The 115,343-nt window shown below is 39.4% G+C and carries 81 protein-coding genes (1 of these 81 only partly in view); 51 read left to right on the top strand and 30 right to left on the bottom strand.

Features of this window, described 5'->3' with window-relative positions:
• Positions 1–102: 102 nt before the first annotated feature.
• A complete protein-coding gene (locus K2F45_RS06130; RefSeq protein ID WP_248933146.1) occupies positions 103–1,008 on the top strand; it encodes an AraC family transcriptional regulator in 906 nt (301 codons plus the stop codon).
• A 34-nt stretch (positions 1,009–1,042) separates the two neighbouring features.
• On the opposite strand, the gene K2F45_RS06135 is transcribed toward K2F45_RS06130, so the two are convergent.
• Positions 1,043–3,682 (bottom strand): alpha-L-rhamnosidase, encoded by a 2,640-nt coding sequence (locus K2F45_RS06135; protein ID WP_248933147.1) that lies wholly within the window; start codon positions 3,680–3,682, stop codon positions 1,043–1,045.
• A gap of 223 nt (positions 3,683–3,905) precedes the next feature.
• On the opposite strand from K2F45_RS06135, the gene K2F45_RS06140 reads away from it, so the two are divergent.
• The 5 genes from K2F45_RS06140 (at position 3,906) to K2F45_RS06160 (ending at position 7,840) form a co-directional block, all read left to right on the top strand.
• Complete coding sequence (locus tag K2F45_RS06140; protein WP_075991388.1) at positions 3,906–4,349, top strand: SRPBCC family protein; 444 nt, start codon at positions 3,906–3,908, stop codon at positions 4,347–4,349.
• Positions 4,350–4,853: 504 nt separating this feature from the next.
• On the top strand, positions 4,854–5,066 hold the full coding sequence (locus K2F45_RS06145; protein ID WP_075991389.1) for a hypothetical protein: 213 nt from the start codon (positions 4,854–4,856) through the stop codon (positions 5,064–5,066).
• 80 nt (positions 5,067–5,146) lie between these two features.
• Positions 5,147–5,995, top strand: coding sequence for a TraB/GumN family protein (locus K2F45_RS06150; protein WP_075991390.1), 849 nt, complete (start codon positions 5,147–5,149; stop codon positions 5,993–5,995).
• 36 nt (positions 5,996–6,031) lie between these two features.
• Positions 6,032–6,793 carry an SDR family NAD(P)-dependent oxidoreductase gene (locus K2F45_RS06155; RefSeq protein WP_075991391.1) on the top strand — a complete coding sequence of 254 codons (762 nt, stop codon included), beginning with the start codon at positions 6,032–6,034 and terminating at the stop codon, positions 6,791–6,793.
• Between the two features lie 138 nt (positions 6,794–6,931).
• Positions 6,932–7,840: a DUF6268 family outer membrane beta-barrel protein gene (locus K2F45_RS06160; RefSeq protein WP_248933148.1), complete on the top strand. Its 909-nt coding sequence runs from the start codon at positions 6,932–6,934 to the stop codon at positions 7,838–7,840.
• Here the strand turns inward: K2F45_RS06160 and K2F45_RS06165 are convergent, their stop codons facing one another.
• From K2F45_RS06165 to K2F45_RS06175, 3 genes are all read right to left on the bottom strand, one after another.
• Positions 7,841–8,569, bottom strand: coding sequence for a LytR/AlgR family response regulator transcription factor (locus K2F45_RS06165; protein ID WP_075991393.1), 729 nt, complete (start codon positions 8,567–8,569; stop codon positions 7,841–7,843).
• Between the two features lie 9 nt (positions 8,570–8,578).
• Positions 8,579–9,616, bottom strand: a complete 1,038-nt coding sequence (locus tag K2F45_RS06170) for a sensor histidine kinase (protein WP_248933149.1) — start codon at positions 9,614–9,616, stop codon at positions 8,579–8,581.
• A gap of 72 nt (positions 9,617–9,688) precedes the next feature.
• Positions 9,689–10,285 carry a porin family protein gene (locus K2F45_RS06175; RefSeq protein ID WP_075991395.1) on the bottom strand — a complete coding sequence of 199 codons (597 nt, stop codon included), beginning with the start codon at positions 10,283–10,285 and terminating at the stop codon, positions 9,689–9,691.
• 250 nt (positions 10,286–10,535) lie between these two features.
• Here K2F45_RS06175 and K2F45_RS06180 point away from each other — a divergent pair, with 250 nt between their 5' ends.
• Entirely contained in the window at positions 10,536–11,471 is a 936-nt protein-coding gene (locus K2F45_RS06180; RefSeq protein WP_075991396.1) for a hypothetical protein, read from the top strand.
• Between the two features lie 123 nt (positions 11,472–11,594).
• Here the strand turns inward: K2F45_RS06180 and K2F45_RS06185 are convergent, their stop codons facing one another.
• The 6 genes from K2F45_RS06185 to K2F45_RS06210 all read right to left on the bottom strand — a co-directional run bounded on the left by K2F45_RS06185 (position 11,595) and on the right by K2F45_RS06210 (position 22,177).
• Positions 11,595–13,358: an LVIVD repeat-containing protein gene (locus K2F45_RS06185; RefSeq protein ID WP_075991397.1), complete on the bottom strand. Its 1,764-nt coding sequence runs from the start codon at positions 13,356–13,358 to the stop codon at positions 11,595–11,597.
• A gap of 354 nt (positions 13,359–13,712) precedes the next feature.
• Complete coding sequence (locus K2F45_RS06190; RefSeq protein ID WP_248933150.1) at positions 13,713–15,059, bottom strand: alpha-L-fucosidase; 1,347 nt, start codon at positions 15,057–15,059, stop codon at positions 13,713–13,715.
• 11 nt (positions 15,060–15,070) lie between these two features.
• Positions 15,071–16,738, bottom strand: a complete 1,668-nt coding sequence (locus K2F45_RS06195; RefSeq protein WP_248933152.1) for a RagB/SusD family nutrient uptake outer membrane protein — start codon at positions 16,736–16,738, stop codon at positions 15,071–15,073.
• A 24-nt stretch (positions 16,739–16,762) separates the two neighbouring features.
• Entirely contained in the window at positions 16,763–20,245 is a 3,483-nt protein-coding gene (locus K2F45_RS06200; RefSeq protein WP_248933153.1) for a TonB-dependent receptor, read from the bottom strand.
• Between the two features lie 182 nt (positions 20,246–20,427).
• On the bottom strand, positions 20,428–21,531 hold the full coding sequence (locus K2F45_RS06205) for a FecR family protein (protein WP_248933154.1): 1,104 nt from the start codon (positions 21,529–21,531) through the stop codon (positions 20,428–20,430).
• 58 nt (positions 21,532–21,589) lie between these two features.
• Complete coding sequence (locus tag K2F45_RS06210; RefSeq protein WP_075991400.1) at positions 21,590–22,177, bottom strand: RNA polymerase sigma factor; 588 nt, start codon at positions 22,175–22,177, stop codon at positions 21,590–21,592.
• 225 nt (positions 22,178–22,402) lie between these two features.
• On the opposite strand from K2F45_RS06210, the gene K2F45_RS06215 reads away from it, so the two are divergent.
• Together K2F45_RS06215 and K2F45_RS06220 are read left to right on the top strand one after the other, a co-directional pair.
• Positions 22,403–22,957 (top strand): hypothetical protein, encoded by a 555-nt coding sequence (locus K2F45_RS06215; protein ID WP_248933155.1) that lies wholly within the window; start codon positions 22,403–22,405, stop codon positions 22,955–22,957.
• A 362-nt stretch (positions 22,958–23,319) separates the two neighbouring features.
• Positions 23,320–24,210 carry a hypothetical protein gene (locus tag K2F45_RS06220; protein WP_248933156.1) on the top strand — a complete coding sequence of 297 codons (891 nt, stop codon included), beginning with the start codon at positions 23,320–23,322 and terminating at the stop codon, positions 24,208–24,210.
• Between the two features lie 356 nt (positions 24,211–24,566).
• On the opposite strand, the gene K2F45_RS06225 is transcribed toward K2F45_RS06220, so the two are convergent.
• The 5 genes from K2F45_RS06225 to K2F45_RS06245 form a co-directional block, all read right to left on the bottom strand.
• Positions 24,567–26,066, bottom strand: a complete 1,500-nt coding sequence (locus K2F45_RS06225; RefSeq protein ID WP_248933157.1) for a SusD/RagB family nutrient-binding outer membrane lipoprotein — start codon at positions 26,064–26,066, stop codon at positions 24,567–24,569.
• Between the two features lie 10 nt (positions 26,067–26,076).
• Positions 26,077–29,433, bottom strand: a complete 3,357-nt coding sequence (locus K2F45_RS06230) for a SusC/RagA family TonB-linked outer membrane protein (RefSeq protein ID WP_075991406.1) — start codon at positions 29,431–29,433, stop codon at positions 26,077–26,079.
• 25 nt (positions 29,434–29,458) lie between these two features.
• Positions 29,459–30,484, bottom strand: coding sequence for a FecR family protein (locus tag K2F45_RS06235; protein ID WP_088160518.1), 1,026 nt, complete (start codon positions 30,482–30,484; stop codon positions 29,459–29,461).
• A 42-nt stretch (positions 30,485–30,526) separates the two neighbouring features.
• Complete coding sequence (locus K2F45_RS06240; RefSeq protein ID WP_075991408.1) at positions 30,527–31,057, bottom strand: sigma-70 family RNA polymerase sigma factor; 531 nt, start codon at positions 31,055–31,057, stop codon at positions 30,527–30,529.
• A 79-nt stretch (positions 31,058–31,136) separates the two neighbouring features.
• A complete protein-coding gene (locus tag K2F45_RS06245; protein ID WP_075991409.1) occupies positions 31,137–31,502 on the bottom strand; it encodes a hypothetical protein in 366 nt (121 codons plus the stop codon).
• Positions 31,503–31,829: 327 nt separating this feature from the next.
• On the opposite strand from K2F45_RS06245, the gene K2F45_RS06250 reads away from it, so the two are divergent.
• Positions 31,830–32,225: a hypothetical protein gene (locus K2F45_RS06250; protein WP_075991410.1), complete on the top strand. Its 396-nt coding sequence runs from the start codon at positions 31,830–31,832 to the stop codon at positions 32,223–32,225.
• Between the two features lie 128 nt (positions 32,226–32,353).
• Complete coding sequence (locus K2F45_RS06255) at positions 32,354–32,539, top strand: CsbD family protein (RefSeq protein ID WP_046672091.1); 186 nt, start codon at positions 32,354–32,356, stop codon at positions 32,537–32,539.
• 156 nt (positions 32,540–32,695) lie between these two features.
• Here the strand turns inward: K2F45_RS06255 and K2F45_RS06260 are convergent, their stop codons facing one another.
• Positions 32,696–33,259 (bottom strand): DUF5777 family beta-barrel protein, encoded by a 564-nt coding sequence (locus K2F45_RS06260; protein WP_338055436.1) that lies wholly within the window; start codon positions 33,257–33,259, stop codon positions 32,696–32,698.
• A 480-nt stretch (positions 33,260–33,739) separates the two neighbouring features.
• Here K2F45_RS06260 and K2F45_RS06265 point away from each other — a divergent pair, with 480 nt between their 5' ends.
• The 5 genes from K2F45_RS06265 (at position 33,740) to lacZ (ending at position 45,085) form a co-directional block, all read left to right on the top strand.
• The gene (locus K2F45_RS06265) at positions 33,740–34,186 is read left to right on the top strand and encodes a nuclear transport factor 2 family protein (RefSeq protein WP_248933159.1); all 447 of its coding nucleotides are present in this window, start codon (positions 33,740–33,742) and stop codon (positions 34,184–34,186) included.
• A gap of 507 nt (positions 34,187–34,693) precedes the next feature.
• The gene (locus K2F45_RS06270; RefSeq protein ID WP_248933160.1) at positions 34,694–37,894 is read left to right on the top strand and encodes a SusC/RagA family TonB-linked outer membrane protein; all 3,201 of its coding nucleotides are present in this window, start codon (positions 34,694–34,696) and stop codon (positions 37,892–37,894) included.
• Between the two features lie 11 nt (positions 37,895–37,905).
• Entirely contained in the window at positions 37,906–39,903 is a 1,998-nt protein-coding gene (locus K2F45_RS06275; protein WP_248933162.1) for a RagB/SusD family nutrient uptake outer membrane protein, read from the top strand.
• Positions 39,904–40,060: 157 nt separating this feature from the next.
• The gene (locus K2F45_RS06280) at positions 40,061–41,815 is read left to right on the top strand and encodes a family 43 glycosylhydrolase (RefSeq protein ID WP_248933163.1); all 1,755 of its coding nucleotides are present in this window, start codon (positions 40,061–40,063) and stop codon (positions 41,813–41,815) included.
• Between the two features lie 87 nt (positions 41,816–41,902).
• Positions 41,903–45,085, top strand: a complete 3,183-nt coding sequence (lacZ, locus tag K2F45_RS06285; RefSeq protein WP_248933164.1) for a beta-galactosidase, LacZ type — start codon at positions 41,903–41,905, stop codon at positions 45,083–45,085.
• Between the two features lie 73 nt (positions 45,086–45,158).
• On the opposite strand, the gene K2F45_RS06290 is transcribed toward lacZ, so the two are convergent.
• Positions 45,159–49,220 carry a two-component regulator propeller domain-containing protein gene (locus K2F45_RS06290; RefSeq protein ID WP_248933165.1) on the bottom strand — a complete coding sequence of 1,354 codons (4,062 nt, stop codon included), beginning with the start codon at positions 49,218–49,220 and terminating at the stop codon, positions 45,159–45,161.
• Positions 49,221–49,543: 323 nt separating this feature from the next.
• Between K2F45_RS06290 and K2F45_RS06295 the strand changes: the two genes are divergently transcribed.
• The 4 genes from K2F45_RS06295 to K2F45_RS06310 all read left to right on the top strand — a co-directional run bounded on the left by K2F45_RS06295 (position 49,544) and on the right by K2F45_RS06310 (position 54,213).
• The gene (locus tag K2F45_RS06295; RefSeq protein ID WP_075991417.1) at positions 49,544–50,659 is read left to right on the top strand and encodes a glycoside hydrolase family 88/105 protein; all 1,116 of its coding nucleotides are present in this window, start codon (positions 49,544–49,546) and stop codon (positions 50,657–50,659) included.
• A gap of 13 nt (positions 50,660–50,672) precedes the next feature.
• Complete coding sequence (locus tag K2F45_RS06300; RefSeq protein ID WP_248933166.1) at positions 50,673–51,914, top strand: DUF2264 domain-containing protein; 1,242 nt, start codon at positions 50,673–50,675, stop codon at positions 51,912–51,914.
• A gap of 68 nt (positions 51,915–51,982) precedes the next feature.
• Positions 51,983–53,305, top strand: coding sequence for a BNR repeat-containing protein (locus tag K2F45_RS06305; protein ID WP_075991419.1), 1,323 nt, complete (start codon positions 51,983–51,985; stop codon positions 53,303–53,305).
• 92 nt (positions 53,306–53,397) lie between these two features.
• Entirely contained in the window at positions 53,398–54,213 is an 816-nt protein-coding gene (locus tag K2F45_RS06310) for a hypothetical protein (protein WP_075991420.1), read from the top strand.
• Between the two features lie 38 nt (positions 54,214–54,251).
• Here K2F45_RS06310 and K2F45_RS06315 read toward each other — a convergent pair whose 3' ends face one another.
• A complete protein-coding gene (locus K2F45_RS06315; RefSeq protein WP_248933168.1) occupies positions 54,252–56,639 on the bottom strand; it encodes an ABC transporter permease in 2,388 nt (795 codons plus the stop codon).
• Positions 56,640–56,893: 254 nt separating this feature from the next.
• On the opposite strand from K2F45_RS06315, the gene K2F45_RS06320 reads away from it, so the two are divergent.
• Positions 56,894–57,484, top strand: a complete 591-nt coding sequence (locus K2F45_RS06320) for a S41 family peptidase (RefSeq protein WP_338055437.1) — start codon at positions 56,894–56,896, stop codon at positions 57,482–57,484.
• Positions 57,485–57,530: 46 nt separating this feature from the next.
• Here K2F45_RS06320 and K2F45_RS06325 read toward each other — a convergent pair whose 3' ends face one another.
• The gene (locus tag K2F45_RS06325; protein ID WP_248933170.1) at positions 57,531–61,001 is read right to left on the bottom strand and encodes a TraB/GumN family protein; all 3,471 of its coding nucleotides are present in this window, start codon (positions 60,999–61,001) and stop codon (positions 57,531–57,533) included.
• 585 nt (positions 61,002–61,586) lie between these two features.
• Here K2F45_RS06325 and K2F45_RS06330 point away from each other — a divergent pair.
• Positions 61,587–62,033 (top strand): nuclear transport factor 2 family protein, encoded by a 447-nt coding sequence (locus K2F45_RS06330; protein WP_248933171.1) that lies wholly within the window; start codon positions 61,587–61,589, stop codon positions 62,031–62,033.
• A gap of 494 nt (positions 62,034–62,527) precedes the next feature.
• Here K2F45_RS06330 and K2F45_RS06335 read toward each other — a convergent pair whose 3' ends face one another.
• Entirely contained in the window at positions 62,528–63,439 is a 912-nt protein-coding gene (locus K2F45_RS06335) for a DUF6624 domain-containing protein (RefSeq protein WP_248933173.1), read from the bottom strand.
• Positions 63,440–63,747: 308 nt separating this feature from the next.
• Here K2F45_RS06335 and K2F45_RS06340 point away from each other — a divergent pair, with 308 nt between their 5' ends.
• The 13 genes from K2F45_RS06340 to K2F45_RS06400 all read left to right on the top strand — a co-directional run bounded on the left by K2F45_RS06340 (position 63,748) and on the right by K2F45_RS06400 (position 89,057).
• Complete coding sequence (locus tag K2F45_RS06340; protein ID WP_248933174.1) at positions 63,748–64,383, top strand: DUF4412 domain-containing protein; 636 nt, start codon at positions 63,748–63,750, stop codon at positions 64,381–64,383.
• 346 nt (positions 64,384–64,729) lie between these two features.
• Complete coding sequence (locus K2F45_RS06345; protein ID WP_088160531.1) at positions 64,730–65,179, top strand: nuclear transport factor 2 family protein; 450 nt, start codon at positions 64,730–64,732, stop codon at positions 65,177–65,179.
• Positions 65,180–65,407: 228 nt separating this feature from the next.
• A complete protein-coding gene (locus tag K2F45_RS06350; RefSeq protein ID WP_248933176.1) occupies positions 65,408–67,960 on the top strand; it encodes a tetratricopeptide repeat protein in 2,553 nt (850 codons plus the stop codon).
• Positions 67,961–68,412: 452 nt separating this feature from the next.
• Positions 68,413–69,993 (top strand): DUF4832 domain-containing protein, encoded by a 1,581-nt coding sequence (locus K2F45_RS06355; protein WP_248933177.1) that lies wholly within the window; start codon positions 68,413–68,415, stop codon positions 69,991–69,993.
• A 28-nt stretch (positions 69,994–70,021) separates the two neighbouring features.
• Complete coding sequence (locus tag K2F45_RS06360; protein WP_248933179.1) at positions 70,022–71,809, top strand: glycoside hydrolase family 2 protein; 1,788 nt, start codon at positions 70,022–70,024, stop codon at positions 71,807–71,809.
• 86 nt (positions 71,810–71,895) lie between these two features.
• A complete protein-coding gene (locus tag K2F45_RS06365) occupies positions 71,896–74,661 on the top strand; it encodes a sugar-binding domain-containing protein (RefSeq protein ID WP_248933180.1) in 2,766 nt (921 codons plus the stop codon).
• Between the two features lie 38 nt (positions 74,662–74,699).
• Positions 74,700–75,446 (top strand): hypothetical protein, encoded by a 747-nt coding sequence (locus K2F45_RS06370; protein WP_248933182.1) that lies wholly within the window; start codon positions 74,700–74,702, stop codon positions 75,444–75,446.
• A gap of 290 nt (positions 75,447–75,736) precedes the next feature.
• Positions 75,737–79,711: a hybrid sensor histidine kinase/response regulator transcription factor gene (locus K2F45_RS06375; protein WP_248933184.1), complete on the top strand. Its 3,975-nt coding sequence runs from the start codon at positions 75,737–75,739 to the stop codon at positions 79,709–79,711.
• A gap of 129 nt (positions 79,712–79,840) precedes the next feature.
• Positions 79,841–81,019, top strand: coding sequence for a glycosyl hydrolase family 28 protein (locus K2F45_RS06380; RefSeq protein WP_248933186.1), 1,179 nt, complete (start codon positions 79,841–79,843; stop codon positions 81,017–81,019).
• A 435-nt stretch (positions 81,020–81,454) separates the two neighbouring features.
• Complete coding sequence (locus K2F45_RS06385; protein ID WP_248933188.1) at positions 81,455–84,451, top strand: SusC/RagA family TonB-linked outer membrane protein; 2,997 nt, start codon at positions 81,455–81,457, stop codon at positions 84,449–84,451.
• A 17-nt stretch (positions 84,452–84,468) separates the two neighbouring features.
• A complete protein-coding gene (locus tag K2F45_RS06390; RefSeq protein WP_075994669.1) occupies positions 84,469–86,109 on the top strand; it encodes a RagB/SusD family nutrient uptake outer membrane protein in 1,641 nt (546 codons plus the stop codon).
• Positions 86,110–86,232: 123 nt separating this feature from the next.
• Positions 86,233–87,447: a SusE domain-containing protein gene (locus tag K2F45_RS06395; RefSeq protein WP_075991434.1), complete on the top strand. Its 1,215-nt coding sequence runs from the start codon at positions 86,233–86,235 to the stop codon at positions 87,445–87,447.
• A gap of 44 nt (positions 87,448–87,491) precedes the next feature.
• The gene (locus K2F45_RS06400) at positions 87,492–89,057 is read left to right on the top strand and encodes a DUF4832 domain-containing protein (RefSeq protein WP_248933189.1); all 1,566 of its coding nucleotides are present in this window, start codon (positions 87,492–87,494) and stop codon (positions 89,055–89,057) included.
• A gap of 310 nt (positions 89,058–89,367) precedes the next feature.
• Here the strand turns inward: K2F45_RS06400 and K2F45_RS06405 are convergent, their stop codons facing one another.
• Both K2F45_RS06405 and K2F45_RS06410 read right to left on the bottom strand, forming a co-directional pair.
• Complete coding sequence (locus K2F45_RS06405) at positions 89,368–90,186, bottom strand: hypothetical protein (protein WP_075991435.1); 819 nt, start codon at positions 90,184–90,186, stop codon at positions 89,368–89,370.
• Between the two features lie 432 nt (positions 90,187–90,618).
• On the bottom strand, positions 90,619–90,960 hold the full coding sequence (locus K2F45_RS06410) for a hypothetical protein (RefSeq protein WP_075991436.1): 342 nt from the start codon (positions 90,958–90,960) through the stop codon (positions 90,619–90,621).
• A 342-nt stretch (positions 90,961–91,302) separates the two neighbouring features.
• Here K2F45_RS06410 and K2F45_RS06415 point away from each other — a divergent pair, with 342 nt between their 5' ends.
• The 10 genes from K2F45_RS06415 to K2F45_RS06460 all read left to right on the top strand — a co-directional run bounded on the left by K2F45_RS06415 (position 91,303) and on the right by K2F45_RS06460 (position 101,860).
• Complete coding sequence (locus K2F45_RS06415; RefSeq protein WP_075991437.1) at positions 91,303–91,749, top strand: nuclear transport factor 2 family protein; 447 nt, start codon at positions 91,303–91,305, stop codon at positions 91,747–91,749.
• A 413-nt stretch (positions 91,750–92,162) separates the two neighbouring features.
• Complete coding sequence (locus K2F45_RS06420) at positions 92,163–92,567, top strand: hypothetical protein (RefSeq protein ID WP_248933190.1); 405 nt, start codon at positions 92,163–92,165, stop codon at positions 92,565–92,567.
• A gap of 86 nt (positions 92,568–92,653) precedes the next feature.
• Positions 92,654–93,061: a hypothetical protein gene (locus K2F45_RS06425; protein WP_075991439.1), complete on the top strand. Its 408-nt coding sequence runs from the start codon at positions 92,654–92,656 to the stop codon at positions 93,059–93,061.
• A gap of 44 nt (positions 93,062–93,105) precedes the next feature.
• On the top strand, positions 93,106–93,324 hold the full coding sequence (locus K2F45_RS06430; protein ID WP_075991440.1) for a hypothetical protein: 219 nt from the start codon (positions 93,106–93,108) through the stop codon (positions 93,322–93,324).
• 380 nt (positions 93,325–93,704) lie between these two features.
• A complete protein-coding gene (locus tag K2F45_RS06435) occupies positions 93,705–94,151 on the top strand; it encodes a nuclear transport factor 2 family protein (protein ID WP_075991441.1) in 447 nt (148 codons plus the stop codon).
• Positions 94,152–94,462: 311 nt separating this feature from the next.
• A complete protein-coding gene (locus K2F45_RS06440) occupies positions 94,463–94,732 on the top strand; it encodes a suppressor of fused domain protein (protein WP_075991442.1) in 270 nt (89 codons plus the stop codon).
• 608 nt (positions 94,733–95,340) lie between these two features.
• Positions 95,341–96,051, top strand: a complete 711-nt coding sequence (locus K2F45_RS06445) for an SH3 domain-containing protein (RefSeq protein ID WP_248933191.1) — start codon at positions 95,341–95,343, stop codon at positions 96,049–96,051.
• A gap of 1,090 nt (positions 96,052–97,141) precedes the next feature.
• Positions 97,142–97,957, top strand: coding sequence for a GLPGLI family protein (locus K2F45_RS06450; RefSeq protein WP_075991445.1), 816 nt, complete (start codon positions 97,142–97,144; stop codon positions 97,955–97,957).
• A gap of 21 nt (positions 97,958–97,978) precedes the next feature.
• On the top strand, positions 97,979–100,627 hold the full coding sequence (locus K2F45_RS06455; protein ID WP_075991446.1) for a peptidase associated/transthyretin-like domain-containing protein: 2,649 nt from the start codon (positions 97,979–97,981) through the stop codon (positions 100,625–100,627).
• A gap of 615 nt (positions 100,628–101,242) precedes the next feature.
• The gene (locus tag K2F45_RS06460; RefSeq protein ID WP_075991448.1) at positions 101,243–101,860 is read left to right on the top strand and encodes a hypothetical protein; all 618 of its coding nucleotides are present in this window, start codon (positions 101,243–101,245) and stop codon (positions 101,858–101,860) included.
• Between the two features lie 85 nt (positions 101,861–101,945).
• On the opposite strand, the gene K2F45_RS06465 is transcribed toward K2F45_RS06460, so the two are convergent.
• Complete coding sequence (locus K2F45_RS06465) at positions 101,946–102,749, bottom strand: type 1 glutamine amidotransferase domain-containing protein (protein ID WP_248933193.1); 804 nt, start codon at positions 102,747–102,749, stop codon at positions 101,946–101,948.
• A gap of 244 nt (positions 102,750–102,993) precedes the next feature.
• Between K2F45_RS06465 and K2F45_RS06470 the strand changes: the two genes are divergently transcribed.
• Positions 102,994–103,440, top strand: a complete 447-nt coding sequence (locus tag K2F45_RS06470) for a nuclear transport factor 2 family protein (protein ID WP_112373538.1) — start codon at positions 102,994–102,996, stop codon at positions 103,438–103,440.
• Between the two features lie 115 nt (positions 103,441–103,555).
• Positions 103,556–104,314, top strand: a complete 759-nt coding sequence (locus K2F45_RS06475; protein WP_248933194.1) for an NADAR family protein — start codon at positions 103,556–103,558, stop codon at positions 104,312–104,314.
• 172 nt (positions 104,315–104,486) lie between these two features.
• Here K2F45_RS06475 and lepB read toward each other — a convergent pair whose 3' ends face one another.
• The gene (gene lepB, locus K2F45_RS06480) at positions 104,487–105,392 is read right to left on the bottom strand and encodes a signal peptidase I (RefSeq protein WP_248933195.1); all 906 of its coding nucleotides are present in this window, start codon (positions 105,390–105,392) and stop codon (positions 104,487–104,489) included.
• 423 nt (positions 105,393–105,815) lie between these two features.
• On the opposite strand from lepB, the gene K2F45_RS06485 reads away from it, so the two are divergent.
• A complete protein-coding gene (locus tag K2F45_RS06485) occupies positions 105,816–106,202 on the top strand; it encodes a hypothetical protein (protein ID WP_075991453.1) in 387 nt (128 codons plus the stop codon).
• 398 nt (positions 106,203–106,600) lie between these two features.
• Here the strand turns inward: K2F45_RS06485 and K2F45_RS06490 are convergent, their stop codons facing one another.
• Positions 106,601–107,293, bottom strand: coding sequence for a hypothetical protein (locus K2F45_RS06490; RefSeq protein WP_248933196.1), 693 nt, complete (start codon positions 107,291–107,293; stop codon positions 106,601–106,603).
• A gap of 242 nt (positions 107,294–107,535) precedes the next feature.
• Positions 107,536–108,042, bottom strand: a complete 507-nt coding sequence (locus tag K2F45_RS06495) for a YfbM family protein (protein WP_075991455.1) — start codon at positions 108,040–108,042, stop codon at positions 107,536–107,538.
• Positions 108,043–108,535: 493 nt separating this feature from the next.
• Here K2F45_RS06495 and K2F45_RS06500 point away from each other — a divergent pair, with 493 nt between their 5' ends.
• The gene (locus K2F45_RS06500) at positions 108,536–109,288 is read left to right on the top strand and encodes a carboxypeptidase-like regulatory domain-containing protein (RefSeq protein ID WP_075991457.1); all 753 of its coding nucleotides are present in this window, start codon (positions 108,536–108,538) and stop codon (positions 109,286–109,288) included.
• Between the two features lie 48 nt (positions 109,289–109,336).
• Here K2F45_RS06500 and K2F45_RS06505 read toward each other — a convergent pair whose 3' ends face one another.
• Entirely contained in the window at positions 109,337–109,945 is a 609-nt protein-coding gene (locus tag K2F45_RS06505) for a hypothetical protein (RefSeq protein WP_075991458.1), read from the bottom strand.
• Positions 109,946–110,298: 353 nt separating this feature from the next.
• Here K2F45_RS06505 and K2F45_RS06510 point away from each other — a divergent pair, with 353 nt between their 5' ends.
• Positions 110,299–110,685, top strand: a complete 387-nt coding sequence (locus tag K2F45_RS06510; RefSeq protein WP_075991459.1) for a hypothetical protein — start codon at positions 110,299–110,301, stop codon at positions 110,683–110,685.
• Positions 110,686–110,790: 105 nt separating this feature from the next.
• Here the strand turns inward: K2F45_RS06510 and K2F45_RS06515 are convergent, their stop codons facing one another.
• Entirely contained in the window at positions 110,791–112,023 is a 1,233-nt protein-coding gene (locus tag K2F45_RS06515; protein ID WP_075991460.1) for a hypothetical protein, read from the bottom strand.
• 833 nt (positions 112,024–112,856) lie between these two features.
• On the opposite strand from K2F45_RS06515, the gene K2F45_RS06520 reads away from it, so the two are divergent.
• Entirely contained in the window at positions 112,857–113,153 is a 297-nt protein-coding gene (locus K2F45_RS06520; RefSeq protein WP_075991461.1) for a hypothetical protein, read from the top strand.
• 534 nt (positions 113,154–113,687) lie between these two features.
• Here the strand turns inward: K2F45_RS06520 and K2F45_RS06525 are convergent.
• A complete protein-coding gene (locus tag K2F45_RS06525) occupies positions 113,688–114,638 on the bottom strand; it encodes a hypothetical protein (RefSeq protein WP_075994672.1) in 951 nt (316 codons plus the stop codon).
• 104 nt (positions 114,639–114,742) lie between these two features.
• Positions 114,743–115,343: the 3' portion of a hypothetical protein gene (locus K2F45_RS06530; RefSeq protein ID WP_083663514.1), read on the bottom strand. 260 nt of this gene lie beyond the right edge of the window; 601 of the gene's 861 nt are visible here — the last part of the coding sequence; its start codon lies off the right edge, out of view — the gene reads right to left on this strand; the stop codon is at positions 114,743–114,745.

A 115,343-nucleotide genomic window follows, 5' to 3' on the forward strand; every position in this document is an offset into this window, starting at 1 on the left:
CTTGATATTTTATTTGATCTCAGATTGACGTATAATAAATATGTTGTGTTTGTTATTTATATTTAGTAAACCAATGTTGAGTACCCTAAATACCGACGCACTATGAAAACACTACAGTTTAATATCCCCGTGATACAAGGACAGAGTATAACTGTTCAAGAGGATATATCGGAATCTTTCTACCCGCATTTGCATCGTCATCAAGAAGCGCAACTGATGTGGATTACAAAGGGAAGAGGTGTATTGCTCGTGGATGAAACCTTGCATAGCTTTAAAGAAAACGATATCTTCTTCATTGGCGCGAACCAGGCGCATGTATTTAAATCTGTTTCCGAAGATAAGGCGAGCGATGCGGCACGTTCGATTTCCATATTTTTTGATCCTGCTGGGAGATTAAAACAGCTCTTTATGTTGGGCGAATTTGAACCATTGGAGCAATTTTTAAAACAGGATTCCAGGGGGGTTAAGATTCCTAAGATGGATTTCGAAGTGGTATCTAAGCGTATTATGTTGTTAAAACAAGCCGAAAAGATAGATAAAATGATGCATTTCTTTTATTTGTTAAGAACACTATCTCAAATTTCAAAGAGAACAGATTCACTCTGTCCTGAACCCATGGAGGCTGCCGTCTGTTCGATTGGAAAAAATAACCGAATTGAAAAGGTTTGTCATTATATCAATACACATTTTAAACATGGGCTTACTTTAGAGAGTGTAGCAGAAAGTGCACACTTGTCGCCACAGGCATTCTGCCGTTATTTCAAAAAACACTGTGGAATTACCTTAGTTGGTTATCTAAACCGGATACGAATTAATGAGGTTTGCAGTCAATTGGGAAAAGATCATTTACATTTGGAAAATATCTCATTTATCGCTTATAACTGTGGCTTCAATAGCATTACAAATTTTAACCGCGTATTTAAACAGATTATCGGTTGCACACCGAAAGAGTATATTATGCGCTATGATCAGCGACATACAGAAAATACAATTGTTTCATATGTTTAGTTTAAGGCCACGTCGTGTGACGTGGCTTTTATGCTTATTTGACACTACTTTCAAAATGATAAGTACCCGAACCTATATTGTGGCTGGAATCAACGAGTACAATTTTTGCCCGTGTATTTACCGGAACGGTGACATCTAGTTTCAATAGATTATTCTCTAACAGCCAGGCCGATTTTACCGTACCGTACACCGTTTCAAGTTCTGCAGATGCATGTGTTAATTTACCACCCGGTTTTGGAGCAATAACGATTGATTTATAACCCGGAGCATCTGCTGCCGAGTTAATTCCAGCTATTGTTCGATACATCCAGTCACCAATGGCGCCATAGGCGTAATGGTTATAGGAATTCATGTCTGGAGTTTGAAAAGATCCATCAGGTTTAATACCATCCCATCTTTCCCAGATGGTGGTAGCGCCCATTTTCACGGGGTAGAGCCAAGAGGGATAACTCTCTTGCATCAATAGATCGTATGCAACGTCATTGTGTCCAAATCGAGTCAAGACATGGCATATATAAGGGGTGCCCAAGAAACCTGTCGTGAGGTGGTTGCCATAATCCCGGATGTTGGCAACAAGGCGGTCAGCACAAGCAGATCGTAGCTCTTCAGGCAACATATCAAATTGCAGTGCCAGTACATAAGCCGTCTGTGTACCGGATACTAGGCGACCTGTTGGAGTCATATACTCCTTTGCAAAGGCTGCTTTGATGTTAGAAAGTAATGCCGTGTATTTGGCAACGTCTTCTTTTTTGCCTAAGACCTCCGCTGCGTTAATCAGTAGTTGCGTCGAGTGAGCATAAAAAGTCTGTGCGATTAGATATTTATCGGTTACAGCGGCTCTTCCATCATTATCATCATTCGGACGGTAAAAAAGCCAATCCCCAAAATGAAAACCTGAATTCCAGAGATTATTTTTCGCAACAGAAGTAATATAACCCACCCATTTTTGCATACTTTCGTATTGTGTTTCTAATATTCTGCGATCTCCATAAGCGCGGTACATATCCCAAGGAATAATTGTGGCTACATCGGCCCAACCAGCTGATGCGCCATCATTGATCCCAAGTACATTTGGTACGACATGAGGAATGAGTCCGCTGGGTTGTTGGTCAGCTTTGACATCCTTTAGCCATTTCGTAAAGAATCCTGCTACATCCATGTTGTAAGCCGCGGTATTCGCGAAAGCTTGTGCATCGCCTGTCCAACCTAGGCGTTCATCGCGTTGTGGACAGTCGGTAGGTACATCTACGAAATTTCCTTTTTGTCCCCATTGAATATTGTGCTGCAATTGGTTGATTAGGGGATTGGAAGTCGTAAATTTACCCGTCGTCGCCATATCAGAATACAGAGCCACGGCCGTTAGATCATCGGATTTTAATTCTCCGGGATAGCCCTCAACTTTAACATACCTAAAACCCTGAAAAGTAAAATGTGGTTCAAAGACTTGTTCGGCCCCGCCTTTTAAAATATAGCTGTCCTGAGCCTTGGCAGATCGTAGATTTGTTGTATAAAAATTACCTTCTTTAGTAAGTACTTCAGCATGACTTAGTGTAATCTTTGTTCCAGTAGGGCCCTGTGCCTTCAAAATCACCCATCCCACCAAATTTTGCCCAAAATCTACCACAGTTTCCCCTTTTGGGGTTTTAAAAATGCTGAGGGCTTTAAACTGTTCATGTTTCCTAACATGAGGACCGCTCATCGCGATAAGCTTTTCCGTTCCTTTGTTCATCACATTTACATTCTTCCAGTTGCTATCTTCTTTAAAATCAATATTATCCCATCCAGTAATCTCCATTCTAGCATCGTAAATCTCTCCATCATAGATATCCGACGCCATAATAGGCCCATAAGTATACTTCCAGTTCTCATCCGTATTTATTGTTTCCTTTGTGCCGTCGGTATATTCGACCTCAAGTTGTAAAAGCAGTCCCCGTGTATCGCCATAGAAATTATGCTGATTTCCAAATCCAATACGGCCTTTATACCAGCCATTGCCGAGACTTGCGCCCAGCACATTCGAACCGACCCTAAGCAATGCTGTAACATCGTAATCTTGGTATTGCAACTGGTTCTTGTAGCTGGTCCATCCCGGAGCAAAATATGTGTCACTTATACGAGCGCCATTAAGCTTGGCTTCGTATAGGCCTTTTGCCGTAATATAGGCCATCGCTGATTTTATCTTTTTTTTCAGGCTGAATTCTTTTCTGAAAAGTGGACTTCGGGACGAAGTGTCCTTTCCTGAGACAGTGATCCATTGTGCAGACCAATCTGAGGTTGAGATTCCCATTTGAAAGAATCCTATTGTGGACCAGGCAGATGTATTGCCATGATTGTCTTTTACCCGGACTTGCCAAAAATATTTTTTCTTTGACTGAAGGGGAGATCCCGCGTAGTCAATTAACACAGATTGATCTGTGGAAGAACGATGTTTCCAAACGAGATCTTTATCTTTATTTAAGAAAACTTTGTCTGTTCCCACTCGAATTTCATATTCGGCTTGTTGTGTGTTTTTCTCCGTAGAGGTTATTTTCCAGCTCAATCTCGGAATCTCGGTTTCGATGGCTAATGGATTGCTCAGATGTTCTACCTTTAGGTCAATTACCGCTAGTTTTTGAGCGAAAGTGGAGAAATTTAGTACGATCAGAAATCCTAATATTCCTAATTTTTGAAGCATAGTCTTCATAGATGGTTTTATATTTGATTAGTAATCTGTTGCTTGGAGTATAAAAGTATATAGCTATTATCCGCAATAAATTTTATATAAGCGTCATGTACTATCCTGACACTGAAGAAAAACTTGTCTTATGCTAAGGTCGATTGGAAAATCTATCTATAAATTCGTTAATAATAACGGAAAATCGAGGCCGTGTGTACTATTCAAAAAATAAAAATTGACAATGGAAAATTATAGTCAAACGATCCAGTTGGGTGTAACAAAGGATCGGGTTTTTAAAGCACTAACCGATGAAATACCATTTTGGTGGACAACCATGTTTGAGGGCTCTTCCAATAAGAAGGAGGATAGATTTACAATTCGCTTTGGCGATCTTATTTACAAAGTAATGCAAGTGGAAGACTTATATGAAAATGCAAAAGTTGTTTGGCATGTCGAAGATTCCTTGATAGCCCTTCCTGGATTGAAAAATCAAAAAGAATGGATTGGCACAACGATCGTTTGGGACATCACTGAAAAAGAAAACGGGGTTGTGTTGCAACTTGAACATATTGGCTTATCCCCTGAAATCGAATGTTATGCTATTTGTACAGATGGATGGCGACAATTTGTGAAAAGTTTAGAAGCATATATTGAAACAGGTAAAGGACAGCCTTTTTCGAATTGATCTTTGCTAGCATACCAAAATAATAAACTATGAGCCTGCCCTTGGGGGCTCCAGCATCTGTTTCTCCTTCGAGATTAATAATCCCTAAATCATTACCGCTATAATTTTTCTTTCTCCAAAAATACCATAGACTTGATTCTAAGCTGTCTATCACATATCCATTGGATCCCCGCTCATCTTCAGATTTACTCCTGATGTTATGTAGAATGACACGGTCGAAATAAAACCACTCCACTGTGGAAAAATTGATTGGATCTGAATTCAATGGAACTAGGATAGCTACTATAATTTCTGGTGGAAGCTTTGTTAATTTTTTTGATTAATTTATGAAAATAACAATTAAATTAATAATCTGATTAATGAAATATTTAAAATTATTTACGATATTTGAATGAATTATAAAACTGCAAGAAAATAAAAATTAACATGCTTTCTGAACGATTGCTGGCCTATAAGACCTGTATCGATTTGTAAGATAAGTATTTCTAGAATTGAATAAAAACAATGGAGTATTTTTCCCAACTTGGATACCATTCTAACGAAATCGTAAAATTCGCTGCCGCTAGCGGAATCTTTTCCCTACTTTTAAAATGTGGTGAAGTAATCCATTTTACACCACAAGATCCGGAGCATTTTAGAGCCTGGTTGATTGAAAAAAATATCGAAGATATTAAAAGCGAAAAACAGCAACGAGAATTTTTGGGGACTAGCATTTAATACCATAAACAGTAGATAATATTTTGGTGAAAAGCCAAAAATTATATTTTTTTATATAAAAAATCAATTTATACGATCTTATGAAAAAGACATTACTTCTATTGGCGCTGCTGATTTGTATGACCATTAATAGCTTTGCCCAAGGCAGTTCGATGTTATGGAAAATTTCCGGTAATGGTCTAAAGCAAGATTCTTATTTGTTCGGTACGATCCATATGTTGTGTCAAGACGACTTTGTCATCAAACAGAAGAATTTAGATGCACTCAATGCTAGTAAAAAGGTAGTTTTTGAAGTTGATCTTTCTAAACCAGAAAATGCAAAATCTCTACAGGCATTTACTGTTTCGGATCCGAATTTTATAAAGTCATTTTCTGAAGACGATATCAAAAAGATGGACAGCGTGTTGATCGCACAGCAGCTTTCAATCAAATTGTTGGATTATGTATCACCTGTTGCTGTTATATCCTTGTTCTCGATGAAAGGATTTAATTGCCCGGATCCTACAAAGATGAAGTCTTATGAGGTTGAGCTGTCAGCACTTGCGACCAGCCAAGGAAAGGTAATAGGAGAGTTGGAGACACCTGATTTTCAATTTAATTTGCTGAAGGATCTCATTACACCTAAATTGTTCATGGAATCTGTTTTTCAGTTGGAGGAATACCCTGCATTGACCGTTAAGATGGTTCAAGCTTATAAATCAGAGAATTTGGAAGAGTTGACAAAATTGCTCCAAGATCCAGCCTGGATGACGAAAGAACAAAAAGAAAAATTGTTAATTGGGAGAAATTTGAATTGGAGTAACCTGATACCCCCTATGATCAATGAAGAATCCTGTTTTATTGCCGTTGGCGCAGGGCATTTGGCCGGTGATCAGGGGCTGATTACCTTACTCCGAGAAAAAGGATTCAAAGTAGAGGCCGTAAAATAAATCTTATCTTAGTGGATATTTAAAACTAAGAAAAAAATGGCATCCGAGCACAACAAAACAGTAGAGATATTGAAAACAGGTGGCAAGACATATTTGATTTTTGGTATAAGTAGGGGATTAGGCAGAGCTATAGCGTTGAATTTGCCAAATGAGAATGATCTAATATTTGGTATTTCCAGGAATGAACCAAATTATTTAAGTGCCAATTCAGACATCCGATGGATTGCTACCGATCTATCCCAACCGAAAGAATCTTCGGAGATGATAAAGGCGATAATAGGAAATCAGCGGATTGATTATTTTATCTATAATGTTGGGATATGGGAAAAAGATGCATTTACGGAAGCGTATAATTTTGCAGATAGCAGCGCCTCCGAAATAATAAACTTAATCAATACGAATATTACGTCTTGCATTTTAAATGTACAGTCGGTAATAGATAATTTAAGACAATCGTCCAACGCTAAGATTATATTGATTGGTTCTACTTGGGGTTTAGATAACCACAGTGGAAAAGAAGTTGCATTCTCTGCGACAAAGTTTGCATTACGTGGTGTTGTCCATTCCTTACGAGAAAACCTTAGAAAAGATAAAATAGGTGTTTCCATATTAAATTTGGGCTATTTAGCGACAGAATTTGATCATAATGAAACCATAGAAAACGTTATTGTACAAACACAAGGTAATCTTATTCCCCTGCAAGATGTAATCCAAGCATTACGATTTATTATCTCTACTTCAGCGGCAAGCTGTGTAAAGGAAATTAATATGCCGGCAATGTGTGATTTCAATCTATAACATTGCTTTTGATCCGCACTTCTTGCCGTTATAAATTTTTTGACATCGCGATAAATTTGCATTTGGTCAACGTATACATGCACTATATCAAAAAGATTGGTGCTTGAGCCGTCCAAAAGCTTCCTTTGTTGAAAAAACATGAGGAAACAAGTATTATGTGCAGTTATACTCAGCGGTTTTACTACGCTGGCTGCACATGCTCAAAATGCAGTATCGGGACAGGTTGCTGTGGATTATGTCCCACTATCAAATTATATTCGCCCTGAAGATAGTGTTAAGACAGGTTCAAAGAGCGATTTTAGTAGAATACAGTTTAACCTGGAAGTTCCATTATCTACCAAAATAGATTCTTCTGGCAATATAAAACGCTGGTCCTGGAAGATAGGGGCAGCTTATGCAAAGATGGAAAATAGAGGGTACGAAGAGCCCTTATTCCCGACTGAAATGCTCAATGCTGAAATGGGACTTCAATACCTGACCTCATTAAGGGAAAATTGGTCTCTATTGACTTTCGCCTCCGTTGGGATTTATTCAGACCTCGTTAAAGTAAATGGTAAGGATGTACTGGGGCAGGGGGGAGTGCTTTTTATCAAAAAATTTAGACCGAATTTAGCTTTTGGTTTTGGCCCTGTGTTGAGCAATAGTTTTGGCGTGCCAATGATCTTACCGGGCTTGTATTTTGACTGGAAAACAAATGGAAAAGTGAAGTTCAATGTGAATTTCCCACAGGGTCTTTCCGCATCCTATCACCTCAATGAAATGGTTGATCTTCGTGCTGTCGTTAATCTAGATGGTATGACTGCAGAGCGAGAAAAAAATGGGAAATCTACTTTGGCCGGTTTTATGTTATTGACAGCTGGGCTTCAGCCTCAGTTCAATTTGGGCAAGAGCCTGAAGCTCCAGCTGACCGGCGGAAGCACACTTGCTAGATTGTATGTAGAAAATGATAGGTCGCTGAAAAGTTTATTCAAGAACAAAAGTCAGGCGGACCCCCGGTTTTCTCCAACCTTCTATACTTCCGTAGCACTTAAATGGAATATGCCTTAATCATCTGCTGAGGAGCTTCTTAAAAACAACATTTTGGAGAAGCTCCTCTCTTTTTGTACGCGATATCGGTAATTCTTGTTCCTGTATATATACTCTCCCTCCAGTAATAATATCAATGTGGTTTACATTGACTAGGTAGGATTTGTGAATACGAAAAAAATGGTTGCCGGGTAATGCCTCTTCCAAAGCTAACATGGTTTGATGGATTGTAATTGTACGTTCTTTAAAGTGAAGTTTTGTATAATTTTGCATACTTTCCGCGTACAGAATATCTGTCCAGGAGATTTTAACAAAAGCATCCCCCTGTCTTACAAATAACATATTGTCATTCGGACTACTTTCCTGTAAGGGTTTGTTCCGCTGTACAAAAAGCTGATAAGCTTTGGTGCTGGCCTGATAGAAACGCTGGAAAATTATAGGTTTGAGCAGGTAATCAACAGCTTGAAGTCTGAATCCTTCCAACGCATATTCTGAATAAGCTGTGATGAAGATACATAAAGGCGGGTTTTCAAGGGAGTCTAAAAAGTCTATACCATTGAGATAGGGCATATTAATATCTAAAAAAATAAGATCTATATCGCCCTGCTGTAACCTCGAAGTTGCAGCTAGTGCTGAAGGAAATGTTTCCACTAAATCCAAAAAATCGATCTGCTCGGTCATTTCGGCAATATGTTGGCGCAGCATAGGTTCATCGTCTACGATGATACATTTCATTTTAATTTCTTCCATTGTCAATAGTTAGCTGTTAAGATCGATGGTCAGTTGTATAGTAAAACTGTCGTCAAGTTTATGGATTGTTAACGAATAGTTGTTTTCATATTGCAGTTCCAGTCTTTTTTTTACATTTTCCAGCCCTATGCCCGAGTGCCCTGTCGAAGCTAATTGCGGATAGTCCTGATAACTATTACTGATGTTGAATTGAAGTTTTCCTTCTTCCTCAACACAGGATAGCTCTATACTTCCTTTTTGATTTGGAAGGCGGTTTACGTGTTTAAACGCGTTTTCGACAAAACAGATAAGCATCAATGGTGCAATATATAAATCCTTTGAAGATTGATTCCATGAACAGCTTACATCCAATTCGTTACCCCACCGCATTTTTTCTATGGCTATAAAATCCTGTAAATATTGCAGTTCGCGTGTTAAAAGTACGAGCGGTTGGTTGCACTCATAGAGCTGATACCTCAGAATGTCAGAAAATTTCAGAAGCAAATAATCGGCCATTTCCACATTCTTTTTCATGAGGATGTGAATATGGTTCAAGACATTAAACATAAAATGAGGATTGACCTGATCCTGTAAAAATTTTACCTGACTTTCAAGAAAATTCTGCTGCAATTGACCATGGATACGTTGAATATCTGCATGTTCCTGATAAAATCTAATCCCGCAGGCGGTACCATTGATCAGTAGGGAAGATGGAATTGCTTGATAGAAATGAGTGAGTATTAGATCTGTCCGTTCATGGTTAGATATTCCTTCTTTGGTGAGAATGAAGTAGTAATCTATTCCACCAATTAAAATAGCTAAAATGATCACAAAAGCGATCGCTTTCAGCACAAAAGGTTTCATTTGTCGAGTCTTGATCGCTTCAGGCAAAACCCGGTCACTCAGCCATTGTGATACAACAATGGACGAAACCATAATTAATGATGTATGGAATAAGGCCTGTAACGCATTGAATTCATCTTTTATTTGGATCCATACAGCAAATCCAAGTACAAGCCAAAATAGGCTAAGGAAAAGATGTTTATTTAAATAGTTTTTTTTGAACATATGACGATTTAAAAAAAATACCTTTGGAGCCTGATTCCGAGGTAGCTCCAAAGGTAAAACTTATTCATTGTTTTAGAAGATAAAGTAACCCAATCCAATAGAAAATGCCTGTGGTTTGGATTTAAAAGATTTGTTAAGGTCAGAAAAACCGCGTTCATAGCGAACATCAAGTGTAAATCGCTGAATATCGACTCCCAGACCGCCGGTAACTTGTAAGTTCGATTTGTCAAAATGTTTGATTCCCTGTTGTATTGCTTTGAGAGGTGGCAAATTGTCGTTTAACGTATAGCTGTAAATTGCACCAGCTAATACTCGGAAATTGATGTCCTGATTTTGGTAGATTTTGTAGCCTGCAACAACGGGGATATCAATCGCATTCCATTTGAGTTTGCTTTCGGTTTGCCCTTGCGGTTTAAGTGCTGCTTTACGTTTATTGAAAAGAGCTTCACCCTGGATATAGGCTCTTCCAAGATTAACTCTTGCCATACCCCCTACGTGTAACCCTATGGCATATTTGTCATCTAAGTCTGCTAATTCGGTATTGAGTTTGTTGAGACTACTTCCCCCTTTAATACCCAATTGAATGAAAGGTTGCTCCTGAGCAAAGAGTGTTTTGCTAAACATCATGGCAAATAATACGATGCATGATAAAATTGCGTTTTTATTCATTTTATATTGTTTTAATTTGTCCAAAAGAACAAAGGATCAATTCCTTGGCAAAAAGAGTTTGACGAACGGCATTTTTGTAGTGACGAAGGTTAATATAGGGATGATTAATCTGTCAAGATTTCTATTTGTTTGTCAAGATTTCTGGCTTAAGCGTATTTTTTTCAGGATTGATGGGAAAAGGTCTATTGTTTTTTTTAACTTACAAGATAGATTTTGTTTGGTAAATTGTGTTGTACAAATAATCGATTTCATGAAAAATCCATTGAAGCGAACGTTTTCCTTTTCCTATCTGGTATGGCCGTTTTGTCTGCTTATACTAACATCCTGTTCTAAAGAAGGACTTAATTCACAAGGAGGTCTAATAGATCCCGGTTTTAAAGCTGTCAACTTACAAACCGGAATCAAGGAAAATGTAATTCCGATCAAAGCGGATTTATGGTATGTATCCTATGTCAAAGATGCCCTTACAGGAGAAATATTGAAAGATTCCACTGGAAAAAAGCTCAAATTGGAGCGTACGGGCTCAATTGGAGTTGACGGCGGGTGGCTACAGTTGGAAAAAACAATTAATAATGAGCTTAAATTGACCTTATTGGAAAATTTTAGTGATCAGCCCAGGAATTTTGCTATTGGCATATTATCAGCGGATAAAATGGATGAAGTGAATTTTATTCAAACTAGGGCTGATGGATATGAGTTGGTCAAAAAAGAAATCAACGAACTGAAAGAAAGCCGGAAAATCTATGTCAGTACCGAAGGGTGTACTGCGATGAATCTGGTAAATAGCTCAAATCGAGAGCGAAAAGTCGATATCACTGCCATTTTTAAGGACGTAAAGTATAGTTCCGAATTCATAAGTGACAGCTACGGCGCTTTTGACTGGCTCAATAAAGCAGATTCTACGATTTTCATGGATGAATTAATGGTAAATGGTGGAGTTCGCTGGCAAGGTAAAGTTCCTTACAGCAAAGGCAAAACTTTTGAAAATTATATTAAATCTGGAGATAAACAAGAATTGCTGCTCAAACCCAATGCCCAGATAACCGCGAGAGGTGAATTCAAATACCTCGAAAGAACTTGCAATTATATCTTCACGATCAAGAATAAAACATCCGGGCACGAATTCCAAGTGAAGGGTACCTGGAAGCAAAAGGTTCCGCTGACCCCACGGACTATTTTGCAATAAGATTATTTATGAGGTTTTAAGCATAACAACAATATAATGACCTTTTTGTAATTCTCGGTAAATATAAAAGCCACATCATCTGATGTGGCTTTTTTGTGTTCTGCTTAATGGCTATACAATGTCTTATTTGACTTGTGTAATTGTTCCGTTAGTAACGCTTCCCCAATTTGTAAGACTTCCATAAACAATTAATTTGGACTTACTGTTGGCAAATTCTACCTTTCCGCTACCATTAATAGTCAAGTTACCGTATACGACAACTTCACCGTCAATAACCATCTTACCATTGATAAATGAAGTGGATTTTGATCCGACAGTTCCCTGAGAAAGTGAACCTGTTACACTCAAGATACCGCTTCCGTTTACGGTAAAAGTTCCACCAATAACACCTGAGCCCACCAAATTCATTGTTGAATTGACGTTAATGTTTTGCTTCAAAGCGATTGAACCATACATATTGAATACACCGCTGTTGATGTTAACAGAATTTCCATTGATATTAAGTGTTCCACACCAGTTAAAATTCCTGTTGATATTAACGTTTGAAGCAAATGTTTTTGTATCCGAGTAGCTGGCTTCACTATTAACATTCAGGTCTCCCTGTGTACTGCCTGTGAAGGCTGGATAAGTACCATTACAGCTTGGAGTTGTTGGTTTCAGATCGATGAGTTTAAGAATTTTTAAGCCACCTTTTCCCGTTGCCACAAAAACATAGTTATCTCTACTGATCACAAAATTACTTGAACTGTTGTCAATCGCATTGAAACTTGCACTACCAATATAGTTAAAGTTGTTTTGTGTGTCAAATTGATAAGCCGCGATACCAGCGCCACCGTTGGCAACAAACACACGTTTGTCGTTTGTGGATACAGCATTGGTCACAATATCTTCCGGATCCATGTTGCTGTCATCAGGACTTACTGGAATACTAATGCGTTTATCCAGAGCTCCTGTATTGATATTATAAATACCCAAGCCCTGAGCGCCTTCAGAAGCTAAAAGATAACTGCTATAAAAATCAATAGTACGCTTTGCTGAACTTGGATTTTGACCCACATTGATTGTTTTAACAGGATCAAGATTATTGGATACAACTTTTATCCCCTGTGTTCCTGACAGCACATACACTTGATTCTGGTATGTTCTTACAGATAGGAGATCCGCAATAGTTACCGATTTTTCGATAGCACCCGAAGATTTATTGATTTTAGAAATAGCACCCGCATTACCTGAAACAGCATACTGGCTTTCGTTGTTAAAAGCAACATCTGTTGCCACATAGCTTGGCAAACCTGTATAACGATAAGCATCGGTAGGTAATCCATTCTGAAGTGGTAAAACAATAAGAACTGCAGGTGAGGTCATTTTTGCCAATACACCTTCATCTGCTGCTCCAGCTAAGAGTAGGCTATTGCCATCAACTGCCAATGAGCTTATGTCGATATTCGGCAATTTAGCATTTACGATAAGACGTGGGTTATTAATATCTGAAATGTCGATGACATCGACACCACCAAGATATCGATCGCCTTCGGTATTGTAACTTACATAAGCGTAGTTGCCCGAAACAGCAACATGCGTTGCCCGAAGCTTATTGCCTTCATAATCCGGAGGAGCGACTTGTGCGACCAATGCTAACGAGAAGTCTGGGTTTTGAGTGGCAGTGACTGTCGAACTATTGGCTGCTCGCTTACCGGATGCTAAAAGATTAGATAACGGCAATAAACCAGCATTTTGATGATCTAAACGTGCATTCAGTTGACTTGCATTATTATCAATAACAACAGACTGATTTTTAGGATCATCAATGTTATCATTGTTTTTGTTGCAGCTAATAATTGCGGTCAAGGTCAATGCTAAAAGTGGCAGGTAAAATTTCTGTTTCATAATATTATATATCTATCACAAAAGTAAACCAAAAATCTTATAGTTAAGTTTTGTTGCGGTTAATTTTTATAAAGCTGTAGTTGTTTTACTACTACATTTTATGCTGTGTAAACTCCTAATGAACATAAATTTTTCCATAGCTTGTTCAACTGAGTTTACCCGTATACAAAAGGGTCTGATATAAATCAGACCCTTACTTTGGAAGATGGAACTCTTTGTTTCTTCTTGCGCTGTGGTTCCCCCTTTTATATGAAGTTATTCCTTTTTTTAATTCTCATTTGAAGTTTAACATATTAAAGCTGCTTAAAGGCAGACTTCTTTATCGCTGCTCGTTGGGCAATTATTTCTTTTGGCTCAAATGTCATAAACTGCAAAGCTTTTGATGTGTGGCGTTGCTGTGGATTCAACGACATGAAAACGAATTTTAGATGTTTTGATTTTGTTAAACTTATGTATCCTTTTGTTGCCAACTGATTCACCAGAAGCAATATTTACCCAATTATTATCGATCCAGGCGGCTATGGTGTATTTTCGAATACGCTCGCCACGCTGTATTACCTCACCAAAGATGACCTGATTTACAGTTTTAGGCGTTTTCAGGTCTAGGGTAAAGTCTTTTGCTGCTTTGTTCTTAACGATTGCTATGGGATGGGATATGACAGTGGTCAATGCTCTGCCAAACTCTGCTAGTCGATTAACATCCTCTTTTGGAACCAAGCCGCTCGTATCGACTACAATGCCCAGTAACATGTTGGAATTTCTGCCTACACTGGTATAGTAGGAATCCACCAGTTGATCCACCGAAAGGAGCTTCTGTCCATTTTCTTTCCAAAACCAGCCACCTTGCCAACCGGTACGCATTGGGAAATCGGCTTCCCCCGGACACCATATTGCCCCATTTGGATTGCCGTTCAAACCATCGATAACAATTGTCCCCGTAGCTGATGTCGTGAAATCCGAACGGCTCCAATTGGGATATGGTGCTCTTCCTTCTTCATTGCCTATCCATCGGATCAAATTTTTGGCATCACTTGGACCTTGAAAAACGATAGCATCAGGCTGTAGTTTTTTTAGTAACGGAGCAATATCCGGTCCGCCATCTTTTATGGGCAGTATTCCGCCATCAAACCAGATTTCAAACAGCTTACCATAATTTGACCATAATTCGGAAAGCTGCGTTTTCACCACCTCATTGTATTGCTGTTGCGTAAGTGGGCCTCCGGGTTGGACTTTACCTGGATTATTCACATGCAAATATCCATTGGCGGAAGCGCTGGCATAGATGCCAGGTCTGATGCCATATTTTTGACAGGATTGGATAAAATCCTTTACGATATCGCCTTTTCCTGCTTTCCAAGGTGATTTGCTGATATTATAGTCATGTGCTTTGGTAGGCCATAAGCTGAATCCCGAACAATGCTTTGCGACGAGCACAGCATATTTTGCACCTGCAGCTTTGGCAGCCTTGATCCATTGATCTGTGTCCAATTTGCTAGGGTTAAAGACTGAGGCAGGAGGGTGCGAGCCCCATTGTTGCCATTTATAGTCGGGGACATAGTTCACAACATCGAAGTGAAAAATTACCCCGATCTCTGCTTCAGCCCATGCTACATGGGCCGGAGAAGGGATCACTTCCTTTTGTTGGGCGTTACAAAGTAAGCCCAACAAAAGGAAGTGGATCATTAAAATATAGTTCTTCATTTTTATTAGTGTTATTGCCATCCTGTATTCTGTCCCAAATCAGGATTTAAACTGATTTCCTCTAACGGGATTGGAAATAAATACATTTTGTCATTCCATGATCTTTTTTCTAGTGCAGTGTAGATTCGAATATAAAAATCACTATTGACAGTTATACCATTGACTTGTGCCGCTGGATATTTGGCTCTTAATGCAGGAGTAAGTTTCATCCCTAATATTGTTTCAGGACGTTCGATTCTTTTTCCTGCTTTCCAGCGTAACAGATCGTCAAACCTGAAACCTTCATCAGCGAGCTCGACTCTGCGTTCCCTTCTAATTTCGTCTATCAAAACCGGAACCTCTGGAAAGACCGAATTGGGATCTCTTTTTAGCGATGCAATAATCATATCTGGCATACCTACACGTCTTCGCAGCAGATTGATACTTTTGTCGATATCAGTTTGTTTGATATCACCCAGTTCGGCCCTGGCTTCGGCATAGATCAATAGTATTTCAGCGTATCGGAAGATAAAAAAGTCTAGAGTCGATTGATTGGCTTGCCACATAGCAGGGTCTGAGCTTCGTCCTTTAATCAACTGATACCCTGTATTGGCAGTGTTTGTTCCAATTCTGGGTAGATCAATAATGTCTTTCGATCCGTCGCTGTTTTGTAGTAATACAAAACCTTTGGTTGCAATTGTCTGTTTGGCCCTTGGGTCACGATCCGCAAATTCATCCTCAGGTGTATTGTCTCCTTTATATTTTGTGCTAAGCGCGGTAGGTAGTCCATCTGAACAAAGATAATTTTGGACGAAATCTTTGCTGTAGCCTGTCCCTGTCTCACCCAAAGTCCTACTGATACCATTCATAAGGATGCTTTGAAGGTAACGTCTTCCAAGAATAGACTCGGTGTTGCCATTGAGTTCCTGTTGGATAAAGAGATTGTAGTAATCCGTTGTTGGATTTCCGGTAGAGTATAAGGAGTATTTATTTGATCCCATGATAAGTTCGGCAGCACTGAGCGCTTCGCGAAGATATTTTTCGCTTCCTTCGACGCCAAAATATTTTCTTCGGGTTCCCTCCCATAGACATATACGGGCTTTTAGTGCTGCGGCTGCATATTTATGCAAGCGTCCGGCAGAAACGTTATCGGCAGGAATATTTTCGACAGCAAAATTTAGGTCGGCCAATACCGAATCCATGACGATATTACGAGGAGTTCTCGGCGCATAAAGTTCTTCACTTTTTTCCGTAAGATCCTTACTGTACCAGGCAACGTCTCCATAACGTTTGGAGAGCCCCCAATAAAAAAGCGCGCGAAAAAACCGAATTTCACCGGCATATTGATTTTTAATTGCTGCACTAGCTTCGGCATTGTTGTAGCGCTGTAAGAAATAATTTACATTACGGATATTTGTCCAGTTATAACTGGCATCTGTATTGGGAACAACATATTGACCAGCTAAAAAAGCGTTTATACTACTTGGGACTTTATCATCTGACTGATTGTCCTGGATAAAATTTTGGGTAGGCAGCGAAGTATAAAACTGATTCGCATAGAGCATCAGGTCATTTTCATTCTTGAAGAAGGTTGGTTCGGTGATCGAGGACAAAGGTAATCTATCCAGATAGCTGTCTTTTTTACAAGAAGTAATAAACGCTAATGAACCAAGTATGAGTAGTGTTTTTAAAGTTTTCATAATCTAAAAGCTAAATCTTATCAATTAAAATCCGAGTTGTAATCCAAATGCCACCGATTTACTCTGTGGAGCATCTTGAAAATTGAGGACTTCTGGATCGAAGGCATCAAATAAGCTCGTAAACGTTAGAAGATTCTGTCCTGAAATATACACGCGTGCACGACCGAGTTTGGCCTTTTCAGTCCATCTTTTAGGTAGTGAGTAACCAAGCGTAAGTTGTTTCACCCGAAGGTATGCCGCGTTTTGAAGGTATTTTGTCTGTTGTTGCGAGTTTCCACCATTACCAAATCGTAGTCTCGGAAAATAAGCATCTCTGTTTTCTGGTGTCCAATAATCTGTTGCATAGACAAAAGGGACATTCCATTCGCTCGTAAATCCCCAAAAAGCACTATTGCTGATCCAGGTATCTCGCTTGCCGATACCTTGTAAGAAAGCCGAGAAATCAAAGTTTTTATAATTCAATCCTATGTTAAGGCCAAACGAGTACCGAGGTGTAGAATTTCCGATAATTTTTCGGTCCCCAGGGTTACCGACCGTATTGTTGCCAAAGTCGATCTTACCATCATTATTTAAATCTGCATAGCGGATATCGCCCGGTCTCCAGGTGCCACCCCATACTTGGGTCTGTTTTGGTGCCGAATCGATCTCTTCCTGACTTTGAAAGTAGCCTTGTGTTTCAAATCCCCATATTTCGCCGTCTAATTTACCTTCATACCAGTTATTGAATATTTTGGTTGTATTCAGTGGATATTTCGTGAGCTTGGCATGATTGTCCGATAACGAAAGCATCACGTCATAGGAAAGGTCATCGCCTATGCGATCATTCCAACCTACACTAAGCTCCCATCCCTTTGTAACCAATGTACCTGCATTTTGGCTTGGAGCGGCTGTTCCCAGTACGGATGGGAGCGGAACTCCAGCAACAAGCATATCTCGTGTGCGTCTTTCGTAAACGTCAAAGCTACCTGTCAAGCGGTTTTTAAGTAAGGCGAAATCTAAGCCGAAATTGGTCGTCGCCGATTTTTCCCAGGTAAAGTTTGTGCTCACAAGCCCTGGTGCGCCTACACTCACACCGGTTTGATTACCAAAAATATAACCTACGCTATTGTTTACGGGCATTGTCGGTAGATAGGGATAGAAATTGGAAGCGGAATATAAATCATCACTATTGAAACCTTGGTTAGGTAATTCACCGTATGAACCTCTCAATTTTAAGTCATTGACAACATCCTTAATGCCTTCCATAAAGTTTTCTTCAGAAATTCGCCAACCTGCAGAAACAGAGGGGGTGAAGACATATCTTTTATCCGCAGAAAAACGGGAGGATCCGTCGTAACGACCATTTATTTCCAATAGGTATTTCTTATCGAAAATATAGTTCAATCTGAAAACTGTTCCAAAGAGTGCCCACTCGTTCTCGGCGCCAGTGACACTTGGTCGGGGATCATTATTTAAATTGATCGCTGGTTTGGTAGGGTCAACTAGATTATTTGCGAATATGCCTAATCGTTTGTAGCGGCTACTTTCTCGATTAATACCAACCATTGCTTTGAAATAATGTTTTTCGGCGAAGGTGTTTTCGTATGTTGCAAAAGCATTTAAGGCAAAGTAATTATGGTTATCTGTTGTTTCTGACACGGATGAAGGGTTTGTCCAAGGAAATGTTCCGAGCAGAATCCCATTCACACCATATTCCTTAAAAGGAATCTGATGGCTTTGTAGAAAGTTGTTGTAAGCATTCCAGGTATAATCAGCGACGACCGAGACATGTTCGATAGGTTTGATTTTTACTCCTCCAGTCAGCCATAAATCATTAGAATATCGTTTTCTTTTTCCATTGTTGGCAGCTACAGCGAAAGGATTGGTAAAACTGCCTTGTCCTGAAAAGTTACCGTCAGGATGTCGAATTGGCATAGTCGGTCTCAAGTCTCCGGAGATCCATCCAGACGATGTTCCCCCCGTAACGACTCCGGCTGTTTCTTTATCGTCTATATGTGTGAGGGCGAAATTTCCTGTTAGGGTCAGCCAATCTGTAATTTCCGAGTTTACTTTCATCGATGGATTCAAGCGTTGATACTTTTGACCAGCCTCTTTAAATAAGCCCTTTTGTTGTAGATAACCTAGGGAGGTGATCACCGAAGTTGCACCACGGCCTCCTTGTAATGATAGATTGTGTCGCTGCATCGGCGCCCATCCTGGATATTGTTCCTTAATCCAGTCTGTATTTCCAACGTAACGATACTTGGCTGGATTGGAAGGGTCTACATACACCGGAAGGTTGTTGGCCGGATCATTAAAATAGGCATTTGCAAGAATAGAATCTTGTTCTGTAAAAGATTCTGTTGCTGTAGTTCCACCGTCTTGTCCATTTCGATTTGCCTGGCGGTGCATCCTAATGTAATCGATCGAATTGATGTATTTGGCCATTTTGGTAGGCCTGGAGACGGTGTATTCTCCTGTATAATTGATTTGTGGATTTTGGCTTTTCGGGTTTTTTGTCTGAATCAAGATGACGCCATAAGCCGCTCTGCCGCCATATATAGCTGCCGCAGCGGCATCTTTTAAAACGGTTACATTTTCCACATCCGAAGGATCAATAGAATTGGGATCACGTTGTACACCGTCTACTAAAATCAGGGGTCCTGCGGTACCGCCATTGATCGATCCTGTACCGCGGATGTTGAACTGAGAACCAGTTCCCGGTTTGCCATTGGCAGAGGTAATGTTTAAGTTTGGTACTAAGCCTTGCAACCCTTGACCCAAATTTGCAATTGGGCGATCTGCCAAACGTTTGGCGCTCACGGTTGCGACTGCTCCGGTCAGATTCTCTTTCTTTTGGGTACCAAATCCGACAACAACGACTTCCTCGAGGTTACTGTTTGCTGCCTTTAGAATAACATTGATTTCGTTTTTCCCCTGCGTAGATATTTCAGCTGTTGCATATCCAACGGAACTAATAATCAATAGGCTGTTTGATTCTGGTACAGTGAGGGAAAACTCCCCTTGGGCATTGGTACTTGTGCCGATGGCACTACCTTTTAAAAGAACATTTATACCAGGAAGAGCTTGCCCATTTTCATTTGTCACTCGCCCTATGATTGTCCTTTTTTGAATATTGTCATTGACGTTTTTAGCGATAGGCTGTATTGCTGGTTTGCGCCCTATCGCGATAGAGCGCCCCTTTATTTGATAATCCAACGATTTCTCAACTAAGAGTTCATCCAATAGAGAGGTGATCGATTTATTGTTTGCACTGATCGTGATCGGTTTAATATTTTTTAGGTCGTTCTCGTCATAAATGAACGTGTAACCCGACTGTCTACTGATCTCAATCAATATATTTTTCAATTGTGCTTTATGCTGATTGAGGTTGATGCGCTGTGCGCGAACATTTCCCATAGCCACCATAATGGAAGCCAATAGTAGAACAAAGGTTAGTTTCATAGACAGATGTGTCTTGTAAGATTTCAGGTATTGGTAATAATACCTTGGATGATCTTTTTTCATATTATTTTAAGTTTAATAAACAATGCAGGTTGATACCTATACAGTCCTTGGTTGCGGAGACCATATGAGTCAGATTTACATTGGCGGTTATAGGTTTTCGTTCCGGGTTTTGGCGGAACTAACACAATAATTGGTTTCGGATCTCTTCTCGAATGTCGATGAAAAAGTATTTTTTTATCATGTTATCGCATAGCTAAAATCCTCCTTCCTTCTCTCGTGAATTTTACGTTTGACTTTAACTCAATAGCCTGCAACACTTCAGATAATTTGGCGTCCCTTGGGATAATGGCTGAAAATTTACGATCGCCATAGGGGCCCATGTCGACTTCAACATCATACCAACGTTCGATCTTGAGTGCATATTGGCTCAAAGGCTCCTCATGCAGTACATAAAGACCGTCCTTCCATGCATAACTATCTTCAATACCGCTGGTTGTTATTTCAATAGCATCTTTTCCATTGACAATTGCCTGTTGCCCCGGACTTAAGAGGGCCTGATGTTTTGTCTTTGTGTCTGTAACGCGCAAACTGCCACTGACAAGTGTCGTGTATGAACGGCCATTGTCATTATAGGTGTTGACGTTGAAACTTGTCCCCAGCACTTCAATACGCTGTTGTGCTGTTTGTATGACAAATGGTTTGTGTACATTTTTGGCAACTTCCAGATAGACTTCACCTGTCAGCTGGATTTGTCTTTCTTTACCAGTAAAGGTCGCTGGATAAGTGATAGACGATAAGGCATTCAACCATGCTTTGGTACCATCAGGCAGCACGACTTCAAATTGACCGGCAACCGGTGTTGAAAGCCGGATTGTTTTTACATCCTCCGTTTCAATGATTGTCATTCCATTATTGTATCCCAATGAGCCTTCTTTTGAGATAATGCCGCTATTTTTTCCGTCTAGAGCAATTGCTGGTTGTCCATCTATTGATAATAACGCTTTGTTTTTGCCTGGCGCAATGTCATCAACAAACAACTCATGTTTGCTTTCTCGATTATTATTCCGTTGTAGATATCGTATTGTTCCAATTGTAAAAAAAGCGAGGAGAATTGCAGCAATAGCTATAATGTACCCTTTATTATAATAAGGCTGCTCTTTAGAGATTCCCTTTAATCGTTTTTGTAGTTCGATTATATCCGAAATTAGCTCCTTGTCAGATGGAATTTGGTCTTCACCTAGATTAAGATACCATTCTTCAACAAGCGCTTGTTCTTGTGTTGTACATTTCCCTTCCAGATATTTCTTAAGTAAGGAGGGGCCATTTGCATGCTCTTGGTTCATCATGATAATATAGTTGGTTACTTCTATATGACGGATGAGAAGGGGGGAAAGGGGGGGGCGATTAGAAAATTTTACAAAAAAACAGTAAGCTTACCCAAAGCAAGCTTCCTAATTTACTGCGAAGCAAACGTAGGGCTTCTTTCATATAACTGCGAACGCTATGTTCTGATAGATTAAGCTTTTTTGCGATATCCTTGTGACTGAGATAGTGCTCCCTACTCAGTTCAAAGACCTCTCTTACACGTGGGGAAAGTTTATTAAGCACACGATCTATTTGTTCCTGAAGCAATTTCTCCCTTAGGGAATGGTCTGTATCTTTGGTATGATGTGTTGTAATAGGAGGTAATGAAGCCAAATACTTGGTTTTTGATTGTTCCTTGGCGATATGATCTATTACACGGTAGCGTATGGCACTGTGGAGGTAGGCAGATATTTCTCCCTGGATAGCTAATGTATACCTATTTTGCCAAATAGAAGCAAATAAGTCATGGACGATATCTTTAGCGGCTTCGCGATCGTGCAACTTATTGGTTGCGTGAAGATATAATAAGGCAAAATAAGTGTTATAGAGTTTCTGAAAGGCAAGAGAGTTCCCATTCTTTAGCTCTTGCAGCAGATCCCTTTCTTCTATTTTTTGCTTATTGTACATGATCAATGGACAATATTAGTAAACAATGCATAGTTGAGCAAATCTATTCAGCTTTTGTTTGCATGCACACGATTGCGTAATATTTGATCTCCCAACGCTTTCCGATAATTTGATTAGAAAACGTTTATTTCGGTTCTATACGGATGTGTATATTACTAGATTATAAAATGAAATTGATAATTTTGAAAATAGCTAAACCACTCAAAAATCTGTAAATTATCAGCTATGAAAAGAATAATATGTTTTACCATTGGATGTCTACTTTTCAGTGCTATTTATCTGCAAGGTTGCATGAATAGTGGAAGTACTATAGAACAGCGGGGAAACGAGCCCTCAGTCCAGATACCATCTAATTTTGATTCACTGGAGTATTATTTTGTGGATATTGATTTATTTAAAATAGGTGAATTGGAGGACAAAAAGAATAAATCTGAGAAAGAGCGTCTTTTGTTATCAGTACTGGAGGATGATAAGTTGGATCTTTCCCTTTTATCTCATTTGAAGAATATAGGATATGTTAGAGGCTCACTGGATCAATCTCTCTATAGTGCTGTCGACTCCCTATTTTTCTTAAAAACAAGAACAGATCATGTCGACACCTCCTGTATTTATGAATTTCGAGATATCCTTGTGTTCTATAAAAATAAGCAATGCATTGGGATCGCTAAGATCTGTTTTGATTGTAAAGCTATGGTTTCATGGAGCGAAAAACCAAATTTCGCAGGTTTCGGTGATTGGGAAGATTACGATAAATTGCATCTTTTACTCGGGAGAAAATAAAATTTCGCCTTTCGAATCCCTTTATTTTCCGATTGTTCTAAGGTGTTAGACCAAAATCCCTTGTACAAATTATCGCTGAGTCAGCGGGTTGTTACCAATAGCGACAGTTGGAAAGTGGCAGTTGGTTGCTACCTTGTGAAAGGTAGCTTTTTGTGTTGAATTAATTTTTAAGATAACGTTTTTTGTATATTTTTAACAGCTCATAAAAAAACTGAATGTTAAATTCTGCGTTCTTATGTTCAGCTTGAACGATATGATGGAATTAGCAGTAAGAGGACGTTCAATTGATTTAAGAACAGCGTTACCTAAGCATTAGCTTTATGCAAGCTTAGCCGATATCTTGTATACTAAAACTATTTAAAATGAAACAATGCATAAAAATCGCACTGATCGGACTATTCTTGACATTATCTATAAGCTCTTGTAGCGAAAGACTAAGTGGAAAGGACGAGTCGTCCTTTGACCGTTCCCGTAAAAAGGTAGAAGCAAAGCTGAATGACAAAGAAAAAGCGAACTTGGAAAAGGCCTTGCGAGTGGCACTATCCGAAGCGATGTGGCTCAAAATGAACGAACCTCAAAAATATAATGAGGAATCAATAAATCGTATTTCGTTGGGTATGATCGATGGAAAATCTTACGGTGCAGTATTGGACCTGGCCGATGACATCCTTCAAAAACAACAGGAAAGGAAAATAGCTCATCTTCAAAATGAGATCGATAGTCTACAAAAACATAAAACTGAATTTGAACAGTTAAAGAAAGAGCTGGCTGTTTTTCAGTTGGAACCGATTGAACTGGGACTCGAAGATTTCTTTGGCGAACCTGTTCCCAGAATTATAGTGACTATGAAGTATATGGGTAAAAAGCCGCTAAAAGGAAGTCAGGGCTTTTCGTATGTGCTGAAAAAACGTTCTTCACAAACTATTATCAGTAATGAGCAGGCTGTTTTTGGCGAATCTGACAGTGTGCTCCAACCAGGTGAGTTTCGTGTCAATACGATAGTCTTCAATCAGCAAAAAAAAGATTACCCTAAACTCTGGAGCTTTCCTCGCTATCCCGTCAAAGAAATCAATCTGACAGATTACGATCTGGAATTAGTTGTGACGACGCAATCGATCAAATCGAATGACCGGGAGACAGTTCTTCCTGAAGGTAGTATAGCGTTGATTGATGAAAACTTAAAAAAATTAGAAAAAGAAATTACTGAACTAAAGAAAGAGAAAATTAGCCTTGACGATTTGGAATTGACGTAATTTTTGACTATTGTAGGTAAAGTCTTCCTTTTTACTTCAGCGGACTCACTGTTGTTTTACCCTCCAAAGGAGAATGGTGCCTCGCGTAAAGACAGCTTAATTTATTACTCTGGAAAATTCTCCATCAGCGGTAATGAGTTGAAAATTATACAGCACAATAAAACGGAACTATTTAAGAGGATCCGATAGTATCGTTTAGCTTATATTTTATTGATAATGCCTGACGACCATGCGAATGGGAGATAAGAAGAAACAAGTAGGGCCCTGATATTAATATCAGGACCCTACTGATTAGCACTTCTTTGAATGATTGTGAACAGCTTTTTCTGTCTATAATCTCGGCTAAAAAAGTGCAGTTACTTCTTGTCCCACCAGACTTTGGATAGGAAAGAGTCACCATTTGTCATACGTGCTGCAGCCTCTTTTAAATTTGCTGCGTTTAACTCAGCCTCTTCACTGGAATAAATAGCTCTACGCGGTATTTGCCCGTTGGTGGAACCTGGGTTAGGACCGGGGGTTAATCGAGGATATCCTGTACGTCGCCATTCGGCAAAGGCTTCCATGTCCCGGCCAAATAGGTGAATCCATTTTTGTGTCGCTATTTTCTCCATTTTTTGTTCGTCTGTCAAGCCGCTTAGATTGAGCACAGGTTCGTATGCAGAGGGGATTGCCGTCATATTGTATGGCGGAAGTGCCAGCGCAGCTTTGACCCCTTCTGTAAAGAACGTTTGGGCATTTGCAGTTGTAGCACCCCAGCCAAGAAGTGCAGCTTCGGCTTTGTAAAAACAGATATCCGAATACGTAAACGCATAGCTTGGGATCGGTGCGAATGAAAGGCTGAACCAAGTAGACTTATTGGCTGTTGAATAGTTGGCGCGAATCAGTTGTGATAGCTGGTTATCGGTTAACGAAACCCCAATACCTTGATAGGTTGAAACTCCATTGCTAATGACCGGTTCGGCAAGTAAAGGAAGCCTTGGATCATTGTATTCTTTGAGTTTGTCAACCAGGGTATTAGCCAAATAACGTAGATCGGCACTTCCGGTAGTCATTTGACGTAAAATCGGGTTCTGGTTTTCAGCTTGAGCATCGTTGTAGGTCGGTACTGCGGCATTATCACTGTTGCTGGAGAATAGACCTATAGCAGAAGTCATGGCTTCGGTAACCGTTTTCTGGGCCAAAGAAGGATTGGCGTACCGCATGCGTATGCCGAGCTTTAATTTAAGCGAATTGCCAAATTTTTTCCATTTATCGATACTGCCTTTGTAAAAGAAATCTGAAGAGCCGTAAGAGAGGTCTCCGCTCGTAAGCCTTGCTATAGCTGCATCGACTTTTTGAACAAGCGCCGGATAGATCTCTTCTTGTTTGTCAAATTTGGGCGTACGGTTAATTTCCTTATTGGATTTTGTAATCTCGGAGTAGGGGATATCACCAAACAAGTCTGTAAGGCGCTGATAGAGGTATGCTTCATAAAGCTCGGCAATAGCCAGTTTACTTCTCCCTTCTGCATTGTCTTCCTTGCCGCTCAATTCCTGTTTGATCTGAACAATATTGCGGAGCAGGGTGTAGTGCTGCGACCAAATAAGATTTTCGGGCCCTTCAAAATATCGAGAAACCGGCACTACCGGTCCACCAGCCCAATGTTGGATCCAAGAGCCAAACTTGTTGTTGGGTAGTTCCCCAGATTCCTGAAAAGTGCCATCACGTAGAATGCGAGCTATGAGTAAGGAAGGGTCTACAGTGGTGACAGATGTCGGCGGCGTATTGATCCGTTCGAAATCTTTGGTACATGAACCTAATCCTGCCACAGAAATAAGTCCGACGATGAATGTATTTTTAAATAGTTTCTTTTTCATGATAAAGGGTTTACAGACCAACAGTGAGATTAATACCGAATGTGCGCATCATTGGAAGTGAAGTTGATTCAATACCAATCGAGCTATTGTTTACATTGAAAGCAGAAGCTTCTGGTGAAAATCCATCAGTTTTCCGTTGAAAATAAAATAGATTCCGCCCATAGACGCCCAATTTTAGGGAGTTAACAAGTTTATGTGGCATCAGCTTTTTAGGGAAAGAATAGGAGAGACTGATTTCGCGCATGGCAATATAACTCATATCATTGATCATTTCTTCGGATACCATGACTTCTTTGTCACTCGCAACAATGTTCCAGTAATCTTGTGCGGCAACCTGCTTGCTGTTTTTTGTTCCTGTACTTGTCCAGTTCCCTGATCCATCTTTTTGTCCGACCATCCCTTCGGCAACGTAGGTGCCATCACGGCCTTCCAAGGTCTTTTTAGAAGTACCATAAATGATCTGCTCACGATTGGATTGGGAGAAGATCACGCCGCCCTGACGGATATCGACAAGTGCGTAGAGGTTGAAACCTTTATATTTAAAGGTATTGGCAAAACCACCCAGCCAGTCGGGTTGCGCATTTCCAAGATCGGTTTCTACACGTCCGGCTGTGCGCAAAGGGAGTCCAGTGGTAGGGTCGATCAACCTATTTCCCTGATCATCTTTGATCCATGCAAACTGTGTCCCAATTAGCTGGCCAAATGGTTTTCCGACCTCCGCAACAACATTTATCCCGCGGTCTGTAGCGAGTAAAAAGCTTTCTACACCGGGATAGAGTGATTCAACTTTATTTCTGTTGCGGTTGTAATTGAAGGTTGTATTCCATTCAAAACCCGATTCGCTTTTGATTGGTGTTGCTCCCAATACAAATTCAATACCTCTGTTGCTAATTTCTCCAGCGTTGATCCTGTTCTTTACATAGAGACTGGAAGGGGCGATTGGTACGTCCAAAATCTGATTCTTTGTCTTGGCTTGATAGTAGGTAAAGGAGAACGAAAGTCTGTTTTTTAGAAATCTCAGGTCTGCCCCAGCTTCGATCGACGTGGTCAATTCGTTTTTCAAATTCGGATCAGGAATAATTTCTGTATAAGAAGCCATCGGTACACCACCATGGGTATACTGGTTGAGACTATAAGCTCCTGTCAGTTGATATGGGTTTCCTGAACTACCGGCCTGGGCCCATGAAGCTCTGATTTTGGCGAAAGACAGTGCATCAGATTGCCATTTGAAGGCATCCGATAAGACTAAACTGGAACTTACACTCGGGTAGAAAAACGAATTGTTTTCCTTTGACAGGGTAGAAGACCAGTCGTTACGGGCAGAGAAATCAACAAACCAATAGTCTTTGTAACTGAACTGGCCCGATAGATAAGCCGAATTAATCTTGGACTCGATCAGGTCAAATATGTAACTATTTGTCGTGGTGTTATTGATTACAAAGAGATTCGGAACAATAAATTGATTGCCTGAATTTCCTGTCATACGCAAATACCGGCTTTGATGGCTGGCCCCTAAGTTGGCACTGAGTTTAATGTCATCGGTCAATTTGAAGTTGGAGCTAGCGAGGACGTCAAAATTGTCTTCGCGGGCTCTGATGACCTCTTCGCGAATATCACCCTTTCGGTTCAAGCTTTGGTAGGTGTTTATTGGACGGTAACGAAACCGTTGATCGGTATAGAAGTCCGTACCCCCGGTCGCTGTGACCTTAAGCCAAGGAGCAAAGTCGTAACTCAGACGGAGTAACCCTATGATGCGGTCCCGACGATCTTCATTGTGGTTTTCATGAATGGTCCAAAAGGGGTTGGCTGTGGAACTATTGGTGGCATAGGTTTTCTCCAATCCTTCCGTCAATCCCGAAAATCCGAGCTGTCTGCTGATCTCCTGTGCGGTCCATTTATACTGTGCCATGATGTCGTTGCCCAAGCTTCGCGGCTGGCTGATAAATAGGTAGGCAGGATTGTCTGCCGCATCGGCCAGTGTTGGCCGGTTTTGCCCCTTTTGTGCGATATAGTTCGCCTTGATATCAATGTGAAATTTATCGGTTATTTTGGCTTGTGTGCGCAGACCGAAATTGTTTCTCTTCAGCGTATTGGTTGGGATATAACCCTTTACATCTGTATTGGCAAATGAAAAACGGTAGTTTACTTTGTCGGTTCCGCCATCTATACTAAGGTTGTTGACAAACTGTTTCTCCGTTTGAAAAAACGACGAGTAGGTATCTGGTTTCGGTGTTAACTGTAAGATGTTGCCATAAGCATCTTCATAAGTCTGGCCTTCCATTTTTGCACCCCAGCTTGCTCGTGTCGTACGGTCACGTCCGGCGCTCATTTTAGGCATACCACTGTAACCATTTTTCAGCGCTTCACTCATAGAAACAATGGTGCCGTCATCTTTTCTGAAATGTGTAAATGTTCCGTTCAATCCTTGTCCATAGGCATTTTGAAAATCCGGTAAGACCAGCCCATTGCCCAATGAAAAATCTGTACCATAGCTAAAACGGGTCTTACCAGCTTTACCAGATTTAGTTGTGATCAAGATAACTCCGTTACTTCCTCTTTGTCCATAAAGTGCGGCCGCATTCGGGCCTTTTAATACCGACATCGTTTCGATGTCTTCGGGATTGATGTTTCCGATTCCGTCGCCATAATCTGTTCCCCCAGATTGGTTTGGAGATGAAATGTTTTGATTATCAATCGGTACTCCATCAACAACATAGAGCGGCTGGCTATTACCGATAAGTGAGTTGTTACCACGTATCACGACCTTGGATGAACCTCCGGCACCGGATGCGGCGCGGCTTACCTGCACGCCGGCAACTTTACCCGATAAGGCATTCGCCACATTGGTTTCCTTACCCTGCGTCAGCTCGTCGCCTTTGAGTTCAGCGACCGTATAACCGAGCGCTTTTTTTTCGCGTTTGATACCAAGCGCTGTAACGACAACCTCCTGTAGGTTTTGCGCACTCGATTCCAAACTGATATTGATCGCTAGCTTGTCCCTGTCTGTAATGGTGTAATCCAACAGTTCTCTGCTTTTAAAACCGATAGACGATACGCTGATCTGGTAGCCCTGTCCAGCAGGAATCTGGTCGAGTGAAAAAGTTCCGTCAGGCCTGCTGGTTGTTGTTTTTTTCATTCCGCTCGTCGCATTACGTATGGTAACCGTCGCCGAGGGGATGGGCTTTCCTGTTTCATCTTTGATTACTCCGTTAATGGTCGCATTTTGTTGGGCATTAGCGAGAAGATAGCTTGTTGACAAAAGCCCCATGAGGCCAAGACGCAGTGCCCAGTTTACGTCGGCTCGAATGTTGGATCTCAACAATAGCATAGTCAGGATACTATGCTTGGAAGGTAAATAATTGTGCATAATTTGTGGGTTATGTGAGTGAATGTTATTCGGTTTGTACATGAATGGTTATTTTATGGAGTGCTTGGATATCAGCTAACATGTTGACGTATGCAGATGCTGTATTTTTATACGTTCCACTATAATATTTATTTTGTATATCTTTAGGTTCAACGCTTAGTTTAAGGCCATAATTATGACTGATGATGTGAAGTACATCTTGCAATGGGAGGTTTTTAAAGATCAGTTGTCCGCTAGTTTTTAAGTAAGATCCCCTTTTGCTGGATTGAGAAGTATTGACTCGGGTTTCGGCAATGATCTGTTGTAGCTTGCTATCAATGCTGATTTCTTCGTTGGGTTGAAACTGTAGATTTAAGGCCTGTTTATTTTCAGAATGCTGATTGCTTTTGACTTCAATACGGCCTTCATAGAGTTTTATTTTCGTAATCGCGCTACCACCTTCTTCCACACTGAAAACAGTGCCAAGTGCGGTTGTTGTCAAATCGGCCGTATGAACGCGAAAAGGCTTTGTCTTATCCTTTGCTACCGTAAATTTGGCTTTACCTTTTAATTGGATTTCCCGTGCGCTAATAGTTGTGAAATCTGAACTGAATTTTACTTCAGAATTGGGGTATAGGTCGATAGTAGAACCGTCTGGAACTGCAATTTGTTGAATGGTATTACCTGAATTGATATAATATAAATTACTTGGTTGCTCTTGTGGTGTGGGCTGGACTTTCTTTGCGCTACGATATGCGGTGTTATATTTAGAAGAATCGATCTGGTTTAATCCCAGCCAAGCTCCGATTCCAATGAAGAAGATAATAGCCGCATATTTTAACCAGTTGAAACGATCCTTATTTTTTTGCCCTATTTGTTTGAAAATATGCCCTTTTATTTCCTTTTGGTTTTTAAAATCCGAATCCATCTCATATGCTTGCCATTCCGTTTCCGGCATAAAATCCTCCCAATAAAACTCGTTATTGGCCAGCGCATTTTCTACTGCGGCAATTTCTTCCGCACTGGCTTTACCGCTTAGGTATTTGTCGATGAGTGTTTTTGTAATCTTCATGTATAAAGATTACGATTGAAAATGAGGTACCCCCCAAAGAAATTAAAAAATAATTTGCATCAGCATACCGAACAGTAAAGCCTTTCGAATGGTTTTTAGTGCTAGTGTCAATTGGTTTTCCACAGTTTTCGTTGATATCGCCAGCTTGTCCGCAATTTCCTTATGCGAAAGATTAGAAAATCGGCTTAGCATAAAAATCTCCTTGCGTTTCTCCGGTAGTTTATCGACAATTTCATGGAGTGTGGAGGTAAGTTGTTTGGCATAAAAATCATCCTGAGGGCTATGGCGTAAGACAAATGTTTGATCGTGATCCAAAAGTTTCTTACGGTTATACTCTGCCTTGACCAGATCGATCACCACTGTTCGGGTGATACAGAAAATCTGGGATTCTATGGTGGCATCGATATTTTTGTCACTCATATTTTTCCAGAGTTTGATAAATACACGCTGTACGGTTTCTTCGGCTAGATAAGAAGATTTGGTTTTATGGATTGCATATTGGTATACTTTGGAACTCCATAGGTCAAAATATTCCTCGAATCTTCGAACGATAAGCGCATAATTGATTTCCATAGTGTAGGCTTGGAATAAATGAATTTAGCGATAATGCGCTTTTGCTCCAAGTTTTTTTAAAAATATTTTGTCTCCTTTCTTAGTGGATGAGATTTGTTTTCTGAATGATCTTCGATGTATGGTTATAGACTCTCAATTGGATATTAGTTCCTTGATCGGATTGATTTAGGAATACGATGTTCCCTTTCTGGTTGACATTCAGTGTGTATGTTTTGTCCTTCTCCATCTCAATCTCCTCTGATTCATTCAAAATTTTTAGCCGACCGGTCGAGCTTTTTTTAGTCTCAATGGAAAATGGACTGGCATCTTCGGTTGAGATGGCTAAGGAACTATGTGCGGGGATTGATGTATTGATATACAAAGAACCTTTTTCTTTTTTTCCTATCCGCTGAACGGTGCAAGACTGGAGGGCAATAAAAAATAGAAAGACGGAAAATAATTTCATAAATAAGGCTGTTTTTTTTATATGGGATCTAATCATGCATTATACCGGAGGTTTTTCCCACTAGATTGGAGTTAGATTACTCCAATGTGGAGGGAAAAACCAGTTATGGTCTTAAAAATACAAAAGATCATAATGACTTATTAATAGAAATGGGGTATTTAACGGATATCTGCATACGATCGTTGTGTATTTATTCGCTAGTTCGGTATTTATACCCCTTCTTAAGTGTTTGATACGGGTGTTTCTAAGGTTGCATTTGCACTGGCATAAAGTTTGAATTTTACCCAGCTGTAATAAAATATAATATTCACATTAACACATCAACGTATGAAAAAATTAATTCAAACACTGGGACTCGGTATGCTTATTTTAACGGTATTGGTAGGCTTTACATCATGTAGCAAAGACGATGATCCGGCCGACAACGATCTTTTTGTTGGTAAATATGAAGGCACTATCTCGTATGATGATATGAATAACAATGACAATGATGTTGCCGCTGCAGAAGGAACAGTTACCGTAACAAAAGTTGGCGATACCTATAATTTCGCTTTTGGAAATGGCATTCCAAATCTCAACGGCGTAGATTTTGAAAAAAAGGATAACGTCTTGGTCAACATTGGTTCGGCAGGTACAGGAGTTATCCGTATTGATGCCGGTAAATTGACAATTGGTTATACAAAAGACAGCAAGGTATGGACGGCCAATTGTAACCGGAAATAATAATATAAAAAATAGAAAGCGCCTGTTTACTAGGTGAATGTTGTGAAATTAACATTTTATAACATTATTTTTTAAACGATTAGCTGTATGAAACTGTTCTATTGATAAATAACGAAAGGAAAATAATTATGAGCGAATTAACATGGAAAGGCCGTTGGAACGAAATCAAAGGTAAGGTAAAACAACAATATGCAGATCTTACTGATGATGATCTATTATATGCCGAGGGCAAAGAAGACGAATTGGTAGGTAAGCTTCAAAAGAAGACCGGTAAAACACAAGATGAGGTAAATAAGTGGTTAAATGATTTGTAGATTTAATATTGTGTGATAAAAAAGCGGATAACAGCATTGTTATCCGCTTTTTTGATTTAAGAACCTATCAACCGATGATGCTTTTAAGTATTTTGAATTCTTATTACGTTGGACAGATTATTTTGATTCCAAGTACACGATGGAGCAATTGCTTTTTTATTTTTTGTTAAAATTGAAACGGCGTGCAATGCTGAATCCCCAACGGAATTGTCCCTTACGCCAGGAGCTATTTGTTTCGCTAATAAACTGAGATTCTTGTATTGCGGTTGCATTGGTAAAATTGAGATGGAAGATATGTCCTCCGGTAACCATTTCCAAACCGACACCTAATGCATTATAATAACGCTGTCCGCTTACATCTTCACGGTATTTTTTGTTCGACGACTTTCGGAAGGGTAATGTATAGTCTGCTACTAATGCGATCCTATTGCTGACCTTGGCCCGCTCGCCAATACCAAGAGCAAATACAGTATTCTGATCGTTATAAGCTGTATAGCTCCAGTGAAGAAAGGTTGGGACCACAACGAGCGATAGATTTGAGCTAAATTTACGGGTAATGATGAGCTGCGTCATATAACTCAATCGATCATTGAAGTCTTCAAAGCTTGCTGCCGAAGACTTATCGGAGCTGGCAGGAAATGTGGACCTGGAATCTAAAGGCGTCGCGTTTACCTTGGGAATGAGTTTGTAATTCCGATATATTCCCTCGAAGATGACCAGTTAAACCTATGTTTCGCGAGCTTGTACCATGTTACTAGCCTGTTTGTCCCCCCAAAAATTGGTATCTGATCTTTCTGATCAGGCAAATAAATACGTTTCTTTTTTACTGTATATCGTCATTCACTTCAAGATGCACAGCACATTAAACTTCTATTACATTTTAATGTGCTGTACGTATGTGAACAATTCGGTTAATAACTGTTCGCATACGTACATTGCGTTTTTTGAAGAAGAGCTTAGATCGACCATAATGAGCTTTAAAAGGCATAAATGAACCTTGGGCCAATTGGTATGGTCTTTGGCACGGAGCTATTAAAATTGATCGTATGTTCTTTATGCATTTTGAAGTTTACTTTTTCATTTCAGTCATTCAGCGACTTTTGCTGGTTATTGATCTAAAATCCGTGGGCAACAAGCATTTGGAGCGATAGTTTTGAGTCAACAGATAAGCAAGGTAAAAAAAAACAAAAAAAAGATAGTATGAAAACTCTTGTAAAAACATTCACAGTAACAGCTTTAATGGCCGTATCAACGTTTGCTATGGCAGCCGAAGGACCGGGTTCAAAATCAAACCCAGTCAGCGTTAATCTATCAACCGCAGACTTTGCGCTAGAGCACTATGTCGCCGTGATCACTGAAGGTGAGTCGGCTGGAATAGAACAGTTGTTTGCTGAAGACTTTAATCTAAAGGTACAAACGGGCACCTTAAAGTCATATAGCCGCTATGAAGTGGTTAAATCCTTGAAAAAGCAAAAGAATATCCACCTGGATTGCGCGGTTAGCACAAATGTAGTTGAACAGTCTACAGATTATATGGTGGCCAGGGTTACTTTGAAATTTGAAAATTTCACCAAAACCGATCTTGTTACTTTAGTGCGTGAAGGTAAAGACTGGAGAGTATCCAAATCGATCAATTCCTATAAATAGAAGCTCATAATTTGCGGGCCAGCTCAGTTATACCAAAAGCTGATCCCTAGTGAATAACATGTTTATAAATTTAGTTCAGAAGCCACATCCGGAGATGTGGCTTTTTTTGTCTGCCTAAACCAGAATATCCTTTAATGAGGTCAAAAAGCCTAATTTGACGAATTTACCCCTTAAAATAAGAAGATTATACCCCCCTTCCTCTGTAACGTTTTTGATAATATTGCAAGTGTCAATACGACATTTTATTGTATTGACGATGTTAAATAACCAAGAGTGTTTGCCTAACTAGATGAATACCCTCTCCAAATTATATAAAAAATAGGTGTGGGGAAAGTAAGTTGGCTAAAGCTCAAAAACAGCTAAATAACCAAGTTTAATTATGATGAATTTACCAATCAAAAGTGGATTGTTTGATCCTTGAATTCTTAACGAAACGCAATATTGCTACCTCGTATTGCCATGTTACTCTTCATCAAAATATTATTTAATCACTAAACAGTTTTACTTATGAAAAGGAAAATAGTATTAACGCAGCGCTGGCTTTGTTCTATCTGCTTTTTACTTTTAAGCTTACAGCAGGCTTATGCACAGTCAATAACTGTACGGGGCCAGGTTACCGAAAATAACAGGCCACTTGCTGGAGTGACCGTTAAAAATATCGGTTCCACAATGCAGGCGCAAACAGATACACAGGGGAAATATACACTCAGTGCTGCAACAGTCACGGCATTAGAATTTACCTTTCTAGGCTATGCGAAACAGCGCTTTGAATTCAGTCAGCTAAAACAGGTCAGCCAAGGGAACTACGAGCTTAACGTGCAGCTTGATGCTTCCGAAGGAGATGTTTTGGATGAAGTGGTGGTCGTTGGTTTTGGCTCGCAGAAAAAAACAAACCTGACCGGTTCTGTTGCGGTGGTAGATGCCAAGCAGCTGGAAAATAGACCTGTAAGAAATGCTATCCAGGCACTGCAAGGACTGGCCCCCGGCCTAAATATTTCCCAAAACTCGGGAACGATGGAAACCAATCCATCTATTAATATCCGGGGTACAGGTACAATCGGCACATCTTCTTCGGCACCATTGGTCCTAATTGATGGCTCTGAAGGATCTTTGGCGGCATTAAATCCACAAGATATCGAAAGCGTTTCTGTCTTGAAAGATGCTGGTGCTGCTTCAATTTATGGTTCTAGAGCCGCTTTTGGGGTTATTTTGGTCACCACAAAATCTGGAAAGGCTGGACGTACTTCGGTAAATTATAATAATAGCTTTCGTATGAACGCACCGACATTGATGCCTAAGATGATGGACTCTTACACTTTTGCTCAATATTTCAATCAGGCCGAAGTCAACGCAGGCGGTTCACCGCATTTCTCCGCGGAGCATCTACAGCGCATCTTGGATTATCAAAACGGAAGCCTGAAAAATTCGACCATTGTCGATCCGAATAATAAGTTGTATTGGGCTGAAGGATATGCCTATGGTAACGATAATAACGATTGGTTCGACGTCATGTACCGGGATCAGGCTTTTGCCCAGGAGCACAACCTAAGTCTCAATGGCGGAACCGAAAAAACAACCTATTACCTTTCTGGCAATTTCATGAAGCAACAAGGATTGATGGCCTTCAATACAGACCATTACGACCGTTACTCTGTTGCGGCTAAAATCAATTCTAAAGTATCTGACATCTTTCAGGTAAATTACAACGCTAGGTTGGTACGTGAAGACTATGACCGTCCTGCAGCATTGACCAATAGTTTTTACGATGATTTAGGAAGACAGGGCTGGCCAACGCTGCCACTTTATGATCCGAATGGATACTTGTTCAGTTCTCCTTCACCTGCACTTGCCATGAAAGAAGGCGGACAGGATAAATCCAGTAAGGATTACATTTATCAACAGTTACAGCTGATCCTTGAACCAATTAAAGGATGGCGTACAACCGGTAATTTTAACTATAGGACCACAACTCAATTTCGTCACTGGGATTCGCAGCGTCTTTACAATCATGACGTGAATGGTGATCCTTATTTGTATAAAAACTCTTCAAACGTCTACGAATTTGGTTTAAAGGAAAACTATTATAACATCAATATCTTTTCTGATTACGATAAAAGCTGGGGCGACCATCATTTTAAAGTTATGGTCGGTGGTCAGATTGAACATACGGCCTATCGCAATCTCGGTGTGCAACGTGACGGAATCATTATCCCGGATCAACCGGTATTGAATCTGACTTCCGGCACAGATATCAATGGAAAAGCAGTAGTACCTTCTGTATCTGGCGAATATCAAAAATGGGCAACAGCGGGTTTCTTCGGCCGATTGAATTACAATTATGCTGAAAAATATCTATTGGAAGCTAATCTGCGTTATGACGGTTCATCACGTTTCCGTAGCGATAGCCGCTGGGGCTGGTTTCCTTCAGTTTCTGCGGGATGGAACATCGCCAAAGAAAACTTCCTTGTAGAGTCGGCACCATTTATTAATATGCTGAAATTAAGAGCTTCCTACGGAGAGCTAGGCAATCAAAATACCGATGTCTGGTATCCGACTTATGTTACGCAACCAACGGGGACAGCCAATGGTGCTTGGCTGATCAATAATGCGCGACCAAATTCTGCATCGGCTCCAGGCCTCGTAAGTGCTTTATTGACCTGGGAATCTATCAATACGAAGAACTTAGGCGTCGATTTCGCCTTTTTAAATAGCCGCCTTTCTGGGTCTTTTGAAGTCTTCGAACGGAAAACATTTAATATGGTCGGCCCAGCTCCACAGTTACCTAATACATTAGGGACGACAGTTCCTCAAACAAACAACACCGACTTAAAAACAAGAGGATTTGAGGCTACCCTGGGCTGGAATGACCGTACTGCCAGTGGTTTTGCATATGGAGCAAAGTTCCTATTGTCTGATTATACCACAACAGTAACACGCTATCCTAACGCAATAGGGTCATTATCAAACTATCGTGAAGGTCAAAAGCTGGGTGAAATATGGGGGTATCAAACCCTTGGTATTGCCAAGACAGAAGAGCAAATGAGCCAGCATTTGGCGAGCTTGCCCAATGGTGGACAAAATGCATTAGGAACACAATGGGGGGCAGGAGATATCATGTATGCTGATCTTAATGGAGACGGAAAAATAGATGGTGGCAGCAATACAGAGGCCGATCCAGGTGATCGTCGTGTGATTGGAAACAGCACACCGCGTTACTCCTTTGGATTGAATTTGAATGCGGACTACAAAAATTTTGACTTTAGCATTTTCATGCAAGGTGTCATGAAACGCGATTATTGGCAAGGGGGGTACTATTTTTGGGGAGCAACTTCAAAATGGTGGTCAACGGGCTTGGTCGATCATCTTGATTATTTCCGTACTGCAGATAATCCCCTGGGTGAAAATCTTGAAGCATATTACGCACGTCCTGTTTTTGGTACTGCTAAAAACCAGCAGACGCAGACGCGCTTTTTGCAGAACGCAGCCTATATCCGCATAAAAAATATTCAGCTGGGCTATACCTTGCCGAAAGAAACAACAAAACGTTTCGGTGTGGAGCGCTTGCGTGTATACGTTTCCGGAGAAAATATCTGGACCGGCTCAAGTGTAGCGGGAATGTTTGATCCCGAAACTATTGATGGCGGAAGCAACGGAACCGTTTATCCATTGACTAAAGTCTGGTCTGCAGGTTTAAGTGTTACATTTTAAGTCGATTTATTATGAAATTCAATAGTACTATTTTTAGATTGATGCAATTGGGCCTTGTCGCTTTGGTAGGTCTAGCTTCCTGCAATAAATATTTGGATATTGCACCCCCTTCGTCCATTATACCTGAAGCTTATCTGGATGAGGAGTCACAACTAGCTGCTTATACCGTAAATCAATATGCGGGCCTATTTCCTTCACACGGCAACTGGTCATTTGGCACTTTCGGCATAGACGGAAATACAGACAATATGGCTATTCCAACACTCGATAACAAGTTTATTCCAGGCCAATGGCGCGTAGGATCGAATGGCGGCGACTGGGATTTTTCAAGTATTTATCAGATGAATTATTTTATAAATACGGTGGTTCCCAAATGGAAAGAAAATCGTATTCTCGGAAATTCAAGTAACATTGCACATTATATCGGTGAAGCCTATTTTTTACGGGCCTACGTTTACTTTGGGAAATTACAGGCCTTAGGTGATTTCCCAATTATTCGCAATGTGATGTCGGATAAGGACAAGAATATTTTGGTAGAAGCAAGTAAGCGTTCGCCAAGAAATGAAGTGGCTCGTTTTATTCTTTCTGACTTGGATTCGGCTATTACCTTGCTGAACCAAAGTTCGCCGGACGGCAAGAAACAGCGGATCTCAAAAAATGTCGCGCAACTGTTCAAATCCCGAGTGGCTTTGTATGAGGGTACATGGCTCAAATACTTCAGCGGAACCGCATTCGTCCCTAAAGGACCAAACTGGCCGGGTGCTGCAAAATCATACAATAGCAATTATGCATTCCCGACTGGAAGTATTACCGGAGAGATCGACTACTTTTTAACGCAGGCCATGGAATCGGCTTCTGCTGTTGCTGACAATATTCAACTGGAAAATAATACCGGAATTATAGAATCTGCCAACAACGAGAATCCTTACTTCAGCATGTTTGGCGCAGTAGATATGTCGAGTTATGGTGAAGTATTGCTGTGGCGTCAATATAATCAAAGCCTGGTGACACATAATGTGCCTGTGTATGCACAACGCGGAAATTATGCGGTTGGTTTGACACGCGGCCTTGTCGAAAGCTTTCTGATGTCCAATGGACTGCCTATTTACGCTTCGGGCAGCGGTTATGCTGGTGATAATTACATAGCAGATGTTCGGAAGAATCGCGATGGCCGTTTACAATTGTTTTTAAAAGAACCTGGCCAAAAGAATGTATTGGTCAATATTGGACAGGGTACTCACTACACGCTCATAGAGCCCACTCCGACTGTATACGATACCGATTGGGAACGACGTTACACAACAGGTTATACAATTCGTAAAGGCATTTCATACGACGGTTTACAAACGCTCAACGGTCAGGGATTTACGGGTAGCATTACCTTCCGAGCCACCGAGGCCTACCTCAATTATATGGAGGCTTGTTATGAAAAGAATCAAAATTTAGATACGAAGGCACAGGCCTATTGGCGCGCACTGCGTACACGGGCTAAAGTCGATCCTGATTTCAATGCGACCATTGCGGCAACGCAAATGGATAAAGAAAAGAAAGATTGGGGCGCGTATTCTGCAGGACAGTTTATATCACCAACATTGTACAATATACGTCGCGAACGCAGAAGTGAGCTTATGGCTGAAGGTCTACGTTGGATGGATCTTAAGCGTTGGCGGGCAATGGATCAGCTGATTACAACAGCAGACCATTTTGAAGGTTTTAAACTTTGGGGACCGATGAAAGATTGGTATACACCCGAACAATTGATTTATGGTGCTACCAATGACAAATCTGTCGTTTCAGATCCCGCACGGAGTGAATACCTCAGACCATTGGAGATCCGAAGTAATGCCCTGTCTTATACCGGTGTAAAATTTGCCATGGCGCATTACCTCGCACCTATTGCCACAGAGCATTTCCAGTTGGCTTCGGATGATGGAACAGCAGAAAACTCTGTTATTTATCAAAATCCAGGATGGTCACTTATCAGTGGAACTGCCCCAACCGGACTGTAGAAAATATGAAAATGGATATGTGTCATCTCATTATTACACAAATACGAATATATCCCTCTTTTTGACTCAATATCCCCCTTGATCACGCAGAAAAAGGGGGATATTTTTGTTTACTGATCATCAAGAGCTGTTAGCTCGAAGAAACTTAAACTAAATCATGAAAAAACTTTTATCTGTCTGTCTTAGTTTGCTGTCAAGTTGTTTTGCCGCATATAGTCAAGAGCCCATCCCACCACAGTATAAATTGGTATGGTCGGATGAGTTTGATTATAATGGTGCGCCCGACACGGCTAAATGGAGTTACGAAGAAGGTTTCAAACGTAACCGGGAAGAGCAGTGGTATCAAAAGGAAAACGCTTCTTGTCGTAATGGCCTGTTGGTTATTGAAGCAAAAAAAGAACAACGTAATCATCCGGGTTTTATTCAGGGCAGTCATGATTGGATTGCCGGCCGTAAAAAGATAACCTATACTTCGGCTTCGATAAATACTTTGGGCAAGCAGAGCTGGAAATACGGGATTTTTGAAATCCGGGCGCGTATCCCAGTTGGTGAGGGCCTTTGGCCTGCATTCTGGACATTAGGCACCACCAAAGAATGGCCATCCAATGGTGAAATAGATATCATGGAATATTACCGTGGCAATATATTGGCTAATATCGCAACCGGTACTGACCAACGCTGGAAAGCACATTGGTTTGGTAAGACGAAAGCCGTCAAAGATCTTGGCGGAAAGGCGTGGGCAGATCAGTTCCATATTTGGCGAATGATTTGGAATGAAGACGCTATTACGCTTTATGTGGACGATATAGAAATGCTTCACGTTCCTATGGATCAATTGGTCAATCGGGATGGTACAGGATTCAATCCGTTTACCCAACCGCATTATCTCCTGTTAAATTTGGCCCTCGGCGGAATAAATGGCGGCACGATAGCTGATAAATTACTTCCTGCAAAATATGAAATTGATTATGTCCGGGTTTATCAAAAAAAGGAACATGCTGAGATGCATAGTTTTACGCCAGGGGAAATATGGAAAGACCAATCCGGTCATGTGATCAATGCGCATGGCGGTGGCGTACTTCATCAAAATGGGAAATATTATTGGTATGGTGAGAAACGTGGCGGAACTACGTCCCAGGGAGTCAATGTGTACTCATCCAATGATTTGTATAACTGGAAGTTTGAAGGATTGGCTCTCACACCTAGCACAGATTCTACAAGCGATATTGCTTGGGGCTGTATTATGGAGCGGCCAAAGGTTATCTATCAAGAACAGCTGAAGAAATATGTGATGTGGTTCCATCTTGAGTTGAAAGGGCAAGGCTATGCAGCAGCCAGGGCCGCCGTTGCTACCAGTGACTCTCCGCTTGGGCCGTTTCAGTTTGTCCATAGCTTCCGGCCAAATAACAATATGTCACGCGATATGGGTTTATTTGTAGACACTGATGGTAAGGCTTACCAAATCTATTCATCGGACGAAAACTATGCCTTACGCCTGGTTCAATTAACCGATGATTACCTGCATGTGACAGCGAAAGATTCCTTACTCTTCCGGAATCATAGGGAAGCCCCGGCTTTATTCAAGTACAAAGATAAGTATTATCTGATCACCAGTGGATGTACTGGCTGGGATCCAAATCGTGCAGAACTCCATGTTGCTACAAATCTTTTTGGCCCTTGGAAATCCCTTGGTGATCCAATGCAAGGACCGAATTCGGCTTTGACTTATGGTGGCCAATCGACATTTATCCTTCCTGTCGCAGGAAAAAAGGATTCCTTTATCTTTATGGCCGACCGCTGGAATCCCAAAGATCTTATGGATAGCAGATATATCTGGCTACCGGTTGATCTCCAGAATGAAAAAGTACAGATAAATTGGAAGGATCAGTGGGATTTAAGTGTATTTCATTAGTTCGATCATATAGCTGTATTTAACCTAGATTCAGTTAAACAAATCAATCTTTTTTGAAATGATTTATTAATCGATAAATAATAAAAAATGCAATCTCTGAATAAATTAGTGCTTATTCTACTCTATAGCTGTGTCTTCACTTTGGGGTATGCGCAATCCAGTATTACCTTGACTTATGAGCGGAATAAAATGCAACAGCAAGATACTGTTGTCCGAAAAGGGATCCCTTGGTTAGATGAAACGATTACCGAAGAAAATCGGCTGCCCATGCATACAGATTTTGTGACCTTTCCGCATACGTCTCAGATCATCAACAGCGATTGGCGTGAATCCTCTGCGTATTTAAGTTTGAATGGTTCTTGGAAATTTAAATGGGTAAATAGCCCTTCAAAACTACCTGCTAACTTTGAATCATTAACTTATGACGATCGTCATTGGGATAATTTTCAGGTGCCTGCAAACTGGGAACTCAATGGATACGGTTTCCCGATGTATACTACCTCCGGTTTTGAATTTACCTATTTAATCGGGAAACCAAATCCACCAATTGTGCCGATGGATTTCAACCCTACGGCTGTGTATCGCCGTGAGGTAGTTATTCCCGAGGATTGGCAGGGAAAGCCCGTAATTCTCCATATTGGGGCAGCCAAATCGAATCTATCTGTTTGGGTAAACGGTCAATATGTCGGGTATGGGGAGGATAGCAAATTACCATCCGAGTTTGACATAACAGCATATTTGAGAAAAGGAAAAAATCTAATTACAATGCGTGTCATGCGATGGGGAGTCGCAAATTATTTGGAGGATCAGGATATGTGGCGCCTTAGTGGAATTACGCGAGATTGTTATCTGCTGGTTCGGCAACCAGTGCATCTACGTGATATTCAATTGTCGCCGACCCTCAATGATGCCTTTGATAAAGGACAGTTAAATACTAAGCTGATCTTTAACCAGGCCAGTCATGGGGATCTAATGGCAGAGGTTACACTTCATAGAAACGGTCGGCTTGTGTCAATTGCAACTGTTAAAGTCGACGGACAGGAAGTGGATATTGAACAGACCATAGACCATCCTGAACTATGGTCGGCCGAAATGCCAAATTTATACCAGGTGACTGTTAAACTTACAGACCCTAAGGGCAAACTCAGCGAGATCGTTCCCCAGCAAGTGGGCTTCCGTAGGGTTGAGATCAAAGAAGGTCTGTTGCTCGTTAATGGACAGCCTATACTTGTCAAGGGAATAAACAGGCACGAAACAGATCCCGTTACTGGTCATGTGATCTCGAAAGAAAGTATGTTGCGCGATATACAGCTCATGAAAAAATTTAATATCAATGCTGTTCGTACCAGCCACTATCCCAATGCCGAATATTGGTTGCAGCTCTGTGACCAATATGGATTGTATGTAATTGATGAGGCTAATATCGAATCACATGGCATGGGTTATGACCTGTCCTATACGATGGCCAATAGGCCGACCTGGGAGAAAGCACATGTTGCTCGTGTTGAACGCCTTATTCAGCGCGATCGGAATCATCCTAGCGTAATTATTTGGAGTATGGGCAACGAAGCCGGAAATGGCTACAATTTCTATCGGGCCTACCTCCGGATGAAAGAGCTCGATAAAAGTCGCCCTGTACAATACGAAAGGGCAGTGAATAATTATGGGGAATTAAGATTTGACTGGAATACGGATCTGATTGTACCTATGTATGCAAGTCCATCCGCAATGAAAAATTATGCAGCGCGTAACCCAAAGCCTCAAAGACCCTTTATTCAATGTGAGTATGCACATGCCATGGGGAATTCATTGGGAAACTTTAAGGATTATTGGGACATCATTCGGGCAAACAAAGGAATATTTCAAGGCGGATATATCTGGGATTTTGTGGACCAATGTTTTGTTAAAACCAATGCTAAAGGCGATACGGTATATACCTATGGCGGAGATTATGAACCTAAAGAAGCCATAACGGACTGGAATTATGCTTCCAAAGGAATTTTTTATGCCAATAGAACACCCTATCCACATGCTTGGGAAATGAAAAAAGTATATCAAGATATCCATAGTAGCCTATTGAACGAGAAAAAGATACAGGTTTACAATGAACGTTTTTTTACTGGACTTGAAAATGTTGAACTTCAATGGGAGCTTATTGTTGACGGAAAAAAAACGCAATCTGGTTTAATCAAGCATTTGAATGTGTTGCCTCAACAATCTGCTGTACTATCGATTCCTTATAAAGCAGATATTCCGGGGGAAAAATTTCTGAATCTGACTTATCGATTGAAAAAAGCCGAGGCTTTACTTCCTATGGGGCATCTTATTGCAACTGAACAGTTACCTCTGGGGGGCTCTTTTCAGCCTAAAACAGCTATTTTGGCACAGGGCAAAATCAAGACAGAGCGAAAAGATGGAAATCTGATTGTCACGGCAAAACAGCTACTGATGGAGTTTGACCTTAAATCAGGATGGTTGGCGAAATATCATTATAAAGGACAGGATTTTTTGGATGAACATGCGCTATTTAAGACTAATTTCTGGCGTGCGCCGAATGATAACGATTTCGGTGCCAATACGCCGGAAAAACTGAAACCTTGGAAACTGGTTGCGGATTCGATTGAACTGCTTGAAATTAGATCCGAATTAATCGATAGCCTGGCCTATGTATATGCGACCTACCAGATGCCTCAGGTATATGGGCAACTAGAAATGAAATACTGCATTAATCAATTAGGTGAAATGCGTGTTTCTCAGTCATTCCTTGCCGACACCACAAAAAAGGTTGCAGTTCTGCCACGTTTCGGTATGCAATGGATTATGCCATCTGGCTTTGAGGCGATTAATTACTACGGTAGGGGACCAGAGGAGAACTACATCGATCGTAATTTTGCATCACATGTCGGAATTTATAAACAGACCGTTGATCAACAGTATTTCCCCTATGTAATGCCACAGGAGACAGGCAATAAGACCGATATCAGATGGATGGAAATAAAAAATAAACAAGGTCGGGGATTGTTCTTTACGTCTGATTCTACATTTAGTATGAGCGCTTTGCATTACTTTGACAAAGATTTGGACGATGGTCTCAAGCGACAACAACGTCATGCAGCTGACCTTGTTAAAAGAAAGCAAACGCAACTTAATATTGACCTCAGACAAATGGGTGTGGGTGGAATCAATAGTTGGGGAGCATGGCCGCTGAATGAATATACATTGCCTTATAAAAATTATACATTCTCCTTTATCATAAAACCAGTCGAATAAATATAACGCCCTGTACAGCAACAGCTGTTCGTAATTGTTGTACAGGGCTTATTTTATTTTTCGGCAATTCAGACTAAGGCCGATCGACATGGAATTCATTCTGAAACGCTTTTCGATACTTTTTGACATAGTCGGAAGGTGTATGGCCAAACAATTTGCTGAACTGCTGTCTAAAGTAGCGTTGGTCGTAGAAACCTGTTAAGTTAGCTACTTCATTAATTTTTGAATCCGTCAATATGAGCATTTCGGCTGCTTTTTTTAGTCGTACCGACCTGATAAATTCATTGATCGATTTGCCTGAAATAGTTTTAATTTTTTTATAGAGTGAAGAATGACTCATGCCTGTTTTTTCGGCAAGACTTATTACAGTCAGTTCTTCCAACAGGTTCTCTTCAATAATCTCAATGCACCGTTCTATCAATAGCTTGTCTGTGATCGGTATCTTTAGCTCATTGGACTGTAGCGTAATCGCTTTAAAGAAAAAGTCCTGAAGGTTCTTCTTGTTCTGTAGTAATGTTTTGACCCGGAGCAACAATATTTCCGAATCAAATGGCTTATGGATATAATCATCGGCACCATATTGAATTCCGGCCAATTTAGTGCTGTCAGAGGTACTTGAGGTAAGTAGGATGATTTGAATATGGTTGAGTGCAGCATTAGATTTTACGGCTTTGCAAAGTGACAATCCATCCATCCCTTCCATGATAATATCACTTATTACCAGATCAGGTTGTTTTTGCTTGATCATATCGAGTGCCTGAACACCATTATGGGCATTATAGACCGAGTATTCTACCTTAAAAATGTCGGTAAGGTAGCTGCGGATAGCATCGTCGTCGTCGACCAATAAGACACTGAATTTTTTGCTTGATATCGCTGTCGGGAATAAGGGAACGGTTTCCGTCGCCACTTGCGAATCGTATAGCATTTGAATTCCCGACTCGTTGTAAAGCGCTACATCTGCCAAAGGTTCTTCGGCTGGGGTTTGTTTTGCTAAGATAGGCAAAATGAGGTCGAATGTTGTTCCCGCTGTTGCTGAACTCGTGTAACTTATTGTTCCGGCGTGCATTTCAACAAAAGTTTTGACAAGGTACATCCCAATCCCGAATCCTGTTTGTTTTTTGGGACCATTGAGTGGATCCGAAAAATATTTGTCAAAGATCCTATCGCCAAGATGTTCGGGGATACCTTTTCCCGAATCTTTGATCTGAATGGTTAATTCCCGACCTTGTTGCGATAAGGCAATATGGATAGCACCATTGGAAGGCGTAAATTTAAAGGCATTTGATATGAGATTGCATAAGATGATCTCAATTTTTTCTTTGTCGGCATTGACATAAATCGGATCGGAATTCTCCTGGAACTGATAATCTATCTTTTGCAATTTTGCCTGAGCAGCGAAATATAGAAATATTTCTTTCATAAAGCTTTGGCAGTCAAAAATACTGGTTTTGAGCTGTTCGGCACCGTCCTCTGTTTTTCTAAATACAAGCAGCTGGTCCACCAAGCTCAACAGCCTTTTGGCATTTCTGTGTACAACCTGAAGGGAAGCGTTGTCCTTGGACTCGTTTTTGGTCTTAAGCAGATCTTTAATCGGATTAATAATTAAGGTCAGTGGTGTTCTAAATTCATGCGATATATTCGTGAAAAATGCGTGCCTCTTTTCATTGAGTTCTCTTTCTTTCTGAATGGTAAATTTTGAAAGCTGTATTTCGTAATTTAAAGCGATTTGCCTTCTCCGATAGCGCAAATACCATAGTCCGATATAGGCAATAACCAGCGTGTAAAGCAGGTAGGCCCACCAGCTTCTATACCAAGGCGGAAGAATTTGAATCTCGAGCTTAATCTGTTTATTCGTCCAATTGCCTTCCGAGTCGGTCGATTGAATATGCAGAATATAAGTTCCTTCATGCAGACCGTTGTAATTTATTGATCGGGTAGACCCTGCATCGTTCCATCCTTTGTCCAATCCTTCCAATAGATACCTGTATTTTATCTTTTGTGGGGAATCAAACTCCAGGGCTGCAAACTCCAGCGAAAAAGTGGATTGATTGTAGGGGAGCGTCAATTTATGAATGCTATGATCTTTTCCAATATCGACCCGGTCGCTCAGGTCGGCAATCTTTTTATTGTTAATTTTAAGGCTTGTGATAGCTAAGGCAGGTTCATAAATTTTCAGTTTAATGCTATCGGCGTCAAAGATGTTAAAACCGTTGTTCCCTCCGAAAAGAAGATGGCCGTCTTTGAGCTTAAGAGCTGCCCCATAGGAAAATTCGTTACTTTGAAGTCCGTCAGTTTCCTCGTACCGTACAAATTTTTTAGTGGAAGGATCGAACTTCGAAAGCCCATTAAAGGTGCTTAACCACAATTTTCCAGTTTTATCTTCCAAAATATTAAGTACGGCATTGTTGCTCAATCCTTCATTTGTGGAATAATTTTCGACAATCTTTTTTAAACTGATATCAAATGCCAAGAGCCCCTTTCCTTCTGTTCCCAGCCAAAGTCTGTTGTTTTTTCCGAGCTGAATGGCACGAACAGGTTTTCCGATTAAATATCTGGAGATTTTTTTCGTCTGCTTGTTTAGCTGTATAATCTCATTGTAATTCCCCATCCAGATATTACCTTTCTGATCATCAGTCATACAATTGATATCATAGATGTCTTCGCTGAATACTTCAAATTGGTCGCTTGTTGGATTATATGTATATACTCTTCCCTCGGAAAATGTCGCTGCCCAGATCTTTTCATCCTGATCCTTAAAAAGTAACTGTATACTGTTATTTAGAACCCCAGTTGGCGTTCTACAAACATAATATTTAAAACCCGAGCCCTTTATGTAACGCGCAATGCCCATTTCGGTTGCGATCCACAATTCTCCATTAGTTCCAGTCAAAAGATGGTTTACCGTATTGTCTGGCAATTGCTGTGGCCCTTTTTGAAATGACTGAACCTGATTGGTCTTGTTATCCCATGCATAAAGACCATTGCCTTCGGTACCAATCCAGATCTTGTTATCATATTCAACAAAAGAACGGACAAATTTGTGCGCCAAGTTAAATCCCGCATAATGTTTCTGCTGTAAATAATTAAATTTATAGCCATTGTTATCAATCGTCTCAATGCCGCCCTTTCCGGTGCCGATCCATATTTTACGCTGGGAGTCTATGTAAACCGTATAAATGGTCTTGCTATTCAGTGAAAATTGAACAGGCTGTAGATTACTTTTGTTTTCTGCATTTCCATGAGATAGGTTAAGTATAAAAATGCCATTGTTTTGGGTGGCTATCCAAAGTTTGTTTTGTCCTTCCAACGTCAGCATATTGATCTGACTCGATTTAAGCTCCTGCGGATACAATGTCGAAAGCATGCCGTCTTTGATTTTCCAAACAAATAATCCTTCGTAATTACCAATAAAGAGTTCACCGCTGTTTGTACTAACCATAGAGGTTGCACTGGTAATAACCTTTGATACAAGATGCAACTGCTGTGTTTTTTTATCGAAAGCATATAATCCGCTTCCCTCTATAAAAACCCATACCCCGCCTGCCGCATCAATATGTGTGGCGGATACATGGTAGTATAAGCTGGATAGGTTCGATTTATAATCTTTAAAAGCGATTTGCATGGCATATGCTTCTTTATGACTTTTGTAAAATAGCCCCCAGCCGTTTGTGCCTATATAAATATTATTGTCACTATCGATTTGAATGGATTTTGTGTCAGCGTTGAGATGATATAACCGTTTCGATTTTTGGTCTCTATAATTTAAACGGGAGAAGGTATCAAAATTTCGGTCGTAGGTTCCAATCCCTTGACCGGTTCCTATCCACAATTTTTTATTGTGGTCTTCTGCTATACAATAGATATAATTATGCGGAATGCTATTTTCGTTATTTAGCTGGTTTCTATAGGTTTTTATATCGTAACCGTCGAATCTGTTAAGCCCGTCGAAGGTACCGAACCACATAAAGCCCTGACTATCCTGAAATATGGATTTCACCGAACTATTGGATAAACCTCTATTCATCTCCTTGGGAAATTGTGCTAGGCTCAGCATACTTGAGTGAACAAGGATGAGAACGAATACCAGGATTAAGGCCTGACGAGAATATGGGAGTCTGTTGAAACTAGGCATGTTAGCAGTTTTGTTCGTATGGTATTTCCGATATCAGGTAAAATTATCGATTTATCCTTATCATAGGTTATTATCTTGAAAACGACTATTTGCAATTGAAAACAGTCAAATTGAAGATTGTATGGCTAAAGATACGATTGTTTTTTAAAATAAGTGTATATTGTACGTTTATATAAAAGGGCCTGTATTACAGCTAACATTGTTGCTTTATAAAGCAAAAAAAATCGAGAAGAAAGTAATGAGTGTATCCATTAAATAGTGTACAAACCAATTTAAAGTAGCTTTTGTGCTCGTTTATCAAAAAATACTATACATCTAAATATATGCGGATCAATTTAATCTTATGTCTATTGTTTGTAGGACATTTTTCATTTGGACAGCAACTGAACAAAGAAACCGTACTTGCTCAGCTAAGTAAGGCAAATCAATACTGGCAGTCTCATCATAAGCCCGAGGTTTGGGCTTTTTGGGATCAGGCAGCTTATCATACCGGAAATATGGAATTCTATAAGATTTCAAAATCAGCGGGCGACTTAAAATATGCTGAGGATTGGGCCAGATACAATGATTGGAAAGGTGCCAAGTCTACCAATACGCAACTTTGGAAATACAACTATGGGGAAACAGACGAACACGTTCTTTTTGGTGACTGGCAAATTTGTTTTCAAACCTATATCGATCTCTATCATTTATCGCCAAGCCCTGAAAAGATTGCACGTGCTCAGGAAGTGATGGAATATCAGATCCACTCCAATAAACAGGACTATTGGTGGTGGGCCGATGGTTTGTATATGGTGATGCCCGTGATGGCTAAAATGTACAAATTGACAGGCAATTCACTTTATCTGGATAAGATGTATGCTTATTTACAATATGCCGATAGTATCATGTTTGATCGGGAAGAGAAATTGTATTACCGCGATGCAAAATATGTCTTCCCCAAACACCAGAGTTTACATGGCAAAAAGGATTTTTGGGCTCGTGGCGATGGCTGGGTGTTCGCTGCATTTGCAAAGGTTCTTCAAGATCTACCTCAGGAGGATAAACATTATACCTACTATCAGGAGCGCTTTAAGGATATGGCGGCCGCTATCATTAATTGCCAACAGCAGGAGGGATTCTGGACTCGAAGCATGTTAGATCCCGAGCATGCTCCCGGCAGGGAAACAAGCGGAACGGCTTTTTTTACTTATGGGTTGCTCTGGGGAATAAATAATGGCTTGCTAAGCGATTTTAAATTTAAAGATGCTGCGGTTAAAGGCTGGAAATATCTTAGTGAGATCGCTTTACAACCCGATGGCAGAATTGGGTATGTACAACCTATTGGTGAAAAAGCTATCCCCGGACAGGTGGTGGATACCAACTCTACAGCTCCTTTTGGTGTAGGTGCGTTTTTATTAGCCGGCTCGGAAATGTATCGTTATTTAGCTCAAAAATAGATTGGATTTGAAAATGAAAAATAAGATTTTATTGTTCTTTGTTATTCTTCTGATAGGCCATACTGTCTTTGGACAGGGCGTGAAGAAGAAACCTGCATCAACAAAAGAGACGGATAGAGCTTTTTGGCTTAAAGAAATGGATCATATGCTGCGTCCCGTTCTCCGCAGTCTGGCCCATGATAGCCTGCGGTTAACTATGCCACAAATGACTTCTATACACGTGGATAATAAGGAACAGCGCATCAAAGTACAATATGTTGAAGTCTTGGGAAGGGTATTGTCAGGCATAGCACCCTGGCTTTCCTTGGATGGCGGTTCGGCTGAAGAGATAAAGTTACGCGATCAATATAGAGCATGGACTGTTCAAGCACTTAAAAATGCTTTGGACAGCAATGCACGTGATTTTATGCGTTTTGATCTCGGTGGCCAACAGCTTGTTGATGCCTCGTTTATCGCTTTGGGATTTATGCGTAGTCCTTGGTTGTGGGATCATATCGACAATCAGACAAAAAAGAATTTGGTAGCATCTATAAAAATTACGCGCCAATTTCGACCGGCTTATTCAAATTGGTTACTCTTTTCAGCAATGAATGAAGTTTTTTTAGCGAAATATTCGGATGATTGGGATGTGATGCGCGTTGATTATGCGCTGCAGCAATTGGAACAGTGGTATGTTGGAGATGGAATGTATATGGATGGTCCGCATTATGCGTTTGATTACTATAATAGTTATGTTATCCATCCCTTCTTGGCCGGAATTATGGATTTCATACAGTTGAAAACTAAAAACTATGATGGGATGTTTGCAAAAATCAAGCTTCGAAATGAGCGCTATGCCATTATTCAGGAGCGGTTGATCAATGCCGACGGTAGTTTTCCCCCGACAGGAAGGTCTGTAATCTATCGCGCGGCAGCTTTCCATCATCTTGCAGATATGGCGTTCAAGAGACGGCTCCCCGGGGAACTTAGCGAAGGACAGGTGAAGGCTGCCCTGTCTGCGGTATTGAAAAAATCGACCGAAAACCCAAATACGTATGAAAATGGCTGGTTGACGCTGGGTATGTATGGTAATCAGCCGGGCTTGGGTGATCCATACAATAATCAGGGGAGTCCCTATTTATGTTCAGTAATTTTTTTGCCTTTGGGATTACCCGACGGAGATTCTTTTTGGACAAGTGAAGCAAGCGACTGGAGTGCACGGCGTATTTGGTCAGGACAGGACTGGCATAAAGATCAGGGTAAAGCCATTCAATAACCCCAAATTCCGGGAATAAGACTCCTTTCAAAAGGATCTGGTGACTCAAGAAGTGTATAAAAAATTCAATGAAGCAATATCTAAATCAACTAGTAAGAGTGGGGATGCTCACTTGCGCGTGTCTCTTGTTTATTTATAATGCACAAGGGCAGAAAATTAAGAATACGCTTGTCGGAAATGGCTGGGCAAAGAACACGATCAACACAACCGTATTTCGTAAAAATTCATTAACCAGCAATGGTAAATACCAATATATCGCTTATTATGATGAAGCTGGATATGTAGTTTTAGGCCAGCGATTACTTTCTGGCAAGGTATGGAAGTTGCGACGTACCGGTTATACTGGGCATGTGAAGGATGCTCATAATGTGATTAGTATTATGGTGGATAAGGCTGGATATCTCCACGTTTGCTGGGATCAGCATGACAGCAAATTGAGATACGCACGTACCCTTCACCCCAATAGTCTTGTGCTGGGTTATGAGCAAGCCATGCTAGGAAAAAATGAATCAAAGGTAACCTACCCCGAATTCTTAAAGTTACCCAGTGGCGAGTTATTGTTTTTATATCGTGACGGCGGATCCGGCCACGGTAATCTTGTGGTCAATAAGTACGATAGTAAGCAGCAAAAATGGGAGCGGATGCATAGCAATCTGATTGATGGCGAGGGACGCAGAAATGCCTATTGGCAAAGTTATGTGGATCGCCGGGGGACGATACATCTTTCTTGGGTCTGGCGGGAGAGTCCCAACGTGGAAAGCAATCATGATATGGCTTATGCATGTTCAAAAGATGGTGGATTAACCTGGCAAAAGAGTAATGGAATGCGGTACGATTTGCCCATGAAAGAATCTACGGTCGAGTATGCGGCCCATATACCCCAGCAGCACGAATTGATTAATCAAACCTCTATCGCTGCGGATGAAAAAGGGAATCCTTTTATCGCTAGTTACTGGCGTGATGCAGGAACACAGATCCCGCAATATAAGGTAATCTATTTACAAGAGGGTGAATGGAAGATCCGGTCTTTTGATTTTAGAAAAACACCTTTTAGTTTGAGTGGTGGTGGAACAAAGGATATTCCAATCGCCAGGCCCCAGGTGTTGGTTCGCGGAAAAGACAATAAAATAATGTTGACGCTGGTCTTTCGGGATCAAGAGCGCGGTTACCGACCTTCGATACTGCGGTTGAATGGCATGCATCAAGAGGCAAATGACATTATTGATCTTTATGAGCAGTCCGTAGGGGCTTGGGAACCTACATATGATACCCAGTTGTGGCAAAAGAAACGTAAAGTTGCTTTATTTGTGCAGTCTACAGTGCAAAAGGATGCTGAGGGACTCGCTGATGCTCCCGCGACAGCAATACGGGTAGTAGAATGGCGTGATTGAGAAAGAGATTGCTGTTTTTTTTTATATTAGAGAATACTATTAATACCCTAGCGCTAAAATATTAAAAAATCATAAAAAGTTAACCGCACGTTATGAAACATTCAACCGTATTTGTTTTGTTATTTCTAATCTTTACACATGTGTTTGGACAAAAAAGTAAAACAGTCCTATATGTAATCGGAAATATTCACGATAGTGTTCCAAATTATAATGCTCAAATTTTGGTTGGAATTCTTAACCATATTAAGCCTGATATTATTCTTCATGAAGTAGACCGTGAAGGGATGAAGGAATATGAAACTGCTCAGTATAGCCCAGAGGGAAATGAAATAAAAGCAAGCAATCTTTATTTGATGAAGAATCCACAAACCCTGAGATTTCCATTTGATTTTGAAGGAAGAAACAAATACCGTAAAGAAAAAGGCATGGTACCTACTGATAACTTAACCGTTAAATTGATCGACAGTTTGTACCGTGCTCAAAAATTGACCGGCGGGCAAGCCAATATTTACCAAGAATTTCAACGTATCACGGGAGATTTAATAAAAATTGCCACGTTATCTCCCGAAAATTTCAATAATCATACTACGGATAGCATTGCTGAAAAAAGACAATATTATCAATATCAAGAATTACTGAAAATTACAGATGCAAGGTCTGAGTTTTCAGAAAGGTTTGTCACAAAACCCGATGGAGACAAGATCAGTTATAAAGATGGATTCAGATTAATGTCAGACTTCTGGGATTTAAGAAATCAAACAATGGCATCCAAGATCTATGAGCTAGCTCGAATATATCCGGGTAAAAAGATTGTCGTCTTAACGGGTTTTCTACATCGCTATTATTTGATAAGAGAGCTCAATAAGCTCAATAAAAACGATTTTGTACGCAAGGAATTTTATCAATAACAATCTCAACTACGCGAACGTATAGTGGATACAAATTCTTACTCCACTTTTAAGCTGTCGACCGGATTAGCTTTTGCCGCGGCTATTGCTCTGGTACATAGGGTTAGAATAGCAATGACCAGTGCGATCATCCCTGCACCTACAAGTATCCACCAGCTGACCGAAATGCGATAAGCGAACTCTTGCAGCCACTGATTCATCAATAACCATCCGAGCGGCAGTGCAATCAACAGGGCTATACCGACCAGTTTAACCATATCAGAGCACAGTAGATAAACGAGGTTGCTGAGTGTTGCACCTAATGTTTTGCGTATACCGATTTCTTTTATCCGCAATTGGATAGCGAATGTAATTACACCAAATAAGCCTAAACAGGCAATAACGATAGACAACAAGGCGAAAATTAAGAGAATTTGACCCTGTTTTATTTCCGAATTGTATTGCTGTTCAAAGGTCTTATCTAAAAATGTGTATTCTAAAGGATAATCGGGGACATATTTACGGTAAACTTTGTTTATATGCGAAAGTGTATGATCTACATTTGTCGATTTCATGCGAATATAAATATTGTCCATTTCCATTTTATTAGCTGGAAGTTCTAGGATAAGAGGCTCTATTTTGTGCTGAAGCGAATAAATATGAAAGTCGCCGACGACCCCGATAACAGATTTCAGGATGGATTTTCCAGTTGTGTCTCTTCCAAATTCGATCCTTTTGCCTATCGCGTTTGTCCAGCCTTGTTTTTTTGCAAATGCTGCGTTTATAATGACAGAGGTGCTATCTGTTGGCATGGTACTGTCGAAATTTCTTCCCTTAACCAGTTGAATATGCATTGCCGGGATAAAATTAGGGTCGATTTTTAGGGTATTGGCGAGTGTAAAGTTGGGATCAATTTTTCCATTATTTTCAACATTGAAAGTCCCCACGCCAATGTCGTTTTTCCCAATTGGATTGCTGGCGAACGCTACTTCTGTAATATGGCTATCTTCAAGTAAGCTATTTCTGAGCTCGTCACCTTTATTGCGCGTGGATTCATTGTCCAGATGGAAAACCATGACCTGATTTTTGTCGAAACCCAGGTTTTTTGTAGTCATAAAATTCAATTGTAGAAAAATGACTATGGTGGATACAATAAGCAATACTGCGATTACAAATTGAAAAACCACAAGTGATTTTCTCAGTAGATGTTGGAAGCCATGTGTTCCGATCTGATTTTTTAGCGAAGGAATAGTCTTTAGTCCAGCAAGTACTAAAGCTGGATAAATACCGGTAGTGAATACTAGAAATACGATAAATGGAAGTACAAACAGTAAGGTTTTCCCTATTCCAAAATGCCATAAATCCAATTGCTTACCGATCATTTGGTTTAGCCATGGAAGAAAAGCTGACGCCAGCAATATGCTTAACAATGCTGCACAAAAGATGATTAAAGATGTTTCAACAAGAAACTGCTTTGTTAGATTTAAAGTGCTGGATCCGATTACTTTCCGGACGGCAATTTCTCTCATCCTTATTGAAGCCTGAGCCGTTGTGATATTAATATAATTTACGATCGCAATTAAGAGTACTAATGCACCGACAATGGAAAAGATGTAAACATATTTGATATTGCTATTATTGCCAAGCTCATAACTTAGATTAGAATGCAGATGGATATCTGTAATTGGTTGTAATTCGATTTTATAATCAAAATCGAGGTCCCGTCCATGAATATATTTTTTTACGATGTAAGGAAGTTTTTTTTGAAGTTGGGGCAAGTATGACTGATCTTTTAATAGTACGTAAGTATAAAGGTAAAGTTGATTCCAATCAGGATTAAAGTCTTTTGAAAAGGAACGGATAGCTCTGAAGCTGAAATGTGTATTTTGAGGTACATTTTGTATAACAGCCGTGACAAGGCTGGGTTCAGATTTATTGAAATAAAGCGTTTTATTGACTGCTGTTTCTACGGATCCAAATAATTGTACGGCTAAGTCTTCTGTCAGTACAATAGACTGGGGATTAGCCAATGCCCTTGCAGGATTGCCAGCAAGAAAATTATAGTCAAATAGATTGAAGAAATTCTTGTCTGCGAGGAAGATTTCGTTGACTTTTGTTTGTTGATTATCAATGGTAATTATACCACCGCCCTCAATATCGAATCGGGTAGCTTCCTTTACGCCGGGAAATTCATCTTTAATAACATTCGCAAGGGGACCTGCAGTTCCCGTTATATCAAAGGAACCACCATCCCATTTTCCGTGGGAAACAACGCGATATATACGGTCTGCCTGCGTAAAATAACGATCATAACTCAATTCATCATTCACAAATAAGAGGATAATCCAGCATGCGGCTAGGCCCAACGATAATCCTAGTATATTGATTAAGGAGAAGATTTTGTTTCTGAACAATTTCCGCCAACCGACTTTTAAGTAATTATACATTATTTCCTAATTTTAATCTTAAAAATTCATTGCATTTCATGTCATTTTTATCTCATACAACATGCTTGAGATCAATTGGTTTTAAACGCATCAATAGTTTTGCCTAAACTTTAAGTTTTTGATATTCAGTATTTTGTTTGTTTTTTTTAGCTGTATTAAATTGTTCGATTGTGAACAATACTGTTCGCTTGCGAACGGAAAATGGAAAATTGGATTACTTCTAGAAGATATGCTGAAAACAACCCAAGGCTTGGATTATTGATTTAACAGAGAATGAAGGTGGTAGTTGTGCTCCGATGATCATTCCCTTTCATGCTCTCATAGATACCACACAGACATTTTGTTATTTTGATGGAACATTGGACAAAGACGGAAAGGAGGTTTTGGTAGATAAATTTCAGATTCCCCAAAATGGTTTATATATAGACAATGATGTGGAAGCAAAGTATTTTAAATTTGATACTGTTCAAGTCTTACCGCTTGTAAATAATAAGATACCAGTAATTATTTTGATTTCGGGAATAACGGGAAGCTCAGGAGAGATTGCTGCATGTCATTTTTTAGGACAAAAGAATGTGACCGTCATCGGAACAAAGTCAGCTGGTTTAACATCAGGTAATGAACTTTATTATGTAGATAAAGGATATTCCATTAATTTAATGACTGCCTTGTTGCACAATAGAAAAGGAAAATCGTATGATGTTGGAGAACGAATAAATCCAGATATAACGATTACGTATCCGGAGAATATTCAAAGCCGTAAAGAACAACATCAATATATATTAGAAAATAAATCAATATTTATCAATAAGGCACTTGAGTTTTTAACCTCTGGAGGTATTTAACTTCTATTAGAACATTTTTTCGGTTTTTCGCTATCAGCTTATTGTTTTAATCTTCAATACGCATTTGTTGGATCAATTTGAGAGCTTGTTCTTTCCAGTCTCCGATAAAGGGCTCAAGATCTGAATAACAGTTTTCATAAGTATAAGACCATTCTTTATTTTGGTCATCTGGTAAATAAATTGAGAGATAGCTTTGCTCATCGTTCTCAGTTTTAAATGCATAAACTAAATACTTTTTATTATTCTCGGTCAATTGTCCCAGATAATCAATTTGTTGCGACTGCATATCCCATTCGGATTCCATGTAATCGTTTACAACAATTTTTCCAATTTCAATTTGCTCCTTATACCTGGGGGCTATCAAATCTTCGCGTTTTTTCTCTTTAAGCCCCCTCATCAATACTCCTCTTTGCGATATATTAACATTGATGCTATCCATTAATTTTTGATTCAATGGCAGACCGAGAACCAAAAATTCAGTTGCGGTGGAGGCTCGCAGATAACCTATTTGTGTATTAGCGAGCAACTGATGTTGATATTTTAGTAGTGAATCTTTTTGATCATATAAACCCAGTATTTTCACATAATCGCTTATCCAATAAGGATCGAAACTATCCTCTGATTCCTGTTCGGAAGCAAATTTGGACAGGTCTTTGGCTAGATATTTCATTACATTCGGCAGATAAACCTTTACCATTTCACGGCTATTGCGCACAGTGCTGTCCTTAGCGATTTCTAAACAAATATTCAATAGTGTAGGTCTGTAATTATCGATCGCAAATAATGGAATGACCTGTTCTAAATTCTCAGCTACGTATTTATGGGAAGTGCGTAAAGGCTGTAGTAATTGCCATACTTGGTAATCAACATCGGGTCGATGATGATTTAATGCCTGGAGATACCATTCAAGCTGTGTTGAATCTATTTCATAGATGGTCGGGAAGATTGCGATTTTGATCAGGTCTGGTGTTGTCGGATCCTTAAGTATATTTTTTAAAAGAGGTATGCTCCGTTCATCATGATTCTTTACCAAACTATAGATCAGGTTTCTTCGAAGCCCACTGTTCTGCTCGTCATCGACCTGTTTTCGGACCAATGTTTTATAAATTAGTGCTAGGTCATTTTTATCAAATTTGTAACTGAGCTCTAATGTGTTTTTTGCGTTTTGGCTAACGAGAGAATCAGCGCTATAGATATCTTCAAAAAGAGTTGCTGCTTTTGAGCTATATACGTCAAAGTTCGCTGTAGTACCTGTATAACGGACGGATTTGATAATCCTGTTTATATCTATTTTTTCAACTGTTTCTTGTGTGCCGATAGCATCAAATCCATAGGATATATTGCCTCTGATCCAGATCGCTTTTTTATGATAGTTAGCTGTTAATGAATCGCTACTTGTGTAGATTGCAGCGGTTATATTGTCGGATCGTAGTGTGTCGTAATGGACCATTTTCTCAGATTTCTTTTTTGCAGTAGCCTGTATTTCGGCATATAAACTGTCGGTTTTTTCGAGCCGATAATATTTAGGCAGTTTAGTGATTTCCAAGAGAAAGGATGTGCTTGAATTGCTGTCGGCTGCGGCATAAATATGAGATTCGCTATCAAGTTGCTCAGCTACATCCTCATTTTTTATCTTTATCAACGATGTAGCAGGAAGTTTTAGCTTCATACTGTTTACGGTGAAATCTTTCCAGTCGGCTTCCTTAAAAGGAACCATACGGAAGGAATTAAAAAAAGCGCTATCCATTTCTTTATTATTCTTATCTAGGTTTTCCTGAAGTACCTGATAAATTCGGTTCCCGCGGACCCATGTTTCTGCGAATAGGTTTGATTTGTTCAATTGGGCTTTTATTGCCATGCCCGTTATATTCTCCTTCTCCCTTGGCTCAACAGAGGTAACGGTAAGCGCTGGATTTTTTTTAAGGCTGTTTTTGAGCGTTTTCAGCATCAAGGATCTGTCAGTCATGATATAGCCAATCGGATAATCGTGATACTGAACCATATAATTTATTTTTCGATCCCTATCCATTGAAAAATAATTATGTATGCCATATTGGAGCTGTTTATCTCCGAGCTGCTCTGAACCTGTCTGGTAAAGGTATTGAATTTGCGTCGGCATTTTTATTGCAAAAGCACCAATGTCATTGACAGATTCATCTATTTCAGCGGGGCGGTCGAGAGGAAGGATTGTGAAGCCATTGAAAAAGCGGTCCGACAAATACCTGTCTAATGGACTTTTGCTGGTAAAGGCCGATAAGCTATATAATGTATTGTTCTTTAGCCAGAATTCCCATTTAACCTCCATGCCATTATTTGCGGTGATCAACTGCATACCTTGGGCACCATCTTTTTCAAGAAATTGCTGAGATACAATAGGGAACTTGCTTTTGGCAGTTTTTCTTTCGTATTCTTGTTTTAAAATTTCTTTCGCAGTAAGTCCATTCAGATCACCAACAAATTGAGCCGACACCATCAGTTCTGTTTCTGTGCTCAGATCACCATAGATGATGTTTGTTGCACCCAATGTATTTATCCTGTAGATATAACTTTTTGGTAATTGGACAGTATATCCAAAGATAGAGTCCTTTTGGGGCATCCATTCCATCGTACTGAAGTCTATTTTATATTTAGAAGCCAGATCTGTTTTTTTTGTCTTAACGGGGCGGAGCTTATAGCCTTCATTTTGTAAAAGGTGGATGAGTCCTAGGTCACCTGCAAGATGAGCGGCCCCCACGACCGCGCAGAGCGTACCTTTATCGAGCTGCAAAATTATATTTTTTAGCATCGTGTTATTCCTTCTTTGCATTTCTTCAAGATCAATATGGGGTGAAATCGCGTTCCAAACACCAGCCAGGTCTCCAGAGCTATACAGTTGCATCATATCCTCCAGATACTTATAGTATTTTGTACTATCACTTTTGTTCGCGAGATGAACCAATTCGTTACTACCATCAACATCCAGTTGATTTTCTATTGGCTCGAGGCCAACAATATATTTTCGTTGCGATTTGGCTAGGCCATAGAGATAAGCATCCAGTACGGCGGTAATATCGTCCGGTTTATCGTTGCTGGGATTCATGAGATATTTAACAATAAGCGGAGAAGCCATTTGCTGGGAATCCGGCATCACACCATACTCCTTTTGATAGCGTTTTACAAACTCTTTTTTTTGTACTTCGGTAAGCGCTATCTTTTTAAGTGTTGATTTTTTGCTGTATCGAAAATCCCATATCTGTTTATACAGCGTATCGGGGTGTACTTCCAAAGCCAGTGCATCTGTATTAGCAATAGCCACAAATATAGAATCATTGCTGTTGATCAGACGCCGGTCTTTTAAATGTACAGAGCCTAACAGGTAAGAAGGTTTAGTTAGCCCCTTTCCGGTAATCTCCCATAAAAAGCTTGTGTATTTTGTTTCTTGAGCATTAGCGTTGCTTATAAACGAAGTGAGACAGGAAAAAATAAACACCCATAAAAGGAGTTGCGTGTATTTTGTGGCGCTGACAGATTTATACATTTGGTTGATAGATCAATATTATGGTTCTAAGAAATGAAGCTAAAGCTATTTACTTGGTAGCATATCTTACTATGGCTGAAAATTGAATTGATCATATAAGATTCAAAATCAAAATAATCTATTAAAAATAAATAAATTTCAGTAGATGCGCAACAGAACCTCCTTTAAAATCTTTTGTTCACAATTGTTGAATCCTGGTTTTCAGTTTTAATTAAATGAGCGTAATTCAGGAAGTATAATTCATCTTTTAGCCCGCATTTAATAGGGTGTACGCATGTGAACAATATCGCTATAAACTGTTCGCATCCGTACAGCTACTTTTTCTGAAAAAGATATGGAATATGCTTTAAGAGGCTATAGAAGCCGTTATTGAACGCACAGGACAACTGGTATAGTATTTGGCACGAAGCTAATAAAATTGATCTTATGTTCTTTATGCATTTTGAAGTTCACCTTTTCATTTCAGTCATTCACCGAGTTTTACCCGTTGTTGATCTAAAGTCTGTGAGCAAGAAGTATCTAGAGCAGTAATTTTGAATCAACAAATAAGAATAGAAAAAACTTACACGATAAAATAAAGATATTATGAAAACGCTAGTAAAAACAATCGCAGCAGCAGCCTTAATCGCAATTTCAACATGTGCTATGGCAGCTGAAGGTCCAGGATCAAAATCAGCAAAAACAAACGTTAACCTATCAACAGCAGACTTTGCTTTAGAGCACTATGTTGCTGTAATGACTGAAGGTGAATCGGCTGGTGTAGAACAATTGTTTGCCGAAGATTTTAATCAAAAGGTCCAAACGGCAAACCTGAAGTCAAATAGCCGTAGTGAAGTGGTTAAGTCCTTGAAAAAACAAAAAGGCGAAAAGCTTAACTGTGTAGTGAGTACAGATGTACTTGAAGAATCAGCAGATTATATGGTAGCCAGGGTGATCTTGAAATTTGAGGATTTCACCAAGACAGATCTAGTGACTTTTGTCCGTGAAGGAAATGACTGGAAAGTGTCCAAATCGATCAATTCGTATAAATAGGAGTCATTTTAATTCAATATATAAGTTGTAGGGCCACATCAGGAGATGTGGCTTTTTTTATTTTATTGCGGACAGTTCGTTTTTCTAACTCTAACTTACGAAACGTGGGCTAACATTCAGCATCGTTATACGTGAATTTGCTAATCATCATTTGCTTCTTTCGGGACAAATGCTCACTTATGGCAGGAACCAAGTTATCTTATAGATACGTATCCCTTTGCTGTTTCTTTGCTTTTTTACCAATGAAACACCAATGAAACACCAATGAAACACCGAAGAAACACCGAAGAAACACCAAAGAAATAGCAGACGAAGCCCAAGCCAATCCCAAAGAAGACCCGAACAAAGAGCAAAGAAACACCAAAGAAAGACCAAGTAAGAAGCAACGAATATGTGCATATGATTTGCCTTGAGAGCTCAGTATTCGTTGATAGATCAATACAAGCATTTGCACTGTATTGTTCGGTCTTTTTTGTTTGAACCGAAATCATCTATTAGTTTTTATAATCCACAGGTAAATCATACCCTCTTTGGTTCCTTAAAAGACTTAGCGGTGGTAATCCAATTTCTTTTCTTCGTGCATCTACCTCATCAATGTTCTCAATCGGCGTAACAATTCTTTTGTTTTGTTTACCCATTTCCCAATACGATCCATAAATCTGTTTTTGACGGATTATGGCTCGGTGTCTATCGATAACTAAGGCCATGTTAAAAGGTGGATACTTGAGGTCTAATACCGCTTTTTTCATTAGTGGCGTCAAAATTTCAATATTTTTGGCATCCTCAATCCCATTATTCAAAGTATGTAATAATAATATAAAGATAGCGTTTACGCCATCCATGCCAACAGTTTCAAGATTCGGGAAACCTGTTCTCGAAATAATTTCCTTGATTACCCTCATATTAGCCGTGTCACTAGCAAAAATAAGAGAATCGGCTTTTTTGTATTCAATAACTCCCAATAAGGAACGCAATGCCTGATCCTTTTCCAACATATTGAGTAAAGTTGTACGGTCCTCCAAATGAGCTATTTTGCTTAGATGTTTTTGACGAAGAGAATCGTAGGTTTTTCTCCAATTGGTATGCTGTTTTAAAAAACTATTCACATTACTGTCAACCTCTAGCATTCCTAAAGAAGCACCGTTTAAAATAGATTGCTTTAAATATTTTTCTGCTGTTTTATTGTCTTTTACTTTTAGTGATAATTTTACCAATTCTATATCAATAAACGGATCTATATCACTAATCTTGACCATTTTTCGATATAACAAATAAGCTTCAGGTGTCTTCTTTTCAAAAATTAAACTATCTGCGGTATTCTTTAAATAAAAATAGGAACTGCTTTGTTGAGCTTTCACATGACAGGAAATAAAAATTAAGAAGAAGATAAAAAATGGCTTAAGCATATGTTATATTTATATACCTAAATATAATATATTGTCATTAATAATAAGAATGTGTTTTTTATTCATCTGGTTGGAAAAGATAAAATGTATTGAAAAATAACGATCCTATTAAAAATTCTCTTTTTTAACTAAATCTTGACCAATAGTGGTGTATCAGTTAATTGAGTGAAATCAATGAAATACGACGAATATTCTTAAGTTTGCGGCATTAACCTGTATTATATTCAAAAAGTGATTCAATTTAGTTTAGACACTCGGTTGAAGTTCCCACTTTAATAGTTATAGCATAAAAAGCTTATTAATATCAAATGAACACAAATAGATTATTGTTATTTTTATTATTGCTATCCGTCACATTGAAAGGCTATGCTCAAGAAGCATTTGAAGGCGAAATTATTTATCAAAATAGCTTTCAAAGTAAGAATTCAAGCGTCACTAGTGAACAAATGAAGATTCTTCTAGGTGATAAGCAAGAATATTTTATTAAATCGGGGAATTATAAATCGTGCACAAATGGTGTCGGTATAACAATGCAGTTATATATTGGTGAAACCAATAGACATTACAATAAGACGAGCAGATCCGACACACTTTATTGGTTTGATGCCGATGTGAAATCAGATGCAGTTATAAGTTATGAGCTCGTTAAGAATAAAGAGAAGATATTGGGGGAAGATTGTGATGCCTTGATTTTAAAGACGCAAGGTGGGCAGACAACCTATTTCTACACATCAAAGTACCCTGTTGATTTTACGAAGTATCAGATGCATAGTTATGGAAACTGGAACTACTATTTATCAAAAGCCAAGTCTGTTCCATTGAAAATTCTGGTCGATAATGAGCAATTCAAAATGGAATCGGTAGCTCAAAAGATAGAAGCGAGGGAACTTCCTGACGATTTTTTTGCAATATCAGTCGATACACCGATAAAGAAAACGAAATAAATCAACTTGGTCAGCAGACAGTAATCTTTTGCTAGGCTTTTTATGCGGTGTGCGTATGCGAACAATCTATTTTGAAACTGTTCGTATGCGCACATTTTCTTTTTCGTAAAGAATCTTGAAAATGCCTTTAAATGTGCTAAGAGGCACAAATGTTCTTATTGTAGCCACTGGTATAGTATTTGGCATGCAGCAGCTAAGATGGTTGTTATATTCACCTTTACATTTCCGCCATTCACCGATATTCAAATATCGTTGGTCTAAAGTCCATAGGCCAGAGATATATTGAACTTTAGTTTTGGATCAACAAGTAAGGGTATATAGACTAACAATAGAACAAAAAGATAGTATGAAAGCATTCGTAAAAACATTCACGGCAGCAGCTTTAATCTGCTTATCGTCAGTTGCCATGGCAGCTGAAAAACCAGCATCAAAACCAGAAAAAATTAGCATTAATCTTTCCACAGCAGACTTCGCTTTGCAGCATTATGTTGCTGTAACGACGGCTGGAGAATCTGTGGGTTTAGATCAATTATTTGCGGAAGATTTCAGCCAAAGGATCCAGGCTTCCAATATACAGACCTCCTACGGACGCCAGGCTTTGATTAAATCTTTAAAAAAACAGCAGGGAGAAATTCTGAACTGTAAAACGCATATCAAGATTGTCGAAAAATCCACAGATTATATGATTGCAAAAATTGTATTGAAATTTGACAGCTTTAGCATGACTGACCTAGTGACTTTAGTTTATGAGAATGGCAGTTGGCAGGTATCCAAGTCAGTCCATTCCTATCAGTAAGAACCGCTCTTTTATTTTTTCTTCTTGGCTCCATTATTGTATAAATTCAGTTGCCGATAGAGCAATGGAATAGCGTGTTTTGTTCTAAATCGTTGAAACGAAGCAACTATGAGGTGTAAATTACCGAATGTGCTTGAAATTCTTTAGTTTTGAATACACTAGTTAGGGATAACCCTATGTCTCCTCGGCAAAGGAACGTTTGGAACAATTCAGAAATACGGACGAACAATGATATTGAAAGAAAGAATCGGTCACAATTACCTGAAATACCTGTTTACTGGTACGCTTTCGGCTTTGCTGGTTACAGGTTATGCGCAGGAAGTGGGGAAACAACAGAAAGAAAAGAAAGAGAAACAACAGCAACAGCAACATAGTGTGCAAGGTGGCGGTGGAGAGGTTCAAACCATGGATTCGATTGATGTCGTACGCGATTACCGGCCTATGCTGGCCGATGCGGTCAAGGTGCGCCGCAGTCCGGATATGACGCATATCAACCGCGATGCTATTGAGACGGAGCTGCGTCAAATTGCCACAGCCACCTATTTAGCGCAGCAAAAATATAAACAGGCCTATTATCACGAATTGATGAAACGGCACCCAGACGCTTCGCAAAGTAATATCGATAATTATCGCATCAGCTATCTGGCTTATGGCGCTGGCGAATATAAAAGAGCAAGCGGTATGCTGGAGGCCATAAAACCTTCGGATGCCTTTTATCAGGGGGCGATCATGACATTGGGCCATATCGCTCTGGAGACTGGCGACAAGCAAGCCGCACGAAATGCTTTTGTCAAAGCGACAAAACTGGATTTAGACCAGCAAGTGAAAGCCGATGCGCTATTTAACTATGCTAAAATCTTGTTTGCAATGGACTCCACCCAAGCGGCACAAAAAGTCCTCGAGAAATATATCGCCCAAGAAGTGAAACCTGTCGATCCAGGTTCAAAAAGAAAGGAAAGTGCCGAAACACTATCCGCTGAAATCCTACGTGGGACCACCAACTTCCATGCTGGTGTTAGTATGCTGGAATCGTTAAAAGAGCGCGGTCGGGAAGTCAATGCGATCTATCAAAAGGTCACCTATTACCGCGGACTTGAGTTTTATAACGAGCGTGCTTTCGAAAATAGCATATCCATGTTTATGCGATCTGAAAAGTTTCCCGTCAATGCTGAAATGGCCGCTCTTGCGACCTATTGGAAAGCAGAGGCCATGTATGAAGTGCGCAAATTTGGTGAAGCCGTAGAAAACTTCTCCCAGTTTCTGAGCCTGCCCGTTGCTCGGAATAGCGACCTGTATAATTATGCAAATTATGGGTTGGCGTATGCGGCTTACCGAAACAACCGTTTTGAACTGGCGGCCAATTATTTTGAACGCTTTCTGACTGCTGGAGGAAATGCGGTGGATCAAAATATACGCTATGATGTCATTGCACGTCTGGGCGATTCCTACCTGTGTCTGCGCGACTACAGCCGGGCCAACAAATACTACGATCAGCTGATCAACAGCAAAGCGCCCAATCAGGATTATGCCTTATTCCAGCGCGGTGTTTTATTTGGTCTGCAAGGCGACAATGAAACCAAGCTCAGTACGCTGCGGTCGGTGTTGAAACAATTTCCATCTTCGAACTATGCAGATGATGCGGCCTTTGAAATTCCCTATACTTATTTCACGATGGGTGATTATAGCCGTGCGATCGAAGGGTTACAGGCAATGGTCGAAAAGTACCCTCGTAGTAGTTATATTCCCCGCGCCTTAATGACCATAGGACTCGTGCAGTACAACAATGATGAGCCCGAAGCGGCGAAAGCGACTTTCCAGAAGGTGGTGGAGAAATACACCCGAACTGCCGAGGCGGAGCAGGCGATGCGTTTCATTGAAAACATCTACCTCGATCAAGGGGATGCTTCGAGCTATATTCGTTACGCTGTCGGTACCAATGTCAGTAATCTGAGTCCCGCAGAGCTAGATAACATGGCTTTCCAGGCGGCGCAGTCGCTATTCGCCAGGGGAGAATATGGGGCGGCTGTAGAAGCGATCAACGCCTATTTTGATAAATTTCCAAAACCCAGACAAGAAAAATTCGCCCGCTATATCCGTGGAGTGAGTTCGTACCGCACCGGGCATCCACAGGAAGCACTGCATGATCTGAATATCATCCTGAACGACTGGACGAGTAAATATTCAGAGAATACCTTGCTGACGGTTGCTGCGCTATATTTGGATCTTAAAGAATACAATGAAGCCATTGTGCACCTCAAAAAATTGGAGCTCAACGAAGAATATAAAAAGAACTATGGCTATGCGGTAACGAACCTGATGGTGTGTTACTTCGAACTCGGCGATATGGAGCAAATGGCTAAGTATGTGAGTCTGGTCAAAAATTACAACGGGGCAACCGAGGAGGAAATAGCGAAAGCGCATTTGTACAGTGGAAAAGCTTTGTTGAAAGAAAAAAATGTAGCGTCTGCCATGAAAGAATTCAACCTGGCTGCGCTGAAGAGTCAATCGGCTATCGGCGCAGAAGCACGGTATCGCGTAGCGCTTTTGCAGTACGATAACAAGGAATATGATAAGGCGCTGGAAACAGCCTTTGATGTGATTAACAATAGGGAAGCGCAAGAATACTGGGTTGCCAAGAGCTTCCTGGTACTTGCTGATGCCTATGCGCGCAAAGGCAATGCTTTCCAGGCGAAGAGTACCTTGAAAAGTGTGATTGACAATTATGACAAAAACGATGATATCGTGCCTGCAGCGAAAGAACGCTTACAGAAGTTGAAGTAATACTTCTGAAAATTTGGCATACGCCAGATGTGATAGAATTTTTCATTTCTTTCGAATGAAGAGGATCGTATGGAACATGAACCTAAAAAGCCCGAGAACAATCGGGCTTTTTACATTAAATAGACTGCTATAAATCTGATAAGAAACCTCCCTAATAGTTATAAACGGTATAAAATCCAAGAAGAAGAGCTATTTCTTTATCACTTAGTCTCCATAAGTGAATGATTTTATTCACATCGTCCTCCATAGCGGATTAAATCCTAATTTTTGTACAAAAACGAACCATTTCTGAACAAATCAATACCATAGCGGTAGCCTGTCGTGGCTAATTTTGTACCGTATCCCAATAAATCAGTTTTGTTGAATCAGCACACTAAATGATAAACTATAGAAGTCGCTGGCACAACAGAAATAAAATAACCAATAGACTTGAAAATATGTTCAAAAACGAAATGATAAACAAACAGCTATTCTCAAATTGGATAATAAATTTTTTTTTAACGCTTTTATTGTGCACTTCTGGATTGCTTGGTTTTTCTCAAAAAAATAAAGGGAAAAGCGGTTCGGGCAACACCGGGTATATTTTATTAAAGCCAAAATACGATGGTCATTCAGTCTTGCGCAATCCTTTAAATGGTTGGGTAATGTATGCTCCCCGTAATGCCGATGATACGTATTGGGATATCGAATATTTTGTGCCAGCATTGGGTAAAAAGGTAAAGGTCATTGATTATGCTTCGGCATGTTATGTACGCACGAGCTGGTCTTCGCTGAATCCCAGTGACGGTGTTTATGCCTGGGATGATCCAAACTCTAAAATAGGAAAGCTCCTTAAAGGCGCACAAACGAGAGGGTTGCCCATAGCGCTCCGTATTGTGGTAGATGGTCGCGACCAAGGTCAAAATACACCCAAATTTGTGTTCGACCTCGGAGCCAAATATTATTTGGAAAATGAAAATCATCCCGATAGGCAAACACCTTATCCTCAGGATGCGGTATTTAGAAAATACTATACCAAATTTATCACAGCTTTGGCCAAGGAATTTAATGATCCTGAAAAGACCTCTTTTATTGATGCCTATGGCTTGGGGAAATGGGGCGAAGCACATTATGTTGTTTATGAAGACCCCAAAATGGCGACACCCGAAAGTACTGAAAAAATAAAGGAAGAAACCCTGGACTGGGTGACCAGCTTATATGCTAACACATTTACAAAAGTTCCTTTGGTTATCAACTACCATCGTCTGGTCGGTCATCCCGAAAGTTGGGGCGCAGTCAACCCGAATAGTGAACGCTTATTGGATAAAGCTATTGATAAGGGGTATAGCCTTCGCCAAGATGCTTTTGGCATGACTGGCTATTACCAGAATTGGGAAAAGGATTTTGCCAAGAAATGGAATTTTAAGCGTCCTATCATTATGGAAGGAGGCTGGATTATTGCCCCAGGTAAGCACCGTTATTGGACAGACCCCAGTGGAAAATATAGAGAAGGTCATGACGAGGATGTGAGGAAAGGTGAGTTCGACCTGTCGGCCGAAGCCCATGTCAATATGATGGACTTTAGAGCGGGGGGAGAAACTGAATCCTGGTTTAAGTCCTTTGATTTGGTTCAACGGTTTATTACAGAAGGTGGCTACCGTGTATATCCAGACCAAATCAACCTCCCTCAAGATATCAAGTCGGGAAAGATAGCGCAAATCGCCCATCGTTGGCAGAATATGGGCTGGGGCTATTTACCTAATAATATTCCACAATGGAACTACAAATATAAAGTTGCTTTTGCACTGTTAGATGCCAATGGGAATGTTAAAAAGATTTTTGTAGATCGTCAGAGTGAACCGTCTGCTTGGCTGAAAGGTACTGCTGCGAGTTATAAATTAATTGCAAAAGTAGATCTACCTTCAGGGATATATAGCTGGGCAGTCGCCATTGTTGATACGACCAAGGAAAATAAGCCGGCAATTCAACTTGCCCTTGATGGAGATTTGACGGCTCAGGGTTGGACAAAGCTTTCGGCATTGCAGGTAAAATAGAAAATTTTATTAACAACTAACACCTATTATGATAAAGCTGATCAATCTATCTTTGATATTGTCCCTTTTTTTTAGCCTGATAACCTCCAACCTTGTTGCACAGCAAAATATGGCCAATGTGTATGGTAGGCGAGCTCAATCCTTAAATGGAAAGTGGGACGCTATTGTAGACTTATACGACCAGGGAAGAAAAAACCAAATCTATCTGAATAAAAAAGCCGAAAACAAGACTGATTTTTATGAATACGCTTTCGAGAATGGGCTCCGTTTAAATGTACCTTCAGATTGGAACAGTCAAATGCCTGAACTTAAATATTACGAAGGTACCATCTGGTATGGGCGTAAGTTCGATGTAGTGAAAGAAAATAACGAAAGGTTGTTCTTGTATTTCGCTGCGGTAAGTTACCGTTGTCGCATATATCTCAATGGACAAGAGATTGCACAACATGAAGGTGGTTTTACCCCCTTTCAGATTGAAATAACAGATGCAGCTAAAGAAAACGATAATTTTTTGGCAGTTGAGGTAAATAATAGCCGGCAGGTTGATGCCATTCCGGCAATGGCCTTTGATTGGTGGAACTATGGCGGTATTACCCGAGATGTCTTTTTGGTAAGCACGCCAAAAGTTTTTATCGATGATTATTTTGTGCAATTGGACAAAACCAAAGCCGATAAAATCAATGCGAAGGTCAAACTTTCGGAAACGATGGCCAATTCCTCGGTAACTATCGAAATACCGGAACTACAACTAAAACAAACGCTTAAAACAGATGCTCAGGGGGAAGTAAAAACTTCATTCCTATCGAGAAAAATCAAACGTTGGTCGCCTACTGCACCCAAACTGTATAACGTGAAGATTTCAACGCGCGACGATCAAATAGAAGAGGAAATAGGTTTTCGCAATATTTGGGTAAAAGGGGAAGATATCTTCCTGAATGGCGAAGCTATTTTTCTCAAGTCCATTTCATTTCATGAGGAAATACCTCAGCGCAAAGGTCGTGCTTTTTCACAGGCAGATGCAGTGATGCTGCTTTCAGAAGCGAAAGCTTTGGGCTGTAATATGATTCGTTTGGCGCATTATCCACAAAATGAATATATCGTGAGAATGGCCGAAAAAATGGGTTTCTTGTTGTGGGAAGAAATTCCCATTTGGCAAGGCATCGATTTTGAAAATGAATCGACCAAAGAGAAAGCCGGTAAAATGATGCGGGAAATGGTTGCTCGAGACAAAAATCGTTGCGCACTAGCTTTTTGGGGAGTAGCCAATGAAACCCAACCATCCGAGCCTAGAAATGCTTTTATCAGGCATTTGATTGCTACATGCAGAGGCATTGACACGACCAGGCTTATAACCGCTGCTTTTGATCTTGTTCGTTTCAATAAGGAGAAGGAAACCTTTGTTATGGATGATCCTTTTACGAAAGAATTGGACGTCGTAGCTGTCAACAAATATTTAGGCTGGTACCACTCCTGGCCAGTTTCTCCTGATAAAGCAGTATGGGATGTGGCAAAAGGCCAGCCTTTAATTATTTCTGAATTTGGAGGCGAGGCGCTGTATGGCAAAACGGGCGAAAAGGATGTCGTCAGTTCCTGGAGTGAAGATTACCAAGCGACTTTGTACAAAAACAACCTCGAAATGTTTAAGCATATTCCAAACCTGCGCGGAACTTCACCTTGGCTGCTATTTGATTTCCGTTCGCCGTTCCGTTTTCATCCGACCAACCAAGATGGCTGGAACCGCAAAGGATTGATCTCAGACCAAGGCTACCGAAAGAAAGCCTGGTTTCTGATGAAACATTATTATGATAATAAATAAGACTTCAATTACGAAACCGAGCTTAAAGAGGAGTACCACAGTGACACAATTTTTTCGATGCCTACAAAAATAATATACTGAAAAGAATGAAAGCACCTAAACTATCGAAACACAAAATGGATAAATACAGGATAAGCATTTATAAATACTTTAAAATGATGTGTCTAATGGGGCTTTTCCTGCAGGTAGCCTTGTTAAAGGCTCAAGATGCTATCGATTTATCAGGCACTTGGGGGTTCCAGACGGATGTGATGGATTTCCGTAGAGGCTCGCTGTCCCCCCGCTATAATCATCTTTTGCAAGAAACAATTAAGCTTCCCGGTATTACCGATGATTATCAGATAGGCTATAAAAATCCCTATAAATATATCGACCGTCTGACCCGAAAATACGAATACATGGGACCGGCATGGTACCAACGTGATATTGAAATCCCTGCCGAATGGAAAGGGAAAAAAATATTCCTATACTTTGAGCGTACCCACTGGTTGAGTTCAGTTTTTATAGATACCAAGGAAGTCAGCAGTATCGATTATGTAAGTGTACCCCACAACCACGATCTGAGCTCATTTGTAAAGCCCGGAAAGAAGCATCGCATTACCATTTGTATCGATAACCGGTTTCAATATAATACACACAAATGGGATCATGCGCATACTGAATTTACACAGATTAACTGGAACGGTATTCTAGGAGAAATAAAACTGCTGGCCATAGACCCAGTTTATCTGGAAGATCTTCAGGTATATCCAAATATAGCCGATCAGTCCATAAAAGTAAAATTACGGGTAAATAATGCGACCAAAAAACAGGTAAAGGGCAAAGTGTCTTTCGTCATCGAGGGAACAAACTACAGCCTTAAGGATGAAGTTGCACTGGTAAGTACCGATTCGGTGAACTTCGTAGAGACCACTATTCCATTAGGTAAGCATATCAAATTGTGGGATGAGTTTAACCCAAACCTCTATCGTATAAATTGTCAACTGAATACCTCTGACGGCAAAAACAGCTATCGGCATGAAAAGGCTACCACCTTTGGTATGCGTGAAGTAAAACAAGGAAAAAACCATGTACTGCTCAATAATCGTCCCATCCATCTAAGAGGCAATGTAGAAAATGCAGTGTTTCCAAAAACAGGCCATGCTCCGCTCGACGATGCCTCTTGGGAACGAATCATGGTGCTGATGAAGACGTATGGCATGAACCATTTACGATTCCATTCATGGTGCCCGCCGGCGGCGGCCTTTCGCATGGCAGACAAACATGGAATATATTTTGAAGTGGAAATGCCTATGTGGGGCAAAGATGCCGAACCCGACGAGTCCAGATATAACTTCTTCCGTAGGGAAATTAAAGCTATTTTAAAAGAATATGGCAACCATCCTTCTTTTGTTCTGTACTGCAACGGAAATGAAATTACCGGGAATTTCGACTTTATCGAGGAGCTGACTGCCGAAGGCAGAAAAGCTGATCCCCGCCATCTTTACAGCGGTTCTACGGCAAGAACACGGGTTAAATCAGATCAATATTACGTTTCCCAGCAAACCAATAAAGGGCCGGTGAAGGTGTACGAAGGTCTGCCCGGTACCGATTGGGACAAGAATTTGGAATCTGATGTCGATGTGCCCGTCATTTCACACGAGTCAGGGCAACGTTGTATTTATCCAAATTTTGATGAAATAAAGAAATATGCCAACAGTCCCGTAGAGGCCCGCAATTTTGAAGTATTTAGCGATCTATTACAAAAAAATGGCATGTTGGACCAAGCAAAGGATTTCTTCAGAGCATCTGGTGCGTTGACCGTGCTGGAGTACAAAGCCGTGATCGAAGCCCTGTTGCGATCAGGTAAATCGGCCGGTTTTCAGCTTTTGTCGATGAATGACTTTCCGGGACAAGGGTATGCGCCCGTGGGGATCTTCGATCCTTTCTGGGATTCGAAAGGATTGGTAACAGCAGAAAAATTCAGCGAGTTTTGTGCGCCAACGGTCGCTCTACTGCGCTACGATAAAAGCAGTTTTTTCAACACAGAAACATTTCGGGGTAAAGCCGAGGTATATAACTTTAGCAATTCTGCACTTGAAAATGCGAAAATTAAATGGTGGTTGACCGATACCGCTGGCAGCGTATTGAAAAAGGGAACGCTGAAAAGGCAAACCATTGCCAACGAAAATGTATCGCCGGTAGGTGAATTTGAGATTTCCCTAAAAAATATCAGCACCCAAAAAGTTACGGTTCATCTTGCGGTAAACGATAGCATTAAGAATAGCTGGGACATTTGGGTATATCCAAAGCATCAACATCTGATGCAGTCTACAGCTAATGTATTGTACACCGATGTCTACGATGATGCTGCAAAAAGGCAGTTGGCCCAGGGTAAAACCGTGGTTCTTTATCCTTCTCCAGACCAGGTGAAAGGTCGAAAATCACTGTTTCACAATCATTTTTGGAACCCCATTATGTTTGCATGGGCACCGATGACCATCGGCAACCTTGTTCATCATAAGCAGGCCATGTTTAATGATTTTCTTACTTCATACCATACCGATTGGCAGTGGTGGGATATCCTGAACCATGCAAAAGTAATTGAAATGCAACATGCACCACAACAACTGCGTCCCTTTATACAGGTCATCGACAGCTACGACAACAACCAGAAATTGGGTATTGGTTTTGAAGCCAAACTGCACGGCGGGAAATTGCTGGTACTGGCATTGGATACCAAAAATGATATAGATAACCGTCCCGCTACCCAACAATTGTTGTACAGTATCGATAATTATGTAAAAAGTGAGAAATTCTCGCCGCAAGTGGCTGTGGACGAAACTTTTATTCAATCATTTTTAGAGAAATAAGAAAGATTTACACAATGGTAAGAACAATGATATTATCTATGATGACTGTTTTTTTTGGTCAGCCCCTCATGGCACAGGAAATTAGGTTGGAAGAGAAAGCGTCTGTAAACCAGGTTTATAATAAGGCTATCGAGGCGGAAAATGTATTATCCTTTAATGATTTGGACATCGAATCGGGCTATGTACTTTATCAGACCGAGATAAACACTGATGCGGAAAGCGAAGAGCTGGAATTGGAAAACGTACGCGATTATGCCGTGGTCTATGTCGATGGTAAGGTACAGGGTAGCCTGACAGATAAGAGTAAAAAACTAGCCATCAAAGCAAATCCAGGCAAACACTTGCTTCAATTTTATGTCGAGAATATTGGTCGGATCACTTACGGACCAGAAATTACAGATAATTCAAAAGGGCTGTTTGGCACCATTACTTTAGACGGAAACGACCTTCAAGACTGGGAAATGATCCCCTTAACGGTGCGTAATTATCCACTGAAGGATTTGGTTTTTGAACAAAGATCAGCTAATGACAGCCCCGGTTTTTACAAAGGTCAGTTCGAACTCAATCTGTCCGGAAACAAGTATCTTAATATGACAGGATGGGGAATGGGCGAGGTCTGGTTAAATCAAAAATATTTGGGATCTTACTGGGAGGAAGAAAAACAGCAGTCGATGTTAATTCCTTCGGAGGATTTAATACCCGGAAAAAATGAACTTGTAATCTTCGAACTCAAAAATAATCAGCAAAAGAAGATAAGTTTGTCCCCAACGCCTGTTTTTAAGTAAATTGGTACTGTGGGCTTCAAATGGATCTGAACAGCTGAAAAAGCGCTAAGGCCAGAATTTCGACGAAGCTCATTGCCTAATAGTATGATAATCGAAGTTTATAGAACCACTGATCAACAATTAGTAGCAGGATATTTTGATTGTAACTGGCCCACGTAAATCTTGGATTGAAATTTAAACAGTTTTAGTAGCATCGGTAAATGAATAAATACAGTCTGATAATTTGTTTCGTCGTTTTTTGGGGGCAATGTGTTCTCGGTATCGATCTTTCGAGGTATAGGTTTCATCTTATGCCCGAAACTTCCTACTATGGCGGTATACAAAGTATCGCAAAAGACAGTTTAGGGCGTATATGGTACACGGGGCCCGATGCGCTCTTCATGTACGATGGCAATAGTTTTTATCAGTTAAATGATATCGTCTCTGCGATCAAACCAGCGCAAAAATGGGGTTATGGTTCTTTAATTCGGGATAAAAAGGGAAATCTGTTTCTAGCTTCTGGGCAAGGCTTATTAAAATTCGATTACGAACGGTTTTCTTTTCATGTCGTGGTTCCCGGAATGATCCGTTCGCTTTGTGTACATAGCGATGGTCAGGTTTACATGCTGTCAGACAATAGCATACTACGCTATAATCCGCAAAATAAACAGACAGAAAGCTTTTTATTGCCCAAAAACAAGTCTTTCCAAAATATATTGAGTGCTAAAGATCAGGTGTTTCTAAGCCAAGGCGCTGTCGTGTATCAAATTGAAATGACGAAAAAACGCCTAGTCCAGTTCGCGGATTTTGGTAGTACGACAAATCAGGTGAACGATGCGGTCGGGTACGGGGGGGAATATTACTTTTTAACACAACGAGGGGGAATCCATGTAACAGATTTAACAGGTACCTTAAAACAGAAGATCCCAGTAAGCATAATGGGAAATTCAGCCGTGTTAACCAAAAAATTATATTTGGACCAAACCGGGGTGATCTGGGTGGCTACGCAAGCTGGATTGTATCTTTATGATCCATCCAATGAAAGCAGCAGCACCTTGCAAATGAACTTGAACGATGCTTATTCATTACCGAATAACTCGATATGGACAATTTATCCGGATCCGGACCAAGGAGCCTGGATAGGTACTTATGGTGGTAAAATAGCTTATAGCTCGCTTTACGATTCCCGAGTACGTTACTTCAAGCCCAGCCCAGGGGGACTCAATCACCCCATAGTCAGTAGTTTTCAGGAAGATCATCTGGGAAATATATGGATCGGTACCGAGGGGGGGAGCCTGAATTACTGGAATAGAAAAAAGGATCAGTTTAACCCTCTAGAAAAATCGCAGGGTAGTTCGTCGAGTCCCCATATGATTAAACGCCTGAAATTTGACCGAACGAGCAAAAAACTGTTGATTTCAGCCTATAACGGCGGTATTGGTAGTTATGATATGGACAATCAGCATTTCAGCAGTTTCAATTTCCGCTCTCCGGAGAGCCAGCAACCGCTCACCGTTTATGATTTTGTAAACGATAAGGAAGGCACCTGGTGGATGACAGATCCCGATAAATCATTTTTATATCGAAAGAAGCCGCTAGATGCTATAGAGATGGTGAGCGTCCTTGATGCGCAGGGCGAAAAAATGAAACTCGAAGTCGAAGCATTATATGTGAATAACGAAGATCAGCTCTGTTTAATTAGCCATCAAGGATTTTTTGTTGTAAATCCCCATACGTTAAAGGTATTGAAACACTACTCGCTCAAAGATGCTTCCTATTCAGCAAATTACCTGTGTAGTTATACAGTGACTTCAAATGGCGAAGTATGGTTGGGGACATTGGGTAAAGGCGTAAATGTACTCAAAAGAGATGGGACATATGTCAACTATAGTGTAAGTAACGGATTCCCGGCGAAAATGGTATTTGGCATATTAGAAGATGTTGCCACGAAAAATATCTGGTTAAGTACCAGTGATGGTCTTTTTTGTTTCAATTGGAAATACAGTAAATTTGAGAAAGCCAGATTTTATCAGGAAAATAACATTGGTTCATTTTATATTCATGCCGCTTACAAAACTTCCAGGGGTGAAATGCTGTTTGGTGGTACCAATGGATTTCTACTTTTCGATCCGGCGTACCTCAATAAAAATCTGCAAAAACCCAAAGTTTTTTTTACAGGATTTCTGGTCAACAATAAACTCGTGAAACCAGCGGATGGCTCATCAGTTTTAACGAAAGACATTGGCAGTCTTTCCAATCAAAAAGAAGACAAGATAAGGCTCTCCAGTAACCAGTCCAATGTAGAAATTAAGTTTTCGGCAAATAGTTATCTATCCGCAGAGAAGAACCAGTTCGCTTACCGGATGTTGGGGCTAGGTGAAGACTGGCAAATCAGTCATGCCAACCAGAAATCTGTACAGTTTCTCAACCTTCCGGGCGGAGATTATATCTTTGAAATCAAGGCTTCCAACAATGATGGGCTATGGGGCGATCAAATATCACGATTATATATCCATGTCGATCCACCATTTTTCTTGTCCTGGTGGGCATATTGCTGCTATGCCGCACTTGTTTTTGCTCTGCTCTTTTTCATAATGAGATATTACAGCAATAAAAGAGTGTTTAAAGAGCGATTAGCACTCGAGCGTTTAAAAGAACAGAATATGCAAGAGCTGAACCAGGCGCGTACCGACTTCTTTACCAATATCTCACACGATTTAAAAACACCGCTAACCTTGGTTTTACAGCCGCTTAAACAACTCAAAGACACTATTGTGGCCAATGATACCGCTTTGGTATACATGGATTTAATAGAGAAAAATGTATCCAGAATACAGCGGATGATTAGCCAATTGCTGCGCTTTCGCGAAATAGAAAGCCAAAAAATTACGCTCAATCCGCAGGTTGGTGATTTTATCAATTTTGTAAGGGATATATTTTGCTTATTTGAGCTCTATGCCAATAAAAAAGGTGTTGAAACCAATATTTCCGCGTACAAGGACAATTTATATGTTGCCTTTGATTACGATGTTATCGAAAAAATATTGACTAATCTGTTCTCCAATGCCCTAAAATATACACCAGATAATGGGTATGTGGGCGTACGTATCTATAGTGCAACAGCAGAAGAAAAAGAACGGTTTCCTTCGTTAAATCCGACGGAAGCCGAATACATCTCCATTGAAGTTATAAATACCGGTGATTGTTTTTCTGAAGAACAGATTGCGACGCTTTACACTTCTTTCAACCGCTTATCTTCTCATCGGCCAACTTTTGAAGAAAGTTCAGGACTTGGACTTGCTATTGTGAAAGAACTGGTAGATGTGCTTGAGGGTAAAATATGGATGGTGAATAAAACCGATAAAATTTCATTTACCCTTTCACTACCGTTAAGGAAACAGGCCGGGGCAGGCGACATGCAGCCTAACGTGTATGATTACACCGTTTCTGAAATCGACGATATTATCACGCAGGATACTGCAGCTCCAGAAACAGGATCGATCCCTATAAAAAAGACAGATAATATCCTGCTCATTGAAGATGACCAACAGCTGCGTGTTTACCTGGAGCAGCGTCTGGCCGAAAAATATAATGTATATACAGCAAGTGACGGCGAAGAAGGCTTAATTAAAGCCGAAAAAATTTATCCGCAACTTATTATTACCGATTTGATCATGCCAAATCGCAATGGCTTGGAAGTATGCCGTAGCCTTAGACAAAATTTTAAGACTAGCCATATTCCTATTATTATGATTTCGGGTACGGGAGATGACAACCAGCATAAAATAAAAGCATTGGAATATGGCGCCAATGTGTTTATTGATAAACCGTTTCATGTCGACTATCTGTTGCAACAGACGGAAACCATTCTAAGAAATCAGCGGGAACTAAAAGAAAAATACAGCAAACACGTTCAGGTAGATCCCTCCAATGTAACCGTTACCTCCATGGACGAGGAACTGCTGATTAAGGCTATTCAAGTCATTGAAGAAAATATTGACAATGCCAGTTATTCCGTAGAAGATTTTGTGGCTGATATGAACGTAGGCAGAACCATTCTTTATCAAAAAATACATGATATTGTGGGAATGTCCATCAAAGAATTTATTTTGAATATGCGACTGAAAAGAAGTGCTTATCTGTTAGAAAAATCGGATTTGACGATAGCGGAAGTTGCTTACCAAACCGGGTTTAACAATGCCAAATACTTTAGCGTCTGTTTCAAAAAACAGTTTGAACTGAGCCCTTCAGAGTTTAAGAAAAAGGTTTCGAGTGGAAAGAAATAAAAATACAGCCAATAGTTTACCGATATACCCTTTCAGATAGGTGAAAGGCCATTCTATATTTTTGAAATACTAACGATCATGAAAATGACAATTTTTAGAAAAACGCTTCTGCTTACATATTGCTTTTGCTTGTTTAACGTAATTTATCTGACAGCGGCTGTCGCTCAAAAGGTAGATGAAACTTACATCAGCCCCAATAAATACAAGAGTGGTTCCCAGTCAGAACGTATACAAAAAGCCATAAATGAAGCAAAAAAGTCGACTGGGAAAGTAGTGATCCCTAAATACGATGCGGTAACAAAAAAAAGTGTCTGGCTCATCGATCAGGCCATTTTGCTTCCGGGCGATTTTGAACTTGAATTGAATAACTGTACCATTAAGCTTTCGGATAAATGCCGGGATAATTTTATCCGTTCGGCAAATGCAGGGCTGGCAATTAAAGATATAGCACCCAAAAAGAATATCCGGATTATTGGAAAAGGAAATGTTCTTTTAGAAGGTGCTGATCATCCCAGAGCTACCGGTGACCATAATAAAATCTTGTCCTTAAATCCCAGCGGATTTGGACAATCTTATGGTACGGATGCAGGTAAGCCCGGAGAGAACCAAAAAGGTGGATGGCGGAACCACGCCATTATATTGGCTCACACTGATGTATTTGAGGTTAGCGGCATTACATTAAAGGATTATCATGGGCATGGACTGGTATTGGAACGCTGTACAAACGGTAAGGTAAGCGATATTACTTTTAATGTGAGGCAGGCAGTAACTGTTGATGGAGTAGACAAACAGATTTTGAACCAAGACGGCATGGGCATACGTTTTGGCTGTAAAAATATTATTATTGCGAACTGCAAAGGTAAAAGCGGTGACGACTTTATTAATATAGGGTTGACAGATACCGGAGTGGGAGCAGGTGAAGAAAATGTAAATGTGGTAAGTGGTTCGATTTATAGGGGCGAAATCGACAACATTTCAACTATTTATCTCCAGAACTGGCAGGACTTCTATTCAATTTCACACCGATCCATACGGATTATGCCTGTGGGTAAGCTCCGTATAAGTCATGTTTTTATCGAGAATATGGTCATCAGTCCGCTAGCACAACAAGGTTTGGTGGTCGAGTATGGCGAGCATGTCCAGGGCTTATTTGTACGAAATTTAATCAGTCATCAACCGATAAAAGCCAAAGGTATCTCGCAGGCCAGTTTCCGCGATATCATTTATAAAGGTCGGGGTGAAGCTATCGATGTGCAACCAAGCGATACGGTTATCCTAGATCATCTAATGTGTATAAAAAAAGAATAATAAAGCGCTTCTAACCCCCATTTTACAGCGAAAAACACATGTTTTTGCCTTTTGTACAAAATCAAACCATTTTCGTACAAAAACGAACCCTACGAATTGGTGATGATTATAGTTTTGTCTTAACCAATTTTAAAAAAGCAAAATATGTGTATGAAAATTCCTCCCGACCACGTGATTAGGCTCACGCAGGGTAATCCGAACTCTACAAAAATCAATAGCAACGCGCAACGGAATTTTAGGTTTCGTCAATAAGGACGAAAACGAAGTCTTGCCGTCTGCATTGCGCATGCATTTGCAGCAATGAGATAGTATGTATCACAAAATTTAAATTAAAAATCCAAGCCTATTGAAGCAGACCTATTTTAAACTCATATTCTTTACGAGAAAGGGAAAGTAAAGGACGCAAGTAAATTTTAAACTAACCATTATAAATCAATGATACAAAAGATACATATCTGGCTCAGGAGCTGGATAATGAGTGCTACCCTATCGGTGGTGGCGGCTAATTATGCTTATTCGCAAGCAACAGATCAAATAAATGTCAAAGGTCAGGTCACCAATGATGCAGGAGAAGGACTTAAGGGTGTTTCGGTCATGATTAAAGGGGCGAAAACCGGTGTTCAGACAGATGCAAATGGCCGTTATACCATTCTGGCGCCACGCACGGCTACGCTACTTTTTACCTACATCGGTTTTAATAACCAGGAATTAAAAGTCAATCCATCAGGAATCATCAATGTGAAGATGTCAGGAAATAATGTCCTGGATCAGGTTGTGGTCGTAGGGTATGGTACAGCCAAGAAGAAAGATTTAACAGGAGGTTTGGCTGTGGTCGGAAAAGAGCAGCTCAGCATGGTATCTACCTCAAACCTGATGGATCGCTTGGTGGGGCAGGTGGCCGGTTTTTCCATTACGACCGGCGAGGCTGCGCCGGGAGCATCACAGACCCTGTTGATACGCGGTGAAAATTCGATATCGGCCAACAATAGTCCGTTGATTATTTTAGATGGTATTCCCTACAGCGGATCCCTGGCAGATATCGATCCCAACAACGTCGAAAACCTTTCGATCTTAAAAGATGCCTCGGCTTCGGCCATATACGGTTCGCGTGCGGCCAATGGGGTTATTCTGATACAAACCAAAAGGGGGGCGCTGGGTAGAGCTCAGGTAAACTATAAAGGTTTGATCGGCATGGCCGAGCCTATGCAACGCATCAATGTTATGGGGCCAAATGAATACATCCGCTTTCAACAAGATATTGCCCGAATTAGGCAAGGCTATACTGGAGCGCTATTAGATCCTATCGCCGGGGATATTATTAGCGTAACAGAGCGCGGTAATTATGCGAAAGGCATTACTAACAATTGGCAGGATTACGTCTTTCGAAAAGCCATGACCATGGATCATCAGCTGAGCATTTCCGGTGGTACAGAGAATACAAAATATATGGCTGCCCTTGCAGCTTTGGATCAAGAGGGTGTGGTATACAATTCTAAGTTGTCCCGTTTAAATATTACCACAAATGTGGATCAGACTTTTAATAAATGGTTAACCACTGGTGTTGGCCTGCAATATACCCGGAAAAGCGACGGTGGTATTACGCCAAATTTGGAACATGCCATAAAACAAAGTCCTTATGGGAGCTATAAAGACGAATCGGGGAAGTATGTGCCCGAGCCCATGGAGTATTCATTGATCGTCAATCCGATGCGCAACGTTAATGCGATTCAGGATAGGTATAATAACAACTTCTTTCTTTCTGGCTATGCCAATATTTTGCTGCCGGTGGAGGGTCTTTCCTTACGATCAAATTTTGGTTATAATTATCGGAACGGATTTACCGGATCCTATTACGGGCGCAATACTTTTGAAGGCAGGGATCAGGGTACGCAGGCCGGAGGTAGTGCTTCCATTAACAATTCCAATTATAACGATTATACCTGGGAGAACCTGCTCAAATACGAGCGGCAGATCGGCGATCATCGTTTTGATGTGACGGGTTTATTCAGTATGCAAAAAACGAAAAGCTGGTCAACAGCCCAGAGCGGTGCAGGTTTTGTAACCGATGATACCGAATACTTTATGATCGGTTCGGCCAGCCGTCTTGTTTCCAACAGCGCTTCCTTATCGGAATCTGCGATGCTGTCATACATGGGCCGGATAAATTATGCCTACAAAGGCAAGTATCTATTGACCCTGACAGGACGTACAGATGGAGCCTCGGTATTTGGTATCAACAATAAATATGCATTTTTTCCTGTCGCAGCGGCGGCGTGGCAAATCGGGGAGGAACGTTTTCTGAAAGATAACGCCAAATGGCTGGACATGCTGAAAATCCGCCTTTCTTATGGTGCCAACGGTAACCAGGCGATTACACCATACCGCACGTTAGACCGCTTATACTCCAATGTAAAATATATCTGGGGCGATGATGGTACTGCCGTTACGACAGCCTATTTGGCCGGTGATGGTGTGGGCAACCCTAATCTGAAATGGGAAACCACCTATTCGACCAACCTGGGGCTGGACTTTCAGTTATTTAATAACAGATTGGGAGGAACTATCGATGCCTATATCTCAAAAACGAAAGATTTACTGATGACCCGCACTGTACCTATCATGAACGGGTATAATCGCATTTGGGACAATATCGGCGCCACCCAAAATAAAGGTATTGAAGTCACCTTAAACTCGACGAACGTGAAAGGGGAAAATTTTCAATGGAATACGACCGCTGTGTTTTCCTTAAACCGAGACAAAATTGTCGAGTTGAGGGGGGATGGTATCGATGATATTGCCAACAACTGGTTTATTGGTAAGCCATTACGAGTATTCTACGATTATAAAATGATCGGTGTATGGCAAAATGGAGAAACCATTACTGTGGATGGGGCAGCACCCGGAGCTGCCAAGCTGTACGACCGCGACGGGAACGGCAAGATAGAAGCGAGTGACAGGGTGGTCATCGGATCTAAAAATCCACGCTATACAGCATCTTTAGCCAATCGGTTTTCTTACAAAAATTTTTATGCATCTGCGTTGGTAACCGGGGTTTTTGATGTATGGCGCGATGATCACATGGCCAATCTTGGGGCCTGGACTTTCGGGATTACCAACTATGTACACGATGCCAATTATTGGACACCGGAGAATCCCAATGCGACGATCGTTTCACCCGGCTATCTCAATCCATTGGGGCACGGGTACTATAAAAAGGTGAGCTACGTACAGGTGAAGAACATCACCTTTGGTTATAAATTGCCACACAAAATTGCTAAAAAGGTCGGTGTAAATGGTATTGATATAAACGCCAGCGTCAACAATCTGAATACGATTTCTAATATCAGAGAGGTCCTCAATTACGACAACACCTGGATGGCCTCCTATCCGACGGCACGTTCGTATATGTTTGGCTTAAATGTAAACTTCTAATCGATTAGGACATGAAAATGAAAAATATTATCACAACAAGTTTAGGGCTTATCGTATTGTTCACCTTAGGAGGCTGTAAAAAGTTTCTGGAAGAAGAGCTAAAAACCGAACTGGCCCCCTCCAATACCTATACCAGCACCTACGGTTTCGAGGTGGGGAGTGCTGGTTTGTATACACTCACACGTTCAGAATACAATACCTATGGCGAAGGTGGCGCCTTCATCCATAATGGTGCCTGCCCATATGAAGCTTTACAGGTATCTACAGATATCGCCGATGCCATTAATAGCGATGGCTCACTGACGGCTTTTGCAAACCTTACACTTACTGCCTCAGAACGGTTTGTGGGTACTTACTGGAATTGGGCTTACAACCTCATTTCATCGGCAAACCTGATGCTGGTTTATTCCGAAAAAAATACCAATTGGGATACGCCCCAAGATAAAGCACGTTTTCAGGCTGAAGCCCGCTTCTTTCGGGCATATGCTTACCGTACCTTGGTTTATCTCTATGGCGATGTACCCTATGTAGAAACTATCCTGTATGATTTTCAGCTTAATTTTACCCGTACACCAAAGGCCGAAGTCATCGGCCACATGGTAGACGACCTGAAGTTTGCGGTGGATAACCTGCCTACAAATCCGGACGACGTAAAAGAAGGAAAGCTGACCAAATGGGCCGCAAGTCATTTGCTGAGCGAAATCTACCTATTGCAGGGCAATCATGCCGAAGCAGAAAAGGCCGCATTGGCGGTCATCAATAGTGGGTATTATAACCTTATGAAAAACAGATATGGCGTAAATGGCAGCAAACCAGGCGATGTATTTAGCGATTTATTTCTGGAAAATAACCAAAATAGAAAAAGTGGCAATAAAGAAAGTATCTGGGTATTGCAGTTCCAGTTTAACACGATCGGTGGTGGTACCAATTCGGATGACTGGACGCGTAGGGCTTGGATACCAAATTACTCGACGATTACAGGATTTGTTTTGGCTGACACATTGGGCGGCCGTGGTATTGCACAATTAGTGCCAATGAAGTGGTGGGTAGGCACCACAGGTACCAATGCTACAGGCAATGTCGCTGGTATTTTCGAAGCAAATGATATCCGTAATTCAGGTTATAACATTAAACGCAACTGGTATTACAACAACGCGAATGAGACCTCGCTATATGGTAAAAAAGCCAATATTACCGAACAGACCTGGTTTACGACAAAAAGCTTATTTCCAGCGATTACAAAATTCTTTTACGGACGTACTGAAAATTTAAGTTTGACCGGTAGTTATAAAGATCGTATGAAATTCCGTTTGGCTGAAACCTATCTGTTGCTTGCTGAAGCCTATTTGGGGCAAAATATGCCGGATAAAGCTGCCCAAGCCGTCAATGAAGTGCGGAAAAGAGCTGGAGCGTCCGAAATTACCGGCGCTCAGATGAATATGGATTTCCTGCTCGATGAGCGTATCCGTGAATTAGTTGGTGAAGAAAGCAGAAGATTTACCCTGGTGCGTACCAATACTTTGGTGGAGCGGGTCAAAAAATATAATAATGCGATCAAGGATAAAATTACGGACAACAATATCTTATGGCCTATTCCACAGGTGATCAGGGATGCCAATACAGGGGCACCGTTCCCGCAGAATCCGGGTTATAATTAATGGTTATGGGAGGCTGTCCGAATCCTAATCGTATTTTCGGCAGCTTTCCCATCTGATGACAAAAAAGCAGTTGCGCTAGTCAAGCGCATGATTCTATCCAAACGTTAGCAAAACTATAAATCAATGAAAATCATCAATTATTTATACAAAACCTTATTTTTCTTAAGCATGGTACTTTGCCAGTTATCCTGCAAACAGGAAATTCAGGATATACCCAAAGTCAATGAAACGATGGACCTTCAGCCTTCGTCGGAAAACATTACGCTGGACGAGGTCAATTTGACCAAAGATATCGTCACATTTAACTGGAAGCCCGCTAGGGTACAGTCAGATGATCATTTGGTCAGCTACAGTACGATGTTAGATGTGGTGGGGAACAATTTTGGTACCGGTACAGCCATATTTAACTATGAAGACGATAACGTATTGAGCAGAAGCTTTACTTCCGAACAATTACAAAATTGGGCAAATGAAAAGTGGGGCATACCAGCAAATAAGAGCTTTACGCTGGAGTTTAGAGTCGTTGCACAATGGGAGGGCGGTGCTACTTTTGAGGCACCCGAAGTACGTACCGTAAGAATTACAGTAAATCCGATCAAGACGGTTGTTTTTGATGCCGATAAAGTGTTCTTGAGCGGAAGTGCCGTTGGCGGGAGCAAGGTGGAGATGCCAAAAACATTGGAAAATCTGGATCAGTATGCTTATGTATTGAATTTGCAGCCTGGCGAACTGGAAATTCCGGTCGAATTTAACGGTGAAACCAATTATGTTGTTACCTCGGATGGAAGCGCTGAACTAAACGATGGAAATGCCGTTGGCATCAAAATGAGAGAAAACGTATTCTCCTGGAAAATAGCAACTGCGGGCGAGTATCGCGTTGTGGTCAATATGCAAAAAGCGACAGCAACCATTTATTCTCCAGCGAAAGCACTTGCTCCTAAAATAGTGACATGGACAGGGGACCAGCCTTATACGACCACGGTGACGGATTTGTGGATGCACGGAAGTATCAATGGCTGGGGAACTCCGGTAAAAATGGATTGTCAGGTAAGTTTGGCGGATCCGCAGGTTTTGGTCTATACCGGGGGTAAAGTCGGGACCACCAAGTTTATCGTGACCGGAGACAACAGTAATAACAAAAACCTGGCTTATGCTTTTAGTGCTCCGCCTACGACTGAAGGTGTGGCTCAGACCCTGACGCTTACTTTAGGAAAAGTTGCAGAATTGGGCGGAGGTACCGTTGGCGCCAACCGAAATTCTTATTTCACCATTCCTGCCACGACCAATGTGCTGATTTTTGATCTAAGGAACATGACAATTCTGGGGCTAAAACGGTAAGCAATTGTATCAAAGCATTTAAATTAACTTTAACATTTCTGAAAGTGAAAAACAATATAAACTATAAAAAAGCCTGCCTCAGCGCATTTGCTATCATGCTTTGCTTTCTAGCGGTTTCATGCAAGAAAGATAGTGCTGATAGCGAAAAAGATATAGCAGGGACCTTGGTGAAACCCAGCTACAACCGCAGTTCCATGTTTCGTAACCCTTTAAATGGCTGGGTCATGTATGCTTCAGCTTCGGGGACTCCTTCCTATTGGGACACCCAATTCTATGTACCTGACTTAGGTAAAACGGTCAAAGCAATTGACTATGCATCTGCCTGTTATATCCGTACCAGCTGGCGAACTTTTAATCCTGTAGATGGCGTATATGCCTGGAGGGATCCCAGCACGGCAATCTATAAAATGATCAAAGGGGCACAAGATAAAGGATTGCCAATCGCCTTTCGTATCGTCGTCGACGGTCGCGATCAAGGAGCAAATACGCCGCAGTTTGTTTTCGATGCAGGCGCCAAGTATTATGTTGCCAATGCTTCTTTTCCGGATAGAAAAACACCCGTGCTGCAAGATCCTGTTTTTCGGAAATATTATAGCAAGCTGATCGAAGAGTTGGCGAAGGATTTTAATGATTTAAATAAAACCTCCTTTGTCGATGCTTATGGACTCGGGTTGTGGGGTGAGGGACATAGCGTCATTTACGAAGATCCTAATAATCCTTCCGGCCAAAATATTGAGGTGATCAAAGAAGAAGTTGTTGATTGGATTTCAGATGTGTATTCCAAGAACTTTACAAAAGTGCCCTTGCTGATCAATTATCACCGCTTAGTTGGCGACCCTGCGGGCAATGGAGCTCCCAATCCTAATTCGGAGAAGCTATTGAATAAGATGATCAATAAAGGGTACAGCCTGCGTCAGGATGCCTTTGGAATGACCGATTATTATCAAAGCTGGGAGAAGAATTTTGCCAAGGTCTGGAATTTTAAACGCCCGATTATTATGGAAGGTGGTTGGATTACGACTGGTACACACCGTTACTGGACTGATCCAAGCGGTAAATACAGGCAAGACCATCCCGAAGATGTTCGGCAGGGCGAATTTGACAGCTCCTTGGAAGCTGCTGTAAACATGATGGATTTCCGTATCGGTGAAATTGAAAGCTGGTTCACCAAATCTTTTACCTTATGCCAGCGTTTTATTTCTGAAGGTGGCTATCGTTTATATCCCGATCGTATTTATTTACCGGAGAAAGTCAATTCGGGTACTGAAACGACAATTAACCACCGCTGGCGGAATATGGGCTGGGGGTATTTCCCGAATAATATTCCTCAATGGAATTATAAATATAAAGTAGCTTTTGCACTCCTGGACGAAGAAAACAGGGTGAAAAAAGTTTTTGTTGATGATAAAGGAGAACCTTCCACCTGGCTTAAGAATAATCCAGTCGCATACGAGTTGAAAGCTAATGTCGATGTAGCTGCTGGAAACTATAGCTGGGCCGTCGCCATTGTAGATACAACAAATGAAAATCAGCCGGGAATAAGGCTTGCCGTAAATGGCGATATAACTGATTCAGGATGGTTAAAACTATTGAAAGTACAAGTACAATAAATTTCTTGATGACTCTCGATCAAAAGCGAAATCATCGGATGTTTTTTATGTCAAAAGGGCCTGATAATTGATCAGGCCCTTTGTTTTAGTGTGTACTTGTACAGTAATTTTTATGATCCTTTTGCGCCCTCTTTGTAGGTTTATTATCCAATTTTTATATGCTAAGTCGCGAGTTATGGGCCTATATGTAGCTGAAATTTGAGGAAACAAGTTATGGTTTCTGTAATGTATTCTTTTTATAGCTTCAATAGAATTGACAGAAACAATAGCGATTAAACTTTGATCTAGTTTGCAAGATGATTTAGACCGCCTATCGTATCAGTGAAGAGGCGGTTGTGATATCAGAGTTATTTGACGAAATTATACAGGACATGACATATCCATCCTGTTTGACTTTGAGGTACAGATTAGCGCTTGTTACTTTTTTGCTTACGTAAGTGTATTTGATATTAAATTCGACTTTTCCTGAACCATTGCTGTTGGGTAGGACTTCGATCTGCTCATTTGGACTTTTTAATTGAAATGTTTGCGTAGCATCTAAATAGCCAGTCCCATTTTCAATTTTTTGTAGGGTGTATTTGGTTTTTACCAAAAATTCCTGTTGATCTGCTCCTAAGACTGGAAATGCCACTGTTTCTGTTTTTTCAACTGAATCACCAACTTTCATTGGTTTATTTGGCGTTTTATCTTCAAACTGATTCTGTTCCATTTCGGTTTTTAAATGTTGTTTTTCCAGGGAATCTAGCGTGTTGTTTACGATCGAATCAATCTTTGTTTTGCCATTTTCATCGTAATAGCCATATATCGTAGAGCCACTTAGCGGAGCCTTTAATGGAGTTATTTGCTCGTTAAATTTCATGCTAGTCTCTACAAAAAGTATTTCTGTCTTATAGGGAATTATCTGCTTGACTTCTGCGCCTGTAGCGGTGGTCGATTGGACCTTATTATTTCCTTCCAGATTCATTGTAAAGGGGAATAGTCCCTCCAATTTGCCTGCTGCTTTGGTTTGATATATACCCGTTGTCTCGTACTTTAATTGTGGTTGAGGAAGGTATTTAAAGACAAAGGATTCCTGTGCGTTAACGTACTGCAAAGCAACTAAAAATAATAATGTAAAATAGTAATTCATTTTTGAATTTGTTAATATTCACTAAAGTTAATCAATGGTAGTAGTATTTTTATTGCGTAGTACTGTATTTTTTTTAACGCTCGTTTTCGCTATTTTTCGAGTTTTCCCTATCATGGCTTAAGCGTTGGTTGCTTTTTTAGAGACTATTGAATTTTCACCGTACGATTCCAATTTTTATGTTGATTCTTTCTTTTTGAAATGTAGCTAGTAGCCGTTTTGTATAGTAAGAACAACAGCAGATTTGAAGTGGTTTTGTTGAATTTTATTACTCAGTGGAGCAAATAAAGCATTGTAATTGGCTGGAATCTTTGAGCATAGTCCTGTTGGGTTAGCTGCTAACTTGTAGGAAATGATTGAGGTATTATACAAAGCGGGGCCTTGGCCCCGCTTATTTTACAGTACTTATAATTCGAATGAAATATAAGTTGCAGACTATATTCCTAATTCACCCTGGGCAAGCATATGTCTGTAAATCGTTCTGCAGTTGTCGAAGAATCCTGAACAGGAATTTTCAACATAGGTTTGCGAAGTGAAGGTGTCAATCACTTGGCCACTAGTATTGTAGACTGTTAGCGTGTAAACACATTTTCTTAGAAATTTTGCATTGCTTTCTTTTGTTGACTCGGTAACTTCAACTTTGTTGGTGGTTTCGGGTGCTGCCGAAGTACTTGTTTTTACTTCTGCATTTTCTTTGGGTGCTTTTGTGTCCGTGCCTGCAAAAGCCGCTGTCGATAGCGCAGCTAGGGCTACCAAACTCATCAATAACTTTTTCATTGTTTTTAAGTTTTATTTGTTAAATAATGTATGCCTTTTGGGCATGTTTTAATTATCTGAGAATAAAAGTAATCACAAGAAATTGTACTAGGCTGAGCGATTCGTATTCGTGAGAGTTGATCTCATATTCGCGCTTATTTAGTTGATATTTAGTTTTCCCAGTAAACTGAAAGCCGCTCAAAAATTAGACTTGGTATTCGTACATATTTTCACCTCCCGATTTCGGCTATTTACCGAGTTTTCCCGAGCGTTGGTCTAAAGCCCATAGGCCAGGGACCTATTGTGTCGTAGTTTTGAGTCAACAAATAAGAACAACAGAACTAACACTATAAAAAAGATATTATGAAAATCCTAGTAAAAACATTCGCAGCAGCAGCTTTAATCGCCGTATCAACATTCGCTATGGCAGCTGCAGGACCAGGTTCGAAATCAGAGAAAGCAAACGTTAATCTTTCCACAGCAGACTTGGCACTGGATCACTATCTTGCGGTAACCATTGCGGGAGAATCAGCAGGTGTAGAGCAGCTATTTGCTGAAGATTTTAACCAAAAGTTTCAAGCGTCCAATACGCAAAGTCATGGCCGTAGCGAAATCGTTAAATTCTTGAAAAAGCAAAAAGGAGAGCAGCTGAACTGCACCGTAAACACCGATATCCTTGAAGAGTCAGCAGACTTTATGGTCGCTAAAGTAACCTTGAAATTCGAAAATTTTACCAAGACTGACCTGGTCACCTTAGAGCGCGAGGGTAACAGCTGGAAAGTATCGAAATCAATCAATTCGTATAAATAAAATCTAATAGCTAGTGGTCTGTCAGTTCGGGTGGAGGACAAACCACTGGTGAATTATCTATTTAAGTTAAGTTTAAAAGCCACGTCGGGAGATGTGGCTTTTTTTCTGATATACAAGTATGAAACTTTTAAATTAACTTTAGGTATTCGCCATTCGTGCTGAGATTTCGTGCAAATAGCCTGTGGTCGCTAGATTATAGTAATTGATGGAAGAAAAGTATACTTTAATCGGACTGGGCTTAATAGGAACTGATCATTGTACCGATATTGTTCGAAAATCTTCAGTGTCGACCATGGTATAAACCGGAAATAAAATAAGATTAGAATCTCAAGAGTCATAACTATGGCCGATCATATTGTAAAAAAATAGAGCGGTCAGTTAATTAGATTATTGGGCGTAAAAAAGAATAAGTAATGGATATTAAAAAGCACCTACTGGCTTTAAAAAGTTTTGAAGATTCTTTATCCCAAGCATTAAATCAACTTCAGCGTGAAGTTGGTAACGACCTGTCGTTCCTGGAAAATTTTGATCAATTGAATAATTGCTATAAAATGGATTCAAGGTTAAGTCAGCTATTATTGAGCGCTATGCAATTATCCAAATCTGAGGATATATATTCAAGTTTCGAATTGTCGGATATCGAAAAGGCCTATGATTTTATGCTCGAAACGAATACTAATAATTTAAATATTTGGGTTGATGCGATCTATTTTAATGAAATTGTTATGGATAATAAAAGAAAAAGTGAGCTATTGAAAACTCGATTTTATTTTCTATTGGCTAATTTCAAAAAAGAAATTGAAAATTTGGATAGGTAGTCAGATGGCCCTGTAGGACTAACATCAGCGGCCCCATATTGAATTTGGACGAAAAAGTAATAGAAACAAAATTTAGATACTACACGATGAAAGATAAATATGAAAAATGGGCTATTGATTTATTCCTTCCTCAAGATTTATTTTTTTATAAAATGTATGTGGAATACAGTGAAATAGTTATTCTTTTAAAAAACTTAGTTGATCACACTCAAATTCTCGAATTAAAATTTGAGTATTTTGTTTCGTATAAAGTTACGATCGACTTGGCGCTAATGAAGATGGTTAACGAGAACGACGATTTTCGAGGATTTGCAAGATCTACATGCTCGGCTTATTTGGATTCAGTTATTGAGGGCAGCTATGATATTTTAGAAAGAAAAAATATTGAACATTTCGTTATTTATAATTTAGAAAATGCAATTGAGGTGCTTTCGGATGAACCTGCTACATTTCGCTGGTTAAGTAAGGAAGAGGTGAAAACGTTAGTGAGTTAACCAGTTAATAAATTAAAAGGAACAAAATTCAGGTATCAATAGTTATGAACAATTTTATAAAATGGGATCCAGTATCTCCTCCACCAAATGATCTTTATTTTGTTAATTTAACGGACAACGGTGGTAGCATAGAGATTCATCTGGCTGAAATGAAAGATGACCGAATATTAATCTTAAAATTTAAAGGTGTGATGTCTTATCAAGTGACAGATGAAGGTGCAAGATCAAGAGGCCTCTATGAGCACCCAGGTATAGAGGTTTAGTGGTATCGGATAATTCAGACTATTAGATTGGTTTCGTAGAGAAAGTCAAGAAATGTTTTCAGATTGGGATCTGAAACACTATTCTATAGGTAATGTAAATAATATTATCGACATCATAAGCGGTAATGAAATCGAAGTGGTTTGGCAGGCGGAAGTTTATAATTCTTTCATCTACAGATAAATACTTTGTTGCAAAATTTAAAAAGGGCATAACTTAGCCATAAGTTATCCATTTACATCCCCATTCCCGCCATTCACCGAGTTTTCCCGATCGTTAGCCTAAAGCCCGTAGGCTAAGGGCCTATTGTGTTGTAGTTTTGAGTCAACAAGTAAGAACAACAGTAAGAACAACAGAACTAACACAATAAAATAAAGACATTATGAAAGCATTAGTAAAAACATTCGCAGCAGCAGCCCTAATCGCAGTATCTACATTTGCTATGGCAGCTGAAGGGCCTGGAGCAAAAGCAACAAAAGCTAATATTAACCTTTCTACAGCAGATTTCGCTTTAGAACACTACGTAGCGGTAACTACAGAAGGCGAATCAGCAGGAGTAGAGCAGTTATTTGCAGCTGATTTTAATCAAAAGATCCAAGCTACCAGTGCGCAGTCTAACAGCCGTAGCGAAGTGGTTAAATCTCTGAAAAAACAAAAAGGCGAAAAGCTAAACTGTACAGTAAGCACCGACATCTTAGAAGAATCAGCTGATTATATGGTCGCTAAAGTGACGTTGAAATTTGAAGATTTCACCAAAACAGATTTAGTTACCTTGGAACGTGTAGGCAATGACTGGAAAGTATCCAAATCGATCAATTCTTATAAGTAGTATCCAATAACTGGTGGTTTGCCAATAATAAAAGACAAACCACTAGTGAATCATATGTTAAAGTTTAGTTTAGAAGCTAGATCGTGAAATCTGGCTTTTTTACGTCAAAAGACCTGATTATCATCAGACGCTTTCTCTTAGCGTTTATTTGTACAATAATTTTTATGTTTCCCATTGTTTCAATGTTTTTAAAAACTATTGGATTTTCACTGTACTAAACCAATTTTTATATTAAATCTTCTTGTCGAAATGAAGCTTGTTGCCGTTTTGTAAGGATAAAGGTTATATTGAAATAGTTTTATTGGAGTAGTTTGGGACATTGGCATACCATCAAGTGGGGAAGAGGATGGCGCATGGATTCTCCCTGTTCTTATGGCCTTATTGCGCTGCCTTATCTCGACGGACCCAAACTTGAAATTCTTACCTTTGATAACAATAAATCAGTCCATTTCTATTGGTTACTGCCTATCACCGAGGAGGAAGTAGCTTTTAAAAAGGGAAATGGTGCCGAAAAGCTTGAGGAAATATTTGAAGAACGAGGATTAAATTATTTAGATCCATTCAGGGACACGTTGGTTTGAATGAAATAATATCTCGGGATTTAGTAGTCAAAAATACCAATTTTTCTAAAAAATAGATAGCTATGAAACTACTACGAAATTTTGAATTAAACGATATACTGTTTGATTTAGAATCTGGCAAAGAGTTTGAAAATTCAACTATCCTGCGCCATTTGACCATCTAAATGATTTGGAACAGGACTGGGGATTATTCATTCAGGAAATCATTAATAATCCATTACGGAGGAGGAATATGATTTCAAATCTCATGGAATGAGTTAATAATAGGTAATACTGTCCTGCTATTAAAACAGCTTCCACTTCTAGCGACATAAAGATTGCTGCAAGAACATTTAGAATAGTTTAGTGATGAAATTTATCTACAAAAAGTAATTAAACCTAGCGATTTTTCAGCAGAAAACGGGTAAAAGGATTTTCATTATATAAATGCATAAATAGCTAGTCCGAGCATATATTTTAAACTTTTTTTAACCAACAAGTGATATAAAGGTAGCGAGATTGTTATCTTTCAATTAAATTCGTAAATATGAGTCCTCGTAAGGAAGATCATATGGTCCAAGATCTTATTAGTCGGGGGCAAAATATTATCTGTAATAACTTTATACCAAATGAATCAGAGATATTTTTTAGTACTACTTTTTCTCACAGTATGCCAGTTGGCCTCGGCTCAATTTGCAAAAATCATTGACAAAGACGGCTATGTAAATGTGAGGAAACAAGCTACAGTGAATAGTGCGGTTGTTTCAAAAATTGCTGCTGATAAAATTGTTTATGCATTTCCTGATGAAAAGTTCGGCGATTGGGTAATTGTTGATTATACCGACAACCATAACAAGAGCTTCACTGGGTATGTACACAATTCAAGAATTAAATATATCGAATCCTATAAGCAGATCCCTATAGTATTTGCTGATGAAGGCAGCGCAAAATTTATGGCAAAAGATATAACCGTGCAAATAAATTCCGATCGTTTCGATTATGAAAAAAATAAAGATGATTTTTCATCGACTCAATATGATGGCTATACCGTTGTAGACAAATTTAGAGGGCAGCAGGTTTGGGGAACAGATGGCGAAATCCCTACAAGCCATTACACCTCTATTCAAGCTACTATAAAGGGAAGATTTATTCAGATCCCAGCAAAGGAAATCGAAAACTTATTTAATGTAAACAACGAGTTTGCAACATGCTACTATGATGACTCGAATGATATTTTATACATTACTGCCGTTAATGGCGATGGAGCTGGTGGGTATGCAGTTTTATTTGAGATTAAAAAAGGTAAATATAAAGCACGCTTGGTAACAATGCCATTTTAGCAATAGCAATAATCGTAAAATTACTCTTGTTTGGCTTTTAACTCCCAAAATCGTATTTCATAGAGCAACCGTTATATGAAGATTTTAAAGTCTTTTTGAAGAATCTATCCTTTTCGTTTTGATTTTACATTATTTGAATATAGCGTGGGTTTCGTATCAGTGAATGTAGATCGTTATAAAAAAGATTATTACTGTACAATGCCATCGATGCTAAAGTTGAGCGATCCATCAAGTAGTTCATCACAGAAGACTCGTTTTATGGCAATTCGACATATGGGAAAGTAGAGGGAACTAAAAAACTTCTACAACCTAATGTTCTATTAGGTTGTAGAAGTTATAACAATTAGATATATTTCTTTCTCTTAGCCTTAGATACTTCTTCGATACGAGACAGTTGTTGTGCAAAAAACACCCATAAAAAAGGAAATAAAAACATTAGTATAATACTCAAAAAAGGTATTCTCCCTTTTGATTTAGCTATTTGAACGACCACTACTATATAACTAATAAGCCAAAATAAAGCTATTAATATCAAAGAAAATTTCATTTTTAAAATTTTTTATAATTAAAAGTAATCAAAAATTTAATTATAAGCAAGTGTATGTAGCCGCTGCTAACATACTCATGTGCCACTTTGGGAAATGTGGCTTTTTTTCTTTTGTCAACTCGAAACGATGCATCGTAAAAGATATGGAGACTATTGCAACATCGAAAATAAAGAAGATCACCAAAATAGCTTACCAGAAATGTGGGTTCTGCGTAAATTATTTTCCGTTTAAAATAACGCAATCGATTGATTTGATTTAATATTTTAATATTCGGTAATGTATATATAACTTGAAGTGTAAATGTGCATTCTGGTGACGCTAGTTAGTATGATTTGTAATTTTTTAACCAAACGAAACGCTTAATTTATGGGTAAATCTGCTCTTTTTAAAGGTAAAAATAGTGATCTAAATTATACTTCTGCATTTTTGCTAGATCCTATTAAGGTAACGTATGCTAAATTAAATGTTAACCCTACATCGGACCAAATAAGAACGGCCTATCAAAACTGTTATAATCCTCTTCAAGTGAATCCGTTTTAATTATGAAAATACTATTTTACCCACTGTTTTTTTTAATATTTCAATTTACCGTTCATGCTCAGGTCAAACCGGTGGCATTCGATATGAAGATCATGTATAAGTTTACTTATCAGAACGATAGTACGTCTAGTGCTTCGCGGAAAAGTATTTTTACACAATTGACGATCGGTGAGCAAGAAAGTCATTTTCAGACCCTATCAAAATTTAGAGCTGATTCAGCATTGGCACTCGAACATGGCAGTAATATGCTTTTCTACAGTTATGGTCGTATAGTACCCAATAACTTTTTAATTGTAAAACGGGGAGATGTCATTTCCACTTACGATCCTATAAACGGCGTGGGGTTTAGTGGAAATAATGAGTTGTCCTACTATGAGGAAAATAAGGCGGATATGCAATGGGAAATACGCCCTGACACTGCTCATATTAACCATTTTGTTTGTCAAAAAGCGACGACGGACTGGGGCGGGCGAAAATGGATCGCGTGGTTTACCATGGATATACCGATTTCAGATGGTCCGTATAAATTTTGTGGACTACCCGGTTTAGTGTTGTCCATATCAGATCAGGATAAATATTTCACATTCGATATGGCCTCCATAAGCAAAGTAAACAGTGTATCGGCCACTTTCGATCAATTACGTCCAGACCTTATTATCCAAAAGACAACAAAAGCTAATTTTTATAAGGAAAGGCAAAAATTAAGGGATAATATGATTGAATATGCGCTGTTGACCGGAGCTATATTATCTGACGAAAGTAAAATAAATATCCGTGCAGAAATGAAAACAGATAATAACCCTATCGAGCGGCATTAATGAGATGTGCAAATAGACGCTATGCTAGCTAAACTTTTTTTCACCATCATATTTATCTGGATAGGTGGCCATTCCTTTGCGCAAACCATTATTACAGGCAAATTACTCGACGAAAATCAAAAACCGATCGCCAATGTCACTGTGTCTTATAAAAAAATCGGTTCTGCAGCCTTGTTGAACTTTTCAAAAAGTGACGCTAGTGGAGCCTTCAGACTTACTGTTAAAGTTAGCGATGTAGATTCACTACAGTTGGATTTTAATCATCTCAGTTATGCCAAACGTAGCGTACATGTTGCCAATGCGACTGCAAACTATGCTTATATTTTAAAAAGTGAGGTGCGGAAAATACAAGAGGTAAAGGTGTCGGATGTGCCAGTGTACAAGCAAAAAGATACGATCAATTATAATGTAGCTTCTTTTACAGGAGCGCAAGATCGTGTAATAGGTGATATCATCAAGAAGCTTCCGGGCGTAGAGATGCGCAACGGTCAGATCTTTTATCAAGGCGAACCTATTCAACAGTATCGGGTCAATGGATTGGACATGATGGGCGGACGTTACGGGCTTATCAATCAAAATCTTCCAGCAGATGCGGTTATGAAAGTTCAGATCCTTGAAAATCATCAACCCATCAAAATGTTGGATAAGTTGGTCTTTTCAAACCGCGCCACCCTTAATTTACAGCTTAAGAAATTTACCACAACAGGTACCGGTAAACTAGGTCTTGGAGCAGCTCCTGCGCTTTGGGATGCTAATATTACACCAATGACATTTGCCAAGACCTTTCAAATGCTCAATTCATTTCAGACGAACAATGTTGGCGATGACGTGTCACAGCAGTTAAAACCATTCTATTCAGGTACTGGTTATTTTACAGCGCGATCTCGCTTTTCAGATGGACCGTCCTATCTCTCTATTCGGGAGGTAGCCACTCCGGGTTTCGATCAGAAAAAATGGTTGAAAAACCAGATCTTTCTAATGAGCAGCAATATGATTCAAAAGTTAAAGAACGGTTTGGAAGTCAAAGGTAATTTTTCTTATTTCCACGATAATCGAAAACTGCAAGGAACAACGTCGACACAATATTTTACAAACAACGAAGTGATCCACAACCAGGAGGTAGTGGACAATCGCTATGGTATCGATGAGTTGAATATTGGGATGCTGGTCGAAAAGAACGAGTCAAACGTTTTTTTTAGTAACAGCACCAATTATCGTAAACATTGGAACAACAGTGCCGGTAATATTCTTTTTAATGAAGACATCCCTATACAGCAGGACAAAAAATTCTCAGACGAAGCCTTTCTCAATTCCTTTTCACTCGGCCGTTTTATAGGCAAGCAGTTGGTCAATATCACGTCTACTTTAGAGTGGCACAGTACGCCTCAACGTCTTACGGTCAATCCCGGTCAGTTTGAATCGTTGCTCAACGGCGGGATGCCCTATGATCAGATGGGACAGATCGTTCGTTTTAAGAGCTTTAATTTTGAAAATGGCCTGAGTTTATCGCGCAAGATCAAAACATGGACTTTTTCACCTAGCATCAACCTGAATTACAACAGCGGTACGTTAAACAGCTATATCGAGCTGCATGATCAGCATGATATTCGCGTCCTGGATACTGGTTATTTCAATGCTATGAATAGCGCGCAGATGCAGCTGCGGATGGCGCTCCAAATTGGGAAAGAAGTGCGCAAGTTTAAATACAGTTTCAATCTACCGTTCAGTCAATATTACTATAATGTCAAACAGCAAGGCAAACAGCGTCTGAAAAATGAATTGCGGAGCAGTTGGAATCCCTCTGCTTCGATGAGCTATCTGTTTAACGGGAAAAATACGATCAGTACAAACCTGAGTGGAGGTCGAAATTTTGGTGGGCTCGACAATTTCTACAATGGTTACATCATCAGTCAGTATCGCAGTATCCAAAAGTATGATGCACGCTTACTTAAGAATGAAGAGCTGCGTACAGGAATACATTATGCGTATAAAAACACCTTGAAGGCAAGCTTTGCCAATCTGGGTTATAATTTTAGAAAAAGTTGGCGTGACTATATGTTCAGTACAGTATTGGATAGTATGGGACGTAGCACGACCAGTATTATTAATCAAAATGCGCAGAGTCTGTCGCATGGGATCACTGGTGGACTTTCCAAACTATTTGTCCGTATCAAAACTGTAGCAAAGTTAAATGGTAATTTCAGTTGGAGTACTTCAGATTATTTGCTGAATGAGCAGTTGGTGAAGCAACGTGTAAGCAGTCAGTCGTTCACACTTGAGCTGATCAATTCGTCTTCAGCGTTAATTTCTGGAGATTACCGGGTTGCCATGGGGCGGACCCACAATAGATTGGCTGCTGGACAGCGCAATGAGCTGTTATATAACAATCATTTTTTTAATCTGGTAGTTGCCCCCCATGATCGACATTTGATCACCTTGTCCAATTCATTATATGCAAATAATGTCAAGGCACAAAAAAGTCAGTATTTTATGGACGCAACTTATCGGTTCAGGCTAAGCCATTGGCGTACCGATTTAGAGCTGACAGCAACCAATATCTTGAACAATAAAAACTATCTGCAGCAATTTTCCTCAGATTATGAGCTTATACAGAGTTATTTCGAACTCAGGCCAAGACAGTTTTTGATTGCAATGCGATTTAAAATCTAGTGTTTAACTCCCAAAGAATTTGTTAACTTAAGGCTCTCAAATGACCTTTGATAATTTAGCTAATTCATATCTTCCAGTGAGGTGGTAGATGGACCTGTTTTCAAGTTATACAACGTACAAATCAATAAATGTTTAAGAAGTGAAAATTAATAAAAAAGTTGTTCCAACTATTTATATTCTGACCTATGTTTGTTTGATCGTGACGAATTTTATTGCGATAGAGCACCAGGCAATTAAAGGATGTTTTAGTCAGTTATTGGCTGATTTTTTTCATTTAGGGCATAAATTTGATGGCTTTCAAATTTTTGGAATATATCTTTTTGGGAATCCATGGATATTGGGATTATTCTATTATGGCTTTAAAATTAAGTGGATAGTATATTGTTTTATTGCCAGTAATATCTTAATTTTTGTATCGCTATTGCAATGTTATATGAAATTAACTTAATACACCTGTCAGTTATTTTACTTCTTTGATGAAATTACGGCTACAATGGAAAATTAGATCTAAACTGCGAGATGATTAGGAAACATTTGTTGTCAGATAATAATATTTTAGTACCCTTATATTAAAAGTGTGATCACTGTAATTGGTAGTGTGGTTATATTAGGTTTATGGTAAAAAGATCAGTCTTAGAAAAACTATCCAATAAGGACCTGTTGCGGTATACTTCAGAAGATACCCGATCAGTCCCTGAAGCTATAGAAATGGCTTTCGACATTCTCAAAAAAAGGGGCTATTTTTTTTCCGAAACAGAAATTGTTAAGATAAATCAACTTATCGCATCAAGGAAAAAAGAGGAACCTGATTACAAATCCCTTAACACATGGGATATTGATGAAGATGCTGAAAAAGCTTCCGTCAGTTTCTATTCACAAAAAGCAATATGGTATTTTAGTATACTATTCGGATTATTTACAGGCGCTATATTGTTAGCGATTAACTTATTCACATTATCCAAGAAAAAAGAAGCATGGGCAACACTCCTATTTGGATTTGGTTATACCTTAGCGTTAATTTTAGTATACAATGAATTTAAAGATTATTTTGATCAGAGTAGATTCACTGGTATTTTGTTGTATGGAATAGGTGCCGCCATATTGCAGTTTGGGTTTTGGGATCAATATTTGAAAGGAATAAAATATAAGAAGAGAAGCATCATTGCTCCACTTATGATCTGTTTAGTTGTTGTTGGTTTAATTATATTACGTATCATAATATTCTTGAGTTGATTCTCCGCAATAATATTGAAAGACCCTATGGTTTTTCAAAGGCCAATGTTGTTATCTTGAGAAGTATACCTTACTACTTACTTACTTACTTACTTAATGCCTTGACGATGGCCATGCCTATGGCCTTGGCTGATTGAGGATTTTGGCCAGTGATCAATCTGCCGTCAATGGTGACATGCGACTGCCAAGGTTCTGATTTTTCATAAATCCCACCTATAGCTTTTAGTTTATCTTCTAGTAGAAAGGGAACAACATTGCTGAGCTTTACAAGCTCTTCTTCTTCATTGCTAAAGCCATTGACTTTTTTCCCTTTTATCAAATATTCACCGGATTTCAGTTTGATATTGATCAAGCCAGCAGGACCATGACACACAGCTGCGACAACGCCGTTTGCTTCGTATATCTTGCTTGCAATCTTTGCGATTGTCGAATCGAAGGATAGATCCCACATCGCACCATGTCCTCCGGCATAGAAAATGGCTTTATAATCTTCCGGTTTTACCTGAGAAGGTTTAAGGGAATGGGTGATTTTACTGTGGTAGTATTTATCCTCCCAGAATTTTTTGTTAACAGGATCAGTCAGGTCAAATCCATCCAAAGGTGGATTCCCTCCCTGTGGACTAAGGAAATCAATCTCATATCCAGCCGCTGTTAAAACCTCCCAGGGATGTGAGACTTCCCCGAGATAATAACCTGTTTTCTCGCCTGTATTACCTTTTGTATCGTGACTAGTTACTACAAATAGAATTTTCGGTTTTCGATTTGTTGCATAGCAATGGGGTATTATTAGGGTGAATAAAGCCAAAAATAGTCCTATTTGTATAAAGAGTTGTTTTGCTTTCATATCGTTGAGATTTTCTTTTTGTTGGAACAAATCTCTCGATTTCATATCGTAATTTAACGTGACCTACATCACATAATTAAAATTCACCTTCCCATTTCCGCCATTCACCGAGTTTTCCTAATCGTTAGTCTAAAGCCGATAGGCTAGGGGCCTATTGTGTCGTAGTTTTGAGTCAACAAATAAGAACAAAAACCATCATGAGCATCGATGGAAATGCTCATAATAGCTTCATCACAATTGAAGAACAAATTATTTAGATGAAAAACTAACACTATAAAATAAAGACATTATGAAAGCATTAGTAAAAACATTCACAGCAGCAGCTTTAATCGCAGTATCTACTTTCGCTATGGCAGCTGAAGGACCTGGAGCAAAAGCAACAAAAGCAAACGTTAACCTTTCCACCGCTGATTTCGCTTTAGAGCACTATGTTGCAGTAACGACTGGGGGCGAATCAGCAGGCGTAGAGCAGTTATTTGCAGCTGATTTTAATCAAAAGATCCAAACTACCAATGCGTTGTCTAACAGCCGTAGCGAAGTGGTTAAATCCTTCAAAAAACAAAAAGGAGAGAAGCTAAACTGTACAGTAAGCACAGATATTTTAGAAGAATCCGCAGATTATATGATCGCTAAAGTGACTTTGAAATTTGAGGATTTCACCAAGACTGATCTTGTCACTCTGGAGCGTGTGGGTAATGACTGGAAAGTATCCAAATCAATCAATTCGTATAAATAAGAGCCATCCCTAACAAATATATAAGTTGTGAAGTCACATCGAGAGATGTGGCTTCAATTTTTTGCGTATCATTGTATGTCGATGGATAATAGGCGATCAATTTTGAATTGAGCATATGGTAAAATATACTATCAAGTGGCTAACAGATAGATTTGAAAATGGAGATAGCTTCAAATTTCTCTTCTTTTGGGGGCATACAGCTAAGCATAATCAGGATGTTGGAAAATTTGTTTTCAGTCAATGGTATGAGAGTCCGTTTACAGTAGATAATATTACCTATAGGACTGCGGAACATTGGATGATGGCCCAAAAAGCGTTGCTTTTTGATGATAAAAAGAATTTTGAGAAAATCATCAACTGTATTAAGCCAGGTGAGGCCAAAGAGTTGGGAAGGCAAGTTGTAGGCTATGATGATCAGATTTGGAATGAACACAAATTTGAGATCGTTAGGAACGGAAATATCCATAAGTTTAATCAACATTGGACGCTGGCAGAATACCTGTTAAAAACAGAAAATAGAGTTCTTGTTGAGGCAAGCCCCGTTGATGCCATCTGGGGTATTGGACTTGCACAAGATGACGTTGATATTGAAAACATCTATTGTTGGCGCGGTCAAAATTTATTGGGCTTTGCGTTGATGGAAGTACGAGATTTTCTAGGTCAATTTGGACAATTTCGAGCACTTCAAAACGCTATGCCACCGCCTTGGTCGAAGTTTTCCGATAAGGACAGTAGGGATATGTTTTGGAGAATGGGATTGGGTGAGGAATATTTGAGCAAATTCCGTACTTATTATGATAATCTGTCTGAAAGGGAACAAAAGATATATCAACTGACCTATCCTCCTCCTTATTCATGGATGGATTTTTATTAACTTCGTATAAATGGAATTTTACAACTGGTGGTTTGCCAGTAAAAAGACAAACCACTAGTGAATAATCTATTTATTAAGGCCAGGTCGGGAGATGTGGCTTTTCTAATTTTGAAACCAGACAATCAGGTATACTCGGGCTCTTCTAATTATATATCTGTGGCGTGCTTCCCTGTCAGAATTTTATATTTATTCTTTTGAACCCAGTCTTACCCCAATAACTGTATTTAATCTGTCCTGTAATTTGATTCTTAGCGATGCAACCTATATATCTGCTGTCAAGCGCATGATCTCTGCTATCGCCCAATACAAAAATACTATCTGTCGGAACAACGAAATCATTCATATTCATCATACCATCATCAAACTCTTCTTTACTTTTATAGATGCGATGACTGTGTCCATTTGGAAATGTCTCTTCCAATTCAGAAAAGTTTATACCTTCTATATTTCTGTCTGCAATAAATTTGGATTTACTTAGCTTGTTATTTATCGATACAATATTGTCTTTAAGTGAGATCGTGTCTTTTGGCAGACCAACTATACGATACATGAATAACTGACCATCTTCTTTCGTAAACGTAACCAGATCTCCAATTTTAGGTGTGTTTTTTTCGTAGGCTTTTGTATCTGTTATAATCCAGTCGCCTTCCAGAATCGTTGGGTTATTGGCTGTTGTTTGAGCAATGTAAGATTGTATGCCTATCATTTTTTTTATATCAAACACTAAGGTCGTTGTAGAGATAAAGATGGCGATCAATACGTAGTTATACCATTTGTTGTAAGGTTTGAGGATGTAAAATTTTTGTCTTTTTGCATTTATTATAGCATCCACTACCATAAATAAAAGGAATGAAATGGCAATCGTCAAAAAAATGACCATTCCGGCAAAGGAGGTTGCCCAACGGGTAACAGCAAAAATTACAGGAATTAAATAACTTAGGGCGAAATAAAGAATGCCTTTCTTTATCTGTCCATTATAGACCTGCCCTAGGCCAGGAAAAACTAAAGAAAATACAGCTGCCTTAAAAGCATTTCTTGGATGTGACTGAGGTACATCAATTGTCGTTAGATCTTCCATAAAAGAATAATAGGTATAATATAATTATTAGGTGGTGATTGACTGCCTGCGTATAGGAAGCCTTTCCCTGCATTAAAATTAGTCATTTATTTTTTGAACGTGGCTGGCTATTCTAAAAACTTTATCAGGTATTCTGTGCCGGATTCGTGCTATACGTTCACCTCCGCATTCCAGCCACTCATCGAGTTTTCCTGATTGTTGGTCTAAAGCCAGTAGGCTAGGGGCGTATTGTGTTATAGTTTTGAGTCAACAAATAAGAACTAATAACTAACACAATAAATAAAGACATTATGAACCATCATGAGTGTATTCAAAAAGCACTCATGATAGCTTTATCATCAAATAAAAAACAAATAATTTCGATAAAAAACTTTAGTAAAAACATTCGCAGCAGCAGCTTTAATAGCAATATCAACATTCACTATGGCAGCTGAAGGACCTGGAGCAAGAGCAACAAAGGCAAACGTTAAACTTTCCACAGCAGACTTGGCACTCGATCACTATGTTGCGGTAACGACTGAGGGCGAATCAGTAGGAGTAGAGCAGTTATTCGCAGAAGATTTCAATCAAAAGATCCAAGCTTCCAATGCACAGTCTAACAGCCGTAGTGCCGTAGTTAAACTATTGAAAAAGCAAAAAGGGGAGAAGCTGAACTGTACAGTTAGCACTGATATTTTAGAAGAATCTGCAGACTATATGGTCGCTAAAGTAACGTTGAAATTTGAGAACTTCACCAAAACAGATTTAGTTACCTTGGAGCGTGCGGGTAATGACTGGAAAGTATCCAAATCGATTAATTGGTATAAATAGGAGCGATTTCAAATAAATATTAATGCTGTAGAGCCAGGTCGGGAGATGTGGCTTTTTTACGTCAAAAGGGCCTGATTCTCATCAGACCCTTTCTCTTAGCGTTAATTTGTACAGTAATCTTTATGTTTCTTATCGTTTCCTCTTTTTTGTTTCGTCATCCAATGTTTTTAAAGACTATTGGATTTTTACTGTACGACGCCAATTTTTATGTTGAACCTTTCATTTGAAAGGTAGCTTGTAGCCGTTTTGTATTGTAAGAACAATAGCCAATTTGAAATAGTTTTATCAAAGTGATTTTTTTTATAAATTGTGTTGGCTTATTTAAACTGTATGAACATCTTGGTTATTCTAATGTCATTCTTTTTCCCTCATATTCCGCAAGCTAACGCTTATAATGACTAGCGGGTTCCTATCGCTGACAGATTGTCGATTGTACGTTGAATAAAAGCATCAGACGCTAAATTTTTAACCGTATTCTTATTGAGTATACCATTCTGTTCTTTTAAGATATATTCACTAGCTTTAAACCACTGCATCGGTATTCCATCTATTTCTTTGTCTGGTAAATAAGAATAAATGAAATTCAGTTTTTCGATGTCGGAGACCAATTTCTTTACTTCATCGGCGTAATTTTTCAGTTGTGACACGCTGAGGCTATCTTCAATCCTTTTTGTCAACAATCGGTCCTCATACAATCTCGATTCGGTGAGCTTGATGACTTCAATAAAAGAAGCGACCGACGAATCATCAAAACCATCCCACCAATAATCACGTAGTTGTTCATTTTCAGTGTCAAAATAAACCCTCCGTTCTTCTGTTGACATTAAGAAGCCTGGTCTTACATAACTTTCTGTTGGAATATCACCCCAAACGGAAGCCCATCGGGTTGTTTTGGAATAATAAAAACATCCAGTAAACTCACTCTCCATATACCTGTCAATTGTTAGTCCTAAGGATAAATAAAAGCCGTTTTCTAGCTTTTTTGAAAAAAAACCTTGTGCGCTAGATATAGAGTCTTTAAAATAGAGGTACCCCAATGTCGCTAAAGGAGCCTTGACTTTAGTGATTAATTTTGCTTTTGTTAACTTCATTTTTTCAAGAATATTTCTCACCTCAAAAACTTCTCAAACAGTTCTCTTTCTTATCTGTACGCTATCAACATAATAGGTGTTCCTTTTGATGTCTTTGAGAGCTGCACTGTAGTCTGGGCATAACCTAACGAAAATAATGATGCGAAAAGGACAGTAAATATTAATTGTTTCATGTTGATTAATTCACATGAGTTGTTGTCAATATAAGTTATTTCTAAGTTTTGAATAAAACCTAATTATTTTTAACTCAAATACATCACCATAGCATCTCCATTCTCCGCAGCTTTTTTATAGAAGATTTTGAGATCATCGAAGTAATCGAGAAGATATTCCAAGGCATTTTCATCATCTTTCCAGATGTCAGGGTAGATACCTTCTTCTATCATCTTATTCGGATTATAGTTTGCTGAAAGCTCTTCCTTTGTAAGATCTTTTATCGCGCTATATATTTCTTTGGTTTGTTCAGCTGTACTATATGTTGCCGGGCCATAACCCATATCTTGATCGGGGTCAATTTCTGTAGGCCCCATAAGTATACCTAAAAGCGGTGCTTCTTCTTCAACTGCTTCTGCCAAGCTTTGTCCAGTAATTAGGAAAAAAATGCCTTCCCAAGCTTTATCTAAATACAGAAAGTTTTCGCTATCAATATTATTTTGTTTGAATGCAATATCTTCTAAACGTCTACTATCTGCGATAAAGTTATTAAGTGTTTCGTTATCTACACGTAGATAGCTTTGTGTCATTCCCATGGTATAATTTAAAGGTTAAAGTGTTTTTCTGATACCCATGTCTTGATATCTCATTTATATGGCCTTTGTTAAATTTTGTATCTCCATAAAAATAATGAACTACGCTATTTAAAACAATACGATAAATTCAATTATTTGAAATTTTCTTGATGGGCGTGTTATTATTCGACGTCTTCCTTTGTATCAGCAACCACTCATAAATCCAGGGCTCAGTTTCATAAAGGTATTGGGTGCCGTGACCTTCACCTGCGATGCGGTGAAAGATCATATTTACATTGCACTTCTTTAGAGATTCGGCTATACGTTCTGTTTCGTGTATGGCGATTTCGTTATCCGTTCCATGATACGTCAGGATAGGGATGTCTTTAAGTGTACAAATCCGAGTGGTGTCGCTATCGTTTACTCCTTCCTCTAAGCGTCGCGCGTTAAAAAGAGTTAATAACATTGCTAGATGTTTGGTTTTATAATATTTTTATTGTAAAACTAATTGAAAGTGAGTGGACTACAGTTGTTGTTGCTATTGCTCTTTATCGCAAACTTATCTTCTGCACAAGATCTGAAAGGCACGATTAAAGATAAGTATTCGGGTGATATTCTTATAGGTGTTTCGATCAAAGTAGCTTCACGCAGCACCTATTCCGATAGCTATGGCAAATTTATATTGCCAGGCATTAAGCTTGGAGATACAATTACCTTTTCTTCAATAGGATATCGCGAGGAAAAATATATAGTTGATAATAGCAATCTTGATAATTTGGTCATATATATGAAGCAAACAACGATATTGTTGGATGAAGTCAAGATCAATTCTTTAGGAAATTATAAGGCTGATTCCTTAAAGTTTCGGGAAGAATTTGCCAAGACCTTCAATTATAGCAAACCCAAATTTAAAGACATTTTCATCAGCAAAAATTATTCTTCAAATGTCCCGAGACACCCTAATCAAGCTAGCAATAGTACCGCCTCGCTGATTAGTGTTGATGTGCTTTCTGTTATTTCTATGTTAGGGAAAAATAGGACCCCTCAATCCAAGCTCCAACAGAAATTGATAAAGGAAGAAGAAGAACAGTATCTTGATAATACCTTTTCGAAGCGTAAGGTTCAAAATTTGACGGGCCTTAAAGGTGATTCTCTACAAACTTTCATGCAGTTGTACCGTCCGAATATTGACGCCGCTAAATACATGTCCGACTATGATATTATCCTGTACATCAAAAAAAGTTACCATGAATATATCGAGCCTTAAACTTCGCCCCATTAAGTCAATTTGTTAGAAGATATGGCACTTATTATTTTAAGATAAATAGAATAGCGCAATAGAAATTCCTAGTGATGCAATTAATGGTACAATGGAAGATTTGGCTCTATACTGTAGATCATTAGGAAACATTTGTTGTCTGATAAAAAATAGACCAGTTGCACCTATGCCCGAGAGGATGAAGTTAACATAAAATATATTCTGGCTCATTTCAGGATAATTATTTCGAATATAATTTATAATAATTAGTTGAATGCCTATATAAATAATACTATAAAAAGTAGTAATAACAGCTCCTTTTATATTTTTTATTTTTATGAAATTTAGCACTTGAAGTACACCACCAAAAAAGACACCAAATATTACGGAAAGCATCCAAATAAGTGTATTTGTATATAGTTCAATAGCGTTTACGTCCTCTGTGAGCCCTTTGTCCCATCCTTTGTCCACTACTTTTTCACTATCGTTTTTTTTGGCAATTAAAGCTTCGATTCGTGCTGTTTCGGAAGGAGTAAAAGTTCGCCCACGTTCCTGTAGAATCTCGTAGGCATATTTTACAGCATCTGAAACAGATCGACTATCTGGTTCTATATATTTTTCGAGTTCTCTATCTGATAGTTTACTAATAACATTTTTATTAACCATATTTTGAGAAGAATTTAAGATTGAATGCTTTATCAGTAAAGATCTAAATTTAATATTATTTTTAAATAAAAACCTACTGCTAACCTTCACCTCACCATTTCCGCCATTTACCGAGTTTTCCGGATTGTTGGTCTAAAGCAAGTAGGCTAGAGGCGTATTGTGTCGTAGTTTTGAGTCAACAAATAAGAACAACAGAACTAACACAATAAAAAAAGACATTATGAACCATCATGAGTGTATTCAAAGGACACTCATGATAGCTTTATCATCAAATAAAAAACAAATAATTTCGAGAAAAAACTTTAGTAAAAACATTCGCAGCAGCAGCTCTAATCGCAGTATCTACTTTCGCTATGGCAACTGAAGGACCTGGAGCAAAAGCAACAAAAGCAAACGTTAACCTTTCCACAGCAGACTTGGCACTCGATCACTATGTTGCGGTAACTACAGAGGGCGAATCAGCAGGAGTAGAGGAGTTATTCGCAGAAGATTTCAATCAAAAGATCCAGGCCTCCAATGCACAGTCTAACAACCGTAGTGCCGTAGTTAAACTATTGAAAAAGCAAAAAGGAGGGAAGCTGAACTGTACAGTAAGCACAGACATTTTAGAAGAATCGGCAGACTATATGGTCGCTAAAGTGACCTTGAAATTTGAGAACTTCACCAAAACAGATTTAGTTACCTTGGAGCGTATGGGTAATGACTGGACAGTGTCCAAATCAATCAATTCGTATAAATAGAACTTTACAACTTGTGGTTTGCCAGTAACAAAAGACAAACCACTAGTGGATCATCTATTTAATTTTAGTTTAGAAGCCAGGTCGTGAAATCTGGCTTTTTGATTGTTATTTACGAACACTTAATCTTTTTGTATTTACAATCTGATCATTTGTGTTTTTAAATTCAAGAATATAGTTGCCAGGCCTTAAATATAGAAATTCCTTTGTGTTTTTGATGAAAAGCTGGTCTGCTGGTATTCGATGTCCTTGTTTTTCGTCTGCATAATAAGCTTGAACAAAAATCCCTTTTTGTCCGTGCGTATCTAGCTGTATTGACTTTGTAAGGTTATTATCTGACAAGTATTCAGGGCGACTATTTGTAGTTAGATAGCGAGGGTAAAAAAGTGAAATATCCACGAAGTCATCATGCCAGGCTGTACCGTCTTTTAAAGCGACGACAGGTTTGCTAAAGCTAAACGAAACAAACTTGTTTACGGTAAGGAATTCGTCCGTTTCAAATTGGGAATAATATCGTTCAATATGTCGAGTTTGTGATATTGTTAAGGGGTCGATATTGGTCATTTCTTTAAAGAACTGAGCCATTTTTTTCCAGTTGGTTCGTGTATTTTCATGGATATGGTCATATCCTGCATACACAAGCAGTTTCGCATCAGGATCAGTTTTTAGCAATTTTGCTAGGTTGACGGCTTGTAATGAGTCGCGCATGCGATTACTATTTGTATTGTTGGCGTCATAATTTATCAATACAAAATTTTGTCGCAATGCTTCCCTGATCATTTCTGCGAAAAGGGGCTCATGGCTATAATAGCCTGTTGTATCTGTAACGGTTCGTGTCGTGTTAATGTTTTGATCAGCAAGGTCTTCAATAGCTAAATATTTAAAACCTAATTTGCGAAACCCATTTAATAATTGAGCTGCAAATGTGCGATGATAGGGAATATTATGAGCTTCGTTGATCATGACTACTTTTTCATTTTTGGCCTTTTTTAGGATGAACTTTCTGGCATCGACAAAGTCGTGCTGCTTATAAAATTTGCTATCATATTTTATTTCATCGTTTTTGAGCGCGTGGACATATTGCTGATCCCAATAAAATCTGGAGCTATCATAGTTGCCGATAAAAGAATGATAGGTAGATTGGAGTTGATAAAAAAGAGATTTCGTTCTTGCATCCATGCTATCCACTGTTAGCTTGTTGAATTCCTGGATAGCTATCTGGTAGTTTTCTGGATGCTTTTTAAAAAGTTGGTCATTGAGATCAAATAATTTTTGCGTTGTGATTTGTCCTGAGACCAAGTCGCTAATTATAAGTAGGAATAGCGTGAAAAATATCTTCATAACTAGTTTTTTAGTTTTATAACTAATATATTAGTTTGAATCCTGCTTTCAAAATTAATCTGTTAGAAATTGGTTTCCACCGCTGAATTTGCCTTCGAACACCATGTTGCGGTAAAGACCGAGGGAGAATCAGCAGGCGTAGCGCATAGTTACCTTGGAGCGCGAAGGTAATGACTGGAAAGTCTCCAAATCGATCAGTTCGTATAAATTAGGAGCCATCCCTTACAAATAGATAAGTTGTGAAGCCATGTCGTGAGGTGTGGCTTTTTCTATTTTATGTTGTTTTCAAGTCTGAGGTAAGTAGAAGACTTCTCTGCAAAATTGGAGGCTGAAATAGTTTAGAAAATTATGTATTATTGCTAGCGTACATATTATGCAAAGTAGTTTTACGATGAGACTAAAATTTCTCCTTGTTATTTTGGGGCCAAGCTTTTTTCTTGCAAAAACAAGAGTTTAACAAATTCCATTTGGAAAAATTGTGGCGATAATAGTGACCTACAGGATATCCTTGTGTTTAATGATACGAGTAATTTCGTACGGAATGATACCATCTATAGCAGGCTGGTTATTGACTCCCCAATCGCTGTGATTAACCGGATTGATAGCTATTATGGCGAAAGAAGGTTATATCTAAATAGGCTTTCTGATCAAAAAACCTATAGGTACTGTGAGCAATAATCGACCATATTAACATGTTTTAATTTATACAACTCAATAATGATCATCAGTATAATGTCGGTTTAAGAGTGAAAAAGACTAAAAATTGGCCGTTCTTATTTATTGTATTTTTATTGGTTTTGGCAATTGTATATTCACGGTTAATTACTCATTCGATGATTATAGGGAAATATTATTTTAAATATCACGAATGTACTGCTATGGGGAATTTACCGAATAGGGATGATATGCTTACTTTGCTTGATGAAAATAAATATAGAAGTTCTTACTGGGGAAATGGGGAATATCGTATAGAATATGAGTTTTTTAGAACAGTATTAGTTTTAAGCAATTCAGGTGGGACTGTCTCAAATGAGCTAGAAATAAAAAAAGTTGGAAATAAGATCAATATTGTTTTGGATGATACCTGTGATTTTTTTTATGAAAAGGCTGATTGGAAGATATCGGATTAAAGAAGATATCGGATTAAATAGGAGAAATTATATTACCATCAAAATCTAGTTAAAGCATATTAAATTAATCTTTTTTTCAATATTTTATTCTTCAGGGAGCTACGTTTTTTATCATGATATCGTTTGTCTTTTTATTTAACAGGCTGGCACGCTCGCTGAAAGAATATGTTAGCTATATGCTATCTTTTCTGATTGCCTATATCTTTTTAATGCTCCTGCTTGGGCAGATAAATGGCGGGGATCTGTTTGTATTTGTTCAGAAGTATCATAATAATAGAGATTTTTGGGCAATGGTTTTCCCTTTTGCTTTTTCCAATATTTGCATGATGATAAAATCGATGCTAAAAAAATGACGAATTATTTTTTGTGAAAAATATTAAGATTTTATGAATCTGGCTTTTTTATGTCTAAAGGACCTGATTCTCATCAGACCCTTTCTCTTAGCGTTTATCTGTACAGTAATTTTTATGTTTCCTATCGTTTCCTCTTTTTTGTTTTGTTATCCAATGTGTGTCAATAGTTGATGAACGATTATCAAACTTTAAATTCTGGCGCAATCATTACTTTTTCCTCTTTCACATTATTCAGGAAACCGCTATACTTTATGGGCAATTTCTTACGATGAAAATAAAAGTAGAAGTCAAATGAACCACCCACGATCCCTTTTCCCGGCACGTATACAAATCTGTCTATACCTCTATCTACCTCCAACTCATGGTCATGCGTATGCCAGTCTGTATAAGTCCAAAATTGATAACCCATTTTACCATTTTTAAACTTGACGACCTTAGATAAATATTCTCTTCGGTCTCTTAGATAATCGAAAGTGGGATAGTCGTAAGGGGTATTGCCGATAGTGTAAACAGGAAATTCTTCATGCGGATATCTCTTTTTAAAAATAGCTTCCATTTCAGTAATTTTAAGGGGCTCTTGCTCAATATTTATTGTTCCAAACATATTTTGAAAAATGGAAGGCCTATTTCTTATCGCAAAAAATTGTATTAGACAGTGTTTGGACGAATAGTATTTGTTGCCAATTTTCCGGATAATTTGATATTCGTCGAAATATTTAGTTTTTGCACCGTATGTTTTATCAAAATCAGCGTATGTATTGGCTCCTAATAGCCTTTTAAGGTATTGGTGGGGTATCGTATCATTTTTGATACTATCCAGATGAATTTCAGTCCAATCACGGTTCCCTTCCAAATCTGGAAGAACGGCAATAAGAATTAGATTAAGGTCTTTTTGCTGGTCCAATTTATTTCGATCTATAGCTATACCATCGATGAACGTCAGTGAAAATAGCTCAACGCTCTTCTTGATACCATACAAGTTATCTGTAGATAATTTGTAATTATCTAAGATACAGCCCTGTGGCTGATCGGCTAATAAGATATATTTGACGTTGGCAGATAAACTGAGCGAAACAATTAATAGTGGCATCAAAAGCCATAATCTGAACCGTTTAATTACATGTTGTTTCATCTTTTCTTTCGCTATGGTTAATAACTCTATTTTTCTCCGCTTCGCTAAAATCATTTAATGAACCGACTTTGGTGAATAGCATTTTTTAATGTGATGAGCGATCATTAAACTTTAAATTCTGGCGCAATCATCACTTTTTCCTCTTTCACATTATTCAGAAAGTCGCTATACTTTATGGGCAATTTCTTACGATAAAAATAAAAGTAGAAGTCAAATGAGCCACCCACGATCCCTTTTCCTGGCACGTATACAAATCTGTCTATACCTCTATCTACCTCCAACTCATGATCATGCGTATGCCAGTTGGTATAGGTCCAAAACTGGTAACCAATTTCGTTATTTTGGAACTTGATGGTTTTTGACAAATATTCTTTCCGATCTCTTAAATAATCAATAGCGCTACTGTAGGAATAAGGTGTGTCGCCGATCGTATATGGTGGAAAGTTAGTGCCGGGGTATATCTTTTTAAAAATAGTTTCCATTTCTGTAATCTTGAGCGGCTCTTGCTCAATATTTATTGTCCCAAACACATGCTGAAAAATGGAGGGCCTATTTCTGACGGCAAAAAATTGAATTAAACAATGTTTAGAGGCAAAGTATTTGTTGCCAATTTTCCGGATAATTTGATATTCGTCAAAATATTTAGTTTTTGGACCATAAGGGTCATCTAAACCTGAAAGAGTATTTATTCGGAATAATCTATTT

The sequence above is a fragment of the Sphingobacterium siyangense genome, assembly GCF_023277505.1.
Lineage (GTDB): Bacteria > Bacteroidota > Bacteroidia > Sphingobacteriales > Sphingobacteriaceae > Sphingobacterium > Sphingobacterium siyangense.

What these genes read in the sequence shown, in the direction of transcription:
- K2F45_RS06365 (WP_248933180.1), top strand. Translation starts at nt 71,896, where the DNA reads ATGAAAGCACCTAAACTATCGAAACACAAAATGGATAAATACAGGATA.
- K2F45_RS06220 (WP_248933156.1), top strand. Translation starts at nt 23,320, where the DNA reads ATGAAACAATGCATAAAAATCGCACTGATCGGACTATTCTTGACATTA.
- K2F45_RS06190 (WP_248933150.1), bottom strand. Translation starts at nt 15,059, where the DNA reads ATGAAGAACTATATTTTAATGATCCACTTCCTTTTGTTGGGCTTACTT.
- K2F45_RS06200 (WP_248933153.1), bottom strand. Translation starts at nt 20,245, where the DNA reads ATGAAAAAAGATCATCCAAGGTATTATTACCAATACCTGAAATCTTAC.
- K2F45_RS06455 (WP_075991446.1), top strand. Translation starts at nt 97,979, where the DNA reads ATGCTAGCTAAACTTTTTTTCACCATCATATTTATCTGGATAGGTGGC.
- K2F45_RS06470 (WP_112373538.1), top strand. Translation starts at nt 102,994, where the DNA reads ATGAAAGCATTAGTAAAAACATTCACAGCAGCAGCTTTAATCGCAGTA.
- K2F45_RS06290 (WP_248933165.1), bottom strand. Translation starts at nt 49,220, where the DNA reads ATGCCTAGTTTCAACAGACTCCCATATTCTCGTCAGGCCTTAATCCTG.
- K2F45_RS06385 (WP_248933188.1), top strand. Translation starts at nt 81,455, where the DNA reads ATGATACAAAAGATACATATCTGGCTCAGGAGCTGGATAATGAGTGCT.
- K2F45_RS06375 (WP_248933184.1), top strand. Translation starts at nt 75,737, where the DNA reads ATGCCCGAAACTTCCTACTATGGCGGTATACAAAGTATCGCAAAAGAC.
- K2F45_RS06420 (WP_248933190.1), top strand. Translation starts at nt 92,163, where the DNA reads ATGGATATTAAAAAGCACCTACTGGCTTTAAAAAGTTTTGAAGATTCT.
- K2F45_RS06525 (WP_075994672.1), bottom strand. Translation starts at nt 114,638, where the DNA reads ATGAAACAACATGTAATTAAACGGTTCAGATTATGGCTTTTGATGCCA.
- K2F45_RS06235 (WP_088160518.1), bottom strand. Translation starts at nt 30,484, where the DNA reads ATGAAGATTACAAAAACACTCATCGACAAATACCTAAGCGGTAAAGCC.
- K2F45_RS06300 (WP_248933166.1), top strand. Translation starts at nt 50,673, where the DNA reads ATGAAAAATAAGATTTTATTGTTCTTTGTTATTCTTCTGATAGGCCAT.
- K2F45_RS06280 (WP_248933163.1), top strand. Translation starts at nt 40,061, where the DNA reads ATGAAAAAACTTTTATCTGTCTGTCTTAGTTTGCTGTCAAGTTGTTTT.
- K2F45_RS06390 (WP_075994669.1), top strand. Translation starts at nt 84,469, where the DNA reads ATGAAAAATATTATCACAACAAGTTTAGGGCTTATCGTATTGTTCACC.
- K2F45_RS06395 (WP_075991434.1), top strand. Translation starts at nt 86,233, where the DNA reads ATGAAAATCATCAATTATTTATACAAAACCTTATTTTTCTTAAGCATG.
- K2F45_RS06210 (WP_075991400.1), bottom strand. Translation starts at nt 22,177, where the DNA reads ATGTACAATAAGCAAAAAATAGAAGAAAGGGATCTGCTGCAAGAGCTA.
- K2F45_RS06430 (WP_075991440.1), top strand. Translation starts at nt 93,106, where the DNA reads ATGAACAATTTTATAAAATGGGATCCAGTATCTCCTCCACCAAATGAT.
- K2F45_RS06175 (WP_075991395.1), bottom strand. Translation starts at nt 10,285, where the DNA reads ATGAATAAAAACGCAATTTTATCATGCATCGTATTATTTGCCATGATG.
- K2F45_RS06250 (WP_075991410.1), top strand. Translation starts at nt 31,830, where the DNA reads ATGAAAAAATTAATTCAAACACTGGGACTCGGTATGCTTATTTTAACG.
- K2F45_RS06140 (WP_075991388.1), top strand. Translation starts at nt 3,906, where the DNA reads ATGGAAAATTATAGTCAAACGATCCAGTTGGGTGTAACAAAGGATCGG.
- K2F45_RS06225 (WP_248933157.1), bottom strand. Translation starts at nt 26,066, where the DNA reads ATGAAAAAGAAACTATTTAAAAATACATTCATCGTCGGACTTATTTCT.
- K2F45_RS06335 (WP_248933173.1), bottom strand. Translation starts at nt 63,439, where the DNA reads ATGCTTAAGCCATTTTTTATCTTCTTCTTAATTTTTATTTCCTGTCAT.
- K2F45_RS06215 (WP_248933155.1), top strand. Translation starts at nt 22,403, where the DNA reads ATGAAAAGAATAATATGTTTTACCATTGGATGTCTACTTTTCAGTGCT.
- K2F45_RS06180 (WP_075991396.1), top strand. Translation starts at nt 10,536, where the DNA reads ATGAAAAATCCATTGAAGCGAACGTTTTCCTTTTCCTATCTGGTATGG.
- K2F45_RS06465 (WP_248933193.1), bottom strand. Translation starts at nt 102,749, where the DNA reads ATGAAATCGAGAGATTTGTTCCAACAAAAAGAAAATCTCAACGATATG.
- K2F45_RS06245 (WP_075991409.1), bottom strand. Translation starts at nt 31,502, where the DNA reads ATGAAATTATTTTCCGTCTTTCTATTTTTTATTGCCCTCCAGTCTTGC.
- K2F45_RS06135 (WP_248933147.1), bottom strand. Translation starts at nt 3,682, where the DNA reads ATGCTTCAAAAATTAGGAATATTAGGATTTCTGATCGTACTAAATTTC.
- K2F45_RS06355 (WP_248933177.1), top strand. Translation starts at nt 68,413, where the DNA reads ATGATAAACAAACAGCTATTCTCAAATTGGATAATAAATTTTTTTTTA.
- K2F45_RS06490 (WP_248933196.1), bottom strand. Translation starts at nt 107,293, where the DNA reads ATGAAGTTAACAAAAGCAAAATTAATCACTAAAGTCAAGGCTCCTTTA.
- K2F45_RS06130 (WP_248933146.1), top strand. Translation starts at nt 103, where the DNA reads ATGAAAACACTACAGTTTAATATCCCCGTGATACAAGGACAGAGTATA.
- K2F45_RS06315 (WP_248933168.1), bottom strand. Translation starts at nt 56,639, where the DNA reads ATGTATAATTACTTAAAAGTCGGTTGGCGGAAATTGTTCAGAAACAAA.
- K2F45_RS06265 (WP_248933159.1), top strand. Translation starts at nt 33,740, where the DNA reads ATGAAAACTCTTGTAAAAACATTCACAGTAACAGCTTTAATGGCCGTA.
- K2F45_RS06275 (WP_248933162.1), top strand. Translation starts at nt 37,906, where the DNA reads ATGAAATTCAATAGTACTATTTTTAGATTGATGCAATTGGGCCTTGTC.
- K2F45_RS06350 (WP_248933176.1), top strand. Translation starts at nt 65,408, where the DNA reads ATGATATTGAAAGAAAGAATCGGTCACAATTACCTGAAATACCTGTTT.
- K2F45_RS06325 (WP_248933170.1), bottom strand. Translation starts at nt 61,001, where the DNA reads ATGTATAAATCTGTCAGCGCCACAAAATACACGCAACTCCTTTTATGG.
- K2F45_RS06160 (WP_248933148.1), top strand. Translation starts at nt 6,932, where the DNA reads ATGAGGAAACAAGTATTATGTGCAGTTATACTCAGCGGTTTTACTACG.
- K2F45_RS06150 (WP_075991390.1), top strand. Translation starts at nt 5,147, where the DNA reads ATGAAAAAGACATTACTTCTATTGGCGCTGCTGATTTGTATGACCATT.
- K2F45_RS06450 (WP_075991445.1), top strand. Translation starts at nt 97,142, where the DNA reads ATGAAAATACTATTTTACCCACTGTTTTTTTTAATATTTCAATTTACC.
- K2F45_RS06425 (WP_075991439.1), top strand. Translation starts at nt 92,654, where the DNA reads ATGAAAGATAAATATGAAAAATGGGCTATTGATTTATTCCTTCCTCAA.
- K2F45_RS06240 (WP_075991408.1), bottom strand. Translation starts at nt 31,057, where the DNA reads ATGGAAATCAATTATGCGCTTATCGTTCGAAGATTCGAGGAATATTTT.
- K2F45_RS06460 (WP_075991448.1), top strand. Translation starts at nt 101,243, where the DNA reads ATGGTAAAAAGATCAGTCTTAGAAAAACTATCCAATAAGGACCTGTTG.
- K2F45_RS06495 (WP_075991455.1), bottom strand. Translation starts at nt 108,042, where the DNA reads ATGGGAATGACACAAAGCTATCTACGTGTAGATAACGAAACACTTAAT.
- K2F45_RS06185 (WP_075991397.1), bottom strand. Translation starts at nt 13,358, where the DNA reads ATGAAACAGAAATTTTACCTGCCACTTTTAGCATTGACCTTGACCGCA.
- K2F45_RS06205 (WP_248933154.1), bottom strand. Translation starts at nt 21,531, where the DNA reads ATGATGAACCAAGAGCATGCAAATGGCCCCTCCTTACTTAAGAAATAT.
- K2F45_RS06295 (WP_075991417.1), top strand. Translation starts at nt 49,544, where the DNA reads ATGCGGATCAATTTAATCTTATGTCTATTGTTTGTAGGACATTTTTCA.
- K2F45_RS06435 (WP_075991441.1), top strand. Translation starts at nt 93,705, where the DNA reads ATGAAAGCATTAGTAAAAACATTCGCAGCAGCAGCCCTAATCGCAGTA.
- K2F45_RS06475 (WP_248933194.1), top strand. Translation starts at nt 103,556, where the DNA reads ATGGTAAAATATACTATCAAGTGGCTAACAGATAGATTTGAAAATGGA.
- lepB (WP_248933195.1), bottom strand. Translation starts at nt 105,392, where the DNA reads ATGGAAGATCTAACGACAATTGATGTACCTCAGTCACATCCAAGAAAT.
- K2F45_RS06445 (WP_248933191.1), top strand. Translation starts at nt 95,341, where the DNA reads ATGAATCAGAGATATTTTTTAGTACTACTTTTTCTCACAGTATGCCAG.
- K2F45_RS06255 (WP_046672091.1), top strand. Translation starts at nt 32,354, where the DNA reads ATGAGCGAATTAACATGGAAAGGCCGTTGGAACGAAATCAAAGGTAAG.
- K2F45_RS06170 (WP_248933149.1), bottom strand. Translation starts at nt 9,616, where the DNA reads ATGTTCAAAAAAAACTATTTAAATAAACATCTTTTCCTTAGCCTATTT.
- K2F45_RS06520 (WP_075991461.1), top strand. Translation starts at nt 112,857, where the DNA reads ATGATTATAGGGAAATATTATTTTAAATATCACGAATGTACTGCTATG.
- K2F45_RS06410 (WP_075991436.1), bottom strand. Translation starts at nt 90,960, where the DNA reads ATGAAAAAGTTATTGATGAGTTTGGTAGCCCTAGCTGCGCTATCGACA.
- K2F45_RS06405 (WP_075991435.1), bottom strand. Translation starts at nt 90,186, where the DNA reads ATGAATTACTATTTTACATTATTATTTTTAGTTGCTTTGCAGTACGTT.
- K2F45_RS06485 (WP_075991453.1), top strand. Translation starts at nt 105,816, where the DNA reads ATGGCAGCTGAAGGACCTGGAGCAAGAGCAACAAAGGCAAACGTTAAA.
- K2F45_RS06195 (WP_248933152.1), bottom strand. Translation starts at nt 16,738, where the DNA reads ATGAAAACTTTAAAAACACTACTCATACTTGGTTCATTAGCGTTTATT.
- K2F45_RS06505 (WP_075991458.1), bottom strand. Translation starts at nt 109,945, where the DNA reads ATGGTTAATAAAAATGTTATTAGTAAACTATCAGATAGAGAACTCGAA.
- K2F45_RS06340 (WP_248933174.1), top strand. Translation starts at nt 63,748, where the DNA reads ATGAACACAAATAGATTATTGTTATTTTTATTATTGCTATCCGTCACA.
- K2F45_RS06415 (WP_075991437.1), top strand. Translation starts at nt 91,303, where the DNA reads ATGAAAATCCTAGTAAAAACATTCGCAGCAGCAGCTTTAATCGCCGTA.
- K2F45_RS06305 (WP_075991419.1), top strand. Translation starts at nt 51,983, where the DNA reads ATGAAGCAATATCTAAATCAACTAGTAAGAGTGGGGATGCTCACTTGC.
- K2F45_RS06515 (WP_075991460.1), bottom strand. Translation starts at nt 112,023, where the DNA reads ATGAAGATATTTTTCACGCTATTCCTACTTATAATTAGCGACTTGGTC.
- K2F45_RS06310 (WP_075991420.1), top strand. Translation starts at nt 53,398, where the DNA reads ATGAAACATTCAACCGTATTTGTTTTGTTATTTCTAATCTTTACACAT.
- K2F45_RS06165 (WP_075991393.1), bottom strand. Translation starts at nt 8,569, where the DNA reads ATGGAAGAAATTAAAATGAAATGTATCATCGTAGACGATGAACCTATG.
- K2F45_RS06155 (WP_075991391.1), top strand. Translation starts at nt 6,032, where the DNA reads ATGGCATCCGAGCACAACAAAACAGTAGAGATATTGAAAACAGGTGGC.
- K2F45_RS06145 (WP_075991389.1), top strand. Translation starts at nt 4,854, where the DNA reads ATGGAGTATTTTTCCCAACTTGGATACCATTCTAACGAAATCGTAAAA.
- K2F45_RS06345 (WP_088160531.1), top strand. Translation starts at nt 64,730, where the DNA reads ATGAAAGCATTCGTAAAAACATTCACGGCAGCAGCTTTAATCTGCTTA.
- K2F45_RS06360 (WP_248933179.1), top strand. Translation starts at nt 70,022, where the DNA reads ATGATAAAGCTGATCAATCTATCTTTGATATTGTCCCTTTTTTTTAGC.
- lacZ (WP_248933164.1), top strand. Translation starts at nt 41,903, where the DNA reads ATGCAATCTCTGAATAAATTAGTGCTTATTCTACTCTATAGCTGTGTC.
- K2F45_RS06370 (WP_248933182.1), top strand. Translation starts at nt 74,700, where the DNA reads ATGATGACTGTTTTTTTTGGTCAGCCCCTCATGGCACAGGAAATTAGG.
- K2F45_RS06270 (WP_248933160.1), top strand. Translation starts at nt 34,694, where the DNA reads ATGAAAAGGAAAATAGTATTAACGCAGCGCTGGCTTTGTTCTATCTGC.
- K2F45_RS06330 (WP_248933171.1), top strand. Translation starts at nt 61,587, where the DNA reads ATGAAAACGCTAGTAAAAACAATCGCAGCAGCAGCCTTAATCGCAATT.
- K2F45_RS06510 (WP_075991459.1), top strand. Translation starts at nt 110,299, where the DNA reads ATGGCAACTGAAGGACCTGGAGCAAAAGCAACAAAAGCAAACGTTAAC.
- K2F45_RS06230 (WP_075991406.1), bottom strand. Translation starts at nt 29,433, where the DNA reads ATGCACAATTATTTACCTTCCAAGCATAGTATCCTGACTATGCTATTG.